The sequence below is a fragment of the Pseudomonas sp. MMS21 TM103 genome, assembly GCF_022132145.1.
GTDB lineage: Bacteria > Pseudomonadota > Gammaproteobacteria > Pseudomonadales > Pseudomonadaceae > Aquipseudomonas.
The window spans coordinates 281,026-392,912 of the sequence record NZ_JAJISP010000003.1 but is presented as its reverse complement, the minus strand read 5'-3'; the positions used below and the strand labels follow the sequence as shown (position 1 = coordinate 392,912).

General features: G+C 63.1%; 104 protein-coding genes and 2 pseudogenes (1 of these 106 running past the window's edge). 44 read left to right on the top strand and 62 right to left on the bottom strand.

Annotated features, from left to right (window positions below; genetic code table 11):
- The first annotated feature begins 343 nt into the window (after positions 1–343).
- Complete coding sequence (locus tag LJY18_RS12920) at positions 344–1,252, top strand: DMT family transporter (RefSeq protein ID WP_238042220.1); 909 nt, start codon at positions 344–346, stop codon at positions 1,250–1,252.
- A gap of 41 nt (positions 1,253–1,293) precedes the next feature.
- On the opposite strand, the gene LJY18_RS12915 is transcribed toward LJY18_RS12920, so the two are convergent.
- The 18 genes from LJY18_RS12915 to yaaA form a co-directional block, all read right to left on the bottom strand.
- The gene (locus LJY18_RS12915; RefSeq protein ID WP_238042219.1) at positions 1,294–3,732 is read right to left on the bottom strand and encodes a bifunctional diguanylate cyclase/phosphodiesterase; all 2,439 of its coding nucleotides are present in this window, start codon (positions 3,730–3,732) and stop codon (positions 1,294–1,296) included.
- A 159-nt stretch (positions 3,733–3,891) separates the two neighbouring features.
- Positions 3,892–4,311, bottom strand: a complete 420-nt coding sequence (locus LJY18_RS12910; RefSeq protein ID WP_238042218.1) for a cupin domain-containing protein — start codon at positions 4,309–4,311, stop codon at positions 3,892–3,894.
- A 366-nt stretch (positions 4,312–4,677) separates the two neighbouring features.
- Positions 4,678–5,037: an EamA family transporter gene (locus LJY18_RS12905; RefSeq protein WP_238042325.1), complete on the bottom strand. Its 360-nt coding sequence runs from the start codon at positions 5,035–5,037 to the stop codon at positions 4,678–4,680.
- A 51-nt stretch (positions 5,038–5,088) separates the two neighbouring features.
- Positions 5,089–5,919: an SDR family oxidoreductase gene (locus LJY18_RS12900; RefSeq protein WP_238042217.1), complete on the bottom strand. Its 831-nt coding sequence runs from the start codon at positions 5,917–5,919 to the stop codon at positions 5,089–5,091.
- A gap of 51 nt (positions 5,920–5,970) precedes the next feature.
- Positions 5,971–6,435: a multidrug transporter gene (locus LJY18_RS12895; protein ID WP_238042216.1), complete on the bottom strand. Its 465-nt coding sequence runs from the start codon at positions 6,433–6,435 to the stop codon at positions 5,971–5,973.
- A 147-nt stretch (positions 6,436–6,582) separates the two neighbouring features.
- Complete coding sequence (locus LJY18_RS12890; protein WP_238042215.1) at positions 6,583–8,022, bottom strand: mannose-1-phosphate guanylyltransferase/mannose-6-phosphate isomerase; 1,440 nt, start codon at positions 8,020–8,022, stop codon at positions 6,583–6,585.
- A 172-nt stretch (positions 8,023–8,194) separates the two neighbouring features.
- The gene (locus LJY18_RS12885; RefSeq protein ID WP_238042214.1) at positions 8,195–8,842 is read right to left on the bottom strand and encodes an alginate O-acetyltransferase AlgF; all 648 of its coding nucleotides are present in this window, start codon (positions 8,840–8,842) and stop codon (positions 8,195–8,197) included.
- A 75-nt stretch (positions 8,843–8,917) separates the two neighbouring features.
- The gene (locus LJY18_RS12880; RefSeq protein WP_238042213.1) at positions 8,918–10,060 is read right to left on the bottom strand and encodes an alginate O-acetyltransferase; all 1,143 of its coding nucleotides are present in this window, start codon (positions 10,058–10,060) and stop codon (positions 8,918–8,920) included.
- A gap of 12 nt (positions 10,061–10,072) precedes the next feature.
- Positions 10,073–11,617: an MBOAT family O-acyltransferase gene (locus LJY18_RS12875; RefSeq protein ID WP_238042212.1), complete on the bottom strand. Its 1,545-nt coding sequence runs from the start codon at positions 11,615–11,617 to the stop codon at positions 10,073–10,075.
- Between the two features lie 145 nt (positions 11,618–11,762).
- Entirely contained in the window at positions 11,763–12,863 is a 1,101-nt protein-coding gene (locus LJY18_RS12870) for a mannuronate-specific alginate lyase (RefSeq protein ID WP_238042211.1), read from the bottom strand.
- 17 nt (positions 12,864–12,880) lie between these two features.
- Positions 12,881–14,305 (bottom strand): alginate O-acetyltransferase, encoded by a 1,425-nt coding sequence (locus LJY18_RS12865; protein ID WP_442964490.1) that lies wholly within the window; start codon positions 14,303–14,305, stop codon positions 12,881–12,883.
- Positions 14,306–14,316: 11 nt separating this feature from the next.
- On the bottom strand, positions 14,317–15,918 hold the full coding sequence (gene algG, locus LJY18_RS12860) for a mannuronan 5-epimerase AlgG (RefSeq protein ID WP_238042210.1): 1,602 nt from the start codon (positions 15,916–15,918) through the stop codon (positions 14,317–14,319).
- A gap of 10 nt (positions 15,919–15,928) precedes the next feature.
- Positions 15,929–17,428, bottom strand: coding sequence for an alginate export family protein (locus tag LJY18_RS12855; RefSeq protein WP_238042323.1), 1,500 nt, complete (start codon positions 17,426–17,428; stop codon positions 15,929–15,931).
- A gap of 14 nt (positions 17,429–17,442) precedes the next feature.
- Entirely contained in the window at positions 17,443–18,831 is a 1,389-nt protein-coding gene (algK, locus tag LJY18_RS12850) for an alginate biosynthesis TPR repeat lipoprotein AlgK (RefSeq protein WP_238042209.1), read from the bottom strand.
- Positions 18,832–18,844: 13 nt separating this feature from the next.
- Positions 18,845–20,011, bottom strand: a complete 1,167-nt coding sequence (locus tag LJY18_RS12845) for an alginate biosynthesis protein Alg44 (protein WP_238042208.1) — start codon at positions 20,009–20,011, stop codon at positions 18,845–18,847.
- 43 nt (positions 20,012–20,054) lie between these two features.
- Positions 20,055–21,542 (bottom strand): mannuronan synthase, encoded by a 1,488-nt coding sequence (alg8, locus tag LJY18_RS12840; protein WP_372865912.1) that lies wholly within the window; start codon positions 21,540–21,542, stop codon positions 20,055–20,057.
- 89 nt (positions 21,543–21,631) lie between these two features.
- Positions 21,632–22,942: a nucleotide sugar dehydrogenase gene (locus tag LJY18_RS12835; RefSeq protein WP_238042206.1), complete on the bottom strand. Its 1,311-nt coding sequence runs from the start codon at positions 22,940–22,942 to the stop codon at positions 21,632–21,634.
- Between the two features lie 678 nt (positions 22,943–23,620).
- Positions 23,621–24,400, bottom strand: a complete 780-nt coding sequence (gene yaaA / locus LJY18_RS12830) for a peroxide stress protein YaaA (protein ID WP_238042205.1) — start codon at positions 24,398–24,400, stop codon at positions 23,621–23,623.
- A gap of 210 nt (positions 24,401–24,610) precedes the next feature.
- Between yaaA and dmeF the strand changes: the two genes are divergently transcribed.
- The 5 genes from dmeF to moaE all read left to right on the top strand — a co-directional run bounded on the left by dmeF (position 24,611) and on the right by moaE (position 28,757).
- The gene (gene dmeF / locus LJY18_RS12825) at positions 24,611–25,588 is read left to right on the top strand and encodes a CDF family Co(II)/Ni(II) efflux transporter DmeF (protein WP_238042204.1); all 978 of its coding nucleotides are present in this window, start codon (positions 24,611–24,613) and stop codon (positions 25,586–25,588) included.
- 312 nt (positions 25,589–25,900) lie between these two features.
- The gene (locus LJY18_RS12820; RefSeq protein WP_238042203.1) at positions 25,901–27,292 is read left to right on the top strand and encodes a PhoH family protein; all 1,392 of its coding nucleotides are present in this window, start codon (positions 25,901–25,903) and stop codon (positions 27,290–27,292) included.
- Between the two features lie 123 nt (positions 27,293–27,415).
- Positions 27,416–27,892, top strand: a complete 477-nt coding sequence (gene moaC, locus LJY18_RS12815) for a cyclic pyranopterin monophosphate synthase MoaC (protein WP_079200951.1) — start codon at positions 27,416–27,418, stop codon at positions 27,890–27,892.
- A complete protein-coding gene (locus tag LJY18_RS12810) occupies positions 27,889–28,131 on the top strand; it encodes a MoaD/ThiS family protein (protein WP_238042202.1) in 243 nt (80 codons plus the stop codon). The genes moaC and LJY18_RS12810 overlap by 4 nt, the downstream gene beginning before the upstream one ends.
- Positions 28,132–28,301: 170 nt before the next feature.
- Positions 28,302–28,757, top strand: coding sequence for a molybdopterin synthase catalytic subunit MoaE (gene moaE / locus LJY18_RS12805; RefSeq protein WP_238042201.1), 456 nt, complete (start codon positions 28,302–28,304; stop codon positions 28,755–28,757).
- A 153-nt stretch (positions 28,758–28,910) separates the two neighbouring features.
- Here the strand turns inward: moaE and LJY18_RS12800 are convergent, their stop codons facing one another.
- A complete protein-coding gene (locus LJY18_RS12800; RefSeq protein ID WP_238042200.1) occupies positions 28,911–30,293 on the bottom strand; it encodes an aspartate aminotransferase family protein in 1,383 nt (460 codons plus the stop codon).
- Between the two features lie 71 nt (positions 30,294–30,364).
- The gene (locus tag LJY18_RS12795) at positions 30,365–31,858 is read right to left on the bottom strand and encodes an aldehyde dehydrogenase (protein ID WP_238042199.1); all 1,494 of its coding nucleotides are present in this window, start codon (positions 31,856–31,858) and stop codon (positions 30,365–30,367) included.
- 214 nt (positions 31,859–32,072) lie between these two features.
- On the opposite strand from LJY18_RS12795, the gene LJY18_RS12790 reads away from it, so the two are divergent.
- Positions 32,073–32,987 (top strand): LysR substrate-binding domain-containing protein, encoded by a 915-nt coding sequence (locus LJY18_RS12790; RefSeq protein ID WP_238042198.1) that lies wholly within the window; start codon positions 32,073–32,075, stop codon positions 32,985–32,987.
- A gap of 146 nt (positions 32,988–33,133) precedes the next feature.
- Here LJY18_RS12790 and LJY18_RS12785 read toward each other — a convergent pair whose 3' ends face one another.
- Positions 33,134–33,829: a tRNA (adenine(22)-N(1))-methyltransferase gene (locus LJY18_RS12785; protein ID WP_330872747.1), complete on the bottom strand. Its 696-nt coding sequence runs from the start codon at positions 33,827–33,829 to the stop codon at positions 33,134–33,136.
- A 419-nt stretch (positions 33,830–34,248) separates the two neighbouring features.
- On the opposite strand from LJY18_RS12785, the gene LJY18_RS12780 reads away from it, so the two are divergent.
- On the top strand, positions 34,249–35,178 hold the full coding sequence (locus LJY18_RS12780; protein ID WP_238042196.1) for a malate dehydrogenase: 930 nt from the start codon (positions 34,249–34,251) through the stop codon (positions 35,176–35,178).
- A gap of 532 nt (positions 35,179–35,710) precedes the next feature.
- On the opposite strand, the gene LJY18_RS12775 is transcribed toward LJY18_RS12780, so the two are convergent.
- The 5 genes and pseudogenes from LJY18_RS12775 to LJY18_RS12755 form a co-directional block, all read right to left on the bottom strand.
- Positions 35,711–36,220, bottom strand: a complete 510-nt coding sequence (locus LJY18_RS12775) for a ProQ/FinO family protein (protein ID WP_238042195.1) — start codon at positions 36,218–36,220, stop codon at positions 35,711–35,713.
- Positions 36,221–36,368: 148 nt separating this feature from the next.
- Positions 36,369–36,548, bottom strand: a pseudogene (locus tag LJY18_RS12770) (integrase); the annotation flags it as partial.
- A gap of 171 nt (positions 36,549–36,719) precedes the next feature.
- Positions 36,720–37,526, bottom strand: a complete 807-nt coding sequence (locus LJY18_RS12765; protein ID WP_238042194.1) for a helix-turn-helix domain-containing protein — start codon at positions 37,524–37,526, stop codon at positions 36,720–36,722.
- 70 nt (positions 37,527–37,596) lie between these two features.
- Positions 37,597–38,829 (bottom strand): ethanolamine utilization protein EutH, encoded by a 1,233-nt coding sequence (gene eutH, locus LJY18_RS12760; protein WP_238042193.1) that lies wholly within the window; start codon positions 38,827–38,829, stop codon positions 37,597–37,599.
- 94 nt (positions 38,830–38,923) lie between these two features.
- Positions 38,924–39,688, bottom strand: coding sequence for an SDR family NAD(P)-dependent oxidoreductase (locus tag LJY18_RS12755; protein ID WP_238042192.1), 765 nt, complete (start codon positions 39,686–39,688; stop codon positions 38,924–38,926).
- Between the two features lie 568 nt (positions 39,689–40,256).
- Here LJY18_RS12755 and LJY18_RS12750 point away from each other — a divergent pair.
- Entirely contained in the window at positions 40,257–41,528 is a 1,272-nt protein-coding gene (locus tag LJY18_RS12750) for a D-arabinono-1,4-lactone oxidase (protein ID WP_238042191.1), read from the top strand.
- 482 nt (positions 41,529–42,010) lie between these two features.
- Here LJY18_RS12750 and argE read toward each other — a convergent pair whose 3' ends face one another.
- From argE to LJY18_RS12730, 4 genes are all read right to left on the bottom strand, one after another.
- Positions 42,011–43,168 carry an acetylornithine deacetylase gene (gene argE, locus LJY18_RS12745; RefSeq protein WP_238042190.1) on the bottom strand — a complete coding sequence of 386 codons (1,158 nt, stop codon included), beginning with the start codon at positions 43,166–43,168 and terminating at the stop codon, positions 42,011–42,013.
- Between the two features lie 75 nt (positions 43,169–43,243).
- Positions 43,244–43,918 (bottom strand): DUF1028 domain-containing protein, encoded by a 675-nt coding sequence (locus LJY18_RS12740; RefSeq protein WP_238042189.1) that lies wholly within the window; start codon positions 43,916–43,918, stop codon positions 43,244–43,246.
- Positions 43,919–43,990: 72 nt separating this feature from the next.
- A complete protein-coding gene (locus LJY18_RS12735) occupies positions 43,991–44,401 on the bottom strand; it encodes a RidA family protein (RefSeq protein ID WP_147172862.1) in 411 nt (136 codons plus the stop codon).
- Positions 44,402–44,411: 10 nt separating this feature from the next.
- Positions 44,412–45,770: a flavin-containing monooxygenase gene (locus LJY18_RS12730; protein WP_238042188.1), complete on the bottom strand. Its 1,359-nt coding sequence runs from the start codon at positions 45,768–45,770 to the stop codon at positions 44,412–44,414.
- 612 nt (positions 45,771–46,382) lie between these two features.
- Here LJY18_RS12730 and LJY18_RS12725 point away from each other — a divergent pair.
- The 6 genes from LJY18_RS12725 to LJY18_RS12700 all read left to right on the top strand — a co-directional run bounded on the left by LJY18_RS12725 (position 46,383) and on the right by LJY18_RS12700 (position 52,063).
- On the top strand, positions 46,383–47,174 hold the full coding sequence (locus LJY18_RS12725; RefSeq protein ID WP_238042187.1) for an ABC transporter substrate-binding protein: 792 nt from the start codon (positions 46,383–46,385) through the stop codon (positions 47,172–47,174).
- Positions 47,175–47,215: 41 nt separating this feature from the next.
- Complete coding sequence (locus LJY18_RS12720) at positions 47,216–47,941, top strand: ABC transporter permease (RefSeq protein WP_238042186.1); 726 nt, start codon at positions 47,216–47,218, stop codon at positions 47,939–47,941.
- Positions 47,938–48,681, top strand: coding sequence for an ABC transporter permease (locus tag LJY18_RS12715; protein WP_238042185.1), 744 nt, complete (start codon positions 47,938–47,940; stop codon positions 48,679–48,681). The genes LJY18_RS12720 and LJY18_RS12715 overlap by 4 nt, the downstream gene beginning before the upstream one ends.
- On the top strand, positions 48,678–49,460 hold the full coding sequence (locus tag LJY18_RS12710; RefSeq protein ID WP_238042184.1) for an ATP-binding cassette domain-containing protein: 783 nt from the start codon (positions 48,678–48,680) through the stop codon (positions 49,458–49,460). The genes LJY18_RS12715 and LJY18_RS12710 overlap by 4 nt, the downstream gene beginning before the upstream one ends.
- 35 nt (positions 49,461–49,495) lie before the next feature.
- The gene (gene lysA / locus LJY18_RS12705; RefSeq protein ID WP_238042183.1) at positions 49,496–50,947 is read left to right on the top strand and encodes a diaminopimelate decarboxylase; all 1,452 of its coding nucleotides are present in this window, start codon (positions 49,496–49,498) and stop codon (positions 50,945–50,947) included.
- Between the two features lie 162 nt (positions 50,948–51,109).
- Complete coding sequence (locus tag LJY18_RS12700; protein WP_238042182.1) at positions 51,110–52,063, top strand: LysR family transcriptional regulator; 954 nt, start codon at positions 51,110–51,112, stop codon at positions 52,061–52,063.
- 230 nt (positions 52,064–52,293) lie between these two features.
- On the opposite strand, the gene rhlB is transcribed toward LJY18_RS12700, so the two are convergent.
- From rhlB to LJY18_RS12675, 5 genes are all read right to left on the bottom strand, one after another.
- Entirely contained in the window at positions 52,294–53,763 is a 1,470-nt protein-coding gene (rhlB, locus tag LJY18_RS12695; protein WP_269137811.1) for an ATP-dependent RNA helicase RhlB, read from the bottom strand.
- 104 nt (positions 53,764–53,867) lie between these two features.
- A complete protein-coding gene (locus LJY18_RS12690; RefSeq protein ID WP_238042180.1) occupies positions 53,868–55,037 on the bottom strand; it encodes a dipeptidase in 1,170 nt (389 codons plus the stop codon).
- 35 nt (positions 55,038–55,072) lie between these two features.
- The gene (locus LJY18_RS12685; protein WP_238042179.1) at positions 55,073–56,008 is read right to left on the bottom strand and encodes a GGDEF domain-containing protein; all 936 of its coding nucleotides are present in this window, start codon (positions 56,006–56,008) and stop codon (positions 55,073–55,075) included.
- Between the two features lie 300 nt (positions 56,009–56,308).
- Entirely contained in the window at positions 56,309–58,210 is a 1,902-nt protein-coding gene (locus tag LJY18_RS12680; RefSeq protein WP_238042178.1) for an acyl-CoA synthetase, read from the bottom strand.
- Positions 58,207–58,893, bottom strand: a complete 687-nt coding sequence (locus tag LJY18_RS12675; protein WP_238042177.1) for an alpha/beta hydrolase — start codon at positions 58,891–58,893, stop codon at positions 58,207–58,209. The genes LJY18_RS12680 and LJY18_RS12675 overlap by 4 nt, the downstream gene beginning before the upstream one ends.
- 483 nt (positions 58,894–59,376) lie before the next feature.
- On the opposite strand from LJY18_RS12675, the gene LJY18_RS12670 reads away from it, so the two are divergent.
- The 4 genes from LJY18_RS12670 to LJY18_RS12655 all read left to right on the top strand — a co-directional run bounded on the left by LJY18_RS12670 (position 59,377) and on the right by LJY18_RS12655 (position 63,571).
- Complete coding sequence (locus LJY18_RS12670; protein WP_238042176.1) at positions 59,377–60,405, top strand: amino acid ABC transporter substrate-binding protein; 1,029 nt, start codon at positions 59,377–59,379, stop codon at positions 60,403–60,405.
- Positions 60,406–60,505: 100 nt separating this feature from the next.
- Positions 60,506–61,690 (top strand): amino acid ABC transporter permease, encoded by a 1,185-nt coding sequence (locus tag LJY18_RS12665; RefSeq protein ID WP_238042175.1) that lies wholly within the window; start codon positions 60,506–60,508, stop codon positions 61,688–61,690.
- Positions 61,691–61,700: 10 nt separating this feature from the next.
- Positions 61,701–62,798 carry an amino acid ABC transporter permease gene (locus LJY18_RS12660; protein WP_238042174.1) on the top strand — a complete coding sequence of 366 codons (1,098 nt, stop codon included), beginning with the start codon at positions 61,701–61,703 and terminating at the stop codon, positions 62,796–62,798.
- 11 nt (positions 62,799–62,809) lie between these two features.
- The gene (locus LJY18_RS12655; RefSeq protein ID WP_300657466.1) at positions 62,810–63,571 is read left to right on the top strand and encodes an amino acid ABC transporter ATP-binding protein; all 762 of its coding nucleotides are present in this window, start codon (positions 62,810–62,812) and stop codon (positions 63,569–63,571) included.
- A 71-nt stretch (positions 63,572–63,642) separates the two neighbouring features.
- On the opposite strand, the gene LJY18_RS12650 is transcribed toward LJY18_RS12655, so the two are convergent.
- On the bottom strand, positions 63,643–64,692 hold the full coding sequence (locus LJY18_RS12650; RefSeq protein ID WP_238042173.1) for an alkene reductase: 1,050 nt from the start codon (positions 64,690–64,692) through the stop codon (positions 63,643–63,645).
- 40 nt (positions 64,693–64,732) lie between these two features.
- Positions 64,733–65,035, bottom strand: a complete 303-nt coding sequence (locus LJY18_RS12645) for an ArsR/SmtB family transcription factor (RefSeq protein WP_238042172.1) — start codon at positions 65,033–65,035, stop codon at positions 64,733–64,735.
- Positions 65,036–65,164: 129 nt separating this feature from the next.
- Between LJY18_RS12645 and LJY18_RS12640 the strand changes: the two genes are divergently transcribed.
- Positions 65,165–65,746: an acyl carrier protein phosphodiesterase gene (locus LJY18_RS12640; RefSeq protein ID WP_238042171.1), complete on the top strand. Its 582-nt coding sequence runs from the start codon at positions 65,165–65,167 to the stop codon at positions 65,744–65,746.
- A 178-nt stretch (positions 65,747–65,924) separates the two neighbouring features.
- On the opposite strand, the gene LJY18_RS12635 is transcribed toward LJY18_RS12640, so the two are convergent.
- Positions 65,925–68,642: an HAD-IC family P-type ATPase gene (locus LJY18_RS12635; RefSeq protein WP_238042170.1), complete on the bottom strand. Its 2,718-nt coding sequence runs from the start codon at positions 68,640–68,642 to the stop codon at positions 65,925–65,927.
- A gap of 132 nt (positions 68,643–68,774) precedes the next feature.
- On the opposite strand from LJY18_RS12635, the gene LJY18_RS12630 reads away from it, so the two are divergent.
- Complete coding sequence (locus LJY18_RS12630; protein WP_238042169.1) at positions 68,775–69,623, top strand: universal stress protein; 849 nt, start codon at positions 68,775–68,777, stop codon at positions 69,621–69,623.
- A 1-nt stretch (position 69,624) separates the two neighbouring features.
- On the opposite strand, the gene LJY18_RS12625 is transcribed toward LJY18_RS12630, so the two are convergent.
- Positions 69,625–70,395 (bottom strand): lysophospholipid acyltransferase family protein, encoded by a 771-nt coding sequence (locus tag LJY18_RS12625; RefSeq protein WP_238042168.1) that lies wholly within the window; start codon positions 70,393–70,395, stop codon positions 69,625–69,627.
- A 73-nt stretch (positions 70,396–70,468) separates the two neighbouring features.
- Positions 70,469–71,227 carry an L-ornithine N(alpha)-acyltransferase gene (olsB, locus tag LJY18_RS12620; RefSeq protein ID WP_238042167.1) on the bottom strand — a complete coding sequence of 253 codons (759 nt, stop codon included), beginning with the start codon at positions 71,225–71,227 and terminating at the stop codon, positions 70,469–70,471.
- A gap of 152 nt (positions 71,228–71,379) precedes the next feature.
- Between olsB and LJY18_RS12615 the strand changes: the two genes are divergently transcribed.
- The 7 genes from LJY18_RS12615 to LJY18_RS12585 all read left to right on the top strand — a co-directional run bounded on the left by LJY18_RS12615 (position 71,380) and on the right by LJY18_RS12585 (position 77,002).
- A complete protein-coding gene (locus LJY18_RS12615) occupies positions 71,380–72,270 on the top strand; it encodes an acyl-CoA dehydrogenase family protein (protein ID WP_238042166.1) in 891 nt (296 codons plus the stop codon).
- 300 nt (positions 72,271–72,570) lie between these two features.
- On the top strand, positions 72,571–73,689 hold the full coding sequence (locus LJY18_RS12610) for a serine hydrolase domain-containing protein (protein ID WP_238042165.1): 1,119 nt from the start codon (positions 72,571–72,573) through the stop codon (positions 73,687–73,689).
- On the top strand, positions 73,686–74,024 hold the full coding sequence (locus tag LJY18_RS12605) for an amidase (protein WP_238042164.1): 339 nt from the start codon (positions 73,686–73,688) through the stop codon (positions 74,022–74,024). Before LJY18_RS12610 ends, LJY18_RS12605 begins: the two co-directional genes overlap by 4 nt.
- A gap of 191 nt (positions 74,025–74,215) precedes the next feature.
- Positions 74,216–75,373, top strand: coding sequence for a phospholipase D-like domain-containing protein (locus LJY18_RS12600; RefSeq protein WP_238042163.1), 1,158 nt, complete (start codon positions 74,216–74,218; stop codon positions 75,371–75,373).
- 210 nt (positions 75,374–75,583) lie between these two features.
- Positions 75,584–76,165, top strand: a complete 582-nt coding sequence (locus LJY18_RS12595; RefSeq protein ID WP_238042162.1) for a DJ-1/PfpI family protein — start codon at positions 75,584–75,586, stop codon at positions 76,163–76,165.
- A 77-nt stretch (positions 76,166–76,242) separates the two neighbouring features.
- Positions 76,243–76,545: a ribbon-helix-helix domain-containing protein gene (locus tag LJY18_RS12590; protein WP_238042161.1), complete on the top strand. Its 303-nt coding sequence runs from the start codon at positions 76,243–76,245 to the stop codon at positions 76,543–76,545.
- Between the two features lie 115 nt (positions 76,546–76,660).
- Positions 76,661–77,002: an FKBP-type peptidyl-prolyl cis-trans isomerase gene (locus tag LJY18_RS12585; RefSeq protein ID WP_238042160.1), complete on the top strand. Its 342-nt coding sequence runs from the start codon at positions 76,661–76,663 to the stop codon at positions 77,000–77,002.
- Positions 77,003–77,137: 135 nt separating this feature from the next.
- Here LJY18_RS12585 and LJY18_RS12580 read toward each other — a convergent pair whose 3' ends face one another.
- Positions 77,138–77,872, bottom strand: a complete 735-nt coding sequence (locus LJY18_RS12580) for a hypothetical protein (RefSeq protein WP_238042159.1) — start codon at positions 77,870–77,872, stop codon at positions 77,138–77,140.
- Positions 77,873–78,183: 311 nt separating this feature from the next.
- Complete coding sequence (locus tag LJY18_RS12575; RefSeq protein WP_238042321.1) at positions 78,184–79,566, bottom strand: MFS transporter; 1,383 nt, start codon at positions 79,564–79,566, stop codon at positions 78,184–78,186.
- A gap of 236 nt (positions 79,567–79,802) precedes the next feature.
- Between LJY18_RS12575 and LJY18_RS12570 the strand changes: the two genes are divergently transcribed.
- A complete protein-coding gene (locus LJY18_RS12570) occupies positions 79,803–80,717 on the top strand; it encodes a LysR family transcriptional regulator (protein WP_238042158.1) in 915 nt (304 codons plus the stop codon).
- A 165-nt stretch (positions 80,718–80,882) separates the two neighbouring features.
- On the opposite strand, the gene LJY18_RS12565 is transcribed toward LJY18_RS12570, so the two are convergent.
- The 5 genes from LJY18_RS12565 to dsbD are packed head-to-tail and all read right to left on the bottom strand — an operon-like array spanning position 80,883 to position 85,824.
- Positions 80,883–81,800, bottom strand: coding sequence for a c-type cytochrome (locus LJY18_RS12565; protein ID WP_238042157.1), 918 nt, complete (start codon positions 81,798–81,800; stop codon positions 80,883–80,885).
- Entirely contained in the window at positions 81,797–82,444 is a 648-nt protein-coding gene (locus LJY18_RS12560) for a c-type cytochrome (RefSeq protein ID WP_238042156.1), read from the bottom strand. Before LJY18_RS12560 ends, LJY18_RS12565 begins: the two co-directional genes overlap by 4 nt.
- 55 nt (positions 82,445–82,499) lie before the next feature.
- Positions 82,500–83,279, bottom strand: coding sequence for a thiol:disulfide interchange protein DsbG (gene dsbG, locus LJY18_RS12555; RefSeq protein WP_238042155.1), 780 nt, complete (start codon positions 83,277–83,279; stop codon positions 82,500–82,502).
- Positions 83,276–84,091, bottom strand: a complete 816-nt coding sequence (locus LJY18_RS12550) for a TlpA family protein disulfide reductase (protein ID WP_238042154.1) — start codon at positions 84,089–84,091, stop codon at positions 83,276–83,278. Before LJY18_RS12550 ends, dsbG begins: the two co-directional genes overlap by 4 nt.
- Positions 84,091–85,824, bottom strand: a complete 1,734-nt coding sequence (gene dsbD, locus LJY18_RS12545) for a protein-disulfide reductase DsbD (protein ID WP_442964489.1) — start codon at positions 85,822–85,824, stop codon at positions 84,091–84,093. The genes LJY18_RS12550 and dsbD overlap by 1 nt, the downstream gene beginning before the upstream one ends.
- A 220-nt stretch (positions 85,825–86,044) precedes the next feature.
- Here dsbD and LJY18_RS12540 point away from each other — a divergent pair, with 220 nt between their 5' ends.
- Together LJY18_RS12540 and LJY18_RS12535 are read left to right on the top strand one after the other, a co-directional pair.
- Entirely contained in the window at positions 86,045–86,740 is a 696-nt protein-coding gene (locus LJY18_RS12540; RefSeq protein ID WP_238042152.1) for a response regulator, read from the top strand.
- On the top strand, positions 86,737–88,077 hold the full coding sequence (locus LJY18_RS12535) for an ATP-binding protein (RefSeq protein WP_238042151.1): 1,341 nt from the start codon (positions 86,737–86,739) through the stop codon (positions 88,075–88,077). Before LJY18_RS12540 ends, LJY18_RS12535 begins: the two co-directional genes overlap by 4 nt.
- 77 nt (positions 88,078–88,154) lie before the next feature.
- On the opposite strand, the pseudogene LJY18_RS12530 reads toward LJY18_RS12535, so the two are convergent.
- The 9 genes and pseudogenes from LJY18_RS12530 to LJY18_RS12490 all read right to left on the bottom strand — a co-directional run.
- Positions 88,155–88,456: pseudogene (locus tag LJY18_RS12530) on the bottom strand (helix-turn-helix domain-containing protein); the annotation flags it as partial.
- Between the two features lie 77 nt (positions 88,457–88,533).
- Positions 88,534–90,039, bottom strand: coding sequence for a sensor histidine kinase (locus LJY18_RS12525; RefSeq protein ID WP_238042149.1), 1,506 nt, complete (start codon positions 90,037–90,039; stop codon positions 88,534–88,536).
- Positions 90,039–90,698: a response regulator gene (locus tag LJY18_RS12520; RefSeq protein WP_238042148.1), complete on the bottom strand. Its 660-nt coding sequence runs from the start codon at positions 90,696–90,698 to the stop codon at positions 90,039–90,041. The genes LJY18_RS12525 and LJY18_RS12520 overlap by 1 nt, the downstream gene beginning before the upstream one ends.
- A 78-nt stretch (positions 90,699–90,776) precedes the next feature.
- Positions 90,777–91,427: a hypothetical protein gene (locus LJY18_RS12515; RefSeq protein ID WP_238042147.1), complete on the bottom strand. Its 651-nt coding sequence runs from the start codon at positions 91,425–91,427 to the stop codon at positions 90,777–90,779.
- Between the two features lie 12 nt (positions 91,428–91,439).
- The gene (locus LJY18_RS12510) at positions 91,440–92,231 is read right to left on the bottom strand and encodes an SDR family oxidoreductase (protein WP_238042146.1); all 792 of its coding nucleotides are present in this window, start codon (positions 92,229–92,231) and stop codon (positions 91,440–91,442) included.
- 2 nt (positions 92,232–92,233) lie between these two features.
- Complete coding sequence (locus LJY18_RS12505) at positions 92,234–92,893, bottom strand: TenA family transcriptional regulator (protein WP_238042145.1); 660 nt, start codon at positions 92,891–92,893, stop codon at positions 92,234–92,236.
- Positions 92,893–94,365, bottom strand: a complete 1,473-nt coding sequence (locus tag LJY18_RS12500) for an AMP-binding protein (protein ID WP_238042144.1) — start codon at positions 94,363–94,365, stop codon at positions 92,893–92,895. The genes LJY18_RS12505 and LJY18_RS12500 overlap by 1 nt, the downstream gene beginning before the upstream one ends.
- The gene (locus LJY18_RS12495; protein ID WP_238042143.1) at positions 94,349–95,038 is read right to left on the bottom strand and encodes a thermostable hemolysin; all 690 of its coding nucleotides are present in this window, start codon (positions 95,036–95,038) and stop codon (positions 94,349–94,351) included. Before LJY18_RS12495 ends, LJY18_RS12500 begins: the two co-directional genes overlap by 17 nt.
- 148 nt (positions 95,039–95,186) lie before the next feature.
- The gene (locus LJY18_RS12490; protein WP_238042142.1) at positions 95,187–95,585 is read right to left on the bottom strand and encodes a nuclear transport factor 2 family protein; all 399 of its coding nucleotides are present in this window, start codon (positions 95,583–95,585) and stop codon (positions 95,187–95,189) included.
- 115 nt (positions 95,586–95,700) lie between these two features.
- On the opposite strand from LJY18_RS12490, the gene LJY18_RS12485 reads away from it, so the two are divergent.
- The 4 genes from LJY18_RS12485 to LJY18_RS12470 all read left to right on the top strand — a co-directional run bounded on the left by LJY18_RS12485 (position 95,701) and on the right by LJY18_RS12470 (position 98,784).
- Positions 95,701–96,291, top strand: coding sequence for a GNAT family N-acetyltransferase (locus tag LJY18_RS12485; protein WP_238042141.1), 591 nt, complete (start codon positions 95,701–95,703; stop codon positions 96,289–96,291).
- Entirely contained in the window at positions 96,288–97,172 is an 885-nt protein-coding gene (locus LJY18_RS12480; protein WP_238042140.1) for a carbon-nitrogen hydrolase family protein, read from the top strand. The genes LJY18_RS12485 and LJY18_RS12480 overlap by 4 nt, the downstream gene beginning before the upstream one ends.
- A 185-nt stretch (positions 97,173–97,357) precedes the next feature.
- Positions 97,358–98,308, top strand: a complete 951-nt coding sequence (locus LJY18_RS12475; protein ID WP_238042139.1) for a class I SAM-dependent methyltransferase — start codon at positions 97,358–97,360, stop codon at positions 98,306–98,308.
- A 74-nt stretch (positions 98,309–98,382) separates the two neighbouring features.
- Positions 98,383–98,784: a hypothetical protein gene (locus LJY18_RS12470; RefSeq protein ID WP_238042138.1), complete on the top strand. Its 402-nt coding sequence runs from the start codon at positions 98,383–98,385 to the stop codon at positions 98,782–98,784.
- Positions 98,785–98,853: 69 nt separating this feature from the next.
- Here the strand turns inward: LJY18_RS12470 and LJY18_RS12465 are convergent, their stop codons facing one another.
- Positions 98,854–100,377 (bottom strand): fumarate hydratase, encoded by a 1,524-nt coding sequence (locus LJY18_RS12465; protein ID WP_238042137.1) that lies wholly within the window; start codon positions 100,375–100,377, stop codon positions 98,854–98,856.
- Between the two features lie 240 nt (positions 100,378–100,617).
- On the opposite strand from LJY18_RS12465, the gene LJY18_RS12460 reads away from it, so the two are divergent.
- From LJY18_RS12460 to LJY18_RS12450, 3 genes are read left to right on the top strand one after another with little or no spacing between them, the layout of a single operon-like run.
- Positions 100,618–101,745 (top strand): GGDEF domain-containing protein, encoded by a 1,128-nt coding sequence (locus LJY18_RS12460; protein ID WP_238042136.1) that lies wholly within the window; start codon positions 100,618–100,620, stop codon positions 101,743–101,745.
- Positions 101,738–102,679 (top strand): iron-sulfur-binding ferredoxin reductase, encoded by a 942-nt coding sequence (locus LJY18_RS12455; protein ID WP_238042135.1) that lies wholly within the window; start codon positions 101,738–101,740, stop codon positions 102,677–102,679. Before LJY18_RS12460 ends, LJY18_RS12455 begins: the two co-directional genes overlap by 8 nt.
- Positions 102,680–102,712: 33 nt before the next feature.
- Positions 102,713–103,486, top strand: coding sequence for an enoyl-CoA hydratase (locus LJY18_RS12450; protein ID WP_238042134.1), 774 nt, complete (start codon positions 102,713–102,715; stop codon positions 103,484–103,486).
- 78 nt (positions 103,487–103,564) lie between these two features.
- On the opposite strand, the gene pyk is transcribed toward LJY18_RS12450, so the two are convergent.
- Both pyk and LJY18_RS12440 read right to left on the bottom strand, forming a co-directional pair.
- Positions 103,565–105,016, bottom strand: a complete 1,452-nt coding sequence (pyk, locus tag LJY18_RS12445; protein ID WP_238042133.1) for a pyruvate kinase — start codon at positions 105,014–105,016, stop codon at positions 103,565–103,567.
- Between the two features lie 55 nt (positions 105,017–105,071).
- On the bottom strand, positions 105,072–105,998 hold the full coding sequence (locus LJY18_RS12440; RefSeq protein WP_238042132.1) for a universal stress protein: 927 nt from the start codon (positions 105,996–105,998) through the stop codon (positions 105,072–105,074).
- Positions 105,999–106,172: 174 nt separating this feature from the next.
- Here LJY18_RS12440 and LJY18_RS12435 point away from each other — a divergent pair, with 174 nt between their 5' ends.
- From LJY18_RS12435 to LJY18_RS12425, 3 genes are all read left to right on the top strand, one after another.
- Positions 106,173–106,535 carry a tetratricopeptide repeat protein gene (locus tag LJY18_RS12435; protein WP_238042131.1) on the top strand — a complete coding sequence of 121 codons (363 nt, stop codon included), beginning with the start codon at positions 106,173–106,175 and terminating at the stop codon, positions 106,533–106,535.
- A 72-nt stretch (positions 106,536–106,607) separates the two neighbouring features.
- Positions 106,608–107,030, top strand: a complete 423-nt coding sequence (locus LJY18_RS12430) for a DUF4124 domain-containing protein (RefSeq protein ID WP_238042130.1) — start codon at positions 106,608–106,610, stop codon at positions 107,028–107,030.
- Positions 107,031–107,090: 60 nt separating this feature from the next.
- Positions 107,091–107,447, top strand: coding sequence for a PilZ domain-containing protein (locus LJY18_RS12425; RefSeq protein WP_238042129.1), 357 nt, complete (start codon positions 107,091–107,093; stop codon positions 107,445–107,447).
- A gap of 291 nt (positions 107,448–107,738) precedes the next feature.
- On the opposite strand, the gene mqo is transcribed toward LJY18_RS12425, so the two are convergent.
- On the bottom strand, positions 107,739–109,253 hold the full coding sequence (gene mqo, locus LJY18_RS12420; protein WP_238042128.1) for a malate dehydrogenase (quinone): 1,515 nt from the start codon (positions 109,251–109,253) through the stop codon (positions 107,739–107,741).
- 51 nt (positions 109,254–109,304) lie between these two features.
- Here mqo and LJY18_RS12415 point away from each other — a divergent pair, with 51 nt between their 5' ends.
- Positions 109,305–109,604: a hypothetical protein gene (locus LJY18_RS12415; protein ID WP_238042127.1), complete on the top strand. Its 300-nt coding sequence runs from the start codon at positions 109,305–109,307 to the stop codon at positions 109,602–109,604.
- A 113-nt stretch (positions 109,605–109,717) separates the two neighbouring features.
- Here the strand turns inward: LJY18_RS12415 and LJY18_RS12410 are convergent, their stop codons facing one another.
- Positions 109,718–109,951, bottom strand: coding sequence for a hypothetical protein (locus LJY18_RS12410; RefSeq protein ID WP_238042126.1), 234 nt, complete (start codon positions 109,949–109,951; stop codon positions 109,718–109,720).
- A gap of 171 nt (positions 109,952–110,122) precedes the next feature.
- Between LJY18_RS12410 and LJY18_RS12405 the strand changes: the two genes are divergently transcribed.
- A complete protein-coding gene (locus tag LJY18_RS12405) occupies positions 110,123–110,707 on the top strand; it encodes a YajG family lipoprotein (RefSeq protein ID WP_238042125.1) in 585 nt (194 codons plus the stop codon).
- A gap of 335 nt (positions 110,708–111,042) precedes the next feature.
- Here LJY18_RS12405 and LJY18_RS12400 read toward each other — a convergent pair whose 3' ends face one another.
- Positions 111,043–111,252 carry a hypothetical protein gene (locus LJY18_RS12400; protein ID WP_238042124.1) on the bottom strand — a complete coding sequence of 70 codons (210 nt, stop codon included), beginning with the start codon at positions 111,250–111,252 and terminating at the stop codon, positions 111,043–111,045.
- A 387-nt stretch (positions 111,253–111,639) separates the two neighbouring features.
- Between LJY18_RS12400 and LJY18_RS12395 the strand changes: the two genes are divergently transcribed.
- Positions 111,640–111,887: the 5' portion of a hypothetical protein gene (locus LJY18_RS12395; protein WP_238042123.1), read on the top strand. It continues 40 nt past the right edge of the window; 248 of the gene's 288 nt are visible here — the first part of the coding sequence; its start codon is at positions 111,640–111,642; its stop codon lies beyond the right edge, outside the window.

Genomic DNA, 111,887 nt, shown 5'->3' with positions numbered 1-111,887 from the left:
TGGCAGGCGGGGGGCTGGACATGCATGCGCTGAGCGCAAGGACAGCGGCCATTCCGAGCATGGGGCGAAAACTATTCATTGTCGTCATAACTAATACCCTGTTGTGGTGCCTGTTGCCGGCAACCTCTGCCTTTTGACCGCGCCAGGAGAGAAAAGTCCGGTACGGCGGCGAACACGTTTTCATACACCTCGAATCAGGCTCTGCGCATCGCCCCTTGTGGTCTGTGCGCTAGCGCACATGGAGTGGGCGGGCGCCGCTCAGGGCCTGACAAAACCCGCAACTTTATGCAAGTGCCCACGGCAGGTACGGAGCAGACTGGCGCCATCCACTGGGAGTCGTCCGATGAACCTGTCGTTATACCTGTTGACCGTGCTGATCTGGGGCACCACCTGGATCGCCATCAAGCTGCAGATGGGCGAGGTGGCGATTGCCGCCTCGATTGCCTATCGCTTCGCCTTGGCGGCGGCGGTGCTGTTTGCCGTGCTGCTGCTCAGTGGCCGTCTGCAGACGCTCGATAGGCGTGGCCAGGTGATCTGCCTGATCCAGGGATTGTGCCTGTTCTGCCTCAACTTCCTGTGTTTCTACACCGCCAGTCAGTGGATCCCCAGCGGGCTGGTCGCGGTGATTTTCTCCACGGCAACCCTGTGGAATGCGCTGAATGCCAGGGTGTTCTTCAAACAGAGGATCGCCAGCAATGTCCTGGCCGGCGGTGCCCTGGGGCTGGCCGGCCTCGGTCTGCTGTTCTGGCCCGAGCTGGCCGGCCATGCGGCCAGTCGGGAAACCCTGCTGGGCATCGGTTTGTCGCTGATCGGCACCCTGTGCTTTTCCGCCGGCAATCTGCTCTCCAGCCTGCAGCAGAAGGCCGGTCTCAAGCCGCTGACCACCAACGCCTGGGGCATGCTCTACGGCGCCTTGATGCTGGCGGTGATCTGCCTGGTCAACGGCACGCCGTTCGGCTTCGAGTGGAGTACGCGCTATGTCGGTTCATTGCTGTACCTGGCGATTCCCGGCTCGGTGATCGGCTTTACCGCCTACCTGACTCTGGTCGGACGCATGGGGCCGGAGCGGGCGGCCTACTGCACGGTGCTGTTTCCGGTAGTGGCGCTGAATATCTCGGTGTTCGTCGAGGGCTACCAGTGGACGGCGCCGGCATTGTTCGGTCTGGTCTTGGTGATGCTCGGTAACGTGCTGGTGTTTCGCAAACCCAAGCCCTCCGCGCCATTGGCGCGGGACTTGGGGCTTGGCCGCTAGGGACAGCGCCGAGTGCCGCACGGCTCGTAGCCTAGAAGCCCTCAATGCCAGTTCGACAGCGCCTCCCACGCGCGGAATTTGTCGCCGGGAATTGGCTGGCTGATCGAGAAGCCCTGGGCGATGTCGCAGCCAAAGTTGCCCAGGCGGATCAGGGTTTCGCGGTTTTCCACCCCTTCGGCGACGACCTCGAGGTCGAGGTTGTGCGCCAGTTCGACAATCGAACGGACGATCTTCGCCGAGTCATCGTCGTCGCTGAGCATGCGGGTGACGAAGGACTGGTCGATCTTCAGCGAGTTGACCGGCAGTTTCTGCAGGTAGGCCAGCGACGAGTAGCCGGTGCCGAAGTCGTCGATGGTCAGGCGACTGTCGAGGTTGCGCAGCTGGATCAGGGTCTCCCGCGCCGCCACCGGGTCTTCCATCAACGCGCTTTCGGTCAGTTCGAACTCGATCCAGTCCGGCTGCGCGCCCCAGGTGGCGAAGGCGCCCCTTATCCGGTCGAGCAGTTTGGGATCGCGCAGGTCGCGCGCCGACAGGTTGACCGAGATCGGTCGCGCGTCGCCTTCCTCGCGCCAGGCATAGCCCTGGGCCAGGGCGGCGTCGAGCACCCAGTAGGTGAGCGGGGTAATCAAACCGGTGTTCTCGGCCAGCTTGATGAACTCGTTGGGCGGCAGCAGGCCGTGTTGCGGGTGCTGCCAGCGCACCAGGGCCTCGCTGCCACATACCTTGTTGGTAGCGATCTGCAGCTTGGGCTGATAGTGCAGCAGCAGCTGGTTGCCCTCGATCGCCCGGCGCAGGTCGCTCATCAGGGTCAGGTGCTTGGCGCATTCGCGATCCAGGTCGCCCTTGTACAGGGCATAGCTGTCGCCGCTGCGTTTGGCCTGGTCCATGGCGCTGCCGGCGCGCCGCAGCAGGGCATCCGGCTCGGTCGCATGACCGGGGTAGAGGGCGATGCCGATAGTGGCGCGGGCGTCGAGAAGCAGGCCGGCCAGGTCGATCGGCTCGTACAGCGCGACCAGGATTTTCTGTGCCAACTGCGAGGCCTGCTCGGCACCGCCGCTGGCCACCAGCACGGCGTACTCGAACTCGCCGAGGCGTGCCAGCGGGATAGTCGGGCCTATCGCCTGCGCCAGGCGCGCGGCGATTGCCTCCTGCAGGAGGTCGCCTTCGCGATAGCCGAGGGTTTCGCTGATCGCCTGGTTGCGCCCGACTTCCAGGTACAGCAGGCTTAGCGGCCGGTGCTCGTGCTTGGCCTCGGCGATTGCTTGTTCCAGCAGTTCGCGCAGACGCAGGCGGTTGGGCAGGCCGGTCAGCTCGTCGGTATAGGCCATGCGCCTGATGGTGGCCTCGGCCTCTAAGGCACGGGCGCGGGTGCGCAGGGTGGCGATGCCGAAGCCCAGGTCGTTGGCCGTGGCGAACAGCAGTTCGACTTCCTGCTCGTCGAAGGCATCGGCCTCGATCGCCATGATCACCAGTTTGCCGATCAGCCGGTCGTCGACCCGCAGCGGCAGCACAATGGCCGAGGCGAAACCGTGCTCGATGGCTTCCTCCAGCTGTTCATCTAAAGGGGCATCGAGGAGGTGGCGGATGACCAGTGGCCGGCCAGTTTCGAGTTCCGCATCGAGCCGCTGGATGTAGGCCTTGCCCTCGGGGCTGGAGGCCCAGACCTGGCCGCGCGCGATGAAGCCATGATCGTTGCCGGCGTAGGCGACCTGGCGTTCCGGCTCGGCGGGGTCTTCCTGGTGGAAGGCGACCCAGGCCAGGCGGTAGCCACATTCGGCCACCAGCACCCGGCAGACTTCCTTGAGCAGCGCAGGTTCGTTGCTGGCATGGATCAGCGCATGGTTGACCGCTACCCGGGTCGACAGGGCCCGATTGAGACGCTGGACCTCCTGTTCGGCCTGAATGCGCCGGGCCTTGCTGCGCAGGGCCTGGATGCCGAAGGCCAGGTCTTCGGCGGCCTCGCTCAGCAGCTCCAGCTCCTGGTCACCGAAGGCGTCGGGTTCCGGGGCGCCGATGCCAATGGCGCCAAAGATTTCACCGTTGACCCGCAGCGGTAGCGACAGCACCGAGGCAATGCCATGCTTGATGGCGCCTTTGCGCCAGGGCGCGGTGTTCGGATCGGTGAGCAGGTTGTGGGTCAGGCTCGGCTGGCCGGAGCGGATCGCGGTGCCGGAAGGGCCACGACCGCGCGGGTTGTCGGCCCAACAGATGTGCAGTGAATCGATGTAGGCCTGGTCGACGCCGGCAAAGGCGAGCGGGGTCACCGTCTTCGCCTTGTCGTGCTCGGCACGCCCTACCCACGCCAGGCAGTAACTGGACTCATCGACGATCACCCGGCAGATTTCCTGAAGCAGGGCGGCTTCGTTCTCGGCGCGCAACAAGGCCCTATTGCAGCCGCTAAGGGTGCGCAGTGCACGGTGGAGATAGTGGGTCTCCTGGTTGACAGACGTCGGTGCAGGCATCACCTGCCTCTTACTCATGAGTGACCTTGTTTGAGTATAGAGTCGCTGCCACCCCGCCTGGTTCCCGGGGCTGAGCGGGCGCGGTCACTTGCGAGGAGAACGCAATAGTGCTCCCCGCTGCAGTGTCACCCGCCCTTCCGTTGGGGGATTGCCAAGATCGCCTGTTGCCCGCGCGGGTCAGTGGTTGGCCGGATCATCGGCCGGGTCGTGGTAAGTGATGCCCCAGGGACCATTGCCGTGCAATTGCAGGACGGCTTCGTCGGCACCGGTGCCAGCGAACATGGCCATTCCCCCGGGGATGATCACGGTGTCGCCGGCCTGGTAGGTCACGGCGGCGGCCGGGTCTGGCTTGTCGCCGATACCGAGGTAGAAGTTGCCCGAGATCACGGTGACGCGCTCGGTCGTAGGATGCGTATGCACGCCGATGGCCGAATTGGCGGGTAACATCAAGCGCAGGGTAAAGGGCTCGCTGGTTTTCAGGTCACCTTCAATCACCGTCATCATGGCGCCTGGACCTACCGACGGTGCAGGAGCCCATTGCAGTTCGGATGCTTTGGCGGCGACGAAAGCGGTCTCTTCGGCCGAGGCAACTGGCATCAGCAAGAATCCACTGAGCACTGCCACAGTAACGACAAGGTGTGGGAAGGGGGGCATCGGGGTTTCCTCTTGTACGGGGTGAGCCGGTTTGGTCAGGGCTCATCGTCATGCCCGCAGCCATGAGTCCACGGCACACGTGCATGCTCTCTTCGATCAAGTCCTGTAAATGACCTTAGTTGAGAGGGACATTTGGGGTTATATCCATTTGGAACAGGGTTTAAAACGGTTGGGAATGGGCTGTTACCGGTCTATCCGGCGATGCGCTCAGCCGCACTGGGTTCACGACCGCCGGTGGCGCGACGTCCGGCCAGCCTGGAGACGGGCCGGGATTCTGCCGGGCGCCAGGGTGAGCCCAGTGAATCGCCGCTAGTCGAAGCGTTTGAAGAAGCGCTCGGAAAACAGCAGCTGGGCAAACAGCGGGTAGCACAGGTAATGCAAGGCGAAGATCAGCAGGCCCATCGCGCCGGGGGCGTCCTTCAGCTCCATCAGCGCCAGGAGGCCGAGATAGAGCAAGCCGAGCATGCCGCCATAGAGACCGACCAGACGCCGCCGCTCACCAGGGGAGGGCGCGCGGCGTGTGCGCCAGGCGAAGCACAGGGCCATTGCCGCGGCGACGATGAAGGCGACCAGTAGGGTGGTCAACGGGCCCCCGAGCCTGACCAGGCTGCGCAGCAGCAGGTTGAGCAGGATCACGGCTATGACCCCGCCAATGGCGTAGCGATGCATGGCGACAGAAGGGGTATTCACAGTGTGCTCCGTGCGAACTGGAAAGGACGGTTACAGCGCCCGATTGAGGCCGAAGCGTCTTTTCAGCACGGCTTCGAGCAGGCCCTTGGGCATTAGCGTAGCCAGTAACGGCATGGTGCGGCTGCCATGGCCCAGGCGCAACAGGCGCGGGGGCTTGGCACGCTGCACGGCGGCGAGCAGTTCACGGGCAAATTGGTCGGCCGGGGTAGGGTTGTCCTGCGAGGCCTTGGCGCGGGCGCGGATGCCTTCGCGCAGCGGCCACCAGGGCGAGCCTTGGGCAATCAGTTGCTCGGCCTCGCGGCTGGCACTGGCGCCGAAGCTGGAGGCAATGGCGCCGGGCTGCACTTCCATGACCCCAATGGCGAAGGGTGCCAGTTCCAGGCGCAGGGCATCGGAGAGGGCATGCACGGCGGCTTTCGAGGCGCAGTAGGGGCCGGCGAAGGGGGTGACCAATACCCCGGAAACGCTGCCGATATTCACCACCAGACCCTTGCTGCGTCGCAGCAGCGGGAAAAACGCCCGGGTCACGCCGACGAGGGCGAAGACATTGGTCTCGAACTGCCGGCGCATGGCCCCGACGCCGCCATCGAGCAGCGGCCCCATGGCGCCGTAACCGGCGTTGTTGATCAGCACGTCCAGACCGCCAATCTCCGCCTGCATGCGTTCGGCCAGTTGGTCCAGGCCCAGGCTGTCGTTGACGTCCAGCTGTACCGCGGTAAAACCGGCCGCGCCGAGCGTGGCGAGGTCGGCATCGTTGCGGGCGCTGGCCCACACCTGATAGCCGGCCTGTTTGAAGGCGTCGGCCAGGGCGCGGCCGATGCCGCTGGAGCAGCCGGTGATCAGGGCGCTGGGCTGGGTCATGCGGGCATCCTTGTGGGGGTTGTCGGGGGGCATGCAGGTCAAGAGAGTGAATCAGTGACTGAAACTGCCCTGCAGGCGTTCGGCGCGGAATTCCAGGGTACTGGCGCGGTAGCCGCTGCGCAGGGTCGGCAGGGGCAGGCAGTCCTGCCAGGTGGCGCCTGGCAGCAGTTTGCCGGGGCCGCTGTAGCGCGGGGATTCGTAGAGGTGTTCGACCAGGTTGACGCTGTCGCCGGGGCGGTAGGCGGCGATCTTCCAGTGCAGTTCGAGCAGGGCGGCGTCGCTGCCGTTTTTCAACTGCAGCGCGAGGGGGCGGTTGGCTGGGCAGTTCTGCGGATCGTAAACCATGCGCAGTTGCACATGCGCCAGGTGGCGCATCTCGCGGCCTTCCTGCCAGAGCACCCAGCTAGCCACCAGGCCCAGGCCGATCAAGGCGGCCAGGGAGATAGGCAGGGCTTTGCTCGGGTAGCGGATCAGCAGGATCAGCCAGCTCAGAACCAGTATTGCGCCGAATAGCATAGGGGGTGGGCCTTGGTGGACTACACAGGACCCTATCCTACACAAGGCCGGGGCGACATGCGCCGTGCTGGCGGATGCCAGAACCAGCAACGCCGGCCCTGTCTGTGACAAGGGCCGGCGTCTGTTTGCCGCGGGTTTAACCTCGACTCAGTGGGCGACGATGCTCAGCGGCGTTGCCTGACTGCGGCCGTAGACGTCTTCCAGGCGCTCGATGTCGTCTTCACCGAGGTAGCTGCCCGATTGCACTTCGATGATTTCCAGGGGGATCTTGCCGGGGTTGCTCAGGCGGTGCACCGAGGTCATGGGGATATAGGTGGACTGGTTTTCGGTAAGCAGGAACACCTTGTCGTCACAGGTCACCTCGGCGGTGCCCGATACCACTATCCAGTGTTCGGCACGGTGATGGTGCATCTGCAAGGACAGGGTGGCGCCAGGCTTTACCGAGATATGTTTGACCTGGAAGCGCCCTCCCATGTCCACCGAGTCGTAGGAACCCCAAGGCCGATAGACCTCGCAATGGTTCTGGGTTTCGCTGCGGCCCTGCTCGTTGAGCTGGTTGACCACGGTCTTGACGTCCTGCACGTGGTCGCGGTGGGCGATCATCATGGCGTCCTTGGTTTCCACCACGACGATGTCGTCCAGGCCGATCACCGAGACCAGCTTGCCGTTGCCATGCACCAGGCAATTGCGGCTGTTGTGCACCATGACATCGCCCATGGTGACGTTGCCGTGGCGATCCTTCTCGTGCACGTCCCAGATCGACGACCAGCTGCCGACGTCGTTCCAGCCGGCATCGAGCGGTACCACGCAGGCGCGGGTGGTTTTTTCCATCACCGAGTAATCGATGGAATTATCCGGGCAGCAGGCGAAGGTAGCTTCGTCGATATTCACCACGTCATCCTCGACTTCGCTGCGCTCCAGCGCCAGCAGGCAGGTGTCGTAGATGTCGGCGTCGTGCTTCTTCAGTTCTTCCAGGTAGCGGCTGGCGCGGAACAGGAACATGCCGCTGTTCCAGTAGTAGTCGCCGGACTCGACAAATTTACGGGCGCGCGCCTCGTCGGGTTTCTCGACGAAGGACTGCACGCGAATCACGCCTTCTGGCAGCAGGGGGTCGGCAACCGACTTGATGTAGCCGTAACCGGTTTCTGGCCGCACGGCCGGGATGCCGAACAGCACCATTTCGCCTTTCTCGGCGGCCTTGCTGGCCAGCGCCAAGGCAGCCTGGAAGGCTTGCTGGTTCTCCAGCACATGGTCGGCGGGCAGGACCAGCAGCAGCTCGTCACGGCCTTCGGCGAGCAGCTTCATGGCGGCGATGGCCACCGCCGGCGCGGTGTTGCGGCCGAAGGGTTCGAGCAGCAGCGCCTGGGACTCCAGTTGCTGGCTGTGCAGTTGTTCCTGGACGATGAAACGGTGTTCCTTGTTGCACACCAGCAGCGGTGCCTGCATGCCATCGAAGGCCAGGCGCTTGATGGTTTGCTGGAACAGGGTGTCTTCGCCAGTGAGGGCGAGGAACTGCTTGGGGAACTGCTTGCGCGAGAGGGGCCATAGGCGCGAACCGCTACCACCGGAAAGAATTACTGGAATCATGTTGGTACTCCTAAAGCGTTTATGCACTCGGTTGGACGTGCCCCGCACTTGGCGGGTGTCCAGTTACCCTGGCTGAGCGAACAGCACTGGGGGCATCACTCCAAAACGCCTCCTCATGAAGGCGCTATTTGCAGGTCGGTCTATTGCCGACCTTGGCTGTTGTCCGGGTTGCCTAGTCGGTCTGGGCGGGGCGCTTGACCCACACCGGCGAGAGCTTGCTGCCGTTGCCGGTGATGTACAGGCTGACCACCTCACCGCGTGCCAGGGTTACGGGCTTGAGGTCGCTGATTTTCTGGTTGCCATCGAACAGCGCCAGGCTGACCTTGACCGGGTTGACCTCGCGCTCGCCGTTGCCGTCCGGGGCGACGTTGTCGACCACCGCGGCCTTGCCGTCGGCGGTCTTCAGGCTGAGCGTGCTATCGGACAGGTTCTGCACCCGCAGCAGGGCTTTCTGCTTGTTCTGGAAGGCGGCCTCTTCCACCAGCTTGGGCTCTGCGCCTGGCTGGTTGACCAGGGTGTAGAAGTGGTCGGGGTCGAGTTTCACCGCCAGGCTGTCGCTGCCGACCTGGGCGCTGTAGCTGCCGGCCGGGAGATAGCTGAAGTCGCTGGAGCCCAGCGGGGCAATGTCGCTGAGCTCGGTGTTGCCGACGCTGACGCTGAGCTCGCTGTTGCTGGCGTTATAGGCGCGCACGAAAGCCGATCCCTTGGGCGCGAGCGGTGCGTAGAGGCCACCTTCGCCGGCCTGGGCGGGCAGGGCGCCGATGCCCAGGGCAATGGCGCAGGCATACGACATCCAGTTGCATTTGGTTGATCTGTTCATGGGTAGTGCTCCATGTGATTTAACAAAATGATCTGTCGACCATGTGCGGGGTGAGCCCTCCGGCGGAGGGCCGATTCAATGGCTGTGGCTGCTGGCCAGGCGTTGCTGGCTGCTGTTGCTTTTCAGCTTGGTTATCCAGGCCTGATCAAAGCCGCTGAGGTCGTTGGCCATCGGCAGGTAGCGTTCGGGGAATTCCCAGATCACCAGTTGCGGCGCGGCATTGGCAAACTCGTCGCTTTGCAGGTACTTGAGCATCGGCAGGATCGGGCCCTGGCCGTCTTCGGCGTGGTTGCTCAGGTCGCGCTGCAGGTGTTGGCGCAGAGCGCCGGAAAAATTCCAGTTGGGGTTGGCGCTGTAGCTGGTGCCGACCAGCGCCACCGGCATGTCGCTGTCGGCGAACAGCGCATCGCTGCCGCCGGCCGCGTCCGCCGCCTGGGTTTGGTACTGTTGCAGCTGGTCGGGTTCGGGCAGCAGTTGCTCGAACAGCGGCGCCAGCGGCAGGAAGCTGGTCAGGTCGCCCTGCAGCGGCTTCTGCCTGGTTGGCTGGGTGACGAATGCCTGCGGTTGGCCGTTGAGGACTAGCGAGCGGCTGATGGCTTCACTCAGTTGGCGGGCGACCAGGTCGGCGCCCAGCGGGGTCCAATGGGTGTCGGTGCGCAGGAACAGCTGACCGCTGTGCTTCTCGGCCTGCAGGGTGGCGAGCAAGTCCGGTGCGGCGATGTCGGCGCGGCGCACCGCGCGGTGGAAGCGCTGGTAGAGGTCCTTGCGCTGGCTGCTGATGCGGTTGTCGCCGACGTGCTCCGGGTACAGACGCGACTTGGCCGGCACTATCGCCAGCAGCAACAGCACATCGTGTTGCGCCAGCTGGTCGCGCACGCCCTGGATCAGCGCCAGGTTGTCGCGCTGGTTCTGTTGACCGTCGGCCACCGGCTTGAACTCTTCATCCGAGTACAGCCAGTCGTGCTGGCCGATCACCACCCCGGGGCGGCCTTCGTTGAACAGCACGTAGTCCAGCGCGGCCCAGACATTGGTGCCGAGCTGCTTGATCGGAAATTGCTTGTCGTAATGGTTCTCGAAGCTTGTCGCCAGGTTGCCGTCGAGCACGCTGAACTGGTTGGGGGCCTGGTAGCTCAGGACTCCGCGCAGGGACCAGAGCAGCAGCAGGGTCAGCACGCCGAGGAACAGGGCGACGTAGAGTTTGCGTAATGGACGCGTCATGCTCGGCCTCATTCAGAATTGGAAATAAAGAAAGGGGGAGTAGCTCTGCGCCGAGAGCTTCAACAGCGAGGCGCAGAACAGCAGCAGCAACGTGGCCCGTACCAGGTAGCGCGGCATGGCGGCGCTCCAAGTGGCTTGTTGCACCAGCATCCCGCCGCTGCCAACCACCAGCCCCGACTCATCGCCAGGCACGGCCTTGACCCTGCGCGCCAGGTCGGTCGCCGGCCCATCGGCGCGGGCATCCAGTGCCTGGTGGCGATAGAACTGGCGCAGGCCACAAAAGGCCATGACCGCATAAGCCAACAGCAAGGTGGCGATCTGCAGGTCGCTGATGCTGGCGCTGTTGAGTTCGCTGAGCTGCCAGCCCTGGCCGCTGAAGAGCGCCGGGCTGAACATGGCGCTGTACATGCGCCAGGCGATGTCCAGGTTCTCGGCGCGGAAGATCACCCAGCCGAGCATCACCAGGAAGAAGGTCAGCAGCCACTTCAGGGGATGGATCATCTTGGGCGCGGCGTTCACCCCGAACAGGCGCTCGATCGTCAGCCACAGGCCGTGCCAGGCGCCCCAGATCAGGAAGGTCCAGTTGGCGCCATGCCACAGGCCACCGAGCAGCATGGTCAAGAACAGGTTGCGGTAGGTGTTGAAGGTGCCCTTGCGGTTGCCGCCCAGCGGCACGTACAGGTAGTCGCGCAGCCAGGTCGACAGGCTGATGTGCCAGCGCCGCCAGAACTCGGTGATCGACTGGCTGATATAGGGCTGGTTGAAGTTTTCCATAAAGCGGAAACCCATCATCAGGCCCAGGCCGATGGCCATGTCGCTGTAGCCGGAGAAGTCGAAATACAGCTGCGCGGTGTAGGCGAGCATGCCCAGCCAGGCGTCGCCGGTGCTGGGGTCTTGCAGGGCAAAGATGTGGTCGACCAGAGGTGCCAGGCTGTCGGCGATGAACACTTTCTTGACGAAGCCCTGCATGAAACGGGTGGCGCCTTCGGAGAACTTGTCGAGGCTATGGGTGCGGTCGGTGAACTGGTCGGCCAGATCCTTGTAGCGCAATACCGGCCCGGCAATCAGTTGCGGAAACAGGGCGATAAAGGCGGCGAAGTTGATCAGGTTTTCCGTGGGCTTGGTGTCGCCGCGGTACACGTCGATCAGGTAGCTGAGCGACTGGAAGATATAGAAGGAGATGCCGATCGGCAGGATCACATGGGTCAGTAGAAACGGCTCTAAGCCGGCGCCTTCCAATACCTTGTTGATGTTTGCCACACCGAAGTTGGCGTACTTGAAGTAACCCAGGGTCGCCAGGTTACCGGCCACGCCCCAGATCACCCAGCGTTGCGCAGCCTTGCTGCGCACGCCGGCACGATAGATGCGCAGGCCAAAACCGTAGTTCCACAGGGTGACCGCGACGAACAGCAGGAGGAAATCCACCCGCCACCAGGCGTAGAAGGCGTAGCTGCCGATCAGGATCAGCAGGTTGCGATAGCGATTGCTGCTCAAGTAATACAGGCCGAGAAAGATCGGCAGGAACAGGAACAGGAATACGTTGGATGAAAAGACCATCCGTAGATCTCCGGTGAGTAGCAACTCTTCCGAGGCTCGCAAGCCCCCCTTTCCCCCCGCGAACGGGAGGGTGTTTCACACCGTCCGTGGACGGGCTTTATCGCGTGCTGGTGGAACCTGGTAAGCCTTCAGCGCTTGAGGTGAATCAACTGCCTTTGCGCTTCTTCGGGTCGAACAGCTGGCTCACGTCGCCGCCGAGGCGGTAGTTATTGAAGGGGCCCATCTCCTGCTTGAATGCCTGGGTGTCGGCCGAGCAGGCATAGAGCGTGCAGTAGGGCGCCAGCCAGGCGTATTTGCTGGGTTTCTTCAGGTCTTGCATGTCCTGGTGCTTGCCGGTTGTGCGGGCGAAGTCGTCCGGGTCATCCACCCCGTTCAGCACCCGCTCGGCCAGGCGCTTGAGTGCGCCCTGGTTTTCTTCGCGCAGGTCGACGCCGTTGGCCTGGGCGAAGGCGGCGAGCATCATCAGCGGCGGCATTGCGTAGTTGTGGTAGGCCAGCGCGCGCTGGCTGCGTTTCAGTTCGTTGGGCAGGTAGCCGTCAGGATCGACCTGGTTGGCGCCGACCCGGAACTGCTGCACCGCCCAGTCGAACAGGTCACGGCGGTCGGTGGCGATGGCGGTGGCCATCACCGACCAGGCGGACCAGTAGCTGTGGTTGTTGATTTTCTTCAGTGGCAGATCGCTCCAGTCGTGCACGCTGTGTTCGGCCATCTTGCTCAACCAGGCTTCGATCAGCCGGGTTTGCTGCGCATAGGCTGCCAGTGGCCGCGACTCGGAGAATTTCAGGCGCAGGTAGGCGGAGGACAGGCTGCCCAGGGCCCATTTGCGCACCGATTTGCCGGTGTGGTTGTAGTCGCTGCTGAGCATGGCGTCGGCCTCGGCCCACTCGCTCATCCACTGCAGGGCACATTCGAGCTGCTCGGCCTGGCCGTGGCGCAGGTACTGCGTGACCTGTTTACTGACCCCGCGCTCCAGCTCGGTGATGGCGGCGGTCTTGTCGCGGAAGGCCTTTTCCGACGCCTTGTTGAGGGTGGCGCGGGCTTTGCCCGAGCCTTCGTACTTGCTGCGGAACACCAGTTTGTCGGTGTAGGGCTGTGGTGTTGCCTGGCAGGCTTGCGCCTGCTTGTCGCTGACCGCCACCGGCGCATAGTAGCCAGCCGGCGGTACCAGGCTGGCGGCGAGCAGCGACTGGGCGAACAGGGCCGCGCCGAGCAGGCAGGGCGCGAGTATCCAGATGGGGCGTTGCATCGTGCCTCCTATTGCCTTCACCGGGCTTGCGCCGTGAGGGCGTTGTCGCCTGCGCTGGGACGTTTGCACAGGGTTGCTTCGACGCTGAGATTTGCCGGCATGTCTTCCGGGCTGTGGATGTCCAGGGCGAGCAGGTTGAGGTCGGCCCAATCGGCTTCGTTGCGCAGTTCGAAGACATAGCGGCCGTCAGTACCGGCACGATCGCTCTGTTCGATCTTGAAGTTCTCGCGGCGACCGGTGAGGTACCAGAGGGTCGCCTCGGACTTGTGCACGCTGGGGTCGCTGAAGGTCAGGTCGACCTGGTAGTCGCCGCCGCGCAGATCCCGCAGTGGCTGGTGCTCGCCGTTGACCAGGATCTGGTTGGCGCCGGGCTTGAGGGTGACCGTGTTCTTCATCACCGCCGGACGACCTGCGCAGCCGTTGTTGGCCAGGGGTACGGCCTGGCGATAGAAGCTGGCTTGGTCCAGATCGTAATGGGTGGCGAACTCCCAGATGAGGATCTTCGGCGGCTTTTCGTGAAATTCCTGGCTGCTCATGTACTGCAGCAGGGCGCTGTCGAAGCCGCCGCCGCTGACCGACCTGTTGAGTACCTCGGCACCACTGTATTGCTGCAGGAACCCGGCGAAGTTGTAGGCCGGGCCGCTGTTGCTGGTGCCGACCAGGGCGATCTTCGGGTCGGCTTCGTCGCCGAACAGGCTGGCGCTATCGGCTTCACCCACCGGCTCGGTCTCGAAGTGCTCGACGTACTGGGTGGCGTAGCTGGTGCCGCAAAAATTGGCTGCGGTCTTGTGCAGGGTGCCGGATTTGCCCAGCAGACCGACCACCTTGCTGGCGTATTCTTTCTGCGGCGCCTCGTCGAAGCCGGGCATTTGCTTCAGGGTTTCAGCCACCAGTTTGGCGGTGCGCTGGGCGCCGGCCGGCGTCCAGTGGTGGTCGGCCTTGAAGTAGTAGTCGGTGGCCACGTCCTGTTCGTCGAACAGCGGCGACAGGTCGGTGACCCAGATCCCGGTCTTGCGCAGGTCGGCAACGGCTTGCAGGTAGTTGCGCTTGGCCAGCTCGAAATCGAAGTTGGCTTTCTCTTGGGCGGTCAGCTGCTCGCGGTTGACCAGGCCGCGGGTCGGTTGATAGACCACCATCAGCTCGATGCCCTTGCGCTTGAGGGTGTCGCGCAGGCGTTTGAACTGGCGATAGCCGGCGGGGCTGGTGCCAAAATCAGTGCGCAGGTCGTTGCCACTGCGGAACAGCCAATCACCCTTGCCCTGCACCAGCGCGGTGAAGAAGCTCAGGTACTTGGTGTTGTACTGACTCGGGTCCTGGGCGATCGGGCACAGTGGCCCGACCCGTTGCACCTGGTACTGCGGCTCGGCCATGGCGCTACCCGCAGCGCCCAACAGGGCACTGGCGAGGGCCAGTTGGCGGAAATTGAAGGGGCGTTTGATCACGTTGTAGTTCCTCAATCCTGGAGTTCGGTCTGACTTTCGACCGGGTCGATGAGCACTGCCAGCTCGCGGCGCACCATCAGGTCGAGAATTTCATCCTGTCGTTCGCCGAGGATGCCGGAGAAGCTGATGCCGGTGCTTTTGCTCGGCGCGAGCATTTCCACGCGGTACAGCTCCACGGAAAGCGGCGAGTCGATGGACAGTGGGCTGGAACCGTTGGCAGCGAGCTTGCCGCCGACCACGATCATCGACACCTCGGTGTCGAAGGGGTCGAGTGCGATGTTGCGGTCGGTGTCCGACAGGTCCTTGATGTGGCCGTAGATGCCGGTCAGGCCATTGGCCGCCGAGATGTTCTCGTACAGGCGGATGTTGGTGCTGTTGCGCAGGCGAATGCCGTGGCGGGCATTGTTCAGCACCCGATTGCCCCACAACAGGTTGTTTGAACTCTCGTAGATGGTGATGCCGTCGGAATGGTTCTGGTACACCTCGTTGTAGGCCACCAGGTTGCGCACGCTGTTACGGTCGAGGACGATGCCGGAAAGCTTGTTGTCGTAGCTCTTGTTGTGGAAGATCCAGCTGTCGTCGACCTCGCGGGAAATGATGATGCCGTGCTTCTTCTTGGTCCCGTGCACCGTGTTCTCGGCGATGATCAGGCCATGGGAACGGTCATGCGGATCGATGCCATAGACGATGTTGTCGCGGTAGGTATTGCCCTTGAGCACCACGTTCTCGGCTTCATAGCAGTAGAAGCCGTACCAGTGGTCGACGAACTCCGAGTTGATCAGCCAGCCGGTTGGCTCCGGGCGCTTGAGCCGGGCCTGCATGCTGGGGGTGTACTGGGTGATGCTGACCCCGTAGGACTTGCTGTTGCTGTACCCCAGGCTGGTGAACACGCTGCCGGAGATGTACAGCTCGCTGCCGCCCCAGGACACCAGAAACGGGCGGAACTCATCGGCCTTGCGAAAGCTCGCCGGGCCGTTGTCCGCTTCACGCCAGGCGGTGAGCTTGGTGTCGGTGAAGAACAACTGGCCGTCGTTGACCATAAAGCTGCCGCGTTCCTGGGACAGGCGCAGTTCCTTGGTGTCCTTGCCCACGTGCAGGGTTGCCCCCTGGGCCACGACTATCGGCAGGCGGGCCAGGTAAACACCCGGCTCGACCTCGCTGAATTGGCTGTCCGGCAGGCTGCGGGCGAGGTCCTTGGGCGTCACGTAGCCGCCTTCGATAAAGATCGCGTGGGGCATGCCGTGTTGCCGCTGGACCCATTCGCGCAGGCGCTCGTTGCCACCGACGAAGTCCTTCAGCGCGTCCTGTTGCAGCATGCGTCGCACCACGACCTTGCCGCCGGGCGTGCGCTGGATCTTGGCCTCGACGGCGGCAGCGGTGTAGCCACTGAGATCGGGCAGGCTGGGGGTATCCAGATGCAACTGCTCGACCGGTACGCTGGTAACCGTGTAGTTGTTGGTTTCCTTGAGCGCCTGGGTCGGCGCCTTCGACTTCTCGAGCACTTGCGCCGCTTGCACCCAGGGCGCCGCCAACTGCAGCGCGCCGAACAGCAGGCCGCTGCACAGCAGGCCCACTGCACAGCCTTGTTTGAGTTTGCCTGGTCGTTGCGTCATGGCGTTGTCCTCAGAATTTCCAGATAACGTCGACGAAGGCGCGATGCATCATCGAGTCGGTGTCGCTGCCATAGGCATCGCCCGGCTTGAACACGCCGCCGCGAAAACGCACCAGCGCCGCCGGCTCGTCGATCGCTTCGCTCATCGCGGCAGGCAGCAGGCCCTGCTTGAAGTACTTGGTGACCACCAGGTCGAGTTCCTGGCCGAGGTCTTTCTCGCCATCCACCAGGTCGACCTGGGGGGCAGGCACGTCGTTCGAGAGGGGGGCATCGAAGCGTGCGTTGATCCCGCTTCTACCGATCTGCTGCTGATCATCGACCCGCCAGAATTTGTGGTAGACCAGGCTGGCGTCGTACTCCTCGGCCATCTGCCAGGAGCCGAACAGGGTGGCCGACTGCAGGTTGCTCAGCTCGCCGCGGAAGACTTCACCATAGCGGTGCACGCTGGAGCGGGTGCCGGTGAAGTTCGAGCGGTTGCTTTGCAGGCCGGTCTGGCGATAGTTGCCTGTGCCGTTACCGTCGCCATCGCCGCTACCACTGGCGCGGGCATAGGCGCCGCCGACTTGCCAGCTGGGGTCCAGGCGAAAACGCAGGCCCAGGTCGGTGGCCCAGGCGTTGACGTTGTCGCTGTGCTTGCCGCCGGCGACTTCCTGGCCGTTGACTACCGCACGCGACAGGTCTTCGCGGTCACCGCTCAACGAGGTGAGGCTGGCCCAGTAGTTGACGGGCTTCTGGTTGCGAAAGTTGTAGGCATCGCTGTTGGCTTGCAGGCCAAGCCAGGTCAGCTTGCCGGTGGCGCGCTTGTCCAGGGCGTCAATCGGCTCGCCGGGGTTGGCCAGTTTGCCGTTGTCGTCAGAGTGATGGGCGTTGAGGCCGAGCCAATGGCCTGGGCGCCACTGGGTCTCGACATCGCCGAACACATGCAGGCGGTCTTCGTCTTCGGGTGCCAGTTCGTCGATGTCGCTGCGGTAGTCGCTGAAGCGTTGCGCGGTGCCGAGGCTGGCGCGCAGCAGGGTGGTGTCGAAGGTCCAGTTCAGCGCTTCGATATTGGTATCGCGCCATTGCCCGTCATCGTTGTGCAGGCGTTGCCGGCCCAGGCGCAGGTGCTCGCCGGGATAGTCGGTGAGTCCGGCGTAGTCGACCCAGAACTCACGCAGCGCCAGGTAGTTCTTGTCCCGCTCGCGGCCGTCTTGCTGGGTATCGCTGGACAGCTCGGTGTCGGACGAGGCCAGGGTGTCGGTCTCGATAATGTCGCTGGCGACCACCGCCTGGCCCATGGCGAAGGCACTCCAGTCGCCGCGTTGGCCAGCCAGCCAGGGGCGCAGGTCGGCCGCGATGCCGTTGACGTCGCCACCGTCGCGGGTGCCGAGGTCGCGGTCATCTTCCGATTGCGCGGTGATCTTGACGTCGAGGCCGAAGTTGTCGTCGCTCATCTGCACCGCCCATACCGAGCTGGCGGAGAGTAATGACACGCTCAGGCCCAGGCCGGCGGTGATCCTGTTGAGTTTCATCGCGTAGTCCTTGTTCATTGGTTTTGCGCCTGTAACGAGGCTTGCTCTTGCAAGACGTTGCCGCGCACTTGGCGTTCATCGCGCAGCAGTTGTTCGGCCTGGGTGCGTTGGGCCGGCTGCAGTTGTTGTTCTATCAGCCGCGCCAGTTCGGTGGCCTGCGGGGTGTTCTTCGCCAGCGCCAGTTGGCTGAAGACGAAGGCATTGACCGGGTCGGGAAGCACGCCCTTGCCTTGCGAGTACATCTGCGCGAGGGCGAAGTCGGCGCTGCTGCGGCCGTTACGGGCGGCGCTGAGCAAATGATCCAGAGCCTTCTGCGGGTAGATGTCGCCGAGGTAGCCGCGCAGGTAGATTTGGCCGAGGAAGTAGTTGGCACTGGGTTCGCTGGGCGCGGCCTTGCGCAGATGCTCTTCGGCCTTGTGTGGATCCTGCGCTACCAGCTTGCCTTCGTAGTACAGGCGGCCGAGTAACAGTTCGGCGCGTGGCAGCGCCGCGGCGCGACCTTTGTCGAGGTAGCCCATCAGGGTGTCGATATCGCCCAGGCCCGGGTAGTCATAGAGCAGGCGGGCGAGGCTGACCCAGGCGGCCGGATAGCTCGGGGCGATGGTTTCGAGCAGTTGCTGGGCCCGCTCTTCGTCCGGCGTGCCCAGTTCGGCGTCGGCCAGCACCTGGGCGACGTCATCCACCCGCTGCGGGGTCACGACTGCGCTGCGGTAGCCCGCCATCAGGCGCTGCAGCAAGGCTTGCTGTTTGGCGGCCTGGCCTCGCTTCTGATACACGGTGGCCAGTTCGACGTAGCAGACATCGGCCTCGGCAATCAGGCCTTGGCAGATCTGTTCTATCTCACCCAGGTGCTGGTCGTAATTGCCTTGGGTGCGATAGAGGAGGATTTGTGCCAGGTCGGCCTGGCTATGGCCCTGCTGGCGCCAGCTGGAAATGCGTTCTTGCACGTTCATAGCGGGGAAATCCTGTGGGTATTGCAGGTAGAGCACGACCAGCGGCAACAGGCTGCTCGGCTCACCCGCGGTGAAGGAGGCATTCAGCAGCTCGGCGGCTTCGCGGTGTTCGGCCGGGCTGGCGTCGACTTTGCGCGCGAGCAATTTGCCCAGGCGCGCCTGGGCCCGTGGCGACTGGTCAAGGGCCAGGCGGTAGGTCTGCTCGGCCTTCTCCAGGTCTTCCGGCGTGCCGCTGGCCAATTGCAGATCGGCCAGGCCGACCTGCGACCTGACGTAGCCCAATTCAGCCAGTTGCCGGTAGTTCTGCTCGGCGGTACTGGTGTCGCCGCGCTTCAGCGCTTCGGCGGCCAGGCGCTCGTCCGGCAGCCCGGCGCAACCGGCGAGGGTCACGGCCAGGGAGAGCGCCAGCCAGGGCGCTGCGTGCATGAGACGGGGGGCGATAGTCGCCATCGTTGCGTCCTCCTTAGAGACCCTTCGCCATGGCTTTGTCGATCAGCCAGTCGAGCGACGGGCCACGGTCGAGGATGACTTCCACCGGTTGGCCGGCGAGGCGGCTATCGAGGCTCGTTTCCGGCTCGATCAGCACGCGGATGTCTGCCGACAAGCTGCCTTCATGCAGGCTGCTGCTGACGATGGTGCCGTAGCGCGCACTGTCTTCGCCGGCCACCCAGAAGCTGGCTCGGCTGCCAGGGCGAGCGCGGGCGAGGTCGCGATAGGGGAAGCTGGCCAGCACCGTGGCCTTGGTGTCCTGCGGTACCAGTTCGAAGATCACATCGCCCTTGCCGGCAAACTGGCCGTCGGCCACCAACTGCCGTGACACCTTGCAATTGCACGGGCTGGTCAGGGTGCCCTTCATCTGCTTGCCGAACAGCTCTTCGACATTGGCGGGCGACAGCTGATCGTTGTCCAGATGGCCCTTGAGCATCTCCAGCATGCTGGCGGAGAAGGAGGCGATGGGCGCGCCTTTCTCGACCATGGCGTCAGGGCCGAACAGGCTCTGTACCGTGCCTTCTCGCGGCATGGTCACTTGCAGGCTGGGTACATTGACCTGGGCCGATTGGGCGTGGGTCACGAAATACATGCCGTAGACCGACTTGAAAATAAAGCCGAAGGCGGCCAGGCCGACCAGGAAAATCGCCAGGCTGAAGGTCACGGCCTTAAGCCGACCGAGTGCGCCCATGCCGGAGCCAGCCGCGCCGTTCTTGCGCGCCTTGGTGAAGTTTTCCCGCTGCAAGGTGCTCAGCAGGTCGCCCGCGCTGACCAGTTCGCCGCCGAGGAAGGCGCTGATCAGGTAGCGCAGGGTGGCCTGCTCGCGGGGCTTGATGTTGTGGAACTGGCAGCCGACACGGGCGTTTGCGGCATCGACCGAACGCACCTGGAACTCGATGTCGATGCCCAGGTCAAGGCTGTCCAGCTTGAACTGCAGGCGGCCTTTATGAAAGTCGCCGACCTGCACCGGTTGTTTGCCGGCGCTGAAGCTGAAGCCGCCCGCGGAGATGTCGAGGGTGCTGGCTTCGATACGCTCGCGGTTTTTCGTCAGGTAGCGCAGCACGGCCGGGATCTTGACCCGCGCGTGCTGGCGCTGGGCTTCTGATTCATGGACCACATTGACGTTGACAGCTGTATTCATGGTTGCAATTTCCTGTTCGAAAAGGGGGCCGGTCGGGTTCCGGTCACACCAGCATCAGCAGCGTGGCGATAAACACGCTGCCGGCAGCAAAAGTCATGGAGCGCGAGGACCAGGTGTTGAACCAGCGCTGGAAACTCAGCAGGCCGCGATCGAGCTTGGTCGGCTGGCGGGTCCAGGACTGCTGGTCGAGGCGGAAGAACACGTAGATCTTCACCATCGCGCCGACGATCTGGTTGTAAAAGAGAATCACCGGGTAGGCCGGGCCGATGCGGTGACCGCTGACGCTGAGCAACAGGGTCAGTACCAGCCGGGTCAGGCCGATCCACAGCAGGTAGGCCAGGAAGAAGCCGGCCCCGTACTTGAGGCTGGCGATAATCGCCACGCTCAGGCCGAGCAGGCTGGTCCACATCGAGACGCGCTGATCGAACAGCACCACGCTGGTGAACCAGCCCAGGCGACCAGTGCCCAGGCGCAGGGCGCGGGCGTTCTGGCGCAGGTTGTTGCCGTACCAGCGGAACATCAGCTTGCGGCTGGCCTTGATGAAGCTCTTCTCCGGTGGATGCTCAACCGTGTTGATCGCCGCATCCGGCACGTAGAAGGTGTCGTAGCCCAGGCTCATCAGGCTGTACCAGCTCGACTTGTCGTCGCCGGTGAGGAACTGGAAACGGCCCAGACGCCAGTGGTCGAGGTGATCGCTTTCCACATCGGCAATGAACCTGGGGTTGGTCACCACTTCGGCGCGAAACACCGACATGCGTCCGGTCATGGTCAGCACGCGCTTGGACAGGGCCATCGAGCACATGTTGAGGTGGCGCTGGGCGAAGCGCAGCTGATGCCACTCGCTCATGATGTAACCGCCGCGTACCTCGCAGAATTCGTTGGTGGTCAGGCCGCCGACGTTCGGGAACAGCTTGAACCAGGGCACGGTCTTGCGGACCACGCCTTCGCCCAGCACGGTGTCACCATCGACCACCGCGACCACCGCATTCGCATCCGGCATTTGCCGGGAGATGGCGCGAAAGCCGTAGGCCAGACCATCACGCTTGCCCGTGCCGGGAATGCGCACGAAGTCCAGCTTGACGTGCTCTGGCGGGTTCATCCGCGTCCAGAGGTTTTTCACCAGCAGTTCATCGGACAGCTCGACGATGGAACACACCACCGTCGTCGGGTAACCGCAGTCAATCGCCTCGCGAATCACCGAGCGGTACACCTGGGCGGTGGTCAACGCATCGATGCGGAAGCTGGTGACCAGCAGAAACACCTGAGAAGGGTCGGCGTCCGTGCCGAGTTTTTTCACCTTGCGGCGGTAATGCGGGTAAACCACATAGAGAAACAGGATGCCGCGCAAAAAGTGCACCGCACCCATGGAATAACGCCAGATGCCCACTGCGCCGATCAGCAGGAGATAGTCGCGCGACTCGGGGTCGAACACGCTCCTGGGCAGCGCCAACGCGAGCAACATCAGCAGTGATAGGTAGAACAGCCAGCCTGCGGCCTCCAGGAGAGCGGTTTTCAGTTTGCTTGCTTGCATATGCATATCCATCGTTTGCGCCGGAAGAACCCTGGGCGAGGGTGCTGCTCGCGCGCCCAGGGTTCGGCTCAACTGGCTGACAGGCTGGTTTACCAGCAGATACCTTCGGCACCCGTGCGGGAGGCCGTTGGCATGAAGCCGACCAGGTCGACCACGTGCTTGTCAGCGAGAGGCTGTTGCGCCAGGGATGCAAAACGCAGGTCGCCATTGCCGAGTACGATGATCTCGGCGTTGTCGACGACCGCATCGAAGTCACTGTTGAGCAGTGAGGAGACATGCGGAATCTTCGATTCGATGTACTCCTTGTTGGCGCCATAGACGCGGGCATATTCGACGTTGCTGTCGTAGATGCTCAGCTCGAAGCCCTTGCCGATCAGCATTTCGGCCAGCTCCACCAGCGGGCTTTCGCGCAGGTCATCGGTGCCGGACTTGAAGCTCAAGCCGAGCAGGGCGACCTTGCGCTTGTTGTAGCCGGAGATGATGTCGAAGGCGTTCTGCACCTGGACCACGTTGCTGCGCATCAGCGAGCCAATCAGCGGCGCTTCGACGTCCAGGCTGCCTGCGCGGTAGGACAGGGCGCGCACGTCTTTCGGCAGGCAGGAGCCGCCGAAGGCGAAGCCGGGCTTCATGTAGTACTTGGACAGGTTGAGCTTGTGATCCTGGCAGATCACGTCCATCACTTCGCGACCATCGACCCCGGCCGCCTTGGCGATGTTGCCGATCTCGTTGGCGAAGGTCACCTTGGTGGCGTGCCAGACGTTACAGGTGTACTTGATCATCTCGGCGACATCGATGTCCTTGCGGATGACCGGCGCGTCGAGCTCTTTGTAGATGCTTTCCAGCAGGTCGCCGGAGGCGGTGTCGAACTCGCCGATCACGGTCATCGGCGGGAAGTCATAGTCCTGGATCGCAGTGCTTTCGCGGAGGAACTCCGGGTTCACCGCCACGCCGAACTCGACACCGGCTTTCTTGCCCGAGCAGTCTTCGAGGATCGGGATCACCACGTTCTTCACCGTGCCCGGCAGCACGGTGCTGCGGACTACCACGGTATGCCGTTCGGGCTTGTTGCGCATGGCGAAACCGATTTCGCGGCACACGCCTTCGATGTAATCCAACTCCAGATCGCCGTTCTTTTTGCTCGGCGTTCCGACGCAAATAAACGAGACCTCGGTGTCACGAATCGCGTCGGCAACATCGGTGGTACCGCGCAGGTGGCCAGAGTTAAGACCCTGCTGCAGCAATGCTTCCAGGCCGGGTTCAACTATGGGCGATTTGCCATTGTTGATCAGGTCGATTTTGTTGGCCGATATATCCACGCCGACCACATCATGGCCGCGGGCCGATAAACAGCCGGCACATACGGCGCCCACATAACCTAAACCGAAAATACTGATTCGCATCGTATTACCTCGTTCATTTGTTGCGCAATTTAATAGTGGCTTTTTGGCCACAGTCGTTCATTCAACTCAGGTCGGCGGGGCGACTGAATTGATCTAGACATGAGAAGTAGATGGCGTCCGCTGGGGGAGGCCGGAACCGGGCTTGTAATATGCAGCGCGCCCTATTCTGTTACCGATCCGCGCGGCTACGAGCCTGGTAGGCTCTGGCTCTTGGGGCTCGGCAGGTCATTTGAACGGTGGAAGTTCTCCTCTGATTTCGCTACAACGATTATCTGATTTAAATAATCCGGCGGACTGTTGTCCGGCAAGTAGCAACAGATTGATTCGCTAAAAAGTTGCATGAATTAGCATGTTACGTCGATAGGAGTATTCGCTTTTCCCTATAGTTCCTGCCGGCCATGATTTTTTTAAATTGAACTTATTATTCGAGAGGTGGCAAGCAGTTGCACATTGATATCAACTTGTAGTTGCATATCGATATCAACTTGTAATTGCACGTTGATATCAGTGTGTAGTGGCAATATGTTTATATGTTCGTGCGGTGTATTGAACGTTCGGAAAGTTCAATGCGGCAGGCGCAAATTAATTAATTGGATTGTTTAAGCAGGTATTGGGGTCGCCGGCGGGAGGGGGCAAACGGGCCGTGGGGCGGCCCGTAGCGGGGGCGAGGAGGCGGGATCAGTCTTGCGGGAGGTCGCGCAGAAACACCAGTTTGTCGGTTGTCGAGTGCTCTGCCGAGTAGCGGTAGCCCTGTTCGGCGAAGTCCTTGAGACCCTCGACATTGCTCAGGCGCTGTTTGATTACATAGCGGGCCATCAGGCCGCGGGCCTTCTTGGCGTAGAAGCTGATGATCTTGTATTGACCGTTTTTCAGGTCCTTGAATTCGGTGTCGATGATTCGTGCGTTGAGCACCTTGCGTTTGACCGCACTGAAATATTCGTTGGAGGCCAGGTTAAGCAGCACGTCGTCACCCTGGGCGGCCAGCGCGTCATTCAGCCAGCCACTGATGCGCTCACCCCAGAAGTCGTAGAGGTTGTTACCGCGTGGATTGACCAGCTTGGTGCCCATCTCCAGACGATAGGGTTGCATCAGGTCCAGGGGCCGCAACACGCCGTAGAGGCCGGAGAGCATGCGCAGGTGGTTCTGGGCGAAGTCGAAGTCGGCCTCGCTGAAGTCTTCGGCGTTCAGCCCGGTGTAGACATCGCCCTTGAACGCCAGCAGCGCCTGCTTGGCGTTTTCAGTGGTGAAGGTTTTCGTCCAGCTGCCAAAGCGCGCGGCATTCAGCCCAGCGAGCTTGTCCGACAGGTGCATCAGCTCGGCTATCTGCATGGGCGTGAAGTCGCGCAGTTGGGCGATCAGGTCCTGGGCGTGGTCGAGATGCTCGGGCTGGGTAAAGCGCTGGGTCACCGGCGGCGTCTGGTAATCGAGGGTCTTGGCCGGGGAAATCACCATCAGCATAAAGTCTGCTCCTGAAAGTCTTGGCCGCGATTCTAGCAGCCCGACAGGCTGCCAGGCGCTTGGGATGGCCACGACCAGCTGCGCTGCCGCGCGCCGACGCAGATGGACAAGCCCTGGCCGCGGAATTACGCCTGGGTAAATCGCTGCGCTTGACCTGGGGGCCGCCACGGGGTTGTAGTTTGCCCAGGTCACTTCCTTCAAGGAGCCACCATGACCGCCTGCAATCATTCGCGCTGGGAGCCTTCCCACGATTACCGACCGCTGGAAACCCGCACCGAACGCCAAGCCTGGCGGGTGGCCGCGCTGACCGGGGTGACCATGCTGGTGGAGATCGCCGCCGGTTATGCCTTCAACTCCATGGCCCTGCTCGCCGATGGCTGGCACATGGCGTCGCACATGCTCGCCATTGGCCTGACGGCCCTGGCCTATTTGCTGGCCCGGCGTTACGCCGATGATCCGCGTTTCGCCTTTGGCACCTGGAAGATCGAGGTGCTGGCCGGTTTCGCCAGTTCGCTGCTGTTGCTGGTGGTGGTGGCGATGCTGGCGTTCGAGTCGTTGTGGCGACTGTGGCAACCGCAGGTGATTGCCTTTGACGTGGCGCTGTGGGTGGCGGTGGTCGGTCTGCTGGTCAATCTGCTGTCGGCCTGGCTGCTGCGCGACCAGCATGAGCACGCGCATGTTCACGGTCATGCTCATCACGATCACGATCACGATCACGATCACGATCACGATCACGCGGCGCCAGCGGGAGGGCGCGACCTCAACCGGCATGCCGCCTTCATCCATGTGCTGGCCGATGCGCTGACCTCGGTGGCTGCGATCGTTGCGCTGCTGGGTGGCATGCTGTTCGGCTGGAGCTGGCTCGATCCACTGATGGGCGTGGTCGGTGCGCTGATCATCGCGCTATGGGCCAAGGGCCTGTTGATCGAGACCGCCACTGTATTGCTCGACCGGGAGATGGACAGCCCCGTTGTGGGGCGTGTGCGCAGCGCCCTGGCGCAGGAAGCGGACACCGAACTGGCGGATTTGCACCTGTGGCGGGTCGGTCGCGCGCAGTACGCCTGCATTGTCAGCGTGGTGACCCATGGCGATACCTCGGTGGATCGCTACAAGGCCCGGCTGGCGGGGATTGACGAGTTGGTGCACGTGACCATCGAAGTCAATATTTGTGCTGAAATCGAGTTGTGATGTGGTTACTGAGGCGGGATTTTTTGCGCCGCGAGTGCGGGTAGAACTCCTGACTTTAACGGCGCTTTTGCGGGGCGCCAAGCGCTATTCGTCGAGGCGACGAATAAACTCAAATAAATAAAAAAAACATTCGCCTGTCATGGTTTTTGGAGTATCTAAAAGACAGACCGCCGAACCCTGCAGACAGGTGGCGAGCCTTGGCCTTCACCTTGCTTGCAGCTGCTCAGCCCCCGTCTGAGTGGTCGGTGGTCCCCGCGGCGGAGCGCTGCTCTGGCATTCCGTCGCTTGGCTCCTATAAGAAGGTGACCGAGTATGGATGACCACGGAAGCTTCAAGCCCACCGCTCCGACCCTCTACGCCCTCGACACCAATGTGTTGATCCACGATCCCAATGCGCTGCTGAATTTTCAGGAGCACCACGTCGCCATCCCGATGACTGTGCTGGAGGAGTTGGACAAGCTGAAAACCGGCAAGCAAGGCGTCGCCGCCGAGTGCCGGCAGGCCATCAGGCTGATCGACAAGATCCTGGGCAGCGCCACGCCCGAGGAAGTGGAGCATGGTGTCGCGATCCAGCGTGAGAAAAGCGGGCCTTGTGGTTTTCTCTCGATTCTCATGACTAAAAGTGCCTCGCCCATCACCTGGCTGCCAGAGGATCTCAACGACAACAAGATCATCAATCAGCTGGTCGAGCTGAAAGCCCGTCGCCCGGACATGTCCGTGGTGCTGGTGACCAAGGACATCAACATGCGCCTGAAGGCGCGCGCCTGCGGCATCGATTCGGAGGACTACCACACCGACCAGCTGGTCGACGATGTGTCGCTGCTGTCCAAGGGCTATCACAGCATGGACGGCTCGTTCTGGGATCGGGTGAGTACGGTCGAGACCCGCCAGGACCATGGCCGCACCTGGCACCGGGTGCAACTGATCGATAACCTGCCGGCAGTCCATATCAACGAGTTCATCATCGACGAGCAGGGTTTCGTCGGTTGGATCAAGGGCATCGAGGCCGATGAACTGCTGATCCTCGACCTGCATCAGGAGCCCTTGCTGCATCAGGAGGCCTGGGGCCTGCGGCCACGGGATATTCACCAGGCGCTGGCGCTGTTTGCGCTGCTCGACCCCGACATCCACCTGGTCAACCTGTCCGGCGCCGCCGGCTCGGGCAAGACCATCCTGGCCCTGGCCGCGGCCATCGAGCAGACCATGGTCAGCAAGCGCTACCGCAGGATCATCGCCACCCGCAGCGTACAAGGGCTGGACCAGGAAATCGGCTTCCTGCCCGGCACCGAGGCGGAAAAGATGGAGCCCTGGCTCGGCGCCATCACCGACAACCTGGAAGCGTTGCACATGGACGACGAGAACACCCACGGCAGCGTCGACTACATCCTGCAGAAGGTGCCGCTGCAGTTCAAATCGCTTAACTACATCCGCGGGCGCAGCTTCCAGCAGAGCCTGATCCTGATCGACGAGTGTCAGAACCTCACACCGCATCAGATGAAGACCATCATCACCCGTGCCGGCACCGGCTCCAAGGTGATCTGTCTGGGTAACCTGGCGCAGATCGATACGCCCTACCTGTCGGCGCCCAGTTCGGGCCTGACCTACCTCACCGAGCGTTTCAAGGACTTCTCCCACGGCGTACACATCACCCTGCAAGGGGTGCCGCGCTCGATCCTGGCGGAATTCGCCGAAACCAACATGTAGAAGGCGGCAAGCTGCAAGCCCTAAGCTGCGAGTCGAGTGCGCAGCAGCCGGGCTTGCAGCTTGCTGCTGCCATATCTTGACTGCTGGGTTTACAATCGGCCGATCCCTGCCTGGAGTAAACCTGTGCTAACTCATCTCGATTCCCAAGGTCATGCCACCATGGTCGATGTCAGCGATAAAGCGCTGACCGTCCGTGAGGCCGTGGCTCAAGCCCTGGTGCGCATGCGCCCGCAGACCCTGCAGATGATCGTCGATGGCGCACATCCCAAGGGCGATGTGTTCGCCGTCGCGCGTATCGCCGGCATCCAGGCCGCCAAGAAGACCGCCGACCTGATTCCGCTCTGTCATTCGCTGATGTTGAGCAGCGTCAAGGTCGAATTGCTCGCCCATGGCGATGATGCCGTGCAGATCACCGCGCGCTGCAAGCTCAGCGGGCAGACCGGGGTGGAAATGGAAGCCCTGACCGCCGCCAGTGTCGCGGCCCTGACCATCTACGACATGTGCAAGGCCGTGGATCGCGGCATGGTCATCGAAAGCGTGCGCCTGCTGGAGAAACTGGGCGGCAAGAGTGGTCACTACAAGGCCGAGGACGAGCAATGATTCACGTGCAGTATTTTGCCCGCTATCGCGAGGCGCTGGGCCTGGATGGCGAGCAGTTGAGCGGTGAGTTCGCCAGCCTTGAGGCCCTGCGCCAGCACCTGCTGAGCCGTGGCGGGGTGTGGGATGTGCTGGCCGAGCAGAACCTGATGTGCGCGCGCAACCAGGAGCTGTGCAGCCTCGCCGAGCCGCTGGAGGAGGGCGATGAAGTGGCCTTCTTCCCCACAGTGACCGGCGGTTGAAGGCAGCATCAGTTGGTAGGATGGGGCGGGCCGCGCAGGTTGAGCGCAGCGATACCCATGCTGTGGAGTTGGCTGCATGGTGGCTCCGCAGTCGCTCTGCTACCCGGCTCGGCGCCGCTCACCCAGCCGACGTCTCCCGCCCCCCGCTTACGCTTTGAGGACAATTTTGTATGGCCATCCGAGTTCAGTTGGAGCCCTTCGACCCTGGGGTTGAAGTCAACGCGCTGCATGCGGCGAACGTCGGCGTCGGCGCGGTGGTCAGCTTCGTCGGCTACGTGCGTGATTTCAACGAGGGGCGCGAAGTCGGCGGCATGTTCCTCGAACACTTTCCCGGCATGACCGAGAAATCCCTGGCCAAGATCGCGCTCGAGGCCGAGCAGCGCTGGCCGCTGCTGAACCTGCAGGTCATCCACCGCATCGGCCGCCTGGAGCCGGGCGAGCCGATCGTGTTCGTCGGCACCACCAGTGCCCACCGCCAGGCCGCCTTCGATGCCTGCGCCTTCGTCATGGACTACCTGAAGACCCGCGCACCTTTCTGGAAGAAGGAAGACACGGCCGAGGGTTCCTGCTGGGTCGAAGGCCGGCAAAGCGATCAGAACGCCGCCGAGCGCTGGCACAAGCCGTAGGCTGTCAAGCAGCTCGCCACTCGTCCTTCGTCCCGATTTCGTCCCTGGTGCCTGGCCTGACGCCAGGGACGATTACCGGTGCGCCAGCGTTACCTGACACCAGACAACAAACAGCCGCGCAAAGCGCGGCTGAACTGCTCCCTCGGCATGCTATCAGAGCAGGCCCAGCTCCATGGCAGTGCGATCCACCGCCCGTTTGGTTTTCTCCACCAGTTCGTCCAGCTCTGCGCGGCTGGCGACCAGGGCCGGGGCCATGATCATGCGGCCTTGGGTGGAGCGGATGATCAGGCCTTCCTCGAAGCCGATGGTGCGGCAGCGCCAGGCGATGTCACTTTCATTGGCGAAGCGCTTGCGGCTGCTCTTGTCCTCGGCGAATTGCAGGGCGGCGACCAGGCCTGTGCCTTGGATCTCGCCGACCAGCGGATGTGCGCCGAACACTTCGCGCAGGCACCGCTGCAAATAAGGACCGGTGTCATCCTTGACCTGGCTGACGATGCCTTCATCACGCAGCGCCTTGATATTGGCCAGGGCCACGGCGGCCGCCACCGGGTGGCCGGAGTAGGTCAGGCCGTGGGCGAATACCCCGCCTTGCTCCACCAGTACCTCGGCGATGCGCTTGCTCAGTACCAGGCCACCCATGGGGATGTAACCCGAGGTCAAACCCTTGGCGATCGACAAGGTGTCCGGTTGGAAGTCGAAGTGCTGGTGGGCGAACCATTCGCCGGTACGGCCGAAACCGCCGATCACCTCGTCGGCGCACAGCAGCACGTCGTACTGGCGGCAGATGCGCTGGATTTCCGGCCAATAGCTTTCTGGCGGGAAGATCATTCCGCCGGCGCCCTGGAAGGGTTCGGCGATAAATCCGGCAACGTTGTCCGCGCCCAGTTCGCGGATCTTCTCCTCCAACTGCAACGCGCAGCGGCGACCGAATTCGGCTGGGGTCAGCTCACCGCCGTTGGCATACCAGTAAGGCTCATCGATATGCTCGATGTCCGGCAGCATGCCGCCCATCTCGTGCATGAACTTCATCCCGCCGAGCGCCGTGGCGGCCAGGGTCGAGCCGTGGTAACCGTTCCAGCGGCCGATCATCACCTTCTTCTGCGGCTTGCCGAGAATCTGCCAGTAGCGGCGCACGGTACGGATCAGCACCTCGTTGGCTTCGGAGCCGGAGTTGGTGTAGATGGCGTGGCTGTAGTGGCCCGGCAGCAGGCTGAAGAGCATTTCGGACAGCTCGACCACCGCCGGGTGAGTGGTGTGGAAGAACATGTTGTAGTAGGGCAGCTGCTCCATCTGCTTGCTGGCGGCCGCCACCAGATCCTTGCGGCCGTAGCCGAGGTTGGTGCACCACAGCCCGGACATGCCGTCGAGGTAGCGCTTGCCGTCGTTGTCCCAGAGGTACAGGCCCTCGCCACGCACCATCACGCGTGGGCCTTCGGCATTCAGTGCCTTCTGGTCGACAAAGGCGTGGATGTGGTGGGCGGCATCCAGCGCCTGGTAGTCACGGGTGGTGCGGGTGGGGGTTTGCAAGACTGTCATGGCAGCGACCTCGCCTGTTTACGGGTTGTCGGGTGCCGGGACCAGGGCCCCGGCGCAAGTTTGGATAGATGTCAGCCGCGCAGTTGGAACCAAGAGGTTTTCAGCAGGCTGTATTTGTCGAAGGCATGCAGCGACAGATCGCGGCCGAAACCCGACTGCTTGCAGCCGCCGAAGGGCACGCAGACATCCAGGGCGTCGACGGTGTTCACCGACACAGTGCCGGCACGCAGACGACGGGCGACGCGATGGGCGCGGTTGAGATCGTCGCTCCACAGCGAGGCGGCCAGGCCGTACTGGCTATTGTTGGCCAGGGCGATGGCCTGCTCTTCGCTGTCGAAGGGCATCACCGCCAGCACCGGGCCGAACACTTCCTCGCGGGCCAGTTGCATAGCCGCGGTGACGCCGGTGAAGATGGTCGGCTGGATAAAGTTGTCCGAGCCGCCCACTGTCAGGCGCTGGCCGCCGCAGACCAGGGTGGCGCCCTGGCCCTGGGCCCGGTCGATAAAGCCCATGATGCGTTCGGCCTGGCGCGCGTCGACGATGGCGCCGGCGCGGCTGGTCGGGTTCAGCGGGTCGCCCGGCTGCCACTGCTGCGCCTTGGCGATCAGGCGCTGGACGAACTCGTCGTGAATCGAGCGCTCTACCAGTAGCCGCGAGTTGGCCGAGCAGACTTCGCCCTGGTTGAAGAAGATCCCGAACGCGGCTTTTTCCGCGGCCAGGTCGAGGTCCTGGCAGTCGGCGAACACCAGGTTGGCGCTCTTGCCGCCGCACTCCAGCCACACCTGCTTGAGGTTGGACTGGGCGGCGTAGGCCATAAAGTATTTGCCCACCTCGGTGGAGCCGGTGAAGGCCAGGCAATCCACATCCATATGCAGGCCCAGGGCCTTGCCGGCGGTTTCGCCCATGCCGGGCACTATGTTCAGCACCCCGGCCGGTAGGCCTGCCTCCAATGCCAACTGACCGAGGCGCAGGGCGGAGAAGGGCGACTGTTCGGCCGGTTTGAGCACTACCGAGTTGCCGGCGGCCAGGGCCGGCGCCAGCTTCCAGGCGGCCAGGTCGAGCGGGAAGTTCCACGGCACCACGGCACCGATCACCCCCAGGGGTTCGCGGCTGATGGTTGCCAGGGCGTCGCTGGCTGTCGGCGCCACCTGGTCATAGCGCTTGTCCAGCGCCTCGGCGTACCAGCTGAAGACCTGGGCCGCGCCGGGTACGTCGATGTTGTAGGCGTCCATCACCGGCTTGCCCATATTCAGCGAGTCGAGCAGGGCCAGTTCCTCGCGGTTGGCCATGATCAGCGCGGCCAAACGCAGCAATACCTGCTTGCGCTCACGCGGCGCCATCCGCGCCCAGGGGCCTTGTTCGAAGGCCTGGCGGGCGCTGGCCACGGCGGCATCGACATCGGCCGCATCGCAGGCGGCGACCTCGGCCAGCAGCTGGTTGTTGGCCGGATTAATCGCCGCGAAGGTCGCGCCGCTCTGGGCCGGGCACAGTTGGCCGTCGATCAGTGCCTGGGTGATAAAGCCTTGCGCGCCGGCCCGCTTCTGCCAATCGCTGTACTGCAACATCGCCTCTATCCTCATAACGGCTGCCGCAAGCGGCGTCTCGTGGTTGTTGAGGACGATGGTGGCGCAGAGCGCAAACAAGGAAAATTAGTAAATATATGCTCGCAGGCCATGAAAAAACTGGGCAGGCGCAGAGCCCCGGCTGGGGTATGTTGATTTTCAGGTTTTCAGTTGCAGCATCACAAGACGGCCTCGAGGCCGCTACCGGAGGTACCGCATGGCCGCCTACTCCCTGCGCCAGCTCAAGTATTTCGTGACCACCGTGGAAGCCGGCAGTGTGGCCGAGGCGTCGCGCAAGCTGTATATCGCCCAGCCGTCGATCTCCACCGCGATCAAGGGCCTGGAAGAAAGCTTTGGTGTCCAATTGCTGATCCGCCACCACGCCCAGGGTGTCTCGCTCACGCCCGGTGGCGCGCGCTTCTACCGCAAGGCCCAGGAACTGCTGCGCATGGCCCACGAGTTCGAGCAGAATGCCCTGGCCGACAATGAAATGGTCGCCGGGCAGATCGACATCGGCTGTTTCGAAACCGTGGCGCCGCTCTATCTGCCGCGCCTGATCGCCGGTTTCAACGCGCTCTATCCCGGTGTGGAAATCCGCATCCGCGACGGCGAGCAGCAAGAGCTGGTGCAGGGCCTGACCGCCGGTCGCTTCGACCTGGCGATGCTCTACGATCATGACCTCGACGCAACCATCGAGTGCGAGCCGCTGATGGTGCCGCAGAAACCCTATGCCCTGCTGCCCGAGGGCCACCGGTTCACCGGCCAGGCCCAGGTTTCGCTGCGCGACCTGTGCCTGGAACCGATGATCCTGCTCGACGTGCAGCCGAGCCGCACCTACTTCGTCAGCCTGTTCGAGGAACTCGGCCTGACGCCGAACATCGTCTTCAGCTCGCCGTCGATCGAGATGGTGCGCGGCATGGTCGGCCAGGGCTTTGGTTTCTCCCTGCTGGTCACCCGCCCGCACTCGGAATGCACCTACGACGGCAAGAAAGTGCTGACGGTGAATATCGCCGAAACGGTGAGCAGTTCCGGCCTGGTGGCCGCCTGGCTCAAGCGTGCGCCACTGACCAAGCCGGCGCAGCTGTTCGTCGAGTTCTGCAAGGAGCAGCTGGGGCAGGGGAGTGGGGGCTGAGTGTGATGGTTAAGGTGGGGTGAGCGGGGCAGACGACGGCCAGAACAAGTCACTCGTGAAGGCCAAGGGAATAAAGGCCCAGGCTACGCCTTGCGTTCTGAGATCGGGTATCACCCCTTTAGCGCCGCTCACCTTCTGAGCCAGGCTCAAGCCAGCAGCTCAATAATCCACTGCGTCTGTCGGGCGAGCTTCTGCACCTTGTCCTCGGGCACCGCCTGCCGCGCCTGAGCGAGGTCGGCCAGGGTCTGCTGCTTCAGACGTAACATGCGTTGCCACTTGGCCAGGAACGCCGGGCTGCGCTTCTGCATCTGCAGTGGGCCAAAGTACAGTTCCTCGGCGGTGTACATCACCGGCCCAGAGCGTTCGGCAACGATGATCTCGTATGCAAAGCGGTTTTCCCGGAGCACTTCCTCGCAAAGGATGCGGTAGCCATTGTCCATCAGCCAATGGCGCAGAGGCTGCTCACCGCCGTTGGGCTGCAGGATCAGACGCTCCTGACCACTCAGGCGGGACTTGCCGCTGTCGAGGATGTCGCGAATCTTCTCGCCGCCCATACCGCAGAGGCTGATTGCCGTGATTGCGTCTCCCGGCTCGATTGCCGCCAAACCATCTGCCAGGCGCACGCTGATTAGTTGGCTCAGGCCACTCTCGCGTACGGTACGTTCAGCCGCGTGAAACGGTGTCACGGCCGCCTCCCCAGCCACCGCAGCCGCGATGGCGCCACGGCTCATCAGCGCCACCGGCAGATAGCCGTGATCCGAGCCAATATCGGCTAGCCGCGCACCTGCTGGTACATGCGCCGCCACACGCTCCAGGCGCATAGACAATGTCTGTTCGTTCAACTCCAGCCCCTTATCGCCATCGGCATCCGGCACCTTTGGCCGAATCGGAGCGAGATTTTGTCGAGCAACGCCGTGCATGGCAAATCCCTGCGACCAGCGCTATGGATCTACCCGAGCCTGCCGCTCGGGGATCACCCGCCGCGAACCATCCGTGATGGGCTGTTTTCGGACCAGAGCTGCCGGTGGCGACAGACAGAAATCGGCCAAAAGGAACATTAGAGTAGAAAAAATAGATCTGTCCCCTTTTCGACCGCGAACTCTGACTTCCCCAGCAAACGTCGGCAGAGGAGATGTCCTGGGGCCAGGACTGCCCATGAGCGACGTCTTCGGCCACCTTCGGGTGGCCTTTTTGCATTGGCGGGTAATACTTTCTACAAAGGTGGACGTGTTGCTGGTGGCGCGCCCCGTGGAGGTGTGAGGTGAAGAAGCTATCAATTGTGGGTGTCGGTATGGTGGGTGAGGCGGCGGCTCAGATCATCGCCCGGGAAGAGTTCTGTCGTGAGTTGATGTTGATTGATGTGCAGGGTGAGTTGGCACAGGGCAAGGCGCTGGACGTCTGGCAGGCGGCAGTTGAGTCAGGTTCTGATACCCGGGTTTACGGCGGGTCCAAGGCCGAATTGCTGGAGGATTCTGACCTGGTGGTGATTACGGCGGGTGTGCCCCGCAAGCCTGGTCAGTCGCGCCAGGATGTATTGAGTATCAATCTGCCAATTCTCGATAGCATCATGCTGGATATTAATCGCCATGCTCCAGCGGCGACGGTGTTGGTGGTGTCGAACCCGGTCGACGTGCTGACCTATCGGGCTTGGTCTCTCAGTGGGCTGGGACGCGACAGGGTGTTCGGGCAGGCGGGGGTGCTGGATACAGCGCGCATGAAGTGTTTCATTGCCGAGGAGACAGGGTTTTCTGCTCGGGATATCACGGCGCTGGTGCTCGGAGGGCATGGCGATAGCATGGTGCCGCTGATGCAATACTGTGCGGTCGGTTCGGTGCCGCTGTCTCACTTCCTGTCCAGTCAGCAGATAGAACGGATTGTGGAGCGCACACGTCAGGGTGGCGGCGAGATTCTGGGTTTGAAGAAGCTGGGGAGTGCCTGCGATGCGCCGGGCGTGGCAATTGCACAGATGGTGGATGCTATCGCCAATGGGCGAAACCGCATTTTGCCGGCGGTCGCGATTCTCGAAGGCGAGTACGGGCGAACAGGTATTGCCATGGGTGTGCCCTGTGTGCTGGCAGAGGAGGGGCTTGTGCGGGTGATCGAGTTGCCACTGGATGCGCAGGAGCAGGCGATGTTCGACCGCTCTGCAGATCATGTGGTGCGTGATATTGCTGAAATGAATGCTTTGTGAGCGGGGGTATATGAGGAGGGGCGCAAGGTGGATCGTGCCCCTGGAAGTGGTGTAACTGAGGTCTAGCCGAAGCGCTCAGAGGTTCACTGCGCATCGCTTGCGCACCTGCCCTGGGCCTGTCGTTCATGCCGAGAGTGATCTGTGCCTTTCTTAAGCAGAAACATCAGTCTGGTGGTGCAATCCTCGACCGAAGTGGTCGATCAGGTGGTGGGACAGCGCTGTGACCTGGGCCTGATCGCCGAACCTTATGCGTCCCCCGGCCCACGCGGGGAGCGTCAACTACCTCACCCCTGGTCTGCCGCTGCAGGCGGGGGCATAGATTGCAGGCCAAGGCGCTGTTGATGCCGGCGGACCTGGAAGGTGGGACCGAAAAGGGGGCAGATTTATTTTTCTACTCTGAGCGTCCGCTTCTGGCCGGCAGCGGGCACATCTGGCAGGCGGTACCCGTCACTTGCCGCTCTTCGAACCGCCTCATCATCGCCTCGCGCGCCTTGTCAGTGATTGGGCGACCCGGCGCCGAGCGCGAGTGATCTTAATCCACGATCTGTTCCACCGCGGTATCGACGGCCTTGTCCTGTATACGCTCTTTCGGCTTTGTCTGATTACGTCGTGCTTGTCCGCGCTGCCGCTTAGCCTGCTGCTTAGCATGCAGCGCCTGAGCCGCCGTCACCATGCCAACTGCCTGGCCGCTTAAGTCCAAGCGCGGCGCATTCTCCGTCATGCTTGCCCAGTATCGATTTCCTCGGCACCAGGTAGCGATGCCCTGCTTGAGCTGTTCGCAGGATATTCCGAGTAGCTCCAGGTGTTGCTCGGCATCCTTGAAAATGCCCTCCTTTAGCGGAGCCTTGGGGGCCGGATTGACCGGGAAGGCCAATGGAAAGTGCTTCTGCAATCGCCAGATCGCTTCGACCGCAGGATCTTGCTCGCTAGGCTTCGTCTGCAGAGAAGGATTCCGCATACGCTGCTTCGTACTATCAGTCTTTACCTGCACTTTTTCGGCCCGCAGGCGGTCGCGTAGCTCAGCTAGTTGTTCAAAACCCATCGTTCAGTTCGCAGCTTCATGGTTGATTCGTGGTGCAAGGTTATCCCATTAAGTCTTTTGACACAGCCTGGACCGAAAGCGGACTGCATCCAAGGGTTGCTATCGGCCAATAGCGGACGTTCGAAAGTGACTAGGGAACTCGGGGCGATTCACAGGCACGCAGCTTGCTGTCGATTGCCAGATCGAAGAGGGCTAGATCTCGTACCCGAGCGGCAAGCTGCAATCTGACCCAAATGGCCCAAATATCTCTTAGCCGGAGTGGAGCCTTCTGTCCGACAAGTTTTCCCTTGTTCCAAGGCTGATAGTTGTAGAAAGCCGCAGTATTCATGGCTTGTCCTCCAAATTGAGGAAGGACAAGGGTGGATCAGTCATAGCGCGCGGTCGCTACCTGATTCAAGCTCCCGGGAGATGTAGCCAGCAGCCGACAAGTGGGGCCATCCAGCAAGATGCGTTCCGAGGCTTTCTGGCCCATGCAATATTTGCGAGTTGCGCTGACTATCTATCTGGGTGCACCGGAAATGTAGTTGATGAATAGTCGGAATAGATCGGCGTTACTGGAGATCTGGAGGCGCTGGTAGATGTTGTGCTTATGCACCTTTACCGTGCCTTCGGAGATTCCGAGCAGGTGGGCAATGGACGCATTGCTGTGGCCTTGGAGGAGTAGCTTGGCGATGTATCGCTGAGCGTCAGTCAGCTGCCCCTGAAGAATGTCCACAAAGGCGCTTTCGAGGTGGCTTTCTGGATTGGCGGGGGCTACGCCGGGTTCTTCCGGACGCAAGCGCCAGTGTGCCTCAAATGCCTTGTTTACGATCGGTGCCAGCGTTTGCAAGCGACGGACTTCTAATTCTGTGAAAGATCCATGGCTTTGCTCTTTCATTAGCGAGAAGACGACGGCTGTGTGTGCCTGAAGCGGGATGATGTAGCCCAACTCCTCGACCAGACTACCGTGAGTGGATGAAATGCAGGGGTGGATATCAGGCGAGATAGCGAAACCCGAAGAGAGGAAGCTATCCGGCGCCAGGTCGCTCATTCGCCAAAGACCTGCCGGGTGCTCATGCATGCAAGCGACGTAGAAAGGGTCTAGTAAATAGCCGCCGCAAACGTAGGCGCTCAAAGTCTTTGTTGGCACCATGCCATTGTAGCCGTCGTGCACTAGCACGGCGGTACGATCGAAGCGAAAGACGTAGGCGCAGCTCATGTCGAAGCGCACATCGCCCTCCAGCAAGGTGCAGAGGCTCTGACCCAGATTATCGGTACCCACGGCGGCGATCACGCCTGCCACCTTGATTGCTTCCTGGTTGTTCATACGTAACCGTACTGTTTGTCTTAACCCGGGGATTTCAGCGCCGTCCCATGATGGGACAGCGCTGCACGATTCAGGACAGACCGGCCGAGGCTCGCAAAGAATCGCGGGGGAGTTCTTCGTTGCCGAGCTCTAACGCCTTCGGCACTGCCAGCCAGTAGGCAATGGCCATGCCGATGAAGCCGCCACTGAGTTTTCCAATAATCAGCGGAAGGATCAAGGTAGGTTGGAAGTTAGCCGAGAAGGCCATGTGGTCGCCAAATGTGAAGGCAGCGCAGACCGAGAAGGCGATCACTAAGACCTTGTCCTTGGGCGGCATATCCGCGACCAGGCGGAACATCGCCAGGATGTTCGCCGAGGCGGCGAGAATGCCAGCCGCACCAACCGGTGACATGCCCAGTTTGACGGCCACCAGTTCGAGTGGGCGGGAGAGGTAACGCTTGATCAGGCAGACCATAGGGAAGGCGCCGCAGAGCATGATGCCGATGTAGCCGGCGATTTCCAGCGCGCGGAACTGATCTTCCTCGTCGGCGATGATGGGAGCGAAGCCCCAGCTGCCGAAGGTATTGGTGAAGGCACCGGTGAAGTACTCAACGATGGACGCCACCAGGATCAGCGTGACCGCAGCGTAAATTATGCGTCCCAGCGCCAGGAACAGTCGCACCATCAGGCCAGGGAGGTATCGCAGGGCGGTGGCTAGGAAGACGCAGAAGAGAATCAGCGGTAGCAGATTACGTAGCAGCAGCGGCAGCGTGAAGTTCAGCGCCTGAGTGGCTGGGCCACTGGTGGCAATATCTGGGCGTACGCCCAGGCCCAGCCACTGCATGGCCATGGCGACGGTAATGATGCTGATCGGGATACTCAGCAGCCCGGCCATGATGCCCAGTGCCATGTACTTATGGTCGGCTTTGTTGAGCATGGCCAATCCCACGGGAATGACAAAGATAAGGGTCGCGCCGGACTGGAAACCGGTGATCAGCCCAAGAACCCAACCCTCAGGGTCTTCGGCCAAGGAATGGGCGAGCTGATAACCCCCCATGTCCGAGGCAATGAAGATGGGGCCGGCGATGCCAGGGTCGGCGCCCAGCGCAGAAAACAGTGGGGCAATCCAGTGGCCGATGAAGCTGGAGATGAAGGGAATGGCTGCCATCGTGCCGGCCACGGGAATGAAGATGGGGCCGATGCTATGCAGGCCGGCCGTGAACTCCTTGCCCAACTCTGACTCCGCGTTGACCACGGAGGCAATAGCGCCAATAACGGCGCAGGCCATGATGAGGTAGATGACGTACGTACCGATGTTTTCCATAGCTGCCTCGTCTCTTGTAAGTTTTTGTCAGGTGGCAGAACGTAGGTGGGCTGAATACCTAATATTTTGGTTTTCAGCCCTCTGGGCTCGGAGGTCAGGCTGCGGTGTAGGCATTGTCGACAAACAGATGCGTGCCGTTGACGAAGCTGGCGTCGTCACTGGCCAGGAACAGCGCGGCGGCAGCTACTTCGCTTGGGTCGCAGAGGCGGCCCTGCATGGCACGTAGTGCCTCGTCGGTAACTTCTGCGCCAAACTCGCGCAGTAGGTCAAGCTCACGCCGGCCGTGGGCGGTGCCGATAAAGCCCGGGCAGATGGCATTGCTGCGGATATTGCGGTCGCGGAACTCGACGGAGATGGCGCGGGCAAACATATGGCAGGCACCCTTGGTAGTGCAATACAGGACCTCCATGGGTGTGCCGACCACGCCGGAGATGGACGAAGTGCAGATGATACTGCCGCCGCCGGCCTCAATCATCTTCGGCAGCACGGCCTTGGTCACCAGGAACATGCTCTTAACGTTGATATTCATCAACCGCTCCCAGTCATTCTCGCTGGTGTCGAGGAAAGGCGCTGCGTGAATGGTGCCGGCGTGGTTCATAAGCACTGTGATGGACCCAAAATGCTCTTCAGCCTGGGCCACCGCGTTGTTCACCTGCTCGGCAACCGAGACGTCCGCAGGCACGAAGAAGGCGCTGCCGCCAGCTGCATTAATCCGCTCGGCTACCGCAGCACCATCGCTGTGGGGCAGGTCGAGGATGGCTACCTTGGCGCCCTCGCGTGCAAAGAGCTCAGAAACGGCTAGCCCGCAGCCGCCTGCGCCGCCAGTGATTAGAGCTACCTTGTTGTTCAGTCGTCCCATGATTGTCTCCATTGATGTTGGTGGATTCGACCGCTTTCACGCTAGGGACGGGCTGATGCACTGTCTATATATCGCCGGATATACGAATGTATAACCAACTGTTCTTAAAGAAATTAATACCAAGGACGGTATGCAGGATTGCCATGCGACATGGCTCGATGATGACTCACAACCGAGTTCGCTGATGGTAGGAGCGGCGGTGGCGACTTCAGACTCTTGTCGTCACCGACGCTCCGTTTGGCCGTCAAGAGCCTGTAGGCGTAGGGGGCTTTGCGAGGATGCTCGGGCGACTCGGCAGACCCTCCGAACCAGCAGGGCTCCTCTTGAATCAACTTCCAGCTATATACCCATCGACATATGGTGGTTGTTTTAGGGCGCCGTCATTCTGTCCCCAATGAATCCGATAAGGGCGCTGGCCATATGCTTACCTGTGCGGCTTAGTTTCTTGTCAGTAACGACGCGAATTTCTTGAGCAAAACATATCCATTTCCGGCAACGGCAACGGCAACGGCAACGGCAACGGCAACGGCCACATCGCAATCCAAGTACAAAAAGTGGGAGAACAATAATGAACACTTCATCGCACAACATGCACATCAACGAGTTCGGACTTGAACACGCACATTGGCGTAACTGGGTCGGCAACCAGTCTTGTATTCGCGCAGCTCGTGGTGCTCCGTCAAGCGAGGATGAGCTTTGCAGCATGATCATTGATGCAACCGGCAAAGGACTGAACGTCCGGGTCGCGGGCTCCGGCCACTCATTTACTCCCGTTGCACTCACCAGCGGCCTGCACCTGACGCTAGCCAACATGCAGGGTATACGCCACATTGATCATGCTAAGCGTCGAGTCACGGCCGCCGCGGGGACGACGATCAATCAGCTCGTTCGAGTCCTCAAGGCCGAAGGCCTGTCGATGATCAACCAGGGCGACATCGACAGTCAGGCTCTCGCAGGTGCTTTGACGACAGGAACGCATGGCACGGGCCTCACGCTCGGCAATATGGCGTCGTCAATCGTAGGCATGAGGCTCGTTCAGCCGAATGGCGAGATCATAGTCGTCGACGAAAGCACGCCGGACTTGCTACATGCGGGGCGCGTCTCGCTCGGCGTTCTTGGAGCAATTTCCGAAATAACGCTTCAAGTGATGGATAGCTTCAATCTTCACGAGCGCATCTGGCGAGAAGATTTCGAAAGCGTCATGGAAAAGCATGATGAAATGGCGAAAAAGCATCGCCACTTCAGCTTCTTCTGGTGTCCGTACGAGCAGAGCCGACATTGCTACTGCCTGCCCGATACCTCAGCGACCTCCAAGACCGGCCGTACAACCGATGTGTGCGAAGTGAAGGTTATGGACATAACCGACCGTCCAATTTTCGAGGGTGAGTTCGAAAAAGTAGCCTATAGCTCGGATGCCTATCCGATCGAGTACGTTCCGAATTTCCACGAACTCGAATATGCAGTGCCTGTTGCACATGCAAAGGAAGCGCTCAGAGCTGTGCGCAAACTTATGCTGGAGGACTTCCCTGAAGCGATATACCCAATAGAGTATCGCTTCACCGCGGGCGATGGCGCATGGATGAGCCCCTTCTTCGAGCAAGATAGCGTCACCATTTCCGTCTCCGGAGAGCCAGGAACCGACTACTGGGACTATTTGCGGAGCGTCGATAAAATCCTGCGCTCTTATGGGGCAAGACCTCACTGGGGCAAGATGCATTTTCTGACCGGAGAAGATGTCACCTCCATCTACCCTCGCGCGAATGACTTCCGCGACCTGCGTCGGAAACTCGATCCTCAGGGTTTCTATCTGAACGATCACCTCAGTGCTCTCTTCAAGTAGAGCGCGCCGGTTCGCCATACTCCGTGGCCCTGGGAGGCCATACTGGCCTTCCTAGGGATACTCCTATCAAGTCAGCACCGATCCAACTAAGTCGCAGTCGGCGGATTCATCCAGCAACCCGGGTTTACCGGGTTGTTGCGTTTTACAGGTGTACCTCTTCTGAATGGGGCCAGAAATGTCACGAGCCACCCACATGTCCGACTGAACGCACAACGTGATCAGGTGAGCGGCGCTTTTGGCTCCGTGCGAGCTCTCGGCAGGTTGTTCTTCTGGAAGGTAATGTCAGGGACCGGAAACCGTGGGCTGTCGCGGGTGTCTGCTATTGGCCGATTTCTGTCTGTCGCCACCGGCAGCTCTGGGTCGCTAGCAGCCACCTGCTCCTGCAGTCGCCTGGTTGGTCGCTGATGGAAAACCGGGCTGCCGTCCCTGCAGTGACCAAGGCGCACGCCTGCTGGGCGTGCGGCTTTGCTGGAGCGATTGAGTCAGGCGCTGTCTTGCAGCCAACCAGCCAGGCGCATCAGCATGGCGTCGCAGCCGGCCAGTTGTTCGCAGCTGATGAATTCATCCGCCTTGTGGCCCTGCTCCATGCTGCCGGGGCCGCAGATCACCGTGGCGATGCCGGCCTCGTGGAACAACCCGCCCTCGGTGCCGAAGGCCACCGTGCCAAAGTCCTGGCAGCCGCTGAGCTGGGCCAGCAGCTGCGCCGCCTCGCTCTGCGGGCAGGTGAGCAGGCCCGGATAGGCCGACAGCGGCAGGAAATCGATGGCGCTGTCTCCGCTGCGCGCGTGCATCTGCGGCAGCAACTGGGTTTCGGCGTAGTCGATCAATTCGTTGGCCACCTCCTGCGGATCGTCGTCGGGCAGGGTGCGTACTTCGAAGTCGAACTGGCACTCGGCCGGCACGATGTTCAGCGCCCGACCGCCCTGGATCAGGCCGGTCTGCACGGTGGAGAAGGGCGGTTCGAAACGCGCGTCCTGGCGCTCCGGCTCGGCCAGGCGCTGGCCTATCTCGCCCAGCCGGTTGATCATCCGCGCGGCATATTCAATGGCATTGACCCCCAGCGGCGCATAGGCCGAATGGCAGGCCGCGCCGCGGACCTGGCAGCGCATCGCCAGCTTGCCCTTGTGGCCGAGCACCGGCTTGAGTTCAGTGGGCTCGCCGATCAGGCACAACACGGGCTTGTGCGGGCGCTGCTGCAGTTCGGCGAGCAGCGTGCGCACGCCGAGGCAGCCGACTTCTTCGTCGTAGGAGAAGGCCAGGTGAATCGGCAGGCGCAGCGGCCGGGCGAGAAAGCGCGGCACTGCGGCCAGCACGCAAGCGATAAAGCCCTTCATGTCGGCGGTGCCGCGACCATAGAGCTTGCCGTCGCGCTCGCTTAGCTCGAAGGGCGGCAGGCTCCAGGTCTGGCCGGCCACGGGCACCACGTCGCTATGCCCGGACAGCAACACCCCGCCGCGATCGCTGGGGCCGATGCTGGCGAACAGGTTGGCCTTGCTGCGCTCGGCGTTGTAGTCCAGCTCGCAGGCCACCCCCAGCCCGGCCAGGTAGGCGCGGATGAATTCGATCAGCCCCAGGTTGGAGTCACGGCTGACGGTGGGGAAGGCGACCAGTTCGGCCAAGAGTTCGCGACTGCTGAGCATGGATCAGACTCCTGATTGATTGGGGGTGATGGGTTAACCGTCTAGCGGCTCAGTCAATCGTCTCGGCGGCCTGGTTTATTCGTCACCGGGCACGCCGTAGCTTGGCGCGCGGGTCGGGTCCAGGGCGCGGATCACGTAGTCCTGCATCTGCGGGCGGTAGGCCTGCCAGAGTCTGTCCAGCTCGCCAATGGGGTCCTGCTCGGCCCAGTCGACGCGCAGATCGATCAATGGCCAGGTGAGGTCGTCCACCACCTTGAGGGCGGCCGAGTGCACCGGGCCGGCCTCGCCACCGGCGGCCATGGCCGCGTGCATGGCGGCCAGCAGGCGTTCGGCGAGCAGGCCAGGGGTCTGCTCGAAGGCGTCGATCATGGCGGCGATCACCGCAGGTGCAGACAGCAGGTTGCCGGCGGCCACGCACTGCTCGCCGGCCAGGGCGTTGTGCAGGCCCAGGGCTTCGCTGCCGGTGAACAGCGCGCTGCGGCCCTGGCCGTCGAGCACCGCGACCTGGCGATACTGGCTGTAACCATTCCGGCTCAGGGCTTGGTCGAGCGCCGCCGTCGGGTCCAGGCCGGCATCCAGGGCGTCGAGAATCTGCGGGCCGAGGGCCGGCAAGGTGATGTTCTGGCTGGCCACCGCACCGACCCCGGCGCGCAGCCAGGGGCAGCGAGCGCCCACGGCGATGCTTGAGGAACTGATGGCGATGCCCAGCTGGCCGGTTTCGGCGCAGCGGCCGACGATGGAAAAGGTCATGTTTGCTCCTTGGGAAAGCTCAAGGCGTCGGGGCGGACGCCCGCAACGCCGAATTGCCGAGCGCGCTGGCGTTCAGTCGGGAATGACCGCGATCACGTCGATTTCCATCAGCCATTGCGGCTGCCCCAGGGCCGACACCACCAGGCCGGTGGAGATCGGGAATACGCCCTTGAGCCACTTGCCGACTTCCTGGTAGACCGGTTCGCGGTAGCGCGGGTCGATCAGGTAGGTGGTGGTCTTGACGATGTGCGACAGGTCGCTGCCGGCTTCTTCGAGCAGTTGTTTGACGTTCTTCATCGCCTGTTCGGCCTGGGCGCGGGGGTCGCCAAGGCCAACCAGGCGGCCCTCGAAATCGGTGCCCACCTGGCCGCGTACGTACACGGTATTACCGGCACGCACCGCCTGGCACAGGTCGTTGTCCAGGCTCTGGTTGGGGTAGGTCTGTTTGGTGTTGAACATGCGGATGCGGGTATGGGTAGGCATCAACTGACTCCTAGATGCTGACGGGTTGAAAGGGCGAAGCGCTGCAGGCGCCGGTCTCGGCCTGGCGCTGCGCGGCATCGCGATAGGCCTGGTAGGTGCGCTGCGTGGCGATATGCCCGGCCACATGCTTGGCATCGTGCCAGACCCCCCAGATAAAGCTGGAGCCGCGCCGCGACAGCCACGGCAGGCCGACGAAATACACCCCAGGCTCGCTGGACACCCCGCGCTGGTGCTGTGGTTTGCCCTTGGCGTCGAAGGCGTCGACCTGCAGCCAGCTGTAATCGACGGCGAAACCGGTGGCCCAGATGATCGAGCTGATGCCGGCCTCGGCCAGGTTGAGTTCGAGGATCGGCGTGGTCAGGCAGGCCGGGTCCGGAAAGGTCGCACGGGCTGCGGGTTCCAGCGGCAGGTCGAGACCATTGCGGGCGATATAGGCATCGGCGGCATCGAGCAGCGCCAGGTAGTTCTCATCGCCGCGCGCCAGGTTGTCGGCCAGGTCGGCCTGGAAACTCACCACGCCGTTCTCGAAGGCCTTGGTCAGGCCCACCAGTTGCATGCCCTCTTGGGCCAGGCGGCGGAAGTCCACGGTCTGGCCGCCCCGGGCACCGCTGACGGCGATGGTCACATGCTCTTTGCCGGGTTGGGCCGCCTCGGCATCCCACTCGCCGAGCACGCCCAACCACCAACAGAAATCACGGTTGCGATAGGCCCGTGGCGGGCGGTCGTGGGCGCCCACCGAGAGGTACACCTGCTTGCCGGCACGCTGCAGTTCCTCGGCGATCTGCGCGCCCGACGAGCCCGCGCCCACCACCAGCACGGCGCCCTCGGGCAGCTGCTGGGGGTTGCGGTACTCGGCGGAGTGGATCTGCAGCAGGCGTTCATCCCGAGGGGCGATCGGTGGGATCACCGGGCGCTGGAACGGCCCGGTGGCGGCCACCACGCGGTTGGCCTGGATTACGCCCTCGGAGGTTTCGATGGTGAAGCCCGGGCGCTTGGCATTGCGTAGCACCGACTTGACCTCGACCCCGGTGCGGATCGGCGCGTTGAACTTCCGCGCATAGGCTTCGAAGTACGCCGCCACCCGCTCTTTCGGGGCGAAGGCGTCGGGATCGAGGTCGTCGAATTCCAGGCCGGGGAAACGGTCATGCCAGGCCGGACCATTGGCCACCAGAGAATCCCAGCGGCCGGTGCGCCAGGCCTCGGCGATGCGCTGGCGCTCCAGCACCAGGTGCGGCACCCCGAGCTTGCTCAGGTGTTCACTCATGGCTACGCCGGCCTGGCCGGCGCCGATCACGAGGGTGTCAATTGCTGTTGTTTTGGCTGTCATGTCTGGGTACTTGGGCCAGGCGGTTTGCTTCAGGTCGGTCATGGCGTGCCTCCGCTGATTCCGATCAGTGTTGTTCTGCTGTTGCGGCTGTCTGTGGGTCTTGGCCGCATTCTGTGCAGAACCAGGGATTGGCGAAATGATGTTTTTTGTACTCGCTGGCGAGGAAAAAACGTGTCCGTCTGCCGAGCGTAGGGCCGGCCTGGCAGAAAGCTCTGGCTATAGGATTTTTGACGTCAGGGGCGACAAATTGGCGAGGTTCGCAACCGGGCAACGCTCGCAGAGTCGGCCTCGCTTGCTGTCGCGAAGAGGCTCCGTGAGCGCAGTGCGCCTGCCACCGTCCTGATTCGGCGGCGGCAGCAGTAGCGTGAAAGTATGTGAAATGACTCTCTGCTAGAGCAGCTAGCAGGGCCGTGCATCAAGCGCGGCTCAACAGCCTTGAGCCGTCTTGGATGCAGGGTGTCGAGAGCGAGGTTTGGGCGAGCTAATACATAGCTCAGTGCTATGCATAACATAATAAATATACATTTGATAAATGCGAGGGCTGGGCGGATTCTTGTTTCGCGGCGCTGACCAGGCGGTCAGCCAGCGTGATGTTAAGTCGGCTTGCGGGTGACAGCCGATTTCAGAGAGAACCGCTTCTCAGAGGAAAACAAGATGAATAAGACTCTACGCTCCCTATTGCTCTGCGCCTCCTTCGGCGCCCTTCCATTCGCTGCCGTACAGGCCGGCGACGAACCGACGTTGCGCCTGGCCACCGAAGGCGCCTATCCACCCTTCAACTATTACACCGCCGACGGCCAGCTGGCCGGCTTCGATATCGAGATCGGCAAGGCCCTGTGCGAGCGCATGCAGGCCCAGTGCAGCCTGGTGGCCCAGGACTGGGACGGCATCATCCCCGCGCTGCTGGGGCGCAAGTACGATGTGATCATCGCCTCCATGTTTATCACCGAGGAGCGCCGGCAAAAGGTGGCCTTCAGCGATCCCTACCAGAAATCGGCGATGACCTTCGTGGTAGCCAAGGATTCCGAGCTCAAGGATTTCAGTCCCGCCGCACTGGCAGGCAAGACCATCGGGGCCCAGGGCGCGACCACCCAGGCCGATTTCCTGATGGCCATGTTCCCCGACTCCGATGTGCGCCTGTATCCGACCCAGGATGCGGTGAACCTGGACTTGGTGTCCGGCCGTCTGGATGCCCAGGTCGGCGACATGATCCCGATGCTCGACTGGACCCAGAAATCCACCGATGGCAGCTGCTGCCGTCTGGCCGGCGAGCCGATCAGTGACCCGAAGTATGTCGGCGAGGGTGTCGGCATGGCGCTGCGCAAGGAAGACGAGCCGCTGCGTCTGGCGCTCAATCAGGCGCTGGCATCGATCATCGCCGATGGCACCTACAAGGCCATCAACGACAAGTTCTTCTCGGTCAACCTGCTGACCCTGGAGCAGTGAGCCAAGCACTGCCCATCTGCTGAACGAGAAGAGGATCTGTTATGGACTGGCTCACCTACCTGAGCTTCGGCGACACCGGCTGGGGTGACGAGTTGTTGCAGGGCCTTGGGGTAACCCTGGCCCTGGCCCTGACCACCCTGCCGGTCGGGCTGCTGCTGGGCCTGCTGGTGGCGGCGCTGGCGCTGTTCGGCGGGCGCCTGCCGCGCGCCCTGGCCCTGGCTTTCAGCACCACCCTGCGCGGCCTGCCCGAGCTGCTCACCCTGTTTATCATCTACCACGGCGTGGGCATGGGCTTGAACGCCCTGCTGCGCTGGTTCAATCCGGAGGCCGGCTATCTCGAACTGAGCCCCTTTATCGCCGGGGTGCTGGCCTTGGCCATGGTGTTCGCCGCCTATTCCAGCGAAGTGTGGCGCGGCGCCTGGCAGGCCCTGGACGGCGGCCAGCGCGAGGCGGGGCAGGCCATGGGCCTGCGCCGGCTGACCATCTTCCGGGTGATCGAACTGCCGCAGCTACTGCGTCTGGCCCTGCCGGGGCTGGGTAACCTGTGGATCAACCTGCTCAAGGACACCGCCCTGGTCTCGGTGATCGCCCTCAGTGACCTGATGCGCATGGCCAATATCGCCGTGGGCAGCACCAAGAAGCCCTTTCTGTTCTTCCTCGTGGTGTGCCTGGCTTACTGGCTGGTGTGCCTGCTTTGCGAATACCTGCTGGCGCGCATGGAGCGTCGTGCCGGCCGCGGTTACCGCACCGGAGGGCAGGCAGCATGATGGATATCCTTATGCGCTTCTCCGGCCAGTTGCTCGCCGGTGCCGGCCTGACCCTGCAACTCACCGCCATCGCCGCGTTGCTCGCCTGCGCCCTGGCGTTGCCCTTGGCCATTGCCCGCTGCAGCGAACGTGTCCTGCTGCGCTGGCCGATTCGCCTGTTCGTGTCGTTCTTTCGTGGCACGCCGCTGCTGGCCCAGTTGTTTCTGGTCTATTACGGCTCGGGCCAGTTTCGCATCGAGCTGAGCCAGCTGGGGCTGTGGTGGTTCTTCCGCGATCCATACTACTGTGCCCTGCTGACCTTCGTCCTCAACTCCACGGCCTATCAGATCGAGATCCTCCGCGGCGGCCTGCGCGCCGTGCCCTATGGACAGATCGAGGCGGGCGTCGCCATGGGTCTGTCGAGCTTCAACCGCTACCGCAAGATCATCCTGCCCAATGCCTACCGCATCGCCTTCCCGGCCCTGGGCAACGAGATCATCCTGCTGCTCAAGGGCAGCGCGGTGGTCAGCGTGATCACCCTGTTCGATGTGATGGGCCAGACCCGGCGCATCTTCTCGCAAACCTTCGACCTGTCCGTGTACCTGTGGGCGGCGTTGCTCTACCTGCTGATGACCAGCGCCTTCGTCTGGATCTGGCACCGCCTGGAGCTGTGCCTGACCCGCCACCAGCGTGTACGCCAAGCCCCATCCATCGCCACTGCGCCAGCATCAAAGCGGGTATCCGCCGGAGTGTCGCCATGACTGCAAGCATCCCCCAGACCGCCGCCCTGCAGGTGGAAAACCTGCACAAATCCTTCGCCGGCATCGAGGTGCTCAAGGGCGTCTCGCTGACCGCCGAGAAGCACGACGTGATCAGCATCATCGGCTCCAGCGGCTCGGGCAAGAGCACGCTGTTGCGCTGCATGAACCTGCTGGAGTTCCCCGACAGCGGCCGCCTGCGCGTGCACGGCGAGGAGCTTGAACTGACTCCCAACCACCGTGGCGTGCGCTCGCGGCGCTTCCAGCGGCAGATCGAGCGGGTGCGCTCGCGTCTGGCCATGGTCTTCCAGTCGTTCAACCTGTGGTCGCACATGACGGTGCTGGAGAACGTGATGCTCGGGCCCTGTCTGGTGCACCGCCGCCATCGCGATGAGGTGGAAGCCCAGGCGAAGCAGCTGCTGGCCCGGGTCGGCATGCTGGAGAAGTGCCAGATGTACCCCGACTGCCTGTCCGGCGGGCAGATGCAGCGGGTGGCGATCGCCCGCGCCCTGGCCATGGACCCCGAGGTGATGCTGTTCGATGAGCCCACCTCGGCCCTGGACCCGGAGCTGGTGGGCGAGGTGCTGCTGGTGATCCGCGAGCTGGCCGAGGAAGGGCGCACCATGATCATGGTCACTCACGAGATGCGCTTCGCCCGCGAGGTGTCGTCCAAGGTGGTGTACCTGCACCAGGGCCGGATCGAGGAGCAGGGCAGCCCGGAACAGCTGTTCAACGCCCCGCAATCGGATCACCTGCGCCGCCTGTTGGCGAGCCAGTACTGATGTTTTTCAACTGCCTTGTTTAAGTGAGTAATTGCATGAGCCAAGTCGTCTCGCTGTACCCCTGGAAAAGACAGCAGCACCTCAATAGTGCCCACAATCAGCTGCTGATCGACGGGGTCAACGCCATCGAACTGGTCGAGCGTTATGGCTCGCCGCTGTTCGTCTACTCGGAAAGCAAACTGCGCGATAACGCCCGGGATATCCTCGACAACTTTCGCCGGGTACACGCCAAGACCCGGGTCTGTTTCGCTAGCAAGGCCTGCGCCAACCTGGCGGTGCTCAGGGTGTTCAAGGACTGCGGCCTGGATCTGGAGGTCAACTCCGGCGGCGAGTTCTACAAGGCGCAGATCGCCGGCTTCGCCCCGGCGCAGATGGTGTTCAATGGCGTGGCCAAGCAGGTGGGCGAGTTGCGCGAGGTGATCGGCTCCGGGATCAAGGCGATCAATGTCGACTCGCTGTCGGAGCTGGCGCGCATCCTCGCGGTGGCGGGGGAGCTGGGCCAGCAGGCCCGCGTCAGCCTGCGCATCATTCCGGAGATCCAGGGCGGAGCCGCCGCCGGCTGGCAAACCGGCACCTCGACCTCCAAGTTCGGCATGACCGCTGCCGAGCAGGCCGAGGCCATCGAGCTGATTCTTGCTCATCCCGCCGCGCTGAAGCTGGTGGGGGTGCATGCCCATATCGGCACCCAGATCACCGATATAGGCGTGTACCAGGCCGAGGCCAATTTCCTGATCGACTACGTGCGTCAGGTCAGCGAACGCCTGCCTTACCCACTGGAGCATGTGAACCTGGGCGGCGGCTTCCCCAAGAACTACAGCAGCGCCCAGGAGAATTTCGACTCGGTATCGCCGCACTACTGCGCCAACTACCGCACCGAGATCGATTTCGCCCAGCTCGCCGAACACCTGATCAAACCGGTGTCCCTGGCCCTGGGTGAACAGATCGAATTGATCGTCGAGCCGGGGCGCAGCATGGTCAGCGACACCGCCCTTCTGCTGACCCGTATCGAGGCGCACAAGGAGCGCCAGGGCCGTCCGGTGTTCTACCTGGACGCCGGCTACAGCGTGCTGTTCGACCTGTATAGCGGCTGGTACTTCCATATGCTCAACGCCTCCCGCGCCGACGATCCGGACACCCGCCACTGCCGCATGGCCGGGCCACTGTGCGACAGCAGCGACACCTATTACGACATCGAAGGCGAGGGCGCGGTGACGGATCTGATCGCCGAGGAGCCGGTCCTGGCCCAGCATCGCGCCGCGCTGGAGCGGGTGCTGGTGCACCAGCCCAACCTGCGCGAACTGCCGGCGGCCACCGCCATGGGCGATGTGATCGCCCTGCTGGACGTGGGGGCCTACGCCCTGGAGATGATGAGCCAGTACTGTGGTCGCCAGTCCGCCGCTGCGGTGCTGGTGGACCTGCGCCAGGGCAGCCGGCTGATCCGCCGCCGTGGCGAATACCGCGACCTGCTGGCCCATGATCTGGACTGAGCTGGTGGGCGTTGTGCGCACCAGCCAGTTGCCGCTTGCCGGTGCGCACAGCGCACCCTACACAGCCCAGTGGCCTTATAGCCTTGCGCTAGGGGCTGTGAGCGGTGCACTGTTGCCCCAGAAGTGGCCGGGATGACGGCCTGCCTGGGAGAACTACCGATCATGCTGTCGCCCCGCGAGCGTTTGCTGCGCAATCTGGACTGGAACCTGATGTACACCTTTCTGGTGATAGTCGAGGAGAGCAGCATCACCGGCGCGGCGCGCAAGCTGTCGCTCAGCCAACCCAGCGTCAGCAATGCCCTGAAGCGTCTGGAAGAGCACCTGGGTATGCGCCTGATCCAGCGCAAGAAGGGTATGTTCTCCCTGACCGAGCAGGGCCTGCGGGTCTACGAGTACATTTCCTCGGCCGGCAGCATCATCGGCAAGATGGCCGAGCAATACGCCGGCGAGGCCGACGCGGTGCTCGGCGAGCTGCATGTCCAGGTCGCCAGCCATGTCAGCTGTCAGCCCTTCGACGACAGCCTGGCGCAGTTCCATCGCCTCTATCCCAATGTGCTGATCAGCCTCAGCTCCCAGCCCAGCGCCGACATAGTCGACGCGGTGGCCCGGGGCAGCCTGCATATCGGCATCAGCAACAAGAAGACCGCCCAGACCGGTCTGCACTTCGACCTGCTCGGCTACGAGCAGATGGCCTTCTACTGCGGCCCGCGCCACCCGCTGTTTGCTCGCGAGGACCTGACCGCAGCGGACCTGCGCGGTCTGGCCTACGTCTCCTTCGAGAGCGACCAGCCCGGCGAGGGCCTCAGCGCGGTCAACTCGGTGCGCACCGAACAGCAGTTCTGGGGCCGCCTGGTGGCGGTATCGCCCAACGAGGAGGAGGTGCGCCGGCTGATTCTCGCCGGCCTCGGCTTCGGTGCCCTGACGGTGGAGGGGGCCAAACCCTTCGTGGCGCAGAAGCTGCTGTATCAACTGCCGCCCTATGACAAGCTGCCGGTCAACGAGGTGTACCTGGTCACCCCGGAAAACCAGCTGCTCAGCGATGTGGAACAGCTCTTTATCGGCATGCTCCGCGAGGCCACAGTTACGGCCGTCAGAGAACGCTATTTCAAACCGTGAATAGTTGGCTGGGGTGCAGGTGGTGGGTTGTCAGCGAGCAGGTGCGGCATCCACCAGGCCCCAGGCTTCGTCATGCGCACGACATACCCTATGGAGTCGGCGTAGCGTCCCGCCGGTTGGCCCATGCCGCTTTGAGCTTGTAGCTGAGGTAATGCCACCGGTGAGCGAGACATAACCCACAAAAAAGGCGAAGCCTGCCGGCTTCGCCTCGTTACTGTTTCACGGCACTGTCAGCGCTTGTGCGGTACCGGCGTGAGCAACACTTCCGGGGGCATTTCGCAGTTGATCTTGCGCCCCAGCAGTTGTTCGATCGGTGGCAGGGCGTAGGCGTCGTTTTCGCTGGCGAAGCTGATCGAGGTGCCACTGGCGCCCGCGCGGCCGGTACGACCGATGCGGTGCACGTAGTCGTCCGGCACGTCCGGCAGGGTGTAGTTGATCACGTGGCTGATGGCGTCGACGTGAATCCCGCGGCCGGCCACATCGGTGGCGACCATCACCCGGATCTTGCCTTCGCGGAAGCCTTCGAGGGTCTTGATCCGCTTGTGCTGCGGCACGTCGCCAGACATTTGCGCGGCGCTGATGCCGTCACGGGTCAGGCGTTCTTCGATGCGCCGCACTTCGTCCTTGCGATTGGCGAAGACCATCACGCGGATCCAGTTGTTCTGCGCGATCAGGTTGTACAGCAGCTTGTACTTGTCGCTGGAGGCGACCATGTAGACATGCTGCTCGACGGTATCGCTGGCCACGTTCTCCGACTCGATTTCGACGATGGCGGGCTCGGTGGTCCATTGCTTGGCCAGGTTCATCACGTCTTCGGTGAAGGTCGCCGAGAACAGCAGGGTCTGACGCTCGTTCTTCGGCGGGGTCTGGCGGATGATCTGCCGCACCTGGGGGATAAAGCCCATGTCGAGCATGCGGTCGGCTTCATCGAGCACCATCACCTCGACCATGTCCAGGTGCACTTCGCCGCGCTGGTTGAAGTCGAGCAAACGGCCCGGGGTGGCCACCAGGATGTCGCAATGGCGCGACTCGAGCAGCTTCAGCTGTTTGTCGAAGTCCATGCCGCCGACGAAGCTCATCACGTTGAGCCCGGTGTATTTGGTCAGGTCTGCGGCGTCCTTGGCGATCTGCACCACCAGTTCGCGGGTTGGCGCGATGATCAGTGCGCGCGGCTCACCCATGTAGCGCTCTTTCGGCGGCGGGGTCTGCAGCAACTGGGTGATGATCGAGATCAGGAAGGCGGCGGTCTTGCCGGTACCGGTCTGGGCGCGGCCAATGGCATCCTGGCCTCTGAGGGTGAAGCCGAGCACCTGGGCCTGGATCGGCGTGCAATAGGGGAAACCCAGGTCGTGGATGGCATGCATCAGCTCGGGGGCGAGCTTGAAGTCATGGAAGCGGGTCTTGCCTTCGGCCGGTTCGACCGCGAAGTCTTCCAGCTTCCAGGTGTCCACCGGCTTGGCTGCACGCTGGCGCCGGGGTTTGACGACCTTGGCGGCTGGTTTTTCTTGCTGGGTCACCAGCGTAGCTGGGCTGTCGTCGCTATTACTGGCCATGTGGTGCGCCTTGGCCGTGCGATTGGGTTGCTCGTGGTGGCTCTCGCCGCTACGGGGCGTGGTTGGCGAAGCAGGCGTGCTGGTTGGGCTGGGCTGCTCGCCCTCGGCTTTGCCGAACATTTTCTTGAGTGCTTTGAGCACGGTCATCTCGTCAATTGGTTAAGGAGTGAACTGCGGTCAGTGTAAAGCAAGAAGCCGGCGCGGCGAAGTACCATGGCTGGCCTTGTCCGCGGCCCCTGGATCCGGGCTGTTCAGTCTCCCGGCAGGTTGGCGAGCAGCAGGCGCTGAACGTTGCCACCCATGATCGCGGCAATATCGCTGCGGCTGAAACCGGCCTCGAGCAGCGCCTCGGTCAGTTGGCCCAGGCCGGTGACATCGAACGGTGTGTGGACGGTGCCGTTGAAGTCCGAGCCCAGGGCGACGTGGTTGACCCCGACTTTGTCGGCGGTGTAGCGAATGGCCTTGGCGATGGCCGCGACCGAGGTGGCGCACACGGCCGTATCCCAGTAGCCGATGCCGATCACGCCGCCCGTGGCGGCGATGCCTTGCAGGTGCTTGTCGCTAAGGTTGCGCGGGCCCGGGCAGGTGCCTTCGACGCCGGTATGGGTGACCAGTAGCGGGCGCGTGGCCATGGCCAGGACGTCGTCGATCAGCGGGCGAGAGGCATGGGCCAGGTCGATCAGCATGGACTTTTCTTGCAGGCGCTCGATCACCTGGCGGCCGAACGGCGTCAGACCGCCCTTCACCAGGCCGTGGGCCGAGCCACCGACTTCGTTGTCGAAGAAGTGAGTCAGGCCGGCGATGCGAAAACCGGCGTCATACAGGCGGTCCAGGTTACTCAGCTGGCCTTCGAGAGGGTGCAGGCCCTCGGTCGAGAGCAGTGCCGCAACCCGCTGTGGATCTTGCTGCCAGGCCTGGAGAAAGGCGGCCAAATCGCCCCGCGTTCTGATCAGGACTAACCGGCCGTCGCTGTTGGCGGCAGCCAGGCGCAGCTTCTCGGCTTGATACAGGGCACGTTGCAGCAGGCTGTCCCAGGTCGCGCGCGGCCAGCGCTGGGCCATTGCCAGCAGGGTGATGTTGTCGCTGTCGGCGCCATTGCTCTGGATGTTCATGCCGCGCGGGGTCTTGGTTACGGTGGAAAACACCTGCAAGGCGGCCCGCGCTTCGAGCATGCGCGGCAGGTCCGAGTGGCCGTAGCTGTGGCGTTTGAGCAGGTCACGCTCCCAGAGCAGCACATCGTCATGCAAGTCGGCGATAAACAGCTGGTCACGCACCTTTAGGGCCGCTTCGCTGGCTGGATAGGGGGCGGGCGCCTCGACGCTGTTCATGCGCCGGTCGAGCAGGTTGGGCAAACTGAAGAAAATCCCTGCCGCGGTCAGTGCAAGCAACGGCAGGGCAAGCAGTAACGGGCGTGTGCGCATCTGTGAAGGTATCCAGCTGTCGTCAGCCAACGACTCTAACAGAGGCAGTTGCGGCCTTGCTGCTTGGCTGTGTAGAGCGCGCTGTCGGCCCGGGCGATCAGGCTCTGCAGGCCGTCCTTCGGGTCCATCTGCGCCAGGCCTATGGACACCGTCACGCCAGGCAAGATGCCGACTGGCGAATAGAAGGATGTGACATCCTCGAGGCTCTGGCGCAGCCGTTCGCCGATGTGGCGGGCTTCGGTGGCGGCGATTTCCGGGAGGAGAATGACAAACTCTTCGCCACCGAAGCGGATCAGGCTGTCCTTGGTGCGCAGCTGATTGCGCAGGGTATGGGCCACCAGGCACAGGGCATAGTCGCCGGCGAGGTGACCATGCCGGTCGTTGAACGCCTTGAAATGGTCGACATCCAGCATCAGCAGGCTTAGCGGCTGTTGATTGAAGGCGCAGCGGGTGCTTTCGCGTTCGTAGACATGTTCGAGCCAGCGGCGGTTGAACGAGCCGGTCAGGGTGTCGATATTGGCATTCTGCTCACTGTTGAGAATCAGCAGATTGCCCTGGCGCAGTCGGGCGCAGAGCAGTTCGAGCAGGTTGCTCATCAGTTGTGGTGATTGCTGGAACAGCTTGATCAGGGATTCGCGGTGCAGGCGCAGCACGCTGCTCGGTTCGGTCGCGACCACATAGGCAGAAGGGTGATGGTTGTCGATAAAGCTGATTTCCCCGGCGCAGTCCCCGGCTTGCAGGGTGCTGATCGGCGGATTGTCCAGCGAGCCGAGGTAGACCTTGAACTGGCCATTGAGCAGGAGGTAGAGGTGCTGGTTGCGGTTGAACGGGGAGAGGAGGATTTCGCCAGGCTCCAGGTCGAAGGTACGGACTTCCTTGAGCACCTGGTTGACGCTGCTGGTCGCGACATTATTGAACAGCCGCAATTGGCAGACTTGCTGCAGGTCGGCCTGCCGTCGTGAGGTTCTCACGGCGCGCAGCCTGGGCGGGGCAGGCTGAAAAGCGTGGTGGACATCGCAAACACTCCCTGTCGTATGGGCGAACACCAGCGCCCACAGTATGCCTGTGAGGTGCGGCTGGCAATCCCCTGCAAAAAGTGTGGCTGATTAGCGGCGTAGATCATCGCGGCTGGCATCAGCGGATGCAGCCCGTCGTACAAGGTCAAAGCAATGCGCCGGGCGCCTTTGCTTAAACCAGCTTGGTGGTCTGAACAAGCCCGGGCACAGTCCGGGACACGCGTCCCGGATGACCCTGGCGCTTATCCAGTCTACTCAGTCGCTGCAGTGCAGCTGGATGGGTACCGCGAACCCTGCCAGGCGCTCGGTCACGGCCTGCTCCAGTTGGCTGTCGCGGCGTGGCAGGTGGATGTGGGCGAGTTGGCCGAGGCGCTCGTCGTTGAGTACCTCGACGCGGATCGCTTTGTCCAGTTCGGCCATTGCGGTTTGATAGACGCGCCGAATCGCATCGAAGCGCAGGGCCGGTTTAAAGGTTTTGCCTACCGCAGTGACCGGGATGGCCTCGATTATCCAGACATCCTTGGGCACGGCGGCACGTTCGCTGATGTGCGCGGCGGCATGGGCCAGCAGTTCCGCTTCGCTGGTCTGGGCGCCGGGCTTGAGCTGGACATAGACCACCGGCAGTTCGCCGGCCTTCTCGTCGGGCTTTCCGACTGCGGCGGCCAAGGCCACGGCAGGGTGGCCGTGCAGGGCCTCTTCGATCATCTGCGGATCGATGTTATGGCCACCGCGGATGATCAGGTCCTTGCTGCGTCCGGTCAGCCAGATGTAGCCGTCGGCGTCGATGCGGCCGAGGTCGCCACTGTTGAACCAGTTGCCGTCGACCCAGATGCCGGCGTTCTTGCTCGCTTGCAGGTAGCCCTTGAATACCGTGGCGCCACGGATGCACAGGTTGCCGATTTCATTTGCTGCGGCATCGCGCAGATAGCGGCCCTGATCGTCGAGCACCTTGATGCTCACCTCGCAGTAGGGCATGCGCAGACCAATAGAGCCGGGGCGACGCTCGCCGGCTGGTGGATTGGCGCAGGTAGCGCACGTGCCTTCGGTGAGGCCATACCCTTCGATCAGGGTCAGTCCGGTCTTGGCCTCGAACTGGCGGATCAGCTCCACCGGCATGGGCGCGGCGCCGCACAGGGCATATTTCAGCGAGCTGAGGTCGTGGCCTGCGCTGGGCACTTGCAGCAGACCGGCATAGATGGTCGGTACGCCGCTGAAGAAGCTCACCTTGTGGCGCTCGATGATGCTCCAGAAGTTCTCGATCAGTGCGCTGTTGCGATAGCCCTGCGGGGTGGCCAGCAGGACTTCGGCCCCACCGCCGAAGGCCGTCAGGCCGGTGACGATGACGCCGTTGACGTGGAACAGCGGCAGGCCGCAGAGGGTCACGTCGCCGGGAGCAAAGCGGGTGACCAGGTTCAGGCTGTAGGCCATGGCCACTTCGTTGCCGTGGCTGTGCGGAGCCAGCTTGGGCGTGCCGGTGGTACCGCCGGTGTGGAAATAACTGGCGATGTCATCGGGGTGGAATTGGCGGCCGCTCTCCAGTCGCTCGGCCGGGCAGGCGGCGATCAGTTCGTCGAAGTCCAGCACGCCATCCGGTAGCGGCCCGCGTTGTGCCTTGAGGGCACTGCGTTGTGGTTCGGGCAGGAGGTTGGCCATGTCCACGCAGATCACTGCCTTGAGACCGGGGAGTTGGCCGCGCAGCGACTCGACCTTGGCCCACAGGTCGGTGCCGGGAAAAGGCGCCAGGGTCACCAGCAACTCGGAGTCGGAAGCCTGGATCAGCTCGGCGATATGCTTGGGGTCGAGCATGGGATTGATCGCGTTGACGATGCCGGCCGCTTCGCCACCCCAGATGGTGAAGTGGGTCTGCGGCAGGTTGGGCAGCAGGAATGACACTGCCTTGCCCGGGCGCAGGCCGAGGCGGTGAAAGGCGTTGGCGGTCTGGGTGATCTTGCCCAGCAGTTCCTGGTAATCAAGCCGATAGGTCGGCTCGTCGACGGTGCCCTGGAGGATAAAGGACAGTGCCGCTGCCTGGGGTTGCACCTCGGCCGTGCGACGGATCAGTTCGTAGGTGCTGGGCGGCAGATTGCGTTCGGCCAATGGGATGGCTTCGATCTGCTCGATATCGGCGAGACCGCGAATGATGGGTTGGTGGGTCATTTATTGTTCTCGGCTCGAGGCGTTTGCGTGCACAACTGCTGCGCCAGCCAATCGGCAATATCGCGGATCTCTTCCGGCAGCACTTCATGGGCCATCGGATAATCACGCCACTGCACGGTGACGCCGCAGGCGGTCAGTTGATCGTGAGCTGTGCGGCCCATGGTGGGCTGTACAACATCGTCGAATCTGCCATGCAAGCAGAACACCGGCAGTTGTTTTTGTGTATCCGTCAGTTGCATTTCGTCACTGAAGGTTGGCGCATAGGTGGACAGGGCGATGACCCCGCCAAGCGGTCCTTGCCAGCGCAGGAAGGCCGTATGCAGCACCACGGCGCCGCCCTGGGAAAAACCGACAAGAAAGATCCGCGCCGGGTCGATGCCGCTGTCGCGCTGTGCTTCAATCAACGTGATCACCTGCTGGGCAGATGTTGCCAGTTGTTCGCGGTTGATTGCCCGTGCCGGGCTCATGGCCAGGATGTCGTACCAACTGGGCATGGCCAGGCCACCATTGATGGTCACCGGCTGGGTTGGAGCCTGCGGCATGACAAAGCGCGTGCTGCGCAGTCGTTCTTGCAGGGCTTCGGCCACAGGCAGAAAGTCATAGCGATCAGCCCCCAGGCCGTGCAACCAAATGACGCATGCGTCGGCAGCGAGTGTGGGCTGAAGGATCAATGGGTCGCTCATGGGTAGCTCCAGAGTGGTGCAGTGCGCATGAATTAGTGCACCTGAAATTTCAGTGAGTGGCTATTCTGTGAACAAGATGTCGCAAGGTTACAAGTTTTGCTATTGACCTGTACGTATCGTACCAAGGGCAAGCTTCTGGTACGGGCTTTGCTATAACCAACCGGGACTGATGCTGTCGCCCGGAACGGTAACACTGCTACTGAACCGGGTATGGAACAGACGGGAAGCCATTTGTTGGGGGTTTCCACAAGACTCGCCAAATGCAGCATGTTTGGCGATAAGCGAATCGCTATCCGTCTCTGGCCCATTCGACCAATGGGCAAGCGAGAGCTTTAATGGCCGAGGGGACAATCGGCGGTTAGACTCGCGTTTAAGGTCCGATCCCCGGTTGATCGCGTTGCTGCCGACGTGATTGACGTGCCCCACAAGGGTACGGAGGTAGGGCCGAGACTCCAAACACAACAAAAGCAACTGGAGGTTTTAATGAAGATGGTGAAATCCACCCTGGCTATTCTGACTACCGCAACCGTTCTGGGTGTCAGCGGCTTCGTACATGCTGGCGCCACCCTGGACGCGGTACAGAAGAAAGGTTTCGTTCAGTGCGGTATCAGCGATGGTCTGCCTGGCTTCTCCTATGCTGATGAAAAAGGCAATTATTTCGGCCTCGACGTCGATGTATGCCGCGCAGTGGCAGCCGCCCTGTTTGGTGATGCGAACAAGGTCAAATTCAGCCCGCTGACTGCCAAGGAGCGCTTCACCGCGCTGCAATCCGGCGAAGTCGATGTGCTGTCGCGTAACACCACCTGGACCAGTTCGCGCGACTCCGGTCTGGGCTTGAACTTCGCCGGCGTCAATTATTACGACGGTCAGGGCTTCCTGGTTAACAAGAAACTCGGCGTTACCAGTGCCAAGGAGCTCGACGGTGCAACCGTGTGCATCCAGGCTGGCACCACCACCGAGCTGAACCTCTCCGACTACTTCCGCGCCAACGGCCTGAAGTACACCCCAATCACCTACGATACTTCCGACGAGAGCGCCACTTCGCTGGAGTCCGGCCGTTGCGACGTGCTGACTTCCGACCAGTCGCAGCTCTACGCCCAGCGCATCAAGCTGTCTGCGCCGCTGGAGTACGTGGTACTGCCTGAGGTGATCTCGAAAGAGCCGCTGGGCCCGGTCGTGCGCCAGGGTGATGACGAGTGGTTCAACATCGTGCGTTGGAGCCTGTTCGCCATGGTCAACGCCGAAGAGTTGGGCGTCACCTCGAAGAATGTCGAAGAAGTGGCTAAAACCACCAAGAACCCGGATGTTGCCCGCCTGCTGGGCGCCGAGGGTGAGTTTGGCAAGGATCTGAAACTGCCGAAAGACTGGGCGGTACAGATCGTCAAGCAAGTGGGCAACTACGGCGAGAGCTTCGACCGCAACGTTGGCGCAGGCAGTGATCTGAAGATTGAACGCGGCCTCAACGCCCTGTGGAACAAAGGTGGTCTGCAATACGCACCGCCAGTGCGCTGATCGTCTTTGCCGGTGTCCCGTCCCGGGGCATCGGCATGTTCTAGATGACGTGAACCCCCATGCCCGCCAATGCGGGCACGGGGGTTCCTAGAGGGCTCCTATGCAAAATCCTGCAAATGTCTCGCGGCCACGCGGATCGGTCTGGACCGATCCCAAGGTGCGCGCATGGCTATTCCAAATTATTGCCGTTATCGTCGTCGTGGCGCTCGGCTGGTACCTGTTCGATAACACTCAGACCAACCTTGAGAAGCGTGGGATCACCTCAGGGTTCTCCTTTCTCAATAACAGTGCCGGGTTCGGCATTGCGCAAAGCCTGATCGATTACAACGAAAGCCACACCTATGGGCGGGTCTTCTTCGTCGGTTTGCTCAACACCCTGCTGGTGTCGGTGATCGGCATCTTTCTGGCGACCATTCTGGGCTTCATCCTCGGTGTGGCGCGGCTGTCGCCCAACTGGTTGATCGGCAAGCTCGCTACCTTCTACATCGAGACCTTCCGCAATATCCCGCCGCTGCTGCAGATCTTCTTCTGGTACTTCGCGGTGATGCTCTCGCTCCCCGGGCCGAGGCAGAGCTTGGATATTGGTCAGACCTTCTTCCTCAATAGCCGCGGCTTGTATATGCCGGCGCCGAGCCCCTCGGACAGCTTCGTCACCTTTTTCGGGGCTGTGGTGGTGGCGATCATCGGCATCATCTTGCTGACACGCTGGTCGCGGGCACGGTTCGAGGCCACCGGCAGGTACTTTCCGGTGTCCCTGGGGGCGATACCGCTGTTGCTGGTGCTGCCCGGCCTGGCCGTGCTGCTGACCGGCAATCCGCTGCAATGGAGCACCCCCGAGCTGACCGGTTTCAACTTCACTGGCGGCTGGGTGCTGATTCCCGAGTTGATGGCCTTGACCCTGGCCTTGTCCATCTACACGGCGGCCTTCATCGCCGAGAACGTGCGTTCCGGGATCATGGCGGTCAGTCATGGACAGACCGAGGCAGCACGTTCGCTGGGCCTGCCGGGCGGCAAGACCCTGCGCCTGGTGATCATTCCCCAGGCCATGCGGGTGATCATTCCGCCGCTGACCAGTCAGTACCTCAACCTGGCGAAGAACTCCTCGCTGGCGGCCGGTATCGGTTATCCGGACATGGTCTCGCTGTTCGCCGGTACGGTGCTCAACCAGACGGGGCAAGCCATCGAGGTGATTGCCATCACCATGAGTGTGTACCTGGCCATCAGCATCAGCATTTCCATGTTGATGAATTGGTACAACAAGCGCATGGCGCTGATCGAACGCTAGAGGACAAGCCATGAGCACTCATACATTCAAGCCCGATCTACCGCCACCGCTGCTGAGCGTCGGCGTACTCGGTTGGCTGCGCGCCAACCTGTTCTCCAACTGGTTCAACAGCCTGCTGACACTGTTCGCCGCCTACCTGATCTGGCTGATCGCACCGCCGATCATCCAGTGGGCCTTTATCGATGCAGACTGGGTGGGCACGACTCGGGCCGACTGCGACTCGGGCGGGGCTTGCTGGGTCTTCATCCAGCAGCGTTTCGGCCAGTTCATGTACGGCTTCTACCCGACCGAACTGCGCTGGCGTGTCGACCTGACCTTGTGGTTGGCCGTCATCGGTGCCGCTCCGCTGTTCATCTCGGCAATGCCGCGCAAGGCCGTGTATGGCCTCAGCTTCCTGGTGGTGTATCCATTGCTGGCCTACTGGTTGCTGCATGGCGGCTTCTTCGGCCTGAGCACGGTGGCCACCAGCCAATGGGGTGGCTTGATGCTGACCCTGGTGATCGCCGCCGTGGGGATCGCTGGCGCCTTGCCGCTGGGCATAGCGCTGGCGCTCGGACGGCGTTCGGACATGCCGGCGATCCGGGTGATCTGCGTGACCTTCATCGAGTTCTGGCGCGGTGTGCCGTTGATCACGGTGCTGTTCATGTCGTCGGTGATGCTGCCGTTGTTCCTGCCTGAAGGCATGAGCTTCGACAAGCTGATGCGCGCGCTGATCGGGGTGATCCTGTTCCAGTCGGCCTATATCGCCGAAGTGGTGCGCGGTGGCCTGCAGGCCATTCCCAAGGGTCAGTACGAAGCCGCTGCGGCCATGGGCCTGGGTTACTGGCGGATGATGGGCCTGGTGATTCTGCCGCAGGCGCTGAAGCTGGTGATTCCCGGCATCGTCAACACCTTTATCGCGCTGTTCAAGGACACCAGCCTGGTGATCATCATCGGCCTGTTCGACCTGCTCAACAGCATCAAGCAAGCCACCACCGATCCGGTTTGGCTGGGCATGGCCACCGAAGGCTATGTATTCGCCGCCCTGGTTTTCTGGGTTTTCTGTTTCGGCATGTCCCGCTACTCCATGCATTTGGAACGTAAGCTGAACACTGGCCACAAGCGTTAGGAGTTATTTCAATGGCTGTAGCAAAAAAACAAACCAGCGCTGAATCGATGATCCTGATGGAAGGCGTGCACAAGTGGTATGGCGAGTTCCACGTGCTCAAGGACATCAACCTGAACGTCAAGCCGGGCGAGCGTATCGTGCTCTGCGGTCCATCCGGCTCCGGCAAGTCCACCGCCATCCGCTGCATCAACCGCCTGGAAGAACACCAGCAGGGGCGCATCGTGGTCGATGGCACCGAACTGACCCATGACCTCAAGCACATCGAGGCGGTTCGTCGCGAAGTGGGCATGGTGTTCCAGCACTTCAATCTGTTCCCGCACCTGACCGTGCTGCAGAACTGCACCCTGGCGCCGATGTGGGTGCGCAAGTTGCCCAAGCGTCAGGCCGAAGAAGTCGCCATGCACTTCCTCGAGCGCGTGCGCATCCCTGAGCAGGCCCTCAAGTACCCGGGGCAGTTGTCCGGCGGCCAGCAACAGCGCGTGGCGATTGCCCGGGCGCTGTGCATGAAGCCGAAAATCATGCTGTTCGACGAACCGACCTCGGCCCTCGATCCGGAAATGGTCAAGGAAGTGCTGGACACCATGATCGGCCTGGCCGAAGACGGCATGACCATGCTCTGCGTGACCCACGAGATGGGCTTCGCCCGCACCGTGGCGAACCGGGTGATCTTCCTCGACAAGGGCGAGATCGTCGAGCAGGCCGATCCCGAAACCTTCTTCAACAACCCGCAGAATGAGCGTACCAAGTTGTTCCTCAGCCAGATCCTGCACTGAGAACCCGTGGCAATGAAAAAAGGAGCCTTCTGGCTCCTTTTTTCATTCAGCGCGTCAGGCGCCCGGCATTGTTACATCCGTGGGTAATCGATATAGCCAACCGCCCCGGAACCATAAAAGGTTGCCGGCTGCGGCTCGTTTAATGCGGCGTCCTCGGCGAGGCGGGCGGGCAGGTCCGGGTTGGCGATAAAGGGGATGCCGAAGGCCACTGCATCGGCCTTGCCGCTTTCCAGCCAGGCGTTGGCCTGCGCCTTGGTGAAGCGCTCGTTGGCGATGAACACGCCGCCGAAGGCCTCTTTCAGGCGTGGCGACAGGCTGTCGTCGGCCTCCTTCTCGCGGGCGCAGATGAAGGCGATGCCGCGCTTGCCCAGTTCCCGGGCGACGTAGGTGAAGGTCTCGGCGCGGTTGCTGTCGCCCATGTCGTGGCTGTCTGCGCGCGGCGCCAGGTGCATGCCGACCCGGCCGGCGCCCCATACCGAAATCACCGCATCGGTGACTTCCAGCATCAGCCGCGCGCGGTTTTCCAGGGAGCCGCCGTAGCGATCGGTGCGCTGATTGGTGCTGTCCTGGAGGAACTGGTCGAGCAGGTAGCCGTTGGCGCCGTGGATCTCTACGCCATCAAAGCCGGCAGCCTTGGCGTTTTCCGCACCCTGGCGATAAGCCTCGACGATATCGGCGATCTCCTCGGTTTCGAGGGCGCGTGGGGTGACGTATTCAGTGATCGGACGCACCAGGCTGACATGGCCGGCCGGTGCGATGGCGCTGGGTGCAACCGGGGCGGCGCCATTCAGGTAGCTGGGGTGGGAGATGCGGCCGACATGCCAGAGTTGCAGGACGATCTTGCCGCCGTGGGCGTGCACCGCCTTGGTGATATTGCTCCAGCCGCGTACCTGGGCATCGGACCAGATGCCGGGGGTGTCCGGGTAGCCGACGCCCATCGGAGTGACCGCGGTGGCCTCGCTGATGATCAGGCCGGCCGAGGCGCGCTGCACGTAGTACTCGGCCATCAGCGCGTTGGGCACGCGCCCGGCGTCGGCGCGGGTGCGGGTCAGCGGTGCCATGATGATGCGGTTGGCGAGCTCCAGCTCGCCGATCTTGATCGGGTCGAAAAGCGTAGGCATTGAGTATTCCTCGGTCGGGGGAGCGGAAGTTTGCGAGCGTTTAGAGCTCTTGACTGATATGGCGCAGGAACACCTGGATGGTCTCTTCGTTGCGTTTGAAGAAATGCCACTGGCCAACCTTCTTGCTGGTTACCAGGCCGGCACGTTGCAGGGTCGCCAGATGGGCCGATACCGTCGATTGCGACAGCCCGGCACGTTGATCGATCTTGCCGGCGCACACGCCGAGTTCCAACGGGTGGTCCTGATCGGCGAAATAAGCCTCGGGGGTCTTCAGCCAGTGCAGGATGTCGCGGCGCGCCGGATGGGCCAGGGCTTTGATCACTTCATCGATGTCGATGGGCATGTGGGCAGTTTCCAAGGTTGCTGTAGTGCTATTTCGCGATGGGACAAACTGTATATCGGTGCGTGGCGATACACAGATCGTTTACGCCGATAGTGCTCATTGCCCGCACTGATGTGTAAGCTCTGACCTATGAACTACCTCGCTCATCTGCATCTTGGCGGCAATGCGCCGGCGCAACTGCTTGGCAGCCTGTATGGCGATTTCGTCAAAGGCCGGCTAGTCGGGCAGTGGCCTGCGGACATCGAAGCCGCGATCGTCCTGCACCGGCGTATCGATGTCTTTACCGACAGCCATGCGCTACTGGCCCAGGCCCGGGCGCGCTTCCCCGCCGGACGCCGACGCTATGCCGGGATTCTCCTGGATCTGTTCTTCGATCACTGCCTGGCGCTGAATTGGCCGGAGTACACCGACGAGCCGCTGACGCAATTCACTGGGCGGGTGTATCGGGTCCTGGCCGACGAGCCGGTTTTGCCCGAGCGTCTGGCGCTGATTGCGCCCCGTATGGCGGCCCAGGACTGGCTTGGCAGCTACCGCGATTTTGCCGTGCTGGAGCAGGTGATTGCCGGTATGGGCCGTCGGCTGTCCCGTCCTGGCGTGCTGGATGGCAGCCTGCTCGAGCTGGAGCGTCTGTATGTACCGTTAAGTGCGGACTTTCGCGCCTTCTACCCCGAACTGGTCGAGTTCGCCCGCCGCTTGCGGGGGGAGTCCTAGCCCGCAAGCAATCCGGGCCCCATAGGATGGGGGCGGGCGGCCATCCGTCGGGCCGCGTAGGTTGAGGGTAGCGTTACCCATCGGGCGCCTGATTCATCCTGCGATCGTGCTCCTTGAGTGCCCTAGTTTGCTGCGTGACAGCGCTTCGTCGCAGTAGCCGGAATTCCCTTACAGCCCCTTAGCCCACCGCATGAGGATGCAGGTGAAAGCGGCGGATCACCGCCTTCTCCAGCTCGGCGACGCTGAACAGCAGCAAACCAGCCAGCACTACGCGCAGCCATTCGGCGCCACCCAGTGCGCTGGAGCCGAATACCTGCTGCATGGGGGGCGCATAGGTGAACAACAGTTGCAGCGCCAGGCACACGGCGATGGCCAGCAGCACCTTGGGGTTGCCGAGCAAGCCCTCGCGACTGAGGACCGAGGCGAAGATATGCCGGCTGTTCACCAGGTAGAACATCTCGCACATCACCACGGTGTTGACGGCCATGGTGCGCGCGCTTTCCAGGCTGTTGCCGTGCCGCATTTCCCAGAGAAACAGGCCGAGGGCGCCGCCCATCATCAGCAGCGAAACCATCAGCACACGCCAGACGAAGAAGCCTGTGAGCAGCGGCTCGGCCGGCGGGCGTGGGGGACGGCTCATCAGACCTTGCTCGGACGGTTCGAAAGCGAGGGCCAGGGCCAGGGTGATGGAGGTGACCATGTTGATCCACAGCACTTGGACCGGGGTCAACGGCAGATTCAGCTGGAACAGGATGGCGGCGATCACGATCAGGGCTTCGCCGCCGTTGGTGGGCAGGACGAACAGGATGAATTTCTTCAGGTTGTCGTAGATCGCCCGACCCTCGCGCACGGCCCCGGCAATGGTGGCGAAGTTGTCGTCGGTGAGGACTATCTCTGCCGCTTCCTTGGCCGCCTCGGTGCCCTTGCGGCCCATCGCCACGCCGATATCCGCACGCTTCAGCGCCGGCGCATCGTTGACCCCGTCGCCGGTCATCGCCACCACTTCGCCGCTGGCCTGCATGGCCTGCACCAGGCGCAGTTTGTGTTCCGGGCTGGCGCGGGCGAACACCTCGATGCCGGCTAGCAACTCGCGCAGGCGGCGTTCGTCGAGCAGTTCGATTTCGGCGCCGGTCAGGGCCGGCCGGCCAACCCCGATGCCCAGTTGCGCGCCGATGGCGCGGGCGGTTTCGACATGATCGCCGGTGATCATTTTCACCGCGATGCCGGCGCTGCGGCATTCGGCCACCGCGGCGATGGCCTCTTCGCGGGGCGGGTCGATGATGCCGAGCAGGGCGAGCAGGGTGAAACCCTGTTCCACATCGGCAAAACTCAGGCTGCGTTGCTCGGCATCGGCCGGGCGGCTGGCAATGGCCAGCAGGCGCAAGCCATGGGCGGCCAGGTCAGTGGCCTGGCGCCGCCAGTAGTCCGCATCGAGCGGCTGGTCGCCGTCGCCAGTGCGTTGCTGGCTGCACATCTCCAACAGTCGCTCGGGGGCGCCCTTGAGGTAGATCAGCCCATGACCGCTATGGTCATGGTGCAGGGTGGCCATGAAACGGTGTTCCGACTCGAAGGGAATGGCGTCGCTGCGCGGCAGCTCGGCCTGCGTCTCCAGTGCAGCGAGGCCGGTTTTCAGGGCCAGGGTGGCGAGTGCGCCTTCGGTCGGGTCGCCGTGCAGCAGCCAGTTGCCGGCGGCGTCCTCCTCCAGTCGGGCATCGTTGCACAACAGCGCCGCGCGGCCGATCTCGAGCAGGGCCCGATCGATCTCCAGGGGCGCGCCAGCGAGATGAAAGCCTCCGGCGGGGGCGTAACCGACACCGCTGACGTCGATGATTCGGTCGGCGCTGACCAGCCGTTGCACGGTCATCTCGTTGCGGGTCAGGGTGCCGGTCTTGTCCGTGCAGATCACGGTGACCGAACCGAGGGTTTCCACCGCCGGCAGGCGCCGTACGATGGCGTTTTGCCGGGCCATGCGCTGCACGCCGAGGGCCAGGATCACCGTCATGATCGCCGGCAATCCCTCGGGAATCGCCGCGACGGTCAGCGCCACCACCATCATGAATGTCTGCGCCGGATCCTGATCGCGCCACAGGGTGCCGAGGGCGAAGGTGACGACCGCCAGGATCAGCAGGGCCACGCTCAGCCAGCGGCTGAAGCCGTCGATCTGCCGCAGCAGCGGGGTGGTCAGCGGCTGCACCTGTTGCAGCATGCTGCCGATGCGTCCCAGTTCGGTGGCCGGGCCTGTGCCCACCACCAGGCCGAGGGCCTGACCGCTGCTGACCAGGGTGCCGGAGTAGGCCATGCAGCGGCGGTCGCCGAGCACGGCGTCGGCGGCCGAGCGGGCGATGGATTTCTCCACCGGTACCGACTCGCCGGTCAGCGCCGCTTCCTCGACGACGAAATTCTTCACCTTGAGCAGGCGCAGGTCGGCCGGCACCTTGTCCCCGGAGACCAGGGCGACGATATCGCCGGGAACCAGCTGTTCGGCGGGGATTTCCCGGCGTTCGCCATCGCGCAGGACCATGGCATGCAGCGACAGCATGTCGCGAATGGCGTCCAGGGCGTGCTCGGCCTTGCCCTCCTGAATGAAGCCGATCAGCGCATTGATCAGCACCACGACGAGGATCACCGCAGTATCCACCCAGTGCCCGAGCAGGGCGGTGACCGCCGCCGCGGCGATCATCATGTACAGCAGCAGGTTGTGAAATTGCAACAGCAGGCGCAATAGCGGGCCGCGGCGCCTGGGCGGCGGCAGGCGATTGGCCCCATGGCGTTGCAGGCGTGCCGCAGCCTCGTTCTCGGCGAGGCCAGTCGGGTTGCTGTGCAGGTTGTCGAGGGCCTGTTGCGTATCGAGGGCGTGCCAGTCCGATTCGGTGTGAGCCGGTTGTCGGGTGTCCATTCAGCCTTCTCCATGATTGCACTGTTGGCACAGTAGTCTTATTCACGGAGCCTGCGCTGATCTGCATCAAAACCGCCGGGCATGTTCTGCGCTCGAATGACTGGACACGCACAGCCTGGCATGGTGAACGAGATGATCAAGCTACTGGTGGCGACCGACCTTTCCCAGCGTTCGGCGCATGCAGTGGAGCGTGCTGCCCGGTTGATCGAAAAGCAGGGTGGCGGCGACTGGACCCTGGTGCATGTGGTCGATGACGATGCGCCGAAGGACTTCGTCGCCGAGCATGTGCGGCGCATCGAGCGGTTGCTCGATGAGCAGGCGGAGCAACTGGCCAAGCAGGCCGGCAGCCGGCCGCGGGTGCTGGTCAGCAGCGGCGAGGTCGAACCGATTATCTTCGAGGCGTGCCTGGGTATGGGCGCCGACCTGCTGGTGGTTGGCAGTCACCGCAAGACGCCGCTGCGCGACTTGTTTCTGGGCACCACTGTGGAGCGCCTGATCCGTGGCAGTCATCTGCCGGTCCTGCGCGTCGCGCAGCCGGCCACTGCCGATTACCGGCATGCCATGGCTGCGCTGGATCTGTCACCCGGCGCGGTGCACGCCATGAGCAGTGCACAGCGACTGGGCCTGCTTGACCTGCAGCGCTGCACGGTGCTGCATGCCCTGGTGCCCTTTCCCAGGGGTAAGCTGACCGAGGCGGCGATCGATCATCGCGTGCTCGAGAGCCAAGCCAAGGACGCCTTGCTGACGTTGTGTACCAGCCTGGAGGACGCTGGTCTGGCGCTGCCCGATAGCAGCCTGCGGGTGCGTGAAGGTGAGCCCCAGGAGGTGATTGCCCAGGAATTGCTGGAGACCCAGGCCGATCTGCTGGTGATCGCCACGCATGGACGCAAGGGGCTGCCGCGGTTGGTGCTCGGCAGCGTCGCCGGGGCGCTGCTGGCCGAGTTGCCGTGCGACATCCTCTGCGTGCCGCCACAGGGCTGATTTACGCAGCCTGAGCTTGCGCTTCGCAGTCCGTCGCCAGGGCGCTGGCCACGGCTGCGTGAGCACGGCGTGCCAGTTGGTTGCGATTCAGGGTGGCGCTGGCAATCGGTTGCAGCAGGTGAATCTGTACGTCGATCGGGTCACTGGCGAGCAGGCGCAACAGGTGCGAGAGCATGTCGTCGTCACCGATAAAGGGCGTGATCATGCAGGGCTGGCCGTCGCGCAGGTAACGGATGGCGACCGGTTGCAGCGCCACCCCGGTATCGATGGCGCTGCTCAGCAGGCGGCCATGGAAGGTGCGCAGGACTTGACCGTCGGTGGTGGTGCCTTCCGGGAAGATCAGCAGGGGCCGACCCTGCCCCAGGTGGTGGCCGAGTTGCTGGTTGAGCCGATTGCTGTCCGCCGCACCGCGGCGGATGAACAGGGTGCCGGCCTGGTGCGCCAGCCAGCCGGCCAGCGGCCAGGCACGGACCTCGGCCTTCGACAGGAACGACAGCGGCGCGAGCATGCCGAGTAGCGGGATATCGGTCCAGGAGATGTGGTTGCTGACCCACAGCATCGGCTCCTGCGGCAGTTCGCCGTGCACGCTCAGGCGGAACGGCAGGGCATTGCTCATGCGCGCGAAGAACCAGCGGCTCAGGCGCTGGCGCAGGCCCATCAGGTCCTGCCGCAGCAAACGCTCCAGCAGACTCAACACCCCGGCCAGTGGGGTGACCAGGCCGATGATGGCGAGCAGGCGCAGCATTCGCAGGTACAGGCGCAGCTTGTTCATCGAGTACTCCGGGCGGACGACATGGCCCGGCACTGTCTACACAGGCCGGGGCGCTCCTGCAAGTGCTGCTGGATCAGACCGCCGCCTTGAAGTGGCGCGCGTAGCGCGGGCAGAGTTCGTCGCGCTTGAGCAGGATGAACACATCGGCCACCTGGAAGTCGGGATCCCAGCACGGCTCACCGCAGATTTTCGCGCCCAGGCGCATGTAGGCCTTGAGCAGCGGGGGCATCTCGGCGATGACGTTGCTCGGCACCTCCAGGGCCGGCAGCGGCGTCTTCGGCTCTGCCCGCAGGTGCTCGGTGCACAGGTAGCGTTCGCGCAGGCGCTGCATGATCGCCTGGGCCTGGACGCCGCCGTCCTGCATGGAGATGCTGGCGCAGCCCATCAGGTAGCGGTAATCGCCCTGGTTGAGGACGTCGGCCAGTTCGCCCCAGAGCACCGCGATGGTGGCGCCGTTGCGGTAGGCGCTGTCGACGCAGGTGCGGCCGATTTCCAGCACTGGGCCTTGCAGGTGCTGCAGGCCGTGCAGGCTGAACTCCTCTTCGCTGTAGAACCGGCCCAGGCCGGCGGCGGCCTGATGATCGAGCAGGCGGGTGGTGGCCACCAGCAGGCCGCTGTTCAGATCACGCACGCCGATGTGCTGGCAGTGAATGTCGTAGTCATCCATGTCCAAGCCGAGTTCGGCACCCTTGAGCTTGGCATCGAATTCGGCGCTGAACACGCGAAAGCGCAGGGCCTGGGCTTCACGCAGGGCAGCAGGGCCGACGAGTCGCTCGGCCTGCAAGCGACGTGCTGGGGTGGTGCGGTCGCGGGTGATTGCCATTTGGGTCATGCCGTCATCTCCGTTGGCCGGCTTTTTGTCTTGCAGCCGGTCGATCTTGTTGGGCAAGCTCAGGCTAGGTAGCAGCGGTGTCACCCCTGTGAAGTTTTGGTGATGCTTGTGTGACAGCCGCTTGCGACTCCAACCCGGTAGAGGAACTGCGTATGCCCTGGCAAAACCTGTTGCAAACCCACCAACGCCTGCCGGCCGCCAGCAGCCTGGAGGCGTGGTATGCCGCGCTGCTGGCGCGGCTGGGCACGCCGTCGCCATTCGAGTTGGCCTTGCTCGGCGGGCGTTTGGCGGCGACTCCGGGGCTGGCCTTCCTCGCCGGCTATCAAGGCGCTCTGCGCAAGCTCTGGCTGTCCGCGCCCTGGTCGCTGGGCGCGCTCTGTGTCACCGAGAACAAAAGCGTGCGCCCGGCGGATATGCAGACCCGGCTGAGCGGCCTGCAGCTGCATGGCCGCAAGGATTTCGTCACGGCCGGCGATGCCGCCGACTGGTTGCTGGTCGCCGCCCGCGAAGAGCTGCCGGCGCAACCTGTGCGCTTGGCCCTGGGCGTGGTGCGCAATGGCGATCCCGGGGTGCGTGTCGAGACGCTGCCGAGCCTGCCCCTGATGCCCGATATCGGTCACGCCCGCCTGTATCTGGATGGCGCCCACTGCGAGCGCCTGGCCGGCGATGGCTGGGACGACTATGTGAAGCCTTTTCGCAGCATCGAGGATCTGCACGTCCTCACCGCCGTGGGCGCCTGGCTGTATGGCGTGGGGCAGGAATCGAACTGGCCGCAGGCCTTGCAGTTGCGTCTGCTCGGGCTGCTCGCCGGCTGCGCCGAAGTGGCGCGCAAAGACCCGGCGCAAGCCGCCACGCACCTGCTGCTGGCCGGGTTGTTCGCCCAGTTCGCCGCACTGGACGTCGAGCTGCACGCGGCCTTCGCCGCCGGGCCGGCGGATTGGGCCGCCTTGTGGCAACGCGACCGCGGCCTGCTGTCGCTTGCCAACTCCGCGCGCGGCAAGCGCCTGGCCAAAGCCCAGGCCGCCTTGGGCCTGCACCTGTAGGAACTTGCCCTGGCACGGCGAGGCGGCGACGCGGCTGCAAAATTCAGCGGCGTACTGCGGCGCGAGTACGGCCCACCTTGGAGCCTGCGGCCAACCGCTTGCAGGCTAAAGCCGGGTGGGTTCAGGCGCGTAGCGAACAGTCCACCAAGCCGGCAGTGCGCTCCGGCAGTCCTCAGCCTGCGTGCGCCTGGAGGCGCGGGCTTGCTCGCGATGCCGTTGCTTGCGAACCAGGATCAGGCGCTGTTTAGCGTCATCGACGGCATGCTAGGGTGCCGCTTTGTCATCCGCGGAGGCACTGCAATGCCCGTATCCCTGCTGCATCGGTTCGGCTTGATCATCGCCATGGCGAGCGGCGCCGGCCTCGTCCAGGCCGAAAGCTGGCCGGCTGCCGATTGGGCCCTGGAGCCCGTGCCTGCGACTCCGGCCATCGCCGAGCTGGAGGCCTATGCCTTTCCACCCCGCGACGAGGCACAGCGCACGGGCGTGCGCACCGATGCCTTGCTGGTCATCCGTGATGGCCTAGTGGTTTACGAGCGTTACGCCGGACCGACTGGCGCCGATACACCGCACCTGACCTGGTCGATGAGCAAGAGCCTGCTCGCCACCACGCTGGGAGTTGCCTACGGCCAGGGCCGCTTCAAGCTCGATGCGCCAGTGGCGCAGTATTACCCGCCGTTCGCCAGACATCCGGGGATCAAGGTCGGCCACCTGCTCAACTGGGCCTCGGGTCTGGACTGGCGCGAAGACTACGAATATGCGCCGCTGAAATCCTCGGTGGTGGCCATGCTCTATACCCGCGGCCGCACGGACATGGCCGCCTTCACCGCCGCGCACGCCGACGCTGTGGCGCCGGGCACACGCTTTCGCTACTCCAGTGGCGACAGCAATGTGCTGTCCGCCGCCCTCAAGGGCATGGTCGGTGCCGAGGCCTATGCGGACTATCCCTGGACCGCGCTGTTCGAGCCACTCGGCATCACCTCGGCGGTCTGGGAAACCGATCCCGCCGGCACCTTCATTGCCTCCTCCTATGCCTACATGAGTGCCCGTGACCTGGCCCGGGTTGGCCTGTTGATGCTGCGCGATGGCCGCTGGGGCGAGCAGCAGTTGCTGCCGCCGGCCTGGGTCGCCTTCAACCGCACGCCCTTGGCCACTTACCAGGCGGATGCCGCCGAAGCGGGGGACGCCGTGCCGGGCGGGCACTGGTGGTTGAACGCCGAGCTGCCGGGCGCGGCCAGACCCTGGGCGGATGCACCGGCCGATGCCTTCGCCGCACTCGGTCACTGGGGTCAGGGGCTCTATGTGTTGCCAACGGAGAAACTGGTGATCGTGCGCTACGCCGATGATCGCGACGCCAGCTTCCAGGACAACCAACTGCTCAAGATGGTCGCCAGCGCCTTTGCCCGCGAGGTACAGCCATGATCCGTCGTCATCCGTTGCGCACGCTGCTGCTGGTGCTCGTCCTGCTGGTGCTGTGGCTCGGCTGGCAGAATCGGGCGCACCTGCAGGCCTTCCCCGACATCATCAGCGCCTATACGGCCAAGGAATATTGTTCCTGCCGCTATGTGATGAACAACCCCGCATCCTACTGTGACGGCTATGTCAGCCAGTATGTACCGGTCAGCCAGTTGCTCGATGACCAGAGCCGCAAGCGGGTCACCGCCAGTGGCCTGGGTCGCAGCAATAGTGCCGTCTGGCTCAGCCCGCGGCAGGGCTGCCAGTTGCTACCCGCAGCGTCACTTTCGCCACTGCCGTGAGCGGCTGTGATAAGAAACGCTGGCCTATCGCGGCCTCGCGACGGCGCTCGCTATTACGCAGCCGCTGAGCGATCAGGCGCAGCGGGCTTTGCAAGGCCGCCACGGGCGACTATCGTGGCGGCCTCGACGCTCAACCTATGGGGATTTATGCGAATCCGCCTTACCCGCTCCTTGTTGCCGGCTGTGTACTGATGCCAGGAATGGTTTTCCCCTGGAGTAGCGGTAACCAATTTGCCTTGCTCAACGACGGCCCGACCTTCTTCCCGCGGATGATCGAGGCCATCGACGCTGCGCGTCAGTTGGTCGCGCTGGAGCTGTATCTGGTGGCCAGTGGCGCCTGCACGGATGCCCTGGTGCAAGCCTTGTGCGCGGCGGCGCAGCGCGGCGTCGCGGTGCGCTGCCTGTTCGACGACTACGGTTCCCAGGAACTGCTCCAGGTCGATCGCCAGCGCCTGAGCGCTGCGGGCGTGCAACTGCGGCGCTATAACCCGCTGCGCTGGCGCCGCGGTATGCGAAATTTCTACCGTGATCACCGCAAGCTGTTACTGGTCGATGGTCGGCAGGCCTTCATCGGCGGCACCGGCGCGACCGATCAATTCTGGCTGCCGGGCGAAGCGGATAGCACCTGGCGCGAGGTCATGGTGGAGATCGGCGGGCCGCTGGTGACGGACTGGCAGACCCTATTCGACCGCCAGTGGCATGCCCTGCAGACCCGGTTTGCCTGGCGGCCGAGACCGACCCCCGGGCTGAAACGCTTGCCGCTATCGCCACCAGTGGGTCAGGGCCTGGGCCGGGTAGCCTACGCCGATGCCCGCCAGCACCGCGACATCCTGCAGTCGCTGGTGCGGGCGTTGTGCGGCGCCAAGCAACGCATCTGGCTGGCTACGCCTTACTTTCTGCCGACCTGGAAAGTCCGTCGCGCCCTGCGCAAGGCGGCTGAACGCGGGGTCGATGTCCGTCTGCTGCTCAGCGGCCGCCACACCGACAACCCGCCGGTGCGCTTTGCCGGCCAGCGCTACTACCCGAAGCTGCTCCGGGCCGGGGTGCAGATCTTCGAATACCAGCCACGTTTTCTCCACCTGAAAATGGTGCTGGTGGACGACTGGGTTAGCGTCGGCTCGTGCAACTTCGACCACTGGAACCTGCGCTTCAATCTCGACGCCAACCTCGAAGCGCTCGACCCGGAACTGACCGCCGCCGTGGTCGCCAGCTTCCAGGCGGATTTCGCCGACAGCCTCGAGATCAGCCAGGAACTCTGGCACGCCCGGCCCTGGTGGCGGCGCTTGCAGGAGCGCTTGTGGGGGTGGTTGGACCGGCTGGTGGTGAACCTGCTCGACCGCCGTCGCTAGCTGGCCATTGCAAAACTACTGCGCTCGAAACGCCTTGCCTGGCCTTCGCGTGCCGCGTGTTTCAACGGCCGCCATGCAGCCTCTCGCCCGAGTGCAGCAGCCCGACGTGCGGGCGTGTTTCCTGGCGATGTAGTCCTAGGCTATTACCTAAGTGCTGGATGCGGGGCGGATACTGGTATCGCTCCCTCAACCCGTTACAGGAGAAAGCTCATGGCTGTGAAAAAGATTCTGATGCTGGTCGGCGACTATGTCGAAGACTACGAAGTGATGGTGCCGTTCCAGGCCTTGCAGATGGTTGGCCACACCGTGCATGCGGTCTGCCCGGACAAGAGCGCCGGCCAATCGGTGCGCACCGCCATCCACGACTTCGAAGGCGACCAGACCTACAGTGAAAAGCCGGGGCACAACTTCGCCCTGAATTTCGACTTCAGCCAGGTCAAGGCCGATGATTACGATGCCCTGCTGATTCCCGGCGGCCGCGCCCCGGAATACCTGCGCTTGAATGCCGAAGTACTGGCCCTGGTGCAGGCCTTCAATGCGGCCAACAAGCCCATTGCTGCGGTGTGCCATGGCGCCCAGCTGCTGGCCGCCGCCGGTGTGCTCGACGGCCGTGAATGCAGTGCCTACCCGGCCTGCGGGCCGGAAGTACAGCTGGCGGGTGGCCGCTATATGGATATCCCCGTGGATCAGGCCCATGTCCAGGGCAACCTGGTCACCGCCCCGGCCTGGCCTGCGCATCCGGCCTGGCTGGCCGGTTTCCTCAAGCTGCTGGGTACCCAGATCAGCCTGTAGACTGCCATCCGGGCAGGCGTCTGTGCACTGGCGCCTGCCCGCTACTGATTTCCGTCCCCGATCGAGGCAAGGCGCCCATGTGCGAGCTCTACGTCAAAGCCGACCCGATTCTCTACGAATCCCGCTCGCGCTCGCTGCGCATTCGCGGGGTGGTCACCACCCTGCGCCTGGAAAACCAGTTCTGGGACATCCTCGCCGAAATCGCCGCAGTCGACGGCATGACCACCAACCAGTTGATCAGCAAACTCTACGACGAGGTCATGGACTACCGGGGCGAGGTGGTGAATTTTGCCTCCTTCCTGCGCGTCAGCTGCACGCGTTTTCTCAACCAGCGGCCGAGCAATGTGCGCGAGCTGTCACTGGCGCAGCGGGCACAATAACCGGGCAGGCAAAACAGCGACTACGCGATCCTGGTTACCGTGGCGGATGCCGACAACAGCGTTCTTGCGCCGTCTGGATTAAACTCGTTTACCAGGCAAGAAACGGAGGCGAGTGATGAGCGGCGAATTAAAGATCGAAGATATTCGGGTGGGCGAGGGCAAGGCAGTGGTCAAGGGTGCCCTGATCACCACCCAGTACGACGGTTTTCTCGAAAACGGCAGCAAGTTCGATTCCTCCTACGATCGCGGCAAACCCTTCCAGTGCGTGATCGGCACCGGCCGGGTGATCAAGGGCTGGGACCAAGGCCTGATGGGCATGAGGGTCGGCGGCAAACGCAAACTCTTCGTCCCGGCCCACCTCGGCTACGGCGAACGAGAGTTCGGCCCCCATATCAAGCCCAACTCCAACCTGATCTTCGAGATCGAACTGCTGGAAGTGCTGACGCGGGATGATTGACGGGCGCCTGTGCCGGTCTGAGCGGACGGGCGTTGAGCGCAGCTGTTCCCGGCACGGCCAAGCGCCGCAATGCACAGAACACCACCTGCCGCGCCTCGGTGAGAAGGGGCGCGCAAGATCGTCCCCTCTCAACCCCTACGCCGACAGCTGGCGGCGTTGCTTGAGCAATAAGCGCACGCCCCACAGCAGCGCGGCGAACATGATGCCGATGCCCAATCCAAAGCTGAATCGGGCGAATGCCTGGGCGCTATCCAGGGTGCCGGTCATCACCAGCAGATTGCCCCAGTCATGCGACGCTTCGCCGCCACCGCCCACCAGCGGCATTGCCCGGTAAGGCGCATCGGCAATATACGGGGCCAGGTCGACCAGGCTCTGCCCGCACCACCAGAGCGTCACGCTGGCCGCATAGTTGTCGTGGTGAAAGAAGCTGAAGGCCACCAGCAGGATCAACGGCAGCAGCACCTGAAACAGGCTGCCACCGAGGATGGCCATGAACCGGCCCAGCGGCGAAAACAGCACATGGCCAAACTCATGGAACGGCAGATTGATGTTGTGCATGAACGAGCCGCCGATGACTGCCCAATCGATACCGTGCGCCATGAACCACAGCGCCCACAGTGCCAAGGCCACGGACAACAGACCGCGCCCATACAGACTGGCCGTATCGACACGCCCCGGCAGCTGCATGAAGTGCTCGCGCACGCCCATGCGCGGCGGCTCGTCGATGGACAGTGCGCTGGTTACCGTCGCGGCACCGTCGGCACGTGCCAACCACTTGTTGATCGCAATACCGCAACCGGGACAGATATCACGGTGAATAGGTGCATCTTTGGCCGTGCGCAGGTAGGCGCATTTGGGGCATTCGCTCATGGCTTCACGGGTCTATTGGCTGAGTGTTGTTGTCTGCATCGTTGCACTTGCTCTCGAGTCGATCAGCCCAGGTCGCAGGACTGCCAGTAGCGCGCCAGGGTCAAGCGCCGTAAAGACCTCTTCCGGAGCAGGCCATGCACCCTGTCCCCTCAGCTGCCGCGTGCAGCGCTAGCACCCTGGGAAGGCGGCCAAGGCAAGCGTTCTGATTATGCATCAGCGCTCCTGGCCGTTGGCTGCCGGCCAGCAATGACCGCTGCCGAGCGCTTGCCGATTGTCAGCCAATGCAGTCTGCGGCCGCAATGGCCCAGCGCTCAGCCAGCGCTGGGACCCTGTTCATGCCCAGCTTTTGCCGTAACGAGGCGCGGCGCCAGGACCTGGCTGGCAATGGCGATGGCGAGAGCGATGACAATCAGCATCGCGGCGACGGCGAAGGTGGCGTGCATGCCGACTGCAACCGCCTCGGGATGCGCGCTGCTGATGTCGGTCGTCGCCGCGCCAAACGCGAACACCGAGCCCATCACCGAGGCGCCGGTGATCAAGCCGAGATTACGCGACAGATTGAGCAAGCCGGAGACCACGCCGCGCCGGTCTGGACGCACATCCGCCATGACTGCGGTGTTGTTGGCCGCCTGGAATAGCGCATAGCCGGCAGTGAGGACGATAAGTGGGGCGATGTAACCCAGAACACCGAGACTCATGGGCAGCACGGGCAGGATGAGCGCGCCGGCCGCCATGATGCCGAGTCCGGTGATGCTCATGCGCGGTGCGCCGAAGCGATCGACGCTGCGGCCGGCCGGCACGCCCGTCAGCGCCGAGACGATCGGGCCGGATGACATGGCCAGCCCGACCCGTGCTGCATCGAGCCCCAGCGCAGTGGAGAGGTAGAACGGACCGACCACCAGTGTCGCCATCATCACCGTCATGACCAGGGCGCTCATCACAAAGCTCGCGCCGAGGGGCGAATCACGAAACATCGCCAGGCGGATCAGCGGTGAAGCCGCCGTGCTTTCGACCCGCAGAAAGAGGCCGACGCCCAGCGCCGCCGCGACCAATAGCGCCGCATTGAGCAGGCCGAAGCTGCCGCGCCCCAGGGTCATGGCCAGCGCGTAGGCGGTGAGTGCCAAGGCGAGCAGCAGCGTGCTCAGGTGGTCGAAACGCATGCGCTCGGCCTGCGCTACCGGCCGATCGGCGGGCAGGTGGCGCGCGGCCAGGATCAATGCCAGCAGACCCAGCGGCAGGTTGATGAGGAAGATGGCCCGCCAACCGGGACCGGCGATCAGCACACCCCCCAGGGTCGGGCCGAGTGCAGTGCCGATCGCCGACAGGGTGCCGAGCAGGCCCATGGCGCTGCCGGTCTTCTCCTTGGTTACCGTCTCGCCAATCAAGGCCATGGTCAGAGCCATCATGATGGCTGCCCCCAGGCCCTGCAGCGCGCGGGCGGCGATCAGCAGCCAAAGCGTGGGGGCTAGGCCGCACAAGGCAGAGGCGAGCGTGAACACCAGTATCCCCGCCAGCATCAGTCGTCGGCGGCCAAGCAAGTCACCGAGCCGCCCGACGCTGACGATCAGGCTGGTGATGGCCAGCAGGTAGGCGAGGACAACCCACTGGACGCTTTGAAAGCTTGCGCTGAATGCCTGGGCCAGGGTCGGCAAGCCGATATTGGCGATGCTGCTGGCCAGCGAGGACAGCAACATGGTGAGTGACAGGCTGACCAGTGCCCACCTCACCGACGCCCTGGGTTGCCCATGTTCGCTGACCTCATCAGCTGTTTCCGCACCGTCTGGCCTCGCTATGAATTTCATGCTGACGACTCCCGATAGGTTGATGTCAGCAGCCTAATGCGCTATCTGGAGTGGCGTAAGGCGCAGCATTTGCAGTTTATTGGTGCATATGACGCCATGTCAGAATGGAGCCATGCCGAGGTTTATCTATGTCGATGCCCGATCTCAACTTGCTGATCACCCTGGATGTACTGCTCGCCGAGGGCAGCGTCGCGCGCGCCGCGCAACGCCTGCGGCTGAGCCCCTCGGCCATGAGCCGGGCCCTGGCACGACTGCGTGAAACCACCGGCGATCCGCTGCTAGTCAGGGCCGGACGCGGCCTGGTCCCCACGCCCAGGGCGCTCGAACTGCGCGAGCGGGTCAGTCAGTTGGTGCAGGACGCACAGGCGGCGCTGCGCCCCGTGCAGTTATCCGATCTCCCGCAGCTCGAACGGACATTCACCTTACGCACCAGCGACGGCTTCGTGGAAAACTTCGGGCCGCGCCTGATTGCCCGCATCGCGGCCGAGGCGCCCGGCGTGGTGATGCGTTTCGTGCAGAAACCAGACAAGAACAGCACGTTGCTGCGCGAGGGCAGCGTCGACCTGGACACCGGTGTGGTCGGCGCCGCGACCAGCCCGGAACTGCATACGCGGGCGCTGTTCCGCGACCGTTTCATTGGCGTGGTGCGCAGGGGCCATGCGCTGAGCCAGGGCGAAATCACGCCGGCCCGCTACGCGGCTGGCCGCCATGTGCTGGTCTCGCGGCGCGGCCAGGACCTCGGCCCGGTCGCCGAGGCGCTGGCGGCGCTTGGCCTGCAGCGGCAGATAGTCACCATCGTCGCGGGCCTGTCCGCCGCGTTGTCCCTGTCCCGCGCCAGCGACCTGATCGCCACCGTTGCCGAACGGCATAGCGGCAACCTGAGTGACGGCATGTTCAGTTTTCCCCTGCCGTTCAGCACACCGGCAATCACGGTTGCCCTGCTCTGGCACCCGCGCATGAATGCCGACCCCGCGCATCGCTGGCTGCGCGAATGCGTGAGGGAGGTCTGTACGGAGCAGCTCAGTAGTACTGCGGGGCTATAACGAAACCCAAGCCTCAGAAGCAATCTACAAAGGCGCATCTGGAGTTAGTTGGGCCGGTCGCAGCCGATCACTAATGACCGAAATCGGCGCAAAAGCGGGCGCTCAGTCCGTGAAAACATGAAAAATAAATCAGTCCCCTTTGCCGTCCGAGGCCACTCAGCCAGGCTAAATGCCCTTGCCCAGCACCTTTCCGTTAACAGTCTCGCCGTATAGGTTCACGCCATCGTTGGCGTGATACTTGTCGCGAGTCTTCTCGACCGAACCATCGATCAAGCGCGGGTCCTGTGGCCGTTCGTGGCTGTTCATGAATGCCGCCACATGCCAGGCATCTTCATCCGACAAGCTGCCGCCTTTGCCCAGGGGCATGCTCTCCTTTATGAACGCGGCGGCCGTATTGATCCGATGCATGCCTGCGCCCCAATTGAACGAGTCCGCCCCCCACAGCGGTGGAAAAACATAGTCTGCGCCTGACTTCTGCCCTTCGCCGTTCTCTCCATGGCACACCGCGCACTGCGCGGCGTAGACCTGCTGCCCTTTAGCAAGGTCATAGCCGCCTTCGGGTTGCGGCACTTGCGGATAGGCACGGCCTGGCAGTTCCTGACCGGTCGGTGCGCCAGTCGCGAGCCAGTACGAATAGGCCGAGAGGGCCGCAATTACCGGACCGTCCGCTTCCGGTGCCTTGCCGTTCATGCTGAACTGAAAACACCCCTGCAGCCGCTCGGCGTAGGTGTTTACCTTGTCGTTCTTCTTCCGGTACGCCGGGTACATGGTGTACGCCGCCCACAGCGGTGCGGAGTTGGCTTTTCGCCCCTGCTCTAGGTGGCAGTTGGCGCACGCAAGGCCGTTACCTACATATTCCGGCGCACGATTTTTTGTATCGACGAAGATGGCGCGGCCTTCCTGTACCAGCTTTCCAAAGGCGTTGTCCGGGAGCTCGCTTTCCTGCGGGGGCTGAAAATACGTGCGGCTGGCGGGTTCTCCTGTGCCGATGCGAATCTGCGACTGATCCTCCATTGCGATGTCGGCCGCATGTCCAGGAATGGCAAGTGCGAACAGCAGCAAGGCGCTTGTGTGAGCTCTCATCTTCCTGCTCCTGTGTCGGTCAAGTTGGCGAAATATGCCGAGACGGCCTTGATCTCGTCCTCGGTGAGGTCACGAGCGATGTGCCCCATCAGGTCGTTGGGATCGTTCTTACGGGTGCCTTGGCGCCAGGCGATCAGCTGCGAGGACAGATACTGGGCGGATTGCCCCGCGAGTGGAGGAAAGGAATCGCCGACACCCACACCGCCAGGTCCATGGCAGGAGACACATTCGGGGATGTTGCGCTCCCATGCGCCACGCAGTGCCAGTGTTTCTCCAAGGCCTTGAGCCGCAGCTGTGCGGCCGATTCGCTCGACGTCGGGTCGCGGCTTGTTGGCGAGCATCGTCGTGACGGCGTCCGCTTCCTCGGCACTCAAGGCGGCAGCGATCGATTGCATGATCGGATTGGCGCGTTCACCGGAAGCGAAATCGGCCAGCTGTCTTTTCATGTAGACGGCGGACAAACCGGCAAGTCGCGGAAATCCGGCTGCGGCCATGCCCTCAGCCTCGGCACCATGGCAGGTGACGCACGCCATCGCGGCAGTATTGGCGCCGCCTTTGCCATAGACAGCGGTCGGATCTGCCGCCTGGGTAGACACGGATATCGCTAAAAGCAGCCCTGCCAGGGGCCAGCGAGAGACGTTCATGTAGCCTCCACATCGTTATTGTTTTAGGTGTCGGCACTGGCCGATTGGTAGCGGTTCAACGTTTCGCGGACAGCGGCCCCATGATCTGATTCAGCGAATCGGCACGAGGAGCACCTTGCTGTTGTTGCAGGTGTCCCTCGTCGTCCAGGTAGTAAATTGCCGGTGTTGCCGAGGCCCCCATTTCACTCATCAATGTCAGGTTCGCCTCGAGCTGTTCATTTACCTTAGGCGAAATGCTTTCGACCGGCTCCAGTTTGCTTGCCTTGCCTGCCGCTTCATGGGCGTTGAGGGCCGCCTGGGGATCCTTCGCAACCAGCAATGCTGCGGATTTTCCTGCACTGTCCGGACGCAACATGCCGACCATTACGTGACGAAGCTGAACATCGCCGGCTTCGACCCAGGGCCGTGCCTGTTTCCAGAACATGTTGCAGAACGGGCAGTTCGGATCGGAAAACATGTAGACGGTCCGCGGCGCCTCAGCTGCACCGTCCTGAATCCAGGTACTGCTTTCGAGCCGCTGCCACATTTCCTTGCTCAGGGGTTCGTACACCAGTTTTTCAAGCGGGGCGCGTGTCAGGTCTTCGCCGCTTGCATCAAGCAAACTGCCGATCAGAACGTGATCACCGTCCGGCGTCAGGTACAGCGCCATGCCCTCACCGTTATAGCGCGCGGCGTAGCCCTGCAATCCGCCGGGGGCATCAAAGCTGCCGACAACTTTGGCACCGCGGGCTTCAATCGCCTGGATCGCAGGTGGCAGGGTTTGCGCCAGCGCTAGCGGCGCTGGCAGCAAAGCAATGGCGGAAAGGAACAAGGAAATCGGTCGCACGATATTCATGGCTGAGTATTCACTTCTAGTTGTTCAAGGGCACGCGCCAGGCTGGCGTGCGACAGTTCACCGAGGTGGCTGCCAACCTGGCGCCCCTCTGCGTCGTAAAAAAGCGTTGTCGGCAATGCCGAAGATCCGATGCGCTGGCCAAGCCGTCCGCCGCTGTCGAGCAGTACGTTTTCCAGGCCGAGCCCTTCGGCGCGGAGGAAGTCAGCGATGACCCGCTCGCCCTCGCCCTGGTTGACGAAGAGGAAGGTCACCTCGGATTCATTGCGCTGCGCTTCGGCCAGTACCGGCATTTCTCGCCGACACGGCGGGCACCAGGTGGCCCACAGGTTGATGACCAGGGGTTTGCCGACGAAGTCCTGCAAGGCCACCGGCTTGCCCCGGTTATCCCGCAGGCCCATCTCGGGGAGGCGCGTGCCCTGCTCGAAAGCATGGAGTGCAAAGGTAGCCAACCCCCAACTCAGCACACCCACCGCCACGGCCCAGCCCAGCGGTTTGCGCAAGGTCTCCTCGCGCCAGGCGAGCCATGCGCCGAGAAGCACAGCGGCCAGCACGCCCGGCCAGGCTATGAAGCCGCCGTCGCGGATATCGATCACGCGCCAGGGTTCGTCACGAAAATGCTCGAAGTACACCAGCACGAACGCCAGGCGAGCGACCAGCAATGCCACCAGCAACAACCTGAACAGCTGCTGCTCGGGATTGCGCTCGTTGCGGCGTCCAGCCCACCAGCCGGTCAGCATCGCCAAAAACAGGCTGACCAGCAGCAATACATGCGGAACGGCCAGTGCCAAGGGGCCGACATTGATCGTCAACATCAGCCTCGCTCCATGGTTTCGTTCCACTTGCCGATGAATTGGCTGGCGTCGACCTCACCGGTGATGCGCTGCGAGCGGCGCTCCACCCCGTCCGGGCCGATCAACAGCAGTGTCGGCGGCCCCATGACTTGGTAGCGGTTCAGCAGTGCTCGACTGGCAGGATTGGTTTTCGTCACGTCGGGACGCTGCACACGCACGTCCTTGAGCGAAGCTTGCACCTGCGCGTCGCCGAACACTTCTTCTTCCATGATCTTGCAGGACACGCACCAGTCCGCGTAGTAGTCGACCAGCACCCATTGCCCTGCCGCTTTGGCTGCTGCGAGTTCACGATCAAGAACAGCGGGCTCACTGAAACCGACGAAACCATGCGCAGCCTCGACCGCAGCCGCCGAAACGACGCCACCAGTGAAGACCTCAAGCGGCCGGATCGGATCCTGCGCACCACCCGCCGCGCCCAATACCATGGCCATACCCCATATGCCGGATAACGCCGCGACGGACCTGCTCAATGCCTGGTGCTGCTTGAGTTGACGCGACAGTTGCAGCAGCACGCTCGCGACCACGAGCAGAAGCGCGCCCCACAATCCGACCCATAGCGGATCCGGCAGTAACGGGCGGAGCACATAGAGTGCCGCGACCAGAAAGAGAAAACCGAACACGACTTTGACGCGATCCATCCAGGCACCCGGCTTTGGCAGGAAGCGATTGCCCAGCATCACCAGCAACAGCAACGGCGTGCCTATTCCCAGGCCCAGGGCGAACAGCGCCAGGCCGCCGTGCACGGCGTTGCTGCTTTGTGCGATGTACAGCAAAGCCGCGGCCAGAGGCGCGGTCATGCAAGGCCCGACCAGCAATCCAGACAACACACCCAGAGCACTGGCCCCCACCAGGCTGCCACCCTTGCGTTTGCGACCGGCTTGCTCCAGCCGGTCACGCAGGCCCGCTGGCAATTGCAGCTCGAAGAAACCGAACATTGGCAAGGAGAGCAGAACGAATAGACCGGCAAAACTCCCGATCAACCAGGGCTGCATCAACCATCCCTGCAGATTCGCCCCGAGCAGCGCGGCCACGACGCCAAGCGCGGCATAAACCAGCGCCATGCTGACCACATAAGCAGCAGCGAGGGCCAAACCGCGACGCGGGCTGGCTTGGCTGCCCACCACGATACCGGCCAGGATCGGCAACATGGGCAGTGAGCAAGGCGCAAAGGCCAGCAGCAAGCCAAGCCCAAAGAAGATCAACAGACTCCAGCCAAGCGCCTGCTGCTGCAGGCCGCTCGCCAATGCCTGATCATCGGCCTGTGCGGATTCTGACGGGGCTCGATCCAGATCTACCGTGCGCGTCTGCGGCGGGTAACAGAGGCCCGCATCGGCGCAGCCCTGCCATCCCAGCTCGAGCGTCCCGGCAGTCGCATCCGGGATGACCACTTCCAGGCTGCCACGATAGATCTGCGAGGCCCCAAAGTAGTCGTCGTGATAAGGCTGACCGGATGGCAATAGCGGCTCGCTACCCGCCGGCAGCCCAACGAATCGCAACCGCTCCTGATAGAGGTAATAACCCGGTGCGATATCCCAACGCAGCACTGCTGCGCCGGTGTCGGCTCGTTCGACATGCAGGCTGAACGCCTGGTCCACCGGCAAAAACTCCTGCTGCTGACCCAGCGTGAACGGCGAGGCGTTTGCCAGCTGAACAAGCCAGAGGCAACAGGCCATACAAAGAACAATCGCTCGCATGCGCTACACCCTGGAAACAGATACGGCTTGAGCATGGCGGCCCGGGATTAAGAGGCCATTAACGAATCGCCAGTCGCTGGGTAACGGCCAGCTGCGGGCATGCACTGAACCTGGCAAAGCGACGGCCGCCGCCGATACGGCCGAAGTCGGGGTACCATCCCTAATGCTCCGTTAATCCTGGCGGACCACACTTGGCGGCGTGTTCACGCGATCCCAACCCATGCATGTACTACTGACAGAAGACAACGCGCTCATTGCGAGCGGCATAGTCGCTGGGCTCGAAGCCCTGGGATTCACCGTGGCCCATGCCGCCACGGCTGCACAGGCCGACGCGCTGCTGCGCGCCGCCCGCTTCGATCTGATGATTCTCGATCTCGGGTTGCCCGACGAGGATGGCCTGCATTTCCTGCATCGTCTGCGCCGTCGCGGGCTCGAACTACCGGTGCTCATTCTGACCGCTCGAGATGCGGTGGCCGAACGCGTCTCGGGGCTCCAGGCGGGCGCCGACGACTATCTGGTCAAACCATTCGATCTGCGTGAACTGGCTGCCCGCCTGCACGCCCTGCTGCGCCGGGCCGCTGGACGAGCGACTCATCTTATCGAGCACGGGCCGCTCACCTACGACCCTGCCGCCTGCGCTGCCTTAATGGCGGGTGAGCCCATCGACCTGTCCCGCCGCGAACAGGCGTTGCTGCAGGCGCTTCTGCAGCATCCCGGTCGCGTACTTTCAGCCGAGCAGCTGAAAGATGCGGTGTACGGGCTGGGGGGCGACGTCGAAAGCAACGCGCTCAACGTTCATATCCATCACCTTCGCCGCAAGCTTGGCAATGGCATCGTCGAAACGGTGAGGGGGCTCGGTTATCGCCTGGGTGCCGCCGGAACGGCGACGGACCCGATGCGAGATGCCGACTCATGAGTTTGCGCCTTCGTCTTACGATCACGCTCGGCTCTGCCTTCGTGCTGCTCTGGGCGCTGGCGGCGACCTGGATGCTGTTCGACGTGCGTAACCAGCTCATGCTTACACTCGACCAGCGACTTGCAGCATCGGCCCGGATGGTCGCCGGCCTGCTGATTCAGCTCCCGCAACCACAGTTGGGCGAAGGTGGCGTTACTCGCTTGAGCGCCGAGCAGCTCGGCATCCAGAATGGCCTCGCCTGCCAGGTAAGCTCGTTGCGTGGCGAGATTTTGGCGCGCAGCCACGCGGCGCCGGACAGCGTTCTCGATGCCCATCGCACTGGTTTTCAAGATCAACTGATCGGCGGTACGGCCTGGCGAAGCTATACCCTGATTCAGAACGGGATGCGCGTCACCACGGCCGATCGCCTCGATGAACGCGACACGTTGAAGCGCTCGGTACTGCTGGCCGCGGCGCTGCCGGTATTGGTTGCCCTGCTGGGAAGCCTGATCGTGCTCTGGATCGGCATCGGCAATGGGCTTTCACCGCTCAGGCGAATGCGCAACGCCCTCGCAGAACGTAGCGCCGACTCGGTCGAGCCGCTGCACATCGAGCGATTGCCAGCGGAACTGGCGCCGCTGCTCGAAGCGCAAAATCAGCTGTTCGCCCGGATCGGGCAGATGCTCGAGCGCGAACGGCGACTGACCGATGACGCCGCACATGAATTACGCAGCCCGCTGACGGCAATCAAGACTCACCTGCAGGTCGCGGCCATGACCGAGGGTGACACCGCCAAGCGTGCCCTGGCCCAGGCAGAAATCGGCACCGATCGCCTGCATCGCACTCTGGAGCAGTTGCTCCTGCTCGCGCGCGTGGAAGGCCGCGTTTCCTTCGATGACGGCCTGCGCTGCAGCGCAATCGAAGTGGTGCAACTGGCGATTACCGACGCCAGCCAGCAGGCCGGCCCGTCTGTCGAGTTGCACGCGACTGACAGCGTGTCTCGCAGCGTTCTGGCGATGCCGCCTGTATTGGCTATTGCCGCCCTGCGCAACCTCCTGGACAACGCTCGTCGCCATACGCGGGACGGCACGGTCGTTTGCCTGACGCTTGAACAACTGGGCGAAAGCAAGATCCGCTTCATCGTGCAGGATCAGGGGCCAGGCATTGCGCCCGACCTGGTCGAGCGCTTCACCGAACGTTTCTGGCGAAGCAGCCAAGGCGATGGCAGTGGGCTGGGACTGTCCATCGTCAAGGCGATCGCAGAGCGCTGTGGCTGCGAGCTCAAGTTCGTGTCCCATGATGATGGCCTGCGAGTCGAGTTCGTCGTCGGCTTGCAGCCTGGAGATGTGGAGCAGTGACCGGCCGAAAGCCTGAACGACCAGCAGCACAGATCGTCCGGATCAATATTGGGCAACCCCGCCCCCTCTGCAGGTGATCAGCTCACCCTGGCATTGCGCCTGACCATCTGCGGCAGCTGGCCGATGGTGCGCAGGAGGCCCGGCGTATCCGTTCGCGGTCGGCGAAGCCGGTTTCATCGGCGAGCGTGTCCATGGACAGGCGGCCCTGCTCGATCAGCAGGCGCGCCGCCTCGACGCGCAGGTTCTCCACCGCCTTGGCCGGCGATGGGCCGGTCTCGCGGCGAAATTCCCGGCTGAACCGGCGGACACTGAGGCTCGCGGCTTCGGCCAGTTGCTCCACCGCCAGCGGGTTGCGCAGGTTGTGTTTGGCGAAATCCAGGGCCCTCAGGCGCGGGCCGGACAACCAGGCGCCGGAGGACCAGCTGCTGGTTTCGATCGACCTGAGCGAGTTGCAGTTCAGCTGAGGCGCGGCGCCGTGGACGGTCGCTCGGCACCGGGCCGCCGTGGCAGGCGCACGCAGACTTCCAGTCCGCCCAGGGGCGACTCGTCGAGGCTGATGTTGCCGCGGTGCAGTTCGACCACCCGCAGCACTATCGACAGGCCGAGTCCTGCGCCCTGGCCGCTGCCCTGGCGGTAGAAGCGCTCGAAGAGTTTCTCCCGCTGGGCGGCTTCGACGCCGGGGCCGCTGTCCTGGATGCGCAGCAGCACGGCATCGGCTTGCGCGTGCAGTTGCACCTGGATGCGCCCGCCGGGCGGGGTGTATTGCACGGCGTTGCTGACCAGGTTTTGCAGGAGGGTGCCCAGGCTCGGGGCGTCGGCGAGCAGCTGGTAGTCGGCGCTTTCGTCGGCGTCGAGGTTTAGCTCCTGCTGGCGCTCGAGGGCCAGGGGGATGAGTTCGGCCAGTTCATTGCGGACGAAGCCGAGCAGGTCGAGGTTGACCATCGCCAGTTGCACCACGTTGGGGTCGAGGCGGGCCAGGGTCAGCAGCTGGGTGATTATCCGGGTGGCGCGTTCGACGCCGCCTCCAAGCTGACGCAGGGCGTCGTTGCGGTCGGCCGGGTCGGGGGCTTCCAGGGCGTTTTGGGCGTGAATGCGCAGCACCGCCAGCGGCGTGCGCAGTTCGTGGGCGGCATCGGCGATGAAGCGTTTTTCCTGGTTGAGCAGTTGGTTGACCTGCATCAGCAGGCGGTTGAGTGCGGCGCCCATGGGTTCCAGTTCGGCGGGCAGCGGCGACAGCAGCAGGGGCGCCAGGTTGTCCGGGGCGCGGGCCTTGATCAGCTCGGCCATGCGCTGCAGCGGACGCAGCCCCCAGCCTATGGCCAGCCAGACCAAGAGGGCGAGCAGGGGCAGGCCGACCAGGTCGGGCAGCAGGCTGCGCAGGGCGACTTTACCCACCAGCTCGCCGCGCACGTCGTCGCGCTCGCCCACCAGGATCCAGTGACCATCGGGTAGGTCGCGCAGGATGAACAGGCGCCAGTGATAGTTTCCCACGGCCACCGTGTGGTAACCGGCCAGCTGCTCGGTGATGTCGGCCAGGAGTTCGTCCGTGGCCAGGGTCAGGGCGGGACTGTCCGTTTGCTCCAGATCTTCGACCATTTTTTCCAGTACGCCGTTGGGCGCGCTGGCCGACTGCAGGAGTATCTGGCCCCGTTCATCGAGCACCTGGAAGGCCAGTTTGCCCTCGTAGGGGTGGCCGCTGGCCGAGCCTTCGTCCTCGTCTTGGTCCTCGTCGTGCACCAGGATTGCCTGGTTCAGCGCACGTTGCAGACTCTGGCGTGCGCTTGGGGGCATGTCGCGGCTGACCATGCCTTGCAGCAGGCGGGCGGTCTGCGCCAACTGGGCATCGAACAGCTCTGCGATCTCATGCTGGGCGTCGCGGTAGCTTTTATAGGAGATCAGGGTCATCGACAGGCTGAGCAAGCCGAGAACCAGCAGCAGGGTACGGGCGCGGATCGACAGCATCAGGCTTTATCCACCAGATAGCCGACTCCGCGTACGGTGCGGATCAGCTCGGGAAAGAACTTCTTGCGTAGGTGATGTACGTGCACTTCCAGGGCGTTGCTTTCCAGCTCTTCTTCCCAGCCGTAGAGTGCTTGTTGCAGCTTGTCGCGGGTCAGCACCCGACCGGGTTGGGCGAGCAGTTCGTGCAGCAGGAGAAATTCCTTGCGCGGCAGATTGACCGGTTGCCCCTGAAAACTCACGGCCTGGCTGATCGGGTCGAGGCTGATGCCACGGTATTCCAGGGCCGGTTGCGGGCGGTTGAAGCTGCGCCGCAGCAGGGCGCGCAAACGCGCCTTGAGTTCGGCGACGTCGAAGGGCTTGACCAGGTAATCGTCGGCACCGGCATCCAGCCCGGCGATGCGGTCGGCGGTCGAGTCGCGCGCGGTGAGCACCAGCACCGGCACCGGGTTGGCGGCGGAGCGCAGGTGCTTGAGCACCTGCAGGCCGTCCATGCGCGGCAGACCGAGATCGAGGATCGCCAGTTCAAAGCTTTCATGGGTCAGGGCATGCAGGGCGCTGCTGCCATCCTGTACCCAGTCGACGGTGTAGCCCTCGGGCTTGAGGGCGGTGCGAATGCCTTCACCGAGGGCGGTATCGTCTTCGACCAGCAGAATGCGCATTGTGGATCCTTGTCGAGGGGGCGCCATGCGCACGCAGGCGGCTGGCGATTTTTCGCCATTCAACTCCGCTTGGCGGACTTATTCCAGTTTCTTTGTGACTTCTGCGAGCAGTTGGCGCGCCTCGGCGCGCCGACCGGCATCGGCACTGGCGCGGCCGGGACGGTCGGGCGCCTGCAGGGCTTTTTCCAGGGCGACCTTGGCTTCGGCGTAGCGTTTGTTGCGCTGCAGGAAGTCGCCGTAGAAGTAGTTGGGGTCGATGCCCGCGGGGTTGAGCGCCAGGGCCTGCTTGAGCATGGCTTCGGCCTTCTCGTCGTCGCCGAAACCGAGCGGCCAGCCCGGCACCTGGTAGTAGAGGCTGCCAAGGCTGGTGTAGGCAGAGCCGGCCAGCGCCTTGGGATCGGCGGCCAGGGCTTGTTCAAGGCTGGTCTTGGCCTGCTTGACCAGGCTCAGCGCGCCCAGACCGCCTTTGGCCCCGGCCTGGGTGCTGAGGATGATGCCGCGCCAGATCAGCAGCTCGGCGGCATCGGGTTCGGCCTTGACCGCCTGCTGCGCCTGTTCGGCGAGTGTGGCGAAGGCTGCCTCGCGTTGTTTCTCCGGCAGCTGGTAATTGATCTCGGCCCAACGGCCTTGCAGCTGTTGCAGTTGCTGCTGGCCTTGCTCGCTCAGGGCGAAGGCAGGCAGACTGCCCAGGCAGAGCAGGGTACAGACCAGGGTACGGGCAAACGTCATGGTGGAACTCCTTCAGGGCTTTGAGCGGGCGAAGCGTTGAATGATCGGCAATTGCTTGCGCAGCGCCTGGTCGACCAGCCGTGGCAGCAGGCTGTTGAGGCGCACGAAGAGTTTTTCCGGCCAGCCCAGGTAACTTTCCTCGTGTTCGCGGCGGATGGCCTCGACCAGTTGCGCGGCGACGCTGAGCGGATCGTCCATGGTGACGTTGAGCTCGTCGTTCATGGCCACCACATTGGCCGCGTTCATGCTGGTGCGGGTGGCGCGAGGGGCGAAGTAGAGGACCTTGATCTGGGTGTCGGCCAGCTCGCGGCGCAGCGCTTCGGAAAAGCCGCGCAAGGCGAACTTGCTCGCGCAGTAGGCCGTGAAGCCGGGGTAGCCGATCGAGCCGAAGGTCGACCCCAGGTTGATCACCAGTGCCCGGGCCTGCTGGCGCAATAGTGGTAGCAGGCGATGGGTCAGCTGCAGGGTGGCGGTGACGTTGATGTCGATCAGTTCGGCGATGGCCTGCTCGTCGTGTTGCTCGAGCAGGCTGAAGCAGTTGACCCCGGCAGCGTTGATCAGGGTATTGATCCCGCCGAAGCGCTGGGCAGCAGCCACCACGGCCTCGCGGCCGCTGCGTTGGCCGATATCGGCCTGCACCACGGTGATCTTGTCGGGGTGGCGCAGGGCCAGGCTCTGCAATGGCTCGAGCTGGCGACCGACCAGCAGCAGGCGCGCGCCCTCGCTGACCAGGCGTTCGACCAGCGCCTGGCCGATACCACCGCTGGCGCCGGTGAGCAGGGCTCGGCAATCGTTAAGGTGCATGTTCACTCCTCGCTGGACAGCGGCAGGCTGCGAAATACATCGCCATACAGGCGGTAGACCACCTTGGCGGTATGCACCACGGCGGCCTTGTCGTCGTCGTTGTCCAGGCGGTTCATCAGGGACTTCAGCAGTTCGATGTGCTCGAGGTCGAGGCTGCCGTGGGAGGTCAGGTAGCTGAAGGCCTGGTTCGGCAGCTGCAGCTTGTCCTGGATCACGCCCGCGACCTGGGTGGCCAGGGCGATGCTGGTGCCTTCCAGGACAGTGACCATGCCGAAGAAACTCACCGGGTTATGCCGGGCGATGCGGTCGTAGACGTAGCTGACCATCAGCTCGGTGGCCAGTTGCGGCGTGCTGCCGCGCACGGCATCGGCATCGCTGCCACAGGCGCGGATGTCGTTGAGGATCCATTCCTGGTGGCCGTATTCCTCCTCGATGTATTCGGCAATCGCCTCGCGTAGCCACTCCAGGCGCTCGGGCAGGCGCGCGCCGCAGGCCATCAGCAAGGGCACGGTGTGCTTGACGTGGTGGTAGGCCTCGGTGAGGAAGGCCACGTAGCTGGGCAGGCTGACCTGGCCGCTCATCGCCTGCCGGATAATCGGTGCGCCAAGCAGGTAATCGCGCTCGCTGCTGGTTTGTTCGAGCAGGGACTCATAGAAGCTCATCAAGCATCTCCGTAACAGGATTGATCGGCCATCAGCTGTGCGATGGCGTGCTGGTAGTGGCGGTAAAGGGCTGCGCGGCGCAGGCGACCATTGCTGGTGGCCAGCTCGTTGTTCGCGCTGAAGGGCTGCTCGGCGCGCAGCCAGTGGTGCACGCGGGCGTAATCGGGGAGTTGCTGGTTGACCTGCTCGACCGCCGCGTCGAGTTGCTGGTCACTGGTGTTGGGGAAGCGTGGCACCAGCACCGCGACATTTTCCGGCAGCGCTTCGCCATGCAGCCAGGCCTGGGCGATCGGCAGCTGCTGAACCAGTTCGGCCTCGACCCATTCCGGGTTGACGTTGCGGCCGAAGGCGGTGATGAACTGGTGTTTCTTGCGCCCGTGCAGGACCAGAAAACCCTCCTCGAAGTGACCCAGGTCGCCTGTACCGAGCCATTCGCCCTGGGGCGCGGGCTCGCCCAGGTAACCGAGCAGGCGTGGGCCTTTGACCAGGACTTCCTGGTCCGGGCCGAGACGGATCTCGAGGTGCTCGAGTGGCTTGCCGACGCTGCCGATGCGGCGCTGCTGCGGGGTATTCAGGCAGACCACCGAGGCGCATTCGGACAGGCCATAGCCTTCGAACACCGGCAGGCCCAGGGCGTCGGCGCGCTCGAACAACTGCGGCGCCACCCGGCCGCCCCCCACGGCAATGAAGCGCAACGAGTCGGGCAGCGGCAGACCGCGCTCGGCGGCGCTGACCAGGGCCAGGAGCAACTGCGGCAGGAGGATCAGGCTATTGGGCTGCACGCGGTTCAGTGCGCCGAGAAAGCGCGGCAAGTCGAACTGACTGGCGCCGAGCAGGCCGACTTCGGCCATCGGCAGCAGTTCGATGCAGGCACCGGCCAGCAGCGGGGCATACACCCCGGCAATGTTCTCCAGCAGGGTGGCCAACGGCAGCACGCACAGGTGACGCTCGACCCGGCAGGCCGCGCTGGCCTCGACCAGGCTGCGGGCGACTTGCAGCTGGGTGTAGGCATCCAGGCAGACGCCCTTCGGCTGGCCGGTGGTGCCCGAGGTGTAGGTGATCTTGCAGGTGCCGGCGGGCAGCGTGCTGACCTGGGGCAGCGGGCGCAGCAGCAGGCCGGCGGCCGTTTCGACGAAACCCAGTTCGCGATAGGCGAGACTGTCCTGGCCGAGCAGGCAGTCGACCCCGGCGCTGTCGAGCACATGGCGTTGCTGGTCGGCGGAGAAAAAACCGGGCAGTGGCACGCAGACCAGGCCGGTCTGCAACGCCGCCAGGTCCCACAGCAGCCAGTCGATGCCATTGTCCAGGGCCAGGCCGATGCGTTGGGCGCCGAGCTGCGTCAGGCACGTGCTGCGTTGCGATACCTCGTCGAGCAACTGACGGTAGCTCAATTGCCGCTCGCCTTCGCGCAGGGCGATTCGGTCGGCGTGCAGGGTCAATTGGTCGAACAGACTGTCAGCTGCAGGCCACATCGGGCATATCCTCCAGGGCATAAAAGGCTTGGTGACCCAGGCGCGGATAGACGCCGAGGTGCAGCAGGCGTTGATGGCCGGCGTAGATGTCGCCGGCCATTACCTGCGGTTGGGAGTCGTAGTAGCTGCCCCAGTCGGCCAGCTCGGCCCCCATGCAGTCGGGGTTGGCTGGCCCCAGTGGCAAGGGGGTCAGGCCCAGGCGCTGGAAGCTGTTGAGCAGACCCGGCGTACCGGTGAAGGTCACCCAGCGAAAGCCCGTGGCCACCAGCAGGTCGGTCAGGGCGACTATCAGCAGGCGCGCAGCGCCAGAGCCGCATGAGGCCAGGTTGCCGACTTCGACAATCTGCTGACGGCTCGGCGGGTTATGTTGGTGATGCGCTGCGATCACGCCTTCGATCGGTTGGCTCAGGTAGCGTTCGAGAAAAAATGGGCTACTGGCACCGCTGCGCAGGCCGACCGCGCCGAGCAGTTGGCCGTCGGCATCTTCCAGGCCGAACAGGCAAGGCAAGAAGTGACGCACCTGGGCGCCATGCTGCAGCGCGAAGCGCTCGTGAATGAAGGCCTCCAGTTTCGCCCGGCGTGGGCTGGAGGCTTGAGCCAGGAACAGGCTCATGGTTTGATCGCGGCCGATTCGAGCCAACGTTTTGTCGTGTTGCACCCAAGGCAGCTCCATGATTGGAACCTCATCTGTTGGCTTGGGTGTGAGTGTCGGTGGTGAGTCTTAACGCAGACTTAAGCGATCGCAATCTGTTTGGGAGTGGCGCCGGCGCATGCACGTGGCAAGGGCCGGCCGCGCCTGCCGTGGCCGAGGCGGGCGGCGCTCAGCCGACCTGGGCGATCCAGTCGTTGAGGTTGTAGTAGTTGCTGATCCGCGTCAGCTTGCCGCCATCGATCGCGAAGAAGGCGCCGGCCGGCAGCACATAAGTCTGGCCGTTGGCTGGTGGCAGGCCGGCGTCATCGGCCAGGTACTCGCCGTGCACCACGAACTCGGCAGCGGCGCGGTTGCCCTCGCGGTTCTGCAGCACCACGATGTCGCTCAGGCGTTCGCGGTAGCAGCGGTTCATCTTGTCCATGAAGGCGGCGAAGCTGGCTTTGCCGACCTGACGCTCGCCCTGGTTGATGTCGTGTACCACCTCATCGCTGAGCAGCTCGAGAAAGGCGGGCATGTCGCCGGCATTGAAGGCGGCGTAATAGGCGTGCACCAGTTCGGTTGCGGTCATGGCAATACTCCGGTCGCTTGGGGGTTGGTTCGGCGTTCGGCCGGCATGATAAGTTCTGCCTTTCGCGCCGGCATAGCCGCTGGCGTCATCTACCGGTAACGGAACGACACGCTTGATGGATATCCGCCTGCTGCATGGCCCGGCCATTGCACCCCATATCGACGACCTGGCGCGCCTGCGCATCGCCGTGTTCCGCGAGTTTCCCTATCTGTATGACGGCTCGCTCGACTACGAGGCCGGGTACCTGCAGGCCTACGCGCAATCGGCCGACAGTCTGGTAGTCCTGGCGCTGGATGAGGGGCGGGTGGTTGGCGCCTCCACCGGCCTGCCGTTGGCCGACGAAACCGCTGCGTTCAAGCGGCCCTTCATCGACGGCGGCTGGAACCCTCAACGAATCTTCTATTTCGGCGAGTCGGTGCTGCTGCCGGCTTATCGCGGCCAGGGCCTGGGTGTGCGCTTCTTTGCCGAGCGCGAAGGCCATGCGCGGCGGCTCGGCCGTTTCGATTGGTGCGCCTTCTGTGCGGTCGAACGGGCGCCGGATCATCCGCGGCGTCCGCTCGACTACCAGCCGCTGAATGAGTTCTGGGCACGGCGCGGCTACCGTCATCACCCCGAACTGCATACCGAGCTCAGCTGGCAGGATCTGGATGAAAGTGACGAGTCGGCCAAGCCCATGTCGTTCTGGCTGAAGGATCTGCGCCAGTGATCACGCTCGCCGCCTGCCAGTACCACATCGATCTGCTGCCGAGCTGGGAGGCCTATGCCCGCCACCTGACTGAGTTGTGCGAAGACGCGGCGGGGCAGGGCGCGCAGTTGCTGCTGTTGCCGGAGTACGCCGGGCTGGTGCTCAGCGGTCAGTTGCCCGCCGGGCAGCGTGGCGATCTGCACGCCTCTATCGCCGGTATCCAGCCGTTGCTGCCGGCCTGGATCGAGCTGTGCGCGGGGCTGGCGCAACGCCTGGGTGTCTACCTGCAACCCGGCTCGCTGCCGGTGCTGGACAGTGACGGCTGCTACCGCAACCGCGCCTGGCTGTTCGGTCCCGAGGGCAACCTGGGCAGCCAGGACAAGCTGATCATGACCCGCTTCGAACGCGAGCAGTGGCAGATCACCGCGGGCAGCGGCTTGCGTGTGTTCGACACCGCCTTGGGCAAGCTGGGCATCCTGATCTGCTACGACAACGAATTCCCCCTGCTCGCCCGCCGCCTGGCCGAGGCCGGCGTCGACCTGATCCTTGCGCCCAGTTGCACTGACAGTGAGGCCGGTTTTTACCGCGTGCGTATCGGCGCCCAGGCCCGCGCCCTGGAGAATCAGGTCGCGGTGCTGCAGGCGCCCTGCGTCGGCCTGGCGCCCTGGTCGCCGGCACTGGATGAAAATTACGGCCGCGCCGCGCTCTACCTGCCGCCAGACTACGGCCTGCCAGCCGACGGCGTACTCGCCGAAAGCGCCGAACTCTGCCCGGATCGCAGTCACTGGTTGCTCTGCGAGCTGGACCTGGACGCCGTGCGCCGGGTGCGCCAGCAGGGCCAGGTATTGACCCGCCGCGACTGGCCGGAACAGTTCACGCCGGGGTGCCTGGAGATCCTTTGAGCGGTCGGCTGCTTGTGCAGGAGGGCTGTCGCTTTGCTTCGAGCGGAACGTAGCGCACCTTGCCGCGAACGCCTGGAGACGGTCTCACGACGACGCTGGTTATTTTCACAGCTTCTGAGTTTTTCAGGGGACATGGCCTTATTGCGTTTAAAATGCGCCGCAACGTCCAGGTGATAAGAGCCCCCATGAATTCAGATGCAATCGCTACCCTGCAGCAGCAGTTGCTCGCCGCGTTAAGTCCCGCCCCCGCCGAAACCCGGCGTCTGTTCCATGGCCGGGGGCGCTGCTGGCCGGGGCTCGAGCAGGTCACGGTCGACTGGTTGCAGGGGGTGCTGCTGGTGTCGCTGTTCCGCGAGCCGGAGCCAGACCAGCTGATTGCGCTGAAACACATGCTCATGGCGCTGACCCGCTCGCCCGCCTGGCTGAGCAGTCAGGCTCACAGCCTGTTGCTGCAACACCGCTATTTGCCGGACAGCGAAACCCAGTGGTTGCTGGGCGAGGTTCGCGATGAATGGCTGATCAGCGAAAATGGCCTGCGTTTCAAGCTGGATTTGGGCAAGAAGCAGAATACCGGCCTGTTTCTCGACATGCGCTATGGTCGCCGTTGGGTGCAGGCCCAGGCTCAAGGCAAGCGGGTCCTCAATCTGTTCGCCTACACCTGCGGTTTTTCGCTGGCCGCCATCGCCGGTGGCGCCGAGCATGTGGTGAACCTGGACATGGCCAAGGCGGCGTTGAGTCGCGGGCGAGACAATCACCGGCTCAATGGGCATGACCTGAGGCGGGTGAGCTTCCTCGGTCACGACCTGTTCAAATCCTGGGGCGCGATAAGAAAACACGGCCCCTATGACCTGATCATCATCGACCCGCCGTCATTCCAGAAGGGCAGCTTTGTCCTGACCCAGGATTATCGAAAAGTCCTGCGTCGCCTGCCCGAGTTGCTCGGCGAGCACGGCAGTGTGCTGGCCTGCATCAACGACCCGGATATTGGCCCCGACTTCCTGCTGGACAGCATGGCCCTTGAGGCGCCAGACCTGCGTTTTGACCAGCGCCTGGACAACCCGCCGGAGTTTACCGATATCCAGCCTGACAGCGGCTTGAAAGCCCTGGTCTTTACCCGCCACACTGGGCGTCAGTGAGCATGCTCGCCGATGGCTATTCTCACAACTTTCGAGGCCTCCTGTAGGCTGCAATCCTGAATAAGGAGCTCCACGTGCCCCAGACCGACCCCCAGCAGCGCCTGGCCATTCTCGGCCACCCGGACGCCCAGGACTGCACCGTCTACCGCCCGGATGAAGATGATCCCGATGCTGAAGAGCTGGACCTTGGCGATGCCAAGATTCTGTTCAGCGGCGTGTTCCAGGCGCCTGTCGAATGGGATGAACTCGAACGTGCCGAGTACTTCGGCGATGCCGAACCCGATACCTTCCTTAACGCCTACATCGAGTGCGAGGCCAAGCCCGGTTCGGCTGACTTCTTCGTGGCCGAGGTTGGCGATTATGTGGCGACCATGCCGGGGCAGGGGGAGGTCGTGATGTTCTATGTGCACGATTACATTGACGACGAGCGGGGCCGGCAATACACCCTGATTCGTGACGATGAGCCGCTGGACTGACGCTGGCACTTACCCATGAAAACGACAAACCCGGCACATGGCCGGGTTTGTCGTTAAAGGCAGTGGCTGTTACTTGATTTCAACTGCCAGGCTGTCGTGGATCTTCTTGTTCCAGATCGCCGGGCCGGTGATGTGCACCGACTCGCCTTTGGTGTCGACCGCGACGGTCACCGGCATGTCCTTGACCTCGAACTCGTAGATCGCTTCCATGCCCAGTTCGGCGAAGGCCAGTACCTTGGACTTCTTGATCGCTTGCGACACCAGGTAGGCGGCGCCGCCGACGGCCATCAGGTACACGGCCTTGTTGTCCTTGATCGCCTCGATGGCAATCGGGCCGCGTTCGGACTTGCCGATCATGCCGAGCAGGCCGGTGCTTTCGAGGATCTGCCGGGTGAACTTGTCCATCCGCGTGGCGGTAGTCGGGCCAGCAGGGCCAACCACTTCGTCGCCGACCGGATCGACCGGGCCGACGTAGTAGATGAAGCGGCCCTTGAGGTCGACTGGCAGCTGTTCACCCTTGTTGAGCATCTCGACCATGCGCTTGTGCGCGGCGTCGCGACCGGTGAGCATCTTGCCGTTTAGCAGCACGGTTTCGCCCGGCTTCCAGCTCTGCACGTCTTCCGGGGTGATGCTGTCGAGGTCGACGCGGCGCGCACTCGGGCCCGCTTCCCAGACGATTTCCGGGTAGGCGTCCAGGGACGGCGCTTCCAGCTCGGCCGGACCCGTACCGTCGAGGACGAAGTGGGCGTGACGGGTGGCGGCGCAGTTGGGGATCATGCACACCGGCAGGGAGGCGGCGTGGGTCGGGTAGTCCATGATCTTGACGTCGAGCACGGTGGTCAGGCCGCCCAGGCCCTGGGCACCGATGCCCAGCTGGTTGACCTTGTCGAACAGCTCCAGGCGCAGTTCTTCGATCCGGTTGGACGGGCCGCGGGCCTTCAGCTCGTGGATGTCGATGGACTCCATCAACACTTCCTTGGCCATCACGGCGGCCTTCTCGGCGGTGCCGCCGATGCCGATGCCGAGCATGCCCGGCGGGCACCAGCCGGCGCCCATTTCCGGCACGGTCTTGAGCACCCAGTCGACGATCGAGTCGGACGGGTTGAGCATGGCCATCTTCGACTTGTTCTCCGAGCCGCCGCCCTTGGCCGCGACGTCGACCTCGACCTTGTCGCCGGGGACGATGGAGTAGTGGATCACCGCCGGGGTGTTGTCCTTGGTGTTCTTGCGGGCACCGGCCGGGTCGGCCAGGATCGAGGCGCGCAGGACGTTCTCCGGCAGGTTGTAGGCGCGGCGCACGCCTTCGTTGATCATGTCGTCGACGCTCATGGTGGCGCCGTCCCAGCGCACGTCCATGCCGACCCGGATGAACACGGTGACGATGCCGGTGTCCTGGCAGATCGGCCGGTGACCGGTGGCGCACATGCGCGAGTTGATCAGGATCTGCGCCATGGAGTCGCGCGCGGCCGGCGATTCTTCCTTCAGGTAGGCCTCATGCATGGCCTGGATGAAATCCACGGGGTGGTAGTAGGAGATGAACTGCAAGGCGTCGGCGACGCTCTGGATCAGGTCGTCTTGCTTGATCACGGTCATGCTTGGCGCTCCTTTTATAGAGGTAGGAGTAGGGCAAAACTTTGGCGACGGCGAACCACAAGTCGACGCGCAGGTGCAGTAAAAAAAGGCGCGGCAGTATAACGCGCGGGCGGCTGAGCGGACAGTCGCCAACGGTCGAACCTGGTCGCTGATCGGCCCCTCAAACGTGCTAGGCATTTGATAGGTACGGGCGTAGAGTGGCGGCTGAATGCCAGTATGGGATGGAGCCCATAAGTCCCCATGAGCCTAAGCCATCAGCGGGTCACTCAGCATACCCTGCAGCGCCTGCTGCTGAAGCGCTTCGGCATGGCGACGGCGAGTTACGCCCTGACGGGGCTGCTGTGCTGGATCGCGGTATTCCATGATCTGTTTCGTACCTCCATACCGACCGTACTGCTGCTCACCGGATTGGCATCGCTCTCTCAGTTGGCCTTTCTCGGTCTGTTTCTCTCCGGGCTGAATCTGCGTGTTCGTGACCCCAGCCTGACCGAAGCGCAGGTGCTGGTGGCCTTGTTCTGGCTGACGGTATTGTTGGGCATGTTTGCCAATGGGCGCGGCGCCTTGCTGGTGATCTACGTGCTGATCCTGTTGTTCGGAGTCTTCCAGTTGCCACCCAGGGTGTTTGCGCGCTGCGCGGTCATCGCTTTTTTCGGCTTCGCCGGGCTCAACCTGTACGAGGCGTATCTGTACCAACTGGACGATGCTCGTCTGGCTATCTTGCAGGTCAGTGTGCTGGGCGGCGTGATGCTCTGGCTGAGTCTGTTTGCCAGCTATGTGCAGGCCATGCGGCAGCGCATGCGCCAGCGGCGTTTCGCCTTGCAAGCGCACCAGGACACCCTGCGCGGCATGATGCGCCAGCTCGAAGACCTGGTGGCCACCGATGAACTGACCGGCCTGTTCAACCGCCGCCATTTCCTGCGCTTTGCCAACGCTGAACTGACAAACCTGCGCGCGGGCAGTCAGCATGGCTTGGCGCTGATCGACCTGGACCACTTCAAGCGGGTCAACGATGCCCACGGTCATGCCGCTGGCGATCGTGTCCTGCAGACCTTCGCCACCGTGGCACAAAGCTGTCTGCGCGATGGCGATATCATCGCGCGCTACGGCGGCGAGGAATTCGTGCTGCTGCTGCCCAATACCCAGGCCGATCAGTTCACCGCCTGTTGCGAGCGCTTGCGCGAGGCCTTCAATCAGGCTGAACCCTTGGGCATAAAGGTGGATACTCTGAGCTTGTCCATCGGAATGACCTTATTGACCATGCACGATGATCTGGATGAGGCGCTGCAACGCGCCGATCAGGCGCTCTACCGGGCCAAGCGTAGCGGGCGTAACCGCTGCGCGGCAGCCTGGGAGGGTGTCGATGCCTGAACTCCGGGTGGGTGAGCAGCGGTTGACCGTTGCGCCTGCCAGCAACCTGCTCGATGCCCTGCTGCAGGGCGGCGTCAGTGTGCCTTACAGTTGCCGCTCGGGCAGTTGCCACGCCTGCCTGGTGCGCTGCCTGCGCGGTGAGCCGCTGGATGCCAAGCCCGAGGCGCTTGACCAGCAGCGCCGCGAGCAGGGCTGGCGGCTGGCCTGCCAGTGCCGAATCGTCGACGACTTGCAGGTCGAGGTGTTCGACCCGATGCGCGATGGACGCCCCGCGCAGATCGATGCCTGCGACTGGCTCAGTCCGGATGTGTTGCGCCTGCGCCTGATTCCCCAGCAACCGCTGCGTTACCGTGCCGGTCAGCATCTGGTGCTCTGGACCGACACGGGGATTGCCCGGCCTTATTCGTTGGCCAGCCTGCCTGGCGAAGACCCCTGGCTGGAGTTCCATCTGGACTGTCGCCAAAGCGGCGCGTTCTGCGATGCGGCGCGGTCATTCAAACCGGGCGATAGCTTGCGCCTCGGCGAGCTGCGCGGTGGCGCCTTGCACTACGACCCCGACTGGCAGATGCGCCCACTCTGGCTGCTGGCGGCCGGCACCGGGCTGGCACCGCTCTACGGGGTGCTGCGCGAAGCGCTGCGCCAGGATCACCAGGGCCGCATCCGGGTTATTCACCTGGCCCATGATCGAACCGGGCATTACCTGGCCGAGCCCCTGATGCAGCTGGCGGCGCAGTATCCGCTGCTGCAGGTCGAGCTGCTCAGCGCGGCCGAGTTGCCAGCGGCTTTGGCCGAACTGCGCCTTGTTTCCCGGCAAACCCTCGCCTTACTCTGCGGCCACCCCGACAGTGTCGAAGCTTTTACCCGGCGCCTGTATTTGGCAGGTATGCCGCGTAATCAGATGTTTGCCGACCTGTTCTTGCCACACGCGCGCTAACAAATGATGCGGCGTGACCCCGGAGCATGAGTGATGAGCGAATACCTGCAGGTTGAGCGCGAAGAAGGTCTGTTGACCCTGCGCATGAACCGTCCCGACAAGAAAAATGCCCTTACCCGGGCGATGTACAGCGGCATGGCCGAGGTGCTCCAGCAAGCCGATCAAGACAGCAGCGTGCGCGCCGTGCTGATCACCGGTGGCGAGAGGTGCTTCACCAGCGGCAACGATGTGGCCGATTTCATTCAGGCGCCGCCATCCGGCCTGAACAGTGAAGTGTTCCAGTTCATGCAGGCCTTGTTCGAGTTCAGCAAGCCGGTAGTGGCGGCGGTCAGCGGACCTGCAGTGGGTATCGGCACCACCCTGTTGTTGCATTGCGACCTGGTCTACGTCAGCCGTGAGGCGATCCTGAAGATGCCCTTCGTCAATCTGGGCCTGTGCCCCGAATACGGCTCCAGCCTGATTCTGCCACGCCTGCTCGGGCATGCGCGGGCCGCCGAGTTGCTGCTGCTCGGGCAAAGCTTCACCGGCGAGCAGGCGGCTGTCTGGGGCATCGCCAACCAGGCCCTGGAGGACGGCGCCGCGACCTTGGCCAAGGCCCGCGAGATGGCGCTGCGCTTCCAGCAACTGCCGCCTTCGGCCGTGACCGACAGCAAACGCCTGATGCGCGCGCCTGGGCGTGAGGAGTTGCGCCGGGTGATCGAGGAGGAGGGCGCGCTGTTCGGCCAGCGCCTGCGCTCGCCGGAAGCCATCGAAGCGCTGACGGCCTTCATGCAGCGGCGTGCGCCGGACTTCTCCCCATTCGGCTAACCGCCAGAGTGCACGGCGTACCCTGCGGATAGCACAAGGCCGCTCATCGAGCGGCCTTGTGCATGCTGAGGCGGGTCCTTACACCAGCGCTTCACCGACGTGGAGGATCTTCATGCCGTTGGTGCCGCCGATGGTGTGATAGCTGTCGCCCTTGGTCAGAATCACCCAGTCACCCGGCTTGACCACGCCACGCTTGAGCAGTTCGTCCACGGCCGCCTGGCTGACTTGTTCCGGAGGCAGGGCCGCCGGGTCGAACGGTACGGTGTAGACGCCGCGGAACATGGCAGCGCGCGCCTGGGTGGCGCGGTGTGGGGAGAACGCGTAGATCGGCACCGAGGAGCGAATCCGCGACATGATCAGGGGCGTGTAGCCACTCTCGGTGAGGGCGATGATCGCCTTGACGCCCGGGAAGTGGTTGGCCGTGTACATGGCGGCCAGGGCGATGCTTTCGTCGCAACGCTCGAAGGTCGTGCCCATGCGGTGGCTGGAGGCTTTGCTGGTCGGGTGCTTTTCCGCACCGATACAAATCCGCGCCATGGCTTGCACCGCTTCCAACGGGTAGGCGCCGGCAGCGCTTTCCGCCGAGAGCATCACTGCGTCCGTGTAGTCGAGTACGGCGTTGGCTACGTCGGAGACTTCCGCGCGGGTCGGCATCGGGTTCTGGATCATCGACTCCATCATCTGAGTCGCCGTGATCACCGCCTTGTTGTGGCGGCGTGCATGCAGAATGATTTTCTTCTGAATGCCGCACAGCTCGGCGTCGCCGATTTCCACGCCGAGGTCGCCACGGGCGACCATGACCGCGTCACTGGCGCGGATCAGGCCGTCGAGGGTTTCGTCGTCGGCCACGGCCTCGGCCCGTTCGATCTTGGCCACCAGCCAGGCGGTGCCGCCCGACTCGTCGCGCAGTTGGCGCGCGTACTCCATGTCCGACGCATCGCGCGGAAAGGACACGGCCAGGTAATCCAGGTCCATCTCGGCAGCGTGGATGATATCGGCCTTGTCTTTCTCGGTCAGTGCCGGCGCGGTCAGACCGCCACCGCGACGGTTGATGCCTTTATGGTCGGACAGCGGGCCGCCGATCAATACCGAGCAGCGCAAGGCGTCGGCTGTCGCAGTGTCCACGCGCATCACCACCCGACCATCGTCGAGCAACAGCTCATCACCAACGCCGCAGTCCTTGACCAGGTCCGGGTAGTCGATGCCGACGATTTCCTGGGTGCCTTCGGTCAGCGGATGACTGGTGGAAAAGGTGAATGTGTCGCCGACCTTGAGCTCGATGCGCTTGCAGGCGAACTTGGCAATGCGGATCTTCGGTCCTTGCAGGTCGCCGAGCAGGGCGACATGCCGGCCATGCTTGGCCGCCAGTTCGCGTACCAGCTTGGCGCGGGCCTTGTGCTCGTCCGGCGTGCCATGGGAGAAGTTCAGGCGGGCCACATCCAGGCCCGCGATGATCAGTTGTTCGAGGACTTCGGGCGAGTTGCTCGATGGACCAAGGGTGGCGACGATTTTGGTACGGCGAAAGGTCATGCACGGACTCCTGAGTTGCGATTGAGCGCGAGGCTACTACGCTGCAATCCTGTAGTCATTGTTGCTCTGCACTACCTTTCTGTTCGGGTTTGAGCACCAGTAAATCGCAGTCCACGTTCTCCAGAATGCGCTCCGCGGTATGCCCGATCAGGGCGGTATCCAGGTGGCCGCGAGCGATGGCGCCCATCAACAGCAGGTCGACATGCTGCTCGCGAACAAAGCGTGGCAGGACTTCTTCGGCAAAGCCTTCGATCAAGTGGGTGTCGGACGTGGCGATCGGGTATTGGCCGATCAACTGGGCAAAGGCTTCGCGGTGCTGGGCGGCGCAGCGGGCGACATAGTCATCGTAATTGGCCAGCAGTTCGGCATCGAACATCAGGGTGCGCGGCAAGGCGGAATAACTGTGCAGGTAGTGGGCCTGCATGCCCAGTTGACGGCTCAACTCGCTGGCTGCGCGAATCAGCTGATGATCGAGCGCCGCCGGCTTGTCGGCGCTGTGCAGTGGATCGAGCGCTGCGCACAGGCTATGGCCCTGCCATTCGGCATGATGCACCAGCCATAGCGGTGCCGGGCAATGGCGGATCAACTGCCAGCAGCTGTTGGTCAGCAGCAGTCGGCGCAGCAGGCTGTCATGCACGGTGGCCTTGAGCACCAGATCTGGCACCAGCTCTGTCACTTTCTCCAGTACCAGCTTGTGCAGCGGCTTGCCCCAGCGCACGTCCAGATGCAGTTCCAGGCCCTCGGCCCGCAGTGGCGCGGCCAATTCCTCCAGCCATTGCATGCCGCGTTCGAGCAAGGCGGCCCGCCCTCGGCTTTGCATGGCCGTATCGAACAGGTGGCCGGCTTCGAGGGCGGCGTTGTATTCGACCAGCAGCAGGTGCAGTTTCGCGCCGGTCTTGCGTGCCAGCCATAGTGCCCGCTCGAGTGCCGGCTGGTGTGTCTGCTGGGGGTCGATGACAACCAGTAGCTGTTGCAGATTCATGGCCCTGGACCTCGCTGTGGGTTAGCTGCACATTGCAACGCATGGGAGCGCTGCTGGCGTTGATCTGTATCAGCTTAGTGGACCGGCTATTGCTTGGCGTCTGCACCGGCGATCGGCATGAGTCTGCAGATTTCTGCATGTCAGTCGATACACTGCTCATTGGAGGAGATACCCATGCGAACCCTGTTGATTCTGATCCTGGCGCTCAGCGCCGCCGGTTGTACCCGCTGGTCGCTCGACCACCACTTGAACAATGCCTATCGCGCCTATGAGCAGGGCGATTGTCCGCAGGTCATGCTGGAGCTATCCCAGGCCGAGCGTAAAAGCCGTTCGCGTCGCTACCTGCAGCCGGAAATCTCCCTGTTGCGTGGCCAGTGCCTGGAGCGGCAAAACCTGTTCGTCGATGCGGCGCAGACCTATGAGTTTCTCATCAGTCGCTATCCCACCAGCGAATACGCGTTCCGCGCCCGCGCGCGCCTGGAAACCTTGCAGCAATTGGGGCATTACCGTCCGGCAGGTGCAGCCAAGGCACTCTGATCACGGGTCACGGGGTTTGGCGGCGTGAGCTTGCAGGGGTAAGCTGATGGATCGTTCAGGGAGGAAAAAATCATGCGCCTGTTGCTCTGTCTTCTGTTGCTGCCTGGATTGGCCGCGGCAGAGATTTACCGCTGGGTCGATGCCAATGGTCAGGTGCACTTCGCTCAGCGCCCTGTTGCGCCCGGGGCCGAGCAGGTCGAGGTCAGGCCACAGGTGATCGAGCGTGACGAGGCGACTCGCCAGCGCGAGGAGCGTGCCGCGCGTTTCTACGAGGCACGCCGCGCCGAGCAGGCGCAGGCTTCGGTTGCCTCAGCCGCACGTCAAACCCAGCGTGCGCAGGAATGTGCCGAGCTGCGCAACAGGTTGGCGCAGCTCCAGGAAGGCCGGCGCTATTTCCGCTCCGAGGCGAATGGCGAACGGACCTTTTACAGCGATCAACAGCTTGATGCCGCTCGTCGTCAGCTGCGCGACCGAGTATCCGAACGCTGTTCCTGAAACTGGTCCAACAGCAAGAGTGCGGCCATACTTAGATACTCTTCATAGCGATGTGCCATTATGCCCATTCAGCGCCGAATTGAACGCCAGCAGTTGCCTTGCTACCTGAAGGTGTTCAACCGCATTACCGATAAGCCTATGGGCTATATCGGCAATGTGTCGTTGGACGGCCTGATGTTGATCAGTCAATTACCACTGCTGGTCGGTGCCCGTTTCGACATGCGCTTGAAGATTCCAGGGCAGACTGCGCTGCGCTTCATCGATTTCTCAGCCACCTGTCAGTGGTCTCGCGAGGATGTCACGCCAGGCAGCTTCGACTCGGGTTTCGCCTTGGTGGCGCCGCCCGCCGAGTTCGTCGAGATGGTCGGGTCGTTGCGTCAATACTTCAGCTTCTACCCGCTGGGTGCCTCTGCCTAGGTGGCTCATGCGGGTTGCCGCGAACCCTGTATATGCTTGGCCAATAGGCCGGCGGATCGCCGGTGGGGATCGCTCAAGCGCATCCTGCAAAAGCCGCTAGGCAATCGTGCGATGTGATGTGGGGGCGGTCGATCGTCTGGGCGCGGCGGCGCTCGATATTTTCCAATCTCTGAGATCTCGCGGTGAGAAGGGCCGCAGGATCGACAGGAATGGGTCCGTGCGCTGCTTGAACGAAACAGCGTCCATAAAAAAACCGCCTCGCAAGGCGGTTTTCTCAGTTATGCCGCCAACTCAAGCCATTGCCGGCTCGTTCAGTTGCAGCAGTTCGTCGGAACGCGCCTGCACCTCGCTGTAGCGTTCGGCATTGTTGGCAAGCACGTCGGCCATGGCGGGGAAGATCTCGTTCAGTTTGCTGCGCCACTGCTCGGATTCAACCTGCTTGGGGAAGCAGCGCTGAATCAGGTCGAGCATGATCGACACGGTCACCGAGGCACCTGGCGATGCGCCGAGCAGGGCGGCGATGGAGCCGTCCTGAGCCGAAACCAGTTCGGTGCCGAACTGCAGGATGCCGCCGTGCTTGGCATCTTTCTTGATGATCTGCACGCGCTGGCCGGCCATTTCAAGGCGCCAGTCCTCGGCTTTCGCCAGTGGGTAAAAGCCGCGCAGGGTCTTCAGGCGCTTTTCATCGGACTGCATCACTTCCTTGATCAGGTAGCGGGTAAGTTCGAAGTTGTCGCGTGCCACCGCAAGCATCGGGCCGATATTGTTGGGGCGGATCGACAGCGGTAGGTCGAGCAAGGAGCCGTGGCGCAGGAACTTGGTCGAGAAACCGGCGTAGGGCCCGAACAGCAGGGATTTCTTGCCATCGACCACGCGGGTGTCGAGGTGCGGCACCGACATCGGCGGCGAGCCCACTTCGGCCTGACTGTAGACCTTGGATTCGTGCTGTTTGACCACCTCGGGGTTGTCGCAGCGCAACCATTGGCCGCTCACCGGGAAGCCGCCGTAACCTTTGCCTTCGGGAATGCCGGACATCTGCAGCAACGGCAGGGCGGCACCGCCGGCGCCGAGGAAGACGAACCTGGCCTGGATCGTGCGGTGACTGCCGTTCTGCTGATCCTTGATGCTGACGCGCCAGCCTTGCTCGTTGCGTTCGAGGCCGGTGACCTTCTGGCTGCATTTGATCTGTGCGTTGGGCTGTTTGCCCAGGTGGTCGAGCAGGTGTTTGGTCAGCGCGCCGAAATTGACGTCGGTACCTGCCATGACCCGGGTCGCGGCGATCGGCTCTTGCGGATCGCGGCCCGGCAGCATCAGTGGCATCCACTCGGCCATGGTGGCTCGGTCTTCGGTGTACTCCATTTCGGCGAAGGCGTGGTGCTGGGTCAGCGCCTTGAACCGCGTCTTGAGGAAGTCGATGCCTTCCTGGCCGCGCACGAAGCTAAGGTGCGGCACCGGAGTGATGAAGGATTTTGGCGAACCAAAGGTGCCTTTGTCGGCGCCCTTTTCGATCAAATAAGCCCAGAACTGCTTCGACTCTTCGAATTGGGTGTTGATGGTCACCGACTTCTTGATGTCGATCGAACCATCCGCCGCCTGCGGCGTATAATTCAGCTCGCACAGTCCGGCGTGGCCGGTCCCGGCATTGTTCCAAGGATTGGAGCTTTCGATCGCGCCGGATTCCATCAGTTCGATGACTTCCAGCGTGAGGCCTGGATCAAGCTCTTTCAGGAGCACGGCCAAGGTCGCGCTCATGATGCCGGCACCAACCAGCACCGCATCTACCGTTTCGTAATCGTTCTGCGCCATTATCACTTCTCCTAAAAATGCAGCACCCAATTGACGGCCAGAGGCCTAAGCGTGAAACAACGCCTATCAGCAGTCGCTGAGATGTCCCGGGGTGAGGCAGGAGGGGATGACGGAGCATTGCCCAGCCGCAAGATCGTTCATTTTCGCCACACTCTTGTGAAGTTGTTGAAACCGTTTTTTTCACGCTCTTTTGGAGCCGTGAACCTCAAAAGCTCGCTCGCCCAGGCCAGCCTTTTTACCCGCGCAAAACTCCCGTTGCATGGTTGCAAGGCGTTCTGCGTAATGGGTAAAGCGGCGAGCCGGAAGGGGCTGCGCGAAGTGGGCGACTCTCTGGGGCGTGCCGATGGCTAATGCATCAGCGGTACGGCGAGGCCCGATCAGGAGGCGTCCTTATAATCGGGGCGCGATTATAAGACGAATACAGAGAAATTGTTCGCACCAAGTGACTTTTCTTCTTCCACCGGTCAGGCCGCCGAGGCCTCGGCGGCGGTCGATTTTGTCGCGGTTGAGGCGATTCGGGCGCTGGCAGGGAGTGGGTTATGCAGCCAGCCGAGTCGTTGCTGATTGACCTCGGTCCAGTCCAGGCCTTGTGGCGCCTGGGCTGACTGGCGAAAGGCGCGACACAGGCCGTGCTCGTCGAGCAGGGCAAATGTGCGAATGTGACGGCGCGGGGCGAGCCAGGAACGAAGGGAGAACATGACATGGACTCAGGCGGTTGACGACTAAAGTCTTATGCCAGGCGGGCATGACAAGGCGGTGACAGTGGCTGCGATCGGCGCCCTCGGCTCTGTGAAGTGGCGCTGTCAGCGCGCCAGGTGCGTGGGTATACTGCTCGCTCAATTTTGTGCCCTATCCATGGAGAGATGAGCATGCTGCATCGCCTATCGTTTGCTCTGATCGCTGTCGTCAGCCTGGCCTTGGTCGGCTGTGCCCACAGCCCGCAACAACTCAGCCCGCAACCCAAGATCAATGCCCCGCTGGCCGCCGTTGGTCAGGGTCAGCCGGTAGTGGTGAAGGTTGTCGACGGTCGTCCGTCGCCGGTACTCGGTACGCGTGGTGGCTTGTACCCGGAAACCAGCGCGATCGTCGTGACTGGTCAGGACATTCTGCCAAAACTGCAAGCCCAGGCTGAAGCGGCGGTGCGCCTGCTTGGTTTCACCCCGACCCCGAATGCCTACAACGCGCCGCAACTGACCCTGACCCTGGCCGAGTTGAAGTACCAGTCGCCGAAAGAAGGCCTGTACGTCACCGAGTCCGATATCACCGCGACCTTTCGCATCGACGTGCAGAACAGTTCGCGCCGATACAACGGCCGCTACGGCGCCTCGATGAACCAGCGCTTTGGCATGGCGCCGAACCAGGAAACCAATAGTAAGCTGGTTGGCGATGTGTTGAGCGATGCGCTGACCCGTGCGTTCAAGGATCCGACCGTCGGCCAAATGCTCCGCCAATAAGCGCCAGTCGATAAACAATCGGTGCGTAGCGCAACGCTGTTTAGCCAATAGCCGGTTCGTCAGGTCTTGGTTGTCAGCGACAAGTCGCATCATTCGTGATCCAGGAGAAATGCCGCTTCCCCGCGAGGGATAAGCGGCATTTTTTATTGAAGACAGTGCCGTGTGGCGCCTGCCCAAGGATTGTTTGCGATGGCTGCAGCCCATCAGTCAGAGCTGCTGGGGGCCCCGTCTTGGTGCTGCGACTGCAGATAAAAAAACGCCGCTTACCGGTAACGGGAAGCGGCGTTTTCTCTTGGTTGCAGGCTATTGCTGGGGGGCTTGGCGTTGATGGGGATTCAGGCCGCGTCGGCATAAAACTCCGGCAAGCTGAAGCCGGTGTGCTGGTCGATGTCCGGCAGGTCATAGTGTTCATGGCCGCCAAGGGCGCAATAGACCAGCCAGTGGTGGTCCTGGACGTTGAAGGACAGTTCGTTGATTACCGCTTCTTCCATCTCGTCGAGTGAATCGATCAGGTAATCACGGTCAAGCGGTTGTGGCGTGAGCATGGCAATTCCTCCGCAGGCATATTGGACGCGCCCCGTGCAGCGATGGCGGCGGCGTAGCTGAAAAGAATTCAAAGCTTAGGCCAGGAATATGACGATTCTTAGACGATTTTGAGATGGCTCCTTCGTTCGTCGGAAACGAAACTTCTAAATCAGCTGCTTCAGTAAACTGCGCGCGGTATTTCGGGTCGTCCGGTGGGTTGCGGCGGTGTGAAGTGCGACTGATGAAAGCGCGTGAGGCGGAAATTCAGCGCCTATCCCGAGGAACATCGGGCTTTCCTTCCCCCTTCAGGATCAGTGCAGTCGCTTCATTCCGTCCGGCAGCGCCGGCATTTTCCCTTTCGTGGTGCGCCGGCGTGATCCGCGCACCAATTTGATGTGGAGGTTGCTATGCCGTTGCAGGCACTTTGGTCTGTTTTTCTTGCCCATCCCGCGCAGTCGTTGAATACCCTCGCCCTGTTCTTCGGGCTTGCCGGGGGCTGGTTGCTGCTGGCCACCCGCGTGCGTGAGCGGCGTGCAGTGGCACGCGTGATCGCGGGCAGCGCTGCCAAGGAGATGGTCGAGGAGGTGAGTGTGTTCGACGCCCCGACCTTGCGTCTTAACCAGTTTTTTTATCGCTTCGGTTTTGCCAGCCTGGC

Bases quoted from the DNA above. Each gene is read 5' to 3' on its own strand.
- LJY18_RS12580 (WP_238042159.1), bottom strand. From the start codon at position 77,872: ATGAGCGAATGCCCCAAATGCGCCTACCTGCGCACGGCCAAAGATGCA.
- LJY18_RS12790 (WP_238042198.1), top strand. From the start codon at position 32,073: ATGGCCGCCTACTCCCTGCGCCAGCTCAAGTATTTCGTGACCACCGTG.
- moaE (WP_238042201.1), top strand. From the start codon at position 28,302: ATGGCCATCCGAGTTCAGTTGGAGCCCTTCGACCCTGGGGTTGAAGTC.
- rhlB (WP_269137811.1), bottom strand. From the start codon at position 53,763: ATGACCGTGCTCAAAGCACTCAAGAAAATGTTCGGCAAAGCCGAGGGC.
- LJY18_RS12655 (WP_300657466.1), top strand. From the start codon at position 62,810: ATGGCTGTAGCAAAAAAACAAACCAGCGCTGAATCGATGATCCTGATG.
- LJY18_RS12465 (WP_238042137.1), bottom strand. From the start codon at position 100,377: ATGACCGTGATCAAGCAAGACGACCTGATCCAGAGCGTCGCCGACGCC.
- LJY18_RS12820 (WP_238042203.1), top strand. From the start codon at position 25,901: ATGGATGACCACGGAAGCTTCAAGCCCACCGCTCCGACCCTCTACGCC.
- LJY18_RS12440 (WP_238042132.1), bottom strand. From the start codon at position 105,998: ATGAATCTGCAACAGCTACTGGTTGTCATCGACCCCCAGCAGACACAC.
- LJY18_RS12725 (WP_238042187.1), top strand. From the start codon at position 46,383: ATGAATAAGACTCTACGCTCCCTATTGCTCTGCGCCTCCTTCGGCGCC.
- LJY18_RS12430 (WP_238042130.1), top strand. From the start codon at position 106,608: ATGCGCCTGTTGCTCTGTCTTCTGTTGCTGCCTGGATTGGCCGCGGCA.
- LJY18_RS12525 (WP_238042149.1), bottom strand. From the start codon at position 90,039: ATGCTGTCGATCCGCGCCCGTACCCTGCTGCTGGTTCTCGGCTTGCTC.
- LJY18_RS12475 (WP_238042139.1), top strand. From the start codon at position 97,358: ATGAATTCAGATGCAATCGCTACCCTGCAGCAGCAGTTGCTCGCCGCG.
- LJY18_RS12775 (WP_238042195.1), bottom strand. From the start codon at position 36,220: ATGGGTTTTGAACAACTAGCTGAGCTACGCGACCGCCTGCGGGCCGAA.
- LJY18_RS12490 (WP_238042142.1), bottom strand. From the start codon at position 95,585: ATGACCGCAACCGAACTGGTGCACGCCTATTACGCCGCCTTCAATGCC.
- LJY18_RS12460 (WP_238042136.1), top strand. From the start codon at position 100,618: ATGAGCCTAAGCCATCAGCGGGTCACTCAGCATACCCTGCAGCGCCTG.
- LJY18_RS12515 (WP_238042147.1), bottom strand. From the start codon at position 91,427: ATGACGTTTGCCCGTACCCTGGTCTGTACCCTGCTCTGCCTGGGCAGT.
- LJY18_RS12645 (WP_238042172.1), bottom strand. From the start codon at position 65,035: ATGCCCATCGACATCGATGAAGTGATCAAAGCCCTGGCCCATCCGGCG.
- LJY18_RS12670 (WP_238042176.1), top strand. From the start codon at position 59,377: ATGAAGATGGTGAAATCCACCCTGGCTATTCTGACTACCGCAACCGTT.
- LJY18_RS12750 (WP_238042191.1), top strand. From the start codon at position 40,257: ATGAACACTTCATCGCACAACATGCACATCAACGAGTTCGGACTTGAA.
- pyk (WP_238042133.1), bottom strand. From the start codon at position 105,016: ATGACCTTTCGCCGTACCAAAATCGTCGCCACCCTTGGTCCATCGAGC.
- LJY18_RS12890 (WP_238042215.1), bottom strand. From the start codon at position 8,022: ATGATTCCAGTAATTCTTTCCGGTGGTAGCGGTTCGCGCCTATGGCCC.
- olsB (WP_238042167.1), bottom strand. From the start codon at position 71,227: ATGACCCAAATGGCAATCACCCGCGACCGCACCACCCCAGCACGTCGC.
- LJY18_RS12615 (WP_238042166.1), top strand. From the start codon at position 71,380: ATGCCCTGGCAAAACCTGTTGCAAACCCACCAACGCCTGCCGGCCGCC.
- yaaA (WP_238042205.1), bottom strand. From the start codon at position 24,400: ATGCTGATGGTGATTTCCCCGGCCAAGACCCTCGATTACCAGACGCCG.
- LJY18_RS12590 (WP_238042161.1), top strand. From the start codon at position 76,243: ATGTGCGAGCTCTACGTCAAAGCCGACCCGATTCTCTACGAATCCCGC.
- dmeF (WP_238042204.1), top strand. From the start codon at position 24,611: ATGACCGCCTGCAATCATTCGCGCTGGGAGCCTTCCCACGATTACCGA.
- eutH (WP_238042193.1), bottom strand. From the start codon at position 38,829: ATGGAAAACATCGGTACGTACGTCATCTACCTCATCATGGCCTGCGCC.
- LJY18_RS12575 (WP_238042321.1), bottom strand. From the start codon at position 79,566: ATGTTGCTGTCCTCGCTGGCCAGCAGCATCGCCAATATCGGCTTGCCG.
- LJY18_RS12755 (WP_238042192.1), bottom strand. From the start codon at position 39,688: ATGGGACGACTGAACAACAAGGTAGCTCTAATCACTGGCGGCGCAGGC.
- LJY18_RS12635 (WP_238042170.1), bottom strand. From the start codon at position 68,642: ATGGACACCCGACAACCGGCTCACACCGAATCGGACTGGCACGCCCTC.
- LJY18_RS12885 (WP_238042214.1), bottom strand. From the start codon at position 8,842: ATGAACAGATCAACCAAATGCAACTGGATGTCGTATGCCTGCGCCATT.
- LJY18_RS12570 (WP_238042158.1), top strand. From the start codon at position 79,803: ATGTCGATGCCCGATCTCAACTTGCTGATCACCCTGGATGTACTGCTC.
- LJY18_RS12870 (WP_238042211.1), bottom strand. From the start codon at position 12,863: ATGCAACGCCCCATCTGGATACTCGCGCCCTGCCTGCTCGGCGCGGCC.
- argE (WP_238042190.1), bottom strand. From the start codon at position 43,168: ATGCTCAGCAGTCGCGAACTCTTGGCCGAACTGGTCGCCTTCCCCACC.
- LJY18_RS12690 (WP_238042180.1), bottom strand. From the start codon at position 55,037: ATGCGCACACGCCCGTTACTGCTTGCCCTGCCGTTGCTTGCACTGACC.
- LJY18_RS12730 (WP_238042188.1), bottom strand. From the start codon at position 45,770: ATGACCGACCTGAAGCAAACCGCCTGGCCCAAGTACCCAGACATGACA.
- LJY18_RS12835 (WP_238042206.1), bottom strand. From the start codon at position 22,942: ATGCGAATCAGTATTTTCGGTTTAGGTTATGTGGGCGCCGTATGTGCC.
- LJY18_RS12485 (WP_238042141.1), top strand. From the start codon at position 95,701: ATGGATATCCGCCTGCTGCATGGCCCGGCCATTGCACCCCATATCGAC.
- LJY18_RS12565 (WP_238042157.1), bottom strand. From the start codon at position 81,800: ATGAGAGCTCACACAAGCGCCTTGCTGCTGTTCGCACTTGCCATTCCT.
- LJY18_RS12520 (WP_238042148.1), bottom strand. From the start codon at position 90,698: ATGCGCATTCTGCTGGTCGAAGACGATACCGCCCTCGGTGAAGGCATT.
- LJY18_RS12640 (WP_238042171.1), top strand. From the start codon at position 65,165: ATGAACTACCTCGCTCATCTGCATCTTGGCGGCAATGCGCCGGCGCAA.
- dsbD (WP_442964489.1), bottom strand. From the start codon at position 85,824: ATGCGAGCGATTGTTCTTTGTATGGCCTGTTGCCTCTGGCTTGTTCAG.
- LJY18_RS12505 (WP_238042145.1), bottom strand. From the start codon at position 92,893: ATGAGCTTCTATGAGTCCCTGCTCGAACAAACCAGCAGCGAGCGCGAT.
- LJY18_RS12675 (WP_238042177.1), bottom strand. From the start codon at position 58,893: ATGAGCGACCCATTGATCCTTCAGCCCACACTCGCTGCCGACGCATGC.
- LJY18_RS12920 (WP_238042220.1), top strand. From the start codon at position 344: ATGAACCTGTCGTTATACCTGTTGACCGTGCTGATCTGGGGCACCACC.
- LJY18_RS12895 (WP_238042216.1), bottom strand. From the start codon at position 6,435: ATGCTATTCGGCGCAATACTGGTTCTGAGCTGGCTGATCCTGCTGATC.
- LJY18_RS12450 (WP_238042134.1), top strand. From the start codon at position 102,713: ATGAGCGAATACCTGCAGGTTGAGCGCGAAGAAGGTCTGTTGACCCTG.
- LJY18_RS12500 (WP_238042144.1), bottom strand. From the start codon at position 94,365: ATGTGGCCTGCAGCTGACAGTCTGTTCGACCAATTGACCCTGCACGCC.
- LJY18_RS12495 (WP_238042143.1), bottom strand. From the start codon at position 95,038: ATGGAGCTGCCTTGGGTGCAACACGACAAAACGTTGGCTCGAATCGGC.
- dsbG (WP_238042155.1), bottom strand. From the start codon at position 83,279: ATGAATATCGTGCGACCGATTTCCTTGTTCCTTTCCGCCATTGCTTTG.
- LJY18_RS12810 (WP_238042202.1), top strand. From the start codon at position 27,889: ATGATTCACGTGCAGTATTTTGCCCGCTATCGCGAGGCGCTGGGCCTG.
- LJY18_RS12905 (WP_238042325.1), bottom strand. From the start codon at position 5,037: ATGCATCGCTACGCCATTGGCGGGGTCATAGCCGTGATCCTGCTCAAC.
- LJY18_RS12800 (WP_238042200.1), bottom strand. From the start codon at position 30,293: ATGACAGTCTTGCAAACCCCCACCCGCACCACCCGTGACTACCAGGCG.
- LJY18_RS12900 (WP_238042217.1), bottom strand. From the start codon at position 5,919: ATGACCCAGCCCAGCGCCCTGATCACCGGCTGCTCCAGCGGCATCGGC.
- LJY18_RS12740 (WP_238042189.1), bottom strand. From the start codon at position 43,918: ATGACCTTTTCCATCGTCGGCCGCTGCGCCGAAACCGGCCAGCTGGGC.
- LJY18_RS12400 (WP_238042124.1), bottom strand. From the start codon at position 111,252: ATGCTCACGCCACAACCGCTTGACCGTGATTACCTGATCGATTCACTC.
- lysA (WP_238042183.1), top strand. From the start codon at position 49,496: ATGAGCCAAGTCGTCTCGCTGTACCCCTGGAAAAGACAGCAGCACCTC.
- LJY18_RS12855 (WP_238042323.1), bottom strand. From the start codon at position 17,428: ATGAAACTCAACAGGATCACCGCCGGCCTGGGCCTGAGCGTGTCATTA.
- LJY18_RS12665 (WP_238042175.1), top strand. From the start codon at position 60,506: ATGCAAAATCCTGCAAATGTCTCGCGGCCACGCGGATCGGTCTGGACC.
- LJY18_RS12735 (WP_147172862.1), bottom strand. From the start codon at position 44,401: ATGCCTACCCATACCCGCATCCGCATGTTCAACACCAAACAGACCTAC.
- LJY18_RS12795 (WP_238042199.1), bottom strand. From the start codon at position 31,858: ATGTTGCAGTACAGCGATTGGCAGAAGCGGGCCGGCGCGCAAGGCTTT.
- LJY18_RS12680 (WP_238042178.1), bottom strand. From the start codon at position 58,210: ATGACCCACCAACCCATCATTCGCGGTCTCGCCGATATCGAGCAGATC.
- LJY18_RS12710 (WP_238042184.1), top strand. From the start codon at position 48,678: ATGACTGCAAGCATCCCCCAGACCGCCGCCCTGCAGGTGGAAAACCTG.
- LJY18_RS12455 (WP_238042135.1), top strand. From the start codon at position 101,738: ATGCCTGAACTCCGGGTGGGTGAGCAGCGGTTGACCGTTGCGCCTGCC.
- LJY18_RS12700 (WP_238042182.1), top strand. From the start codon at position 51,110: ATGCTGTCGCCCCGCGAGCGTTTGCTGCGCAATCTGGACTGGAACCTG.
- LJY18_RS12550 (WP_238042154.1), bottom strand. From the start codon at position 84,091: ATGTTGACGATCAATGTCGGCCCCTTGGCACTGGCCGTTCCGCATGTA.
- LJY18_RS12845 (WP_238042208.1), bottom strand. From the start codon at position 20,011: ATGAATACAGCTGTCAACGTCAATGTGGTCCATGAATCAGAAGCCCAG.
- algG (WP_238042210.1), bottom strand. From the start codon at position 15,918: ATGACGCAACGACCAGGCAAACTCAAACAAGGCTGTGCAGTGGGCCTG.
- LJY18_RS12540 (WP_238042152.1), top strand. From the start codon at position 86,045: ATGCATGTACTACTGACAGAAGACAACGCGCTCATTGCGAGCGGCATA.
- LJY18_RS12720 (WP_238042186.1), top strand. From the start codon at position 47,216: ATGGACTGGCTCACCTACCTGAGCTTCGGCGACACCGGCTGGGGTGAC.
- LJY18_RS12715 (WP_238042185.1), top strand. From the start codon at position 47,938: ATGATGGATATCCTTATGCGCTTCTCCGGCCAGTTGCTCGCCGGTGCC.
- LJY18_RS12425 (WP_238042129.1), top strand. From the start codon at position 107,091: ATGCCCATTCAGCGCCGAATTGAACGCCAGCAGTTGCCTTGCTACCTG.
- LJY18_RS12605 (WP_238042164.1), top strand. From the start codon at position 73,686: ATGATCCGTCGTCATCCGTTGCGCACGCTGCTGCTGGTGCTCGTCCTG.
- LJY18_RS12585 (WP_238042160.1), top strand. From the start codon at position 76,661: ATGAGCGGCGAATTAAAGATCGAAGATATTCGGGTGGGCGAGGGCAAG.
- algK (WP_238042209.1), bottom strand. From the start codon at position 18,831: ATGGCGACTATCGCCCCCCGTCTCATGCACGCAGCGCCCTGGCTGGCG.
- alg8 (WP_372865912.1), bottom strand. From the start codon at position 21,542: ATGCAAGCAAGCAAACTGAAAACCGCTCTCCTGGAGGCCGCAGGCTGG.
- LJY18_RS12600 (WP_238042163.1), top strand. From the start codon at position 74,216: ATGCCAGGAATGGTTTTCCCCTGGAGTAGCGGTAACCAATTTGCCTTG.
- LJY18_RS12535 (WP_238042151.1), top strand. From the start codon at position 86,737: ATGAGTTTGCGCCTTCGTCTTACGATCACGCTCGGCTCTGCCTTCGTG.
- LJY18_RS12595 (WP_238042162.1), top strand. From the start codon at position 75,584: ATGGCTGTGAAAAAGATTCTGATGCTGGTCGGCGACTATGTCGAAGAC.
- LJY18_RS12625 (WP_238042168.1), bottom strand. From the start codon at position 70,395: ATGAACAAGCTGCGCCTGTACCTGCGAATGCTGCGCCTGCTCGCCATC.
- LJY18_RS12435 (WP_238042131.1), top strand. From the start codon at position 106,173: ATGCGAACCCTGTTGATTCTGATCCTGGCGCTCAGCGCCGCCGGTTGT.
- mqo (WP_238042128.1), bottom strand. From the start codon at position 109,253: ATGGCGCAGAACGATTACGAAACGGTAGATGCGGTGCTGGTTGGTGCC.
- LJY18_RS12510 (WP_238042146.1), bottom strand. From the start codon at position 92,231: ATGCACCTTAACGATTGCCGAGCCCTGCTCACCGGCGCCAGCGGTGGT.
- LJY18_RS12875 (WP_238042212.1), bottom strand. From the start codon at position 11,617: ATGGTCTTTTCATCCAACGTATTCCTGTTCCTGTTCCTGCCGATCTTT.
- LJY18_RS12410 (WP_238042126.1), bottom strand. From the start codon at position 109,951: ATGTTCTCCCTTCGTTCCTGGCTCGCCCCGCGCCGTCACATTCGCACA.
- LJY18_RS12560 (WP_238042156.1), bottom strand. From the start codon at position 82,444: ATGAACGTCTCTCGCTGGCCCCTGGCAGGGCTGCTTTTAGCGATATCC.
- LJY18_RS12610 (WP_238042165.1), top strand. From the start codon at position 72,571: ATGCCCGTATCCCTGCTGCATCGGTTCGGCTTGATCATCGCCATGGCG.
- LJY18_RS12405 (WP_238042125.1), top strand. From the start codon at position 110,123: ATGCTGCATCGCCTATCGTTTGCTCTGATCGCTGTCGTCAGCCTGGCC.
- LJY18_RS12650 (WP_238042173.1), bottom strand. From the start codon at position 64,692: ATGCCTACGCTTTTCGACCCGATCAAGATCGGCGAGCTGGAGCTCGCC.
- LJY18_RS12660 (WP_238042174.1), top strand. From the start codon at position 61,701: ATGAGCACTCATACATTCAAGCCCGATCTACCGCCACCGCTGCTGAGC.
- LJY18_RS12765 (WP_238042194.1), bottom strand. From the start codon at position 37,526: ATGAACAACCAGGAAGCAATCAAGGTGGCAGGCGTGATCGCCGCCGTG.
- LJY18_RS12880 (WP_238042213.1), bottom strand. From the start codon at position 10,060: ATGACGCGTCCATTACGCAAACTCTACGTCGCCCTGTTCCTCGGCGTG.
- LJY18_RS12910 (WP_238042218.1), bottom strand. From the start codon at position 4,311: ATGCCAGTTGCCTCGGCCGAAGAGACCGCTTTCGTCGCCGCCAAAGCA.
- LJY18_RS12915 (WP_238042219.1), bottom strand. From the start codon at position 3,732: ATGAGTAAGAGGCAGGTGATGCCTGCACCGACGTCTGTCAACCAGGAG.
- LJY18_RS12630 (WP_238042169.1), top strand. From the start codon at position 68,775: ATGATCAAGCTACTGGTGGCGACCGACCTTTCCCAGCGTTCGGCGCAT.